Raw genomic sequence first — 112,857 nt, 5'->3', positions numbered from 1 at the left:
CCGGTAGAGGGAGTCGCCCGCTCCGTCGGCGAAGACGAGACGGTGCGGCGCGTCGTAGAAGTGCCGGTCTGCGTCGCAGAAGACCGCGTACCCCTTGTTCACAACGCACTCCCTCGGTCGGTGACGGACACGACGTTGTCACGCCCCCCGAGGGCCCCGACAGTCGCCGCTGTCACGTCTCGGATGTGCAGTACGCACAGGTAACCGCAGCTCCCCGGGGGCCTCCTGAGGACGCATCAACCGGTGGTGTCGGCCTGGGGGCGGCAGGCTCGGTCGGGGGCCTGGTGCGTGCCGGACGTCGGGAGGCCGAGGCTGAGAAGGTCCGCCTGGCTGATCCGCCTGGCCGAGCAGGCGCGGGTCCGGGCGGTGCGGTCGATGGAGGCGGTCTGGGGGACGGGGGACCGCGAGTTCGACCACGGGTACCGCTCGCGACGGAGACCGCGCGGAAACCCGCTTGGCGACCCGCAACGACCGCTGCTACGTTTCCGGAGGCCGTGCGAGAGAACGAGGAGGTGGTACCCGTGAACGCAGCAACGACATGGGTGCTCTCCTCCGGGGTCACGGTCGGGCGGTAGGTCGTCCGGGAGCGCCGTGCAACAGCACTCCCGAAAGGCACGACCATGGCCCTTCGCTTCACTTCCGAGCAGCGTCTCGACGACGGCGTCCTCGAGCGCGAATTCACCCTCGGCGAGATCCCCGGCACCCTGTGGACGCCTGAGTCCGCCACACCGGCCCCCCTGATCCTGATGGCCCACAACAACGGCCTGCCCAAGAGGGAACCCCGGCTGGTGGCCCGGGCACGGCACTACGCGGCGTACGGCTACGGGGTGGCCACCATCGACGCCGCCGGGTGCGGTGACCGACCTCGTTCCGCTGCCGACGAGCAGGCGCGCGCCGACCTCGGCCGCGCGATGCAGGCCGGCGAGCCCGTCGACGAGATCCTCGAGTCCCTGGTGGGCTCGCTGGTCGAGAAGGCGGTCCCGGACTGGCGAACCACCCTCGACGCCCTCCTTGAGCTGCCCGAGATCGGCGGCCCGGTCGGGTACTCGGGGTGGACCGCAGTCGGCATCCGCCTCGCGGCGGTCGAGCCGCGCCTCGCGGCCGCCGGCTTCTTCGCCGGGGGTTACGTGCCCCGAGCCCAGCGCGAAGAGGCCTGTCAGGTCACCCTTCCGCTGCTGCTCCTGCTGCAGTGGGACGACGAGGGGAATCCTCGGCGGCGAGCGCTGGACCTGTTCGCGCCTTCGGCAGCAAGGAGAAGACGCTGCACGCCAATGTGGGCGGGCACGTCGGGACCCCGTGGTTCGAGGTGGAGGACGGGGGGCGGTTTTACGACCGGCACCTGAAGTGAGGCGGCGGGGCCGTCCGGCAGGCAACAAAAGGTGAGCGATGCCGCCGGTCCCGACCTTCCCCGGCGCTCTGCACCGCGGGCCCCTGCCCACTCGGCAGGGGCCCGCGCTGCCCGACGTCACGAACTCCTCGAAAGCCGAGTTTCTGAGTGGACCCCCAGCGGCTGTTCTCCTGGGCCGGTGCCCCGGCGAGCTGGCCCATGCGCACCGACCCCGGCGGGAGCCGGGGCCTGGACGACTACTTCACCCGGGACTTCTCGCACAACATCGGCGCAGAGATCATGGGTCGCAACAAATTCGGGCCCCAGCGCGGGCCCTGGTTCCTCGACGCCGACCTCGTCGACACCCTGCACGTGGCGGTCTCGCCGATGAAGCTCGGGGCCGGACTACGACTCTGGGAGTCATCCGACGAGCTGCTCGACCGGTTCCATCTGGACGTGGTCCCCAGCCCGAGCGGGGTGACACACCACCTGTTCTGGCGAAAGTGACCGGTTCTCAGGGCGGTGCGGCCGGCCTGTGCCGGCTCAGTTCTGCTCCCTGCGGCCGGCCCTCCCGATCGATCTCACGCGTGTCCTTCCGGTGCGGGCCGGGGGCCGATCGCGCGCGAGGGCGACGCCCTGGCCCGTGTCGTCACCAGTGCGACACTGGAGGAGTGACAGAAGCCGGACGACAGGCGGAGCAGCGCTTGGAGCGCGCCATCCTGGAGCTGCTGGAGAGGCGTGGTCCGTCCGCGTCGATCTGCCCCTCCGACGCCGCGCGAGCCGTGTACACGGGGGACGACGACGGCTGGCGCGCGCTCATGGAGCCCGCTCGCCGCGCGGCACGGCGACTGGTCACGTCCGGCGAGGTGGAGATCACCCAGGGCGGTCGCCCCGTCGACCCGGCGGACGCCCGAGGCCCCATCCGTATCCGCCGCGCCGGATGACGTGGGCCCCCGGTAGGACGCCGAGCTCTGGCCCGACCCGGCCACCGCCCTCCACGGGCCACCACCACCGCGACCGCACACGGCGTCCTGGGGGCAATCACGACGAACGGATCGTCGTCGCACGTCCCGGAGCGCGCCCTTTGACCCGCGTCCCGTGAACCGCGTCGCGCAAGGTCCTGTCCCCGTCCCCCGGAGATCCGCGGCCGACCCGGCGCTGCCTGACCCTCCGCTCCCGCCTCACCGTGGGCGTGATCATGCCGTCTTTTCCGCCACCTGATCGGCTCAGCAGGACCTAGAGTGTGCGCGTGACCGAGCAGAATCCCGAACTCATCGCCGGCCGGTACCAACTGGTCGAACGCATCGGCCAAGGCGGCATGGGCCGGGTCTGGCGTGGCCTGGACCAGCAGCTCTTCGGGCGCGAGGTCGCCGTCAAGGAGATCCTCTTCCCGCCGGGCCTGGACGACGGCGACCGAGCCGCGCTGCTCAGGCGGTTCACCAGCGAGGCCCGCGCAGCGGTCACTCTCAGCCATCCCGGCGTCATCACCGTGCATGACGTGGTGGAGCATCACGGCGCCCCCGTCATCGTCATGGAGTTGATCCGGGGGCAGTCCCTGGCCGCCGCCATCAAGGAACGGGGCCGACTCCCCGTACGACGGGTGGCCGAGATCGGCGCCGCCATGCTCGACGCGCTGGCCGAGGCTCACGGAGCGAGGATCGTCCACCGCGACATCAAGCCGGACAACGTCCTGCTGACCAAGGACCGCGTCGTCCTGACCGACTTCGGCATCGCCCACCTCGCGGACGCCACGACCAAGCTGAGTCACAGCGGGACCGTCATCGGCACGCCGCAGTACATGCCGCCGGAGCAGCTGGAGGGCAAGCGCCCGACGCCCGCCAATGACCTGTGGGCGCTCGGCGCCACCCTCTACCACGCCGTCGAGGGGCACCCGCCGTTCGACGCTGACGGGCTCCACGCCCTCGCCGTGGCCGTGTTCACCCGCCCGCACCGGCCACCGGTCCACGCCGGCCCGCTGACCCCCGTGCTCGACGCGCTTCTCACCAAGGACCCGGCGCAGCGCGTGAGCGCCGCGGATGCGGCCGAGATGCTCGCGTCGGTGCTGCGCTCCTCCCCACCCCGGACCGACGCCTCCGTCGTACACGGACCGACGCAGGAAGACGGGCCGACGCACGACCACGACCCCGGACGCGAACCGGCGCCCACTCCGACGCCCGCTCCGCGGGTGCCCACCCCGACGCCCGATCCGCGGGTGCCCGCGCCGGCACCCGATGCGGCGGCGGAGCACGCTTCCGCTCCGACGAGGCCGCAGCAGCCACCGACGCCGTCCCCACCCACCCCCACGGTCCAGGACTCCGGCTCCGCCAGCCCCCCGCACCACCCCGTACCGGACCGGCCGTCCGCGCCGCCCGCCTCCCCGGCCGGCGACACGGTCACGCTCGGTGCGACGGCCACGTCGGAGCACGTCGAGCGGGCGTCCGCCCGGCGACGCCCCGGCCTCACCCGGCGCTCCGCGATCCTGGGCACGGCGCTGGCCGTGCTCACCACCGGCTCCGTCCTGACCTGGACCCTCACCCGTGACGACGACGCACCCCGCGACGGGGCAGCCGGCAGCGGTGCGGGGGCCACGTCCGTCACGGTGGTGATCGGCGTGGACGCACCACTGAGCGGCGGACTGTCCTCGATGGGCGCCGGTGTCAGGAACTCCGCCGACCTGGCGGTCAGGACCGCCAACGAGTCCCGGCACGTCCCCGGCGTCACGTTCGAGATCAAGGCCCTCGACGACGAGGCCGACCCCGCCAAGGGCGCACCCAACGCCGCCCAGTTCGTGGCCGACGACAAGGTGCTGGGGGTCGTCGGCCCTCTCAACTCCGGTGTCGCCCGGACCCTGGTGCCGCCGCTCGCGCGGGCGGGCGTGGTCAACGTGTCACCGGGCAACACCGACCCCGTTCTGACGTTGGGCCCCGACTGGGCCGCGGGCACCAGCTCCCGTCCTCACGCCACCTACTTCCGTACCATCGCCACGGACGTCGCCCAGGGGCCGTTCGCCGCCCGTCACCTGCACGGGGCGAAAATGACCAAGCTCTACGTGATCGACGACGCGAGCCCCCACGGCACCGCTGTCACCGCCGGCCTCACGGCCGAGTTCACCAAGCTCGGAGGGAACGTCGTCGGCACCGAACAGATCGATCCCGCGGAGCGCGCCTTCGCGGGCCTCGCCGTCAGAGTGCGGTCCTCAGGCGCCGACGCCGTCTACTTCGGCGGCTACTACGACGCCGCGGCGCCGCTCTCCCAGCAGCTCAAGCAGGCGGGGGTGAGCGTCCCCCTGATGGGCGGCGACGGCATCTTCGACCAGCAGTACCTCACGGCGAACCCGGAGGCCGAGGGCGATCTCGCGACCAACATCGGCCTGCCCGCGGAGGAGTCGGAGCCAGGGCGGGACTTCCTCGCCCGGTACGAGAAGGCGGGCTACCCGCAGGAGGCCGGCTGGTACGGGCCCTACGCCTACGACGCGACGTGGACCCTCATCGAGGCGGTGAAGGCCGTCGTGACGGCCAACGGCGGCACCCTCCCCGACAACGCCCGGGCGAAGCTGGCGGAGGCCGTCGCCGGGTCGGCCTTCGACGGTGTCACCGGCCGTGTCGCCTTCGACGAGTACGGCGACACGGTCAACCGCCGGCTGACGGTGTACACGGTGAACGCCGGCAGCTGGAAGGTGGTGACGAGCGGCCCCGCCGCCCCCTGACACCCGTCCGAGGGACAGGGCCCGGAGCCGGTCCAGGCAGGGTCGAGGACCGCGACAGGCGTCCCTTCAGACGACGAGCAGGCGGAGGCCGAGATCTGCCGCGTCGAGGTGAGCGAGGTCGCTGTTGCGCTCGGCCCACCGGCCGGAGACGAGGTCGTCGCCGAGGCTGCGTACCGCCCGCTGCTCGGCCTGCGGCCCGACCCGCGTCCACACGGACATCGCACGGCGCACGTGGTCCTCCAGATACGCGCCCGGTCGGCGCCAGTACGCCTCGAACAGGCCGTCGGCGCAGTCCCACGGGATGGGCACCGGCTCGGCGCGTGCGCCGATCACGTCGGCCATCCCGGCAAGCGAGGGAAAGTCCGCGAGGACGCCGGCGAACTCCGGCAGGTAGTCGCGGGTGAGCCAGAACCTGTCCTGCCACCCGGGCTCGTCGGTGTCGAAGGTGAGCACCACCACGCGGCGGGCCACGCGCCGCATCTCTCGCAGCCCCGCCATCGGGTTCCCCCAGTGGTGCACGGTGGAGACGGCCATCGCGACGTCGAAGGAATGGTCCTCGAACGGCAGGCTCTCCGCGACGGCGGCCACGCAACGCGCCGATCCGGCAGGCCGCTGCGCCCGCATGACCGCCGAGGGCTCCACCGCAGTCACGTCGCGGTCGGCAGGTTCGTAGGAGCCGGTGCCCGCCCCGACGTTCAGCACCGTCTGAGCGTCCCCGAGCGCGTCCCAGAGCTGTGCGGCGATCCGTGGCTCGGTGCGGCGAGTTGCGGTGTAGGCGCCGCCGATCGCCTCGTACAGCCGTGCACCGAGCATCTCCAGTTGTTCCTCCGGTGTCACCGTCAGTCCCTTCGCCCGTGCCGCAAGCTCTTTGTCGATGGCCGTGACCATGGCGTCAGCGCGATCGCGACGCTCCAGCAGCAGGCCGCGAAGCCGGCGCAGGTGCGCCACCGCGTCGGTGGACGGGTCGCCGACCAGTTCCGCAACCTCCCGGAGCCCGAAGCCCAACCGCCGGTAGGCCAGTACCTCCCGCAGCCGCTCCACGTCGTCCGCCGAATAGGCCCGGTACCCGGCCGCGGTCCGCGCCGACGGACGCACGAGCCCGATCTCGTCGTAGTGATGCAGCGTGCGGACGCTCACCCCGGCCAGTTCGGCCACGCGTCCCACGGTCCAGTGATCCTCCACGGCACCGACTATGCAGCCTGACGTCACGTGAGGGTCAAGAGCCGCGCTTCCCGGCAGCAGGAGCGGAAGCGGAGACCAAGGCCGCACGTCGCGTCACGGTGACCATCGGCGGTTCAGCGAGTGGTCGAAGGTTCGGGTGCGGGCCGAGCTCCACCGCGCGGTGCTCGATGTGCCCGTCCCACATCGGGACCGGACGGGTCACCCGTCCGGTCCCGATGCGGGACGGGAGAGCGGGGCCGGGGAAGGACTTCCGGTGCGTCCGCGCCCCAAGCACCTGAGGAGTCCGTTCATGGCACGCACGTTCGCCCTGGTCGCCTTGACCACCGGTGTCGCGCTTGCCGTGGCGTCGGCCTCCGCTGCCGCGGGTCCGGAGAACGCGAGGGCGGCGGCCGACAAGGCCCTGACCTATCGGGCCACGGCTCCCTACCTGCAGCACGGCAAAGGCGTGCAGGCCGGGTACAAGCCCGACCGGTACTGCGTCTCCGACTCGGTGGGGAGGACGGGCGCGCTGGGGTGCCCGCACTTCAACCACGCCTACGACAACTCGACCGACCCGGCGAAGCCCGCCGCGCTCTTCTACGAGGACGACGGCACGGGAGGCAGGCGTCTCGTCGGTGTCGAATGGCTGGTCCACGACAGGGACCAGGACCTGACGACGGACGGCGATCGGCCGAGCATGTTCGGGGTGCCGTTCAAGGGCCCCAAGCGCGGCAACTTTCCTGGTCAGCCCGTTCACTACGCCTTGCATCTGTGGTTGTGGAAGAAGAACCCCGGGGGAGAGTTCTCCACCTTCAATCCGGCCGTCACCTGCCTGCCCGGCACCACCCGTCCGCCGGCTGCCTGAACGCGAGGGTCGGACAGCACGTGAGGCGTACGTCTACTGGCTGAAATGTTCCGCGACGGCCAGGAACAGCCATGTGGCGAGCACACCGACAGCTACGATGCCGAGCACCAGCAGGGTCCCGATCAACGCGAATGCCATCGTGATCCGCATGCGTCTCAGTGCCGACTGGTAGTCGGTGTCGTCGTCCCAGCTCTGCTCGTTCATGGTGACCCCCTTGGCGGCAACCGTACTGGCCCCTGTGCTCGGGGCGGACGCCCGGGTCTCTCACCATGCCGCGTTGTACAAGGTGCGCAACACCGTGGAGGGGCGCATCCACACGATCAAGGTCTGGGAGGTGCTGGAGGCAGCCACCTCCCGCGTGGCGCGCGGGCGTCTCCCGCTCAGCGAAGGCCACGCTTCTCGCGTTCGGCTTCGATCAGCTCCTCCATGAGTTCCTCCGGGTCCACCCTGTACTCGGTGTCATCGAGGGCGTCGTAGTCCCGGGTGCTCAGCGGTAGGCCGATCTCGGCGAGCTCGGCGGCCAGTTGGGTGAACGCGATGCGCTCGTCGGGCTCGTCCCGGTAGCTTGCCCGCCCGGCAGCGGCTCCCTCGGTCAGGGTGAGGCCGACCAGGCTCCAGAAGGTGAACTCGGTGTCGAGCTCTGTGAGATGCCAGGGGCGGTCCGCGGGTTCGTCGGGGTGCAGCCAGTAGCCGAGCCACCCCTTTCCGCCCTTCGCCACGAGCTTGACGTACGTGGCCATCTCTGCGGCTGCGGCGTTGACGGCCTGCATCTCCGGGTCCGCGAGCTCCTTCTCGCTCAGATAGCTGGTGTCCAGGAGCGGGTGGACCTCTCCCGCCTCGAAGAAGTCGAGGTCGAGAAGGCGGGTGAAGTCGGTGCGGCCTTCCCACTGCGCCACCAGCAGAACGCGCAGATCGTCCGGTATCGGACGGCCGTCCAGCCGCTCACGGGAGAACTCCGCGAGCTGTTCGTCGTACATGCATGCTCTCCAGAGGCCGAGGCGAGATTCTCACGTCAACGTAACAGCGGTGTCTGACAAAGAGGCTGGGTGGCGACAGCCGACCACGGCATGGGATGCGTCGCCCAGTGCCGCGGCGCTCGGTCATCACGCGGGAGCCTGGCGTCGCGTGCTGCCGCGGGACCGGCCAACCCTGCTCGCCGGGGCCCCCTTCAAGGTCGAGTGGCATCGGATGAGAGGTCGAGAGATCACGAGTTGGGGTCGCGCATCGAAGACGGCCGCATCGTCACGGAGTTCGCCGATCGCGACGAGACACGCAGCAACGCCTGCTGTTGTTGGCTGCACGGAGGTTGTGTCCGGGAGTGCGAGGACGACGAATGACGCGAGGCCGCGACGTCAGCGGCTCGACCAGGGGGAGCACCCCGGAGGCGGACGCAGCCCACGCCGGCATCGTGCACCTTGGTACGCGGCCCCCGCGTGCAGCGTCCTACGGGATGTTCCCCGCGGACGAGTGCGGCTCGGCGAGGAGTTCGAGGAGGCCGGCGATCTCCTGCCCCGCTTCGGCGGGATGCCGGAACGCGGCACCGGGGACCAGGGTGTAGCGGTTGCGCCGTCCGTCGCGGGTCCGCGTGATGTACCCGGCCGCTTCCAGGTCGGCGACGATCGCCTGCACGGTGCGATCGGTCACGCCGCAGGACGCCGCGACGTCCCGCAGACGCACGCCGGGGTCCCGGGAGAGCGCCAGCCTTTCGCGCGCCCGGCGGCGTTGGCCGTGACGTTCCTCATCGGCCGGGGCACCGTCACGGACCTGTGCGGCCCTCCCTCCTGCACGGACCGACCGCTTGTGACGGCGGCCGGGCCGGCGTCGTCCTCGACCTCTCGGAGGTCGCCTTCGGCGACTTCACGGGCGCGTCAGGCAAACCGGGCAGTCGGGCCAGGGGGCCCTTCCCGGCCGGCGCGGAGCGTCAGGTGATCTCTCCCCGGGAGAGCCAGGCCCACTCGGCGGCCCCTGCGGCACAATCACGGGATGATCGGCAGACGACTCACCTATCGCACCGTGGACGGCGTCCGCATACCCGGAACCTGGCGGCACGTCTTCATCCGCAACGGCAGGTACTTCCTCACCGACCTCCGCATCTATGCCGACGGACTCATCGACTGCTGGGGCCTGGTAACCCTCGAGGAGTTCGAGGAGAAGGTCCGGACCGGCTGGGTGGCCACCACCCTCCCGGACGGCGCCCAGGCATCCGCGCACGGTCTGGCGCGCTGGACGTTCAGCGAGCCGCGAAGCCTGCTCACCCCTGAAATGCTGGTCGCCGAAGTCCGCGACACCATCGACCGGCTGAACCAGCGTCCCGACTCGATCGGCCGGTGCCTGGCCGCCGTCGACGCCTTCCTCGCAGATCGGACAGAGGAGAACCGGGCCGCGGCACACGCCGCGTTCCTGGCCGTCCCGGCGTCACGGCGCCGCTACGTGCTGGGCGACATGGACACCAAGGACTGGCCGCTGCGGGTTCTTGTGGCAGGGCCCGGAGGCCGGACCTACCTGCCGAGTGACCCGCCGGTCTCACAGGAGAGCTACGACAGGGCCCTCGCGTACTTCGAGGAGCGCACCCGCTGGAGTACGGAGCGGGGCACGTACGTCCCAGCAGACGGACCGGCGGCCCCGCACGCCCCGGCGGTCCGGCTCAGCCACTCGTTGTCGAACGAGCCGGTGGCCGATCCCGGTCACCTCGGACTGCGCAACGACTACCCCGCCCCCATCACCGTCGGGGAGGTCGTCTACCCCTCCGTCGCCCACGCCTACTGGGCCCTGTCGGTCACTCGGCCGGAGACCCGCAGCGCGATCGCGGCAGCGGACACCGCTGCCGCAGCACACAAGCTCGCGGCTGCGACAGCTCGCCGTGAGAACTGGGAGCACGTCCGCGCCGCCGTCATGACCCGCCTGCTCCGCGCCAAGTACGACCAGCATCCCGAGCTGGCCGAGATCCTGCTGGCGACGGACGACGCCACCGTGGTCTACGACGATGTGGATTCGGCCTTCTGGGGTGACAATGCCGGCCGCGGCCGCAACTGGACCGGCCGACTCCTCGAACTTGTCCGCTCCGAACTGCGCATGAGGCAGAACGGGATCCCGGGGCTGTGACCGGGCCGTGCGCCGGGAAGGGAGCATGGCGATGAGCGTACGGCTGCCGGTCGAACGTGGGCGGTCTGCCCCCGCGCCGGGCATCGGTTGCGGCGGTTGGCTTTCCGCCCCATCAGAACGAGCCGACGCCGGATCCCGAACCATTGGGCGGCAGAAGGGCGCCGTGGGCCGTGAACATCTCCGTGAGGCAGACGTACTGATCGGCGGTCAGCCGGTCGCGCTTCCAGAGCGCCTGTGCGGTCTGGATCGTACGGGCGATCGCGGACCGCAGCCCGCCCGGGCGTCCGGCGCTGGGCTCGTCGCCGCGCGGGGCGAAGGCCTCACGGACAAGTTTGTTCAAGGTGGCCGAATTCAAGAGTTCTTCGTGGCCGCCCATGCCATTACCAACAGCACCGGGCGGACCACGGCCATGGTCACGAGGATCGTCGGCTTTGCCGAGCCGGGATTCACTGGTAGGAGTCCGCGTCGCTTCGAGGGTTTCTGCGGTGACGAGGCCTACGTGCACGTGGCGAGCGGGATCGTTGCCGCAGCGTCGGAGTGACGGTGGTCACGAGGGATCTTGGGGGAGTGCTGCGTAGGCTTGTGGGGTCGTCGCGGTGGGGCAGGAGAGGATGCGAAGCTCCTGGTGAGCACCTGACGATGCGTCAGTAAAGTCAGCAAGTGGTCAGCATGAGTCCTGAAAAGCCTGGGGACAGCTGTCCGGACTTGCGACTCGTTGTAGGGTGTGGAAACAGCCTTTGACCTGCAAAAACGCAGGCAGGGAGCCTATGTCCAGGAGTGCCTCGATGATACGTACAATGTTCAAGTCCAAGATCCACCGTGCCACCGTGACCCAGGCCGATCTGCATTACGTCGGTTCCGTCACCGTCGACGCCGAGCTCATGGAGGCGGCCGATCTGCTGCCCGGGGAGCTCGTGCACATCGTCGACATCGACAACGGTGCCCGGCTCGAGACGTACGTCATCGAGGGCGAGCGGGGCTCCGGGGTGATCGGGATCAATGGGGCCGCCGCGCATCTCGTGCACCCTGGCGACCTGGTGATTCTCATCAGTTACGCCCAGGTCGAGGACGCCGAGGCGCGGGCGCTCGTGCCGCGCGTGGTGCATGTGGACGCGGACAACCGGATCGTCGAGCTCGGGGCCGACGCCTCGGCGCCCGTGCCCGGGAGCGACACCCGGCGCAGCCCGCACGCCGTGGCCGCGCACGCCTGACCGCCCGTACCCACCGCCTGTACCGAGGGAGACGATCCGCATGGCCGCACGGGAGATCCGCGACGACCGGGAGAAGGGGCGCCTGGAGGCGTTCGAGGACGGCCGTTACGTCGGAGGCGTCGTCTACTTCGTCCTGGACGCCGAACCGCACGCCCTCGTGGCCGTGCACACCGTCGTCGAGGAGGGCAACGAGGGCAAGGGCATCGCCGGCTCCCTCGTACGGGAGTTCTACGCCATCGCCGCCCGTGAAGGCGTCCCCGTCGTGCCGCTCTGTCCGTACGCCGCCGCGTGGGCAGAGAAGCACCCGGACGAGGCCCCCGTACCGCCGGAGGACGTCGTGCGCGCGGCCAAGGAGCAGCTCAAGGCCACCCCCGAGCTGTGGTGAACCTCGCCCTCCTGCACACCTCCGAGGCGCACGTCCCCGTCTTCGACGGGCTGCGCGACCGCCATCACCCCGGCCTCGGCCTGCGGCACCTCGTCGCCGAGGAGCTGCTCGTACGGGCCGGGGCCGAGGGGCCGGAGGCCGTGGCCGGCGCTGTTCGTGACGTCCTCGCCGAGGCCGTCGCCGACGGCGCCGACGCCGTGCTCTGCACATGCTCGACCATCGGGGGCGTCGCCGAGCGGAGCGCCGCCGAACTGGGCGTGCCCGTGCTGCGGGTGGACCGGCCGATGGCGGCCGAGGCGGTCCGCGCCGAGAGGATCGTCGTCGTCGCGACCGTGGCATCCACCCTGGTGCCCACGCTCGGCCTGCTCCGTGAGGAGTCGGGGGAACGGTCTGCCCTCGTCACGGCCCTGGTCGTCGACGGCGCCTGGGAGCGGTTCCTCGCGGGTGACCGCGACGGCTATCTAAACGCCGTGGCGGCCGCCGTGGACGGCGTCGACCCGACCGGCGATCCGGTGATCGTCCTCGCCCAGGCCTCCATGGCCGACGCCGCCGAGCGGACCACGACCCCGCTGACCGTCCTCTCCAGCCCGCGCCTCGGTCTCGCCGCCGCGGCCACGGCGGTGCGCCGACACGGATGAATGGCCCCGGCGGGCGCGGGCAGGCGCTCCGGGAGAGCCTGGGGCCGTAACCGCCCCGCCGTCCGAGAGGTCCGACATGACCCAGCCACCCGTCCCGGCGCCGCCCTCGCCGATCCCGCCGCCGGGCCCCGTGCCGTCCCCGCCGGCCCCGGTGCCCGAGCCGCCTCCCGTACCGCCGCCGAACCCGGTCCCGGAGCCCCCGCGCCCCACCCCCGTACCGAGTCCCGAACCCCAGCCGGAACCTGGGCCCGCCGGGCTCTGAACCCTTGTCACGGCCTGTGACCTTCCCCTACCGTGGGCGACTGCTGATGGGTTCAGCCGAGGGGTTCAAGGGGGGGCCATGGCCTTACGCGGTCGACACCGCCGACAGCAGCCGAGCCGGATCAACGCCGCGTCGCTCACCGTCACGGCGAGCGGCGTCGGCATGGCGCTCCCGCTGGTCGGTGCCGGGACGGCCCACGCGGCCTCCCTCGACGTCTGGGAGAAGGTCGCCGCCTGCGAGTCCTCCTCCAACTGGCGCATCAACACCGGCAACGGCTATTTCGGCGGCCTCCAGTTCAGCCAGTCCACCTGGGAGCGGTACGGCGGCACGCACTACGCGCCGCGCGCCGACCTCGCCTCCAAGGACCAGCAGATCGCCATCGCGGAGAAGGTCCTCAAGGGGCAGGGGCCGGAAGCCTGGCCGACCTGCTCCACGCGCGCCGGACTCGGCAAGGAGAAGCCGGGCGTGACGCCCGCCTCCCTCCCCAGGCAGCGGTCCGCGCCCGCGAAGGCCCCGGCAGCCCCCGCGACGCCGACGACCGTGCCGACGGTCCGCGAGATGTACACGGTCACCCCTGGCGACTCGCTCTCCCGCATCGCCCGCGAGGAGCGGGTGAAGGGCGGCTGGCAGCGGCTGTACGAGGCGAACCGCACCGTCGTCGGCGACGACCCCGACCTGATCCACCCGGGCCAGAAGCTGACCCTCCGGATCACCGCGCCCGCCAGGCCCGGACCGGCGGCGAAGCCCCCGGCCGCCAAATCCCCGGCCGCGAAGCCGCCCACCGTGAAGCCTCCGGCCGCCAAACCCCCGGCCGCCAAGCCCCCGGCCACGAAGGCTCCTGCCACCAAGGCGCCCGCCTCCACGACCAAGCCCGTCTCGAAACCGGCCACGAAGCCCGCGTCCAAGCCCGCCACCAAACCCGCGGCCAGGACGAAGCCCGTCAGCAGGCCCGCCGCCGGCGCCGACACCTTCTCGGCGCCCGTCTCCGCCTCCATCGGCACCCGCTACCGCGTCTCCGGTTCGTCCTGGTCGAGCGGCTATCACACTGGCGTCGACTTCCCGGTCCCGACCGGAACCTCGGTCAAGGCCGTGGCCCCCGGCCGGATCGTCTCCGCAGGCTGGGGCGGGGCGTACGGCTACGAGATCGTCATCCGGCACGACGACGGCCGCTACAGCCAGTACGCGCACCTCTCCGCGCTCTCCGTGCGCGAGGGGCAGCGGGTCAACGGCGGGCAGCGCATCGCCCGTTCAGGATCGACCGGCAACAGCTCGGGACCGCATCTCCACTTCGAGGTTCGGACGGGTCCCGGGTACGGCTCCGACATCGATCCCCTCGGCTACCTGCGCGCCCGCGGCGTCTCGATCTGAGGCGCGCCGATCCGCCCCCCGGCGGTCCGCGGCCGTCCGGTCGGAGGAGCCCGGGCGATCTGACACCGACAGGGAGTCGGACGACGTCGTGAGCCGCTCCACGGTGAGCTGGACGATCCCGAGCGCCGCCACGGCGCCGCAGATCAGCGCGGCGACCGTGCCGGCGGCGCCGTAGCGGAAGCTCTCACCGAACAGGGTGAGGCCGACCGTCGCCGCCACCACCGGGTTGACGACCGTGACCGTCGCCAGCGGGGCCGCGAGCCCCGCGCCCCGGTAGGAGGCCTGGGAGAGCAGCAGCCCCGTCACGGCGAGCGCGGAGAGGACCAGCACGCTCGGCCACTGGGCGAACGGCGCGCCCGGCGCCCACTCCACCGCCACCGTCTTGGTGAAGACCGAGGCGATTCCGAACGAGACGCCCGCCGCCGCGGCCAGGACGATGCTGCGCAGCACCGGGCGGCCCAGCAGGTGCGCGGCCGTGAAGAGCACACCCACCACGCCGAAAGTCCCGGCGGCGAGCAGCCATCGCTCCGCGTCCGCCAGGGACTGGGTGTCGGCGCCGCCCGTCAGGCTGAGCAGCCCGGCGAGGCCCACCGTGGCCATGAGCGCACCGCGCCAGGCCGTGCGCCCCGCCCGCCGGCCGACGAAGAGCGCCGCCATGGGCAGCGCGAAGACGATCGTGAGGGCGCCCAGCGGCTGGACCAGACTGAGCGGACCGTAGGCGAGCGCGGCCACGTGCAGCACCGCGCCGAGACCGTTGAGCAGCACGGACCCCCACCAGGCCGGGCTGCGCAGCGGCGCGTACATGAGGCCGGCGGCGGAGGCCGCGACCCGCTCCTGCACGATCGCCGCGGCCGCGTAGGCGACCGCCGAGACCAGTGACAGGAGCACGGACAGCACGAGGGGGCTCATACATACAACGATCTCTCTTCCCGGCGTTCACGTCGTCGTACCTGGGAACGCCTTCGGACGTACTGCCGTCGCAGTACGGGACTGTTACGTACGCCCTGGGATGTACACCCGCGCAGGTCAGGAGGGGTGGAAAGCGACCTTTCCGGTATCCAGGTCGAAGCGGGCGCCCACGATCCGCGCCTTGGTGAACGCCTCATCCCGAGCCAGTCGGCGCCGGATCCGGGCCACATTGGCCCGTACGGTGTTCTCCACCCAGTCGCCCGGCAGCCCCCGCGCCGCCCGGGCCGCGGGGGCGATCTCCTCCACGATCCGGGCGAGGTGTCCCTCGACCGGCTTCCCGGTCCGTACGTACTCCACGGCGGCCGTCGCCGCCCCGCACCGCTCGTGCCCGAGCACCACGACCAGGGGCACGCCCAGTTCCTCGACGCCGAACTGGATCGAGCCGAGCACCGCCTCGTCCAGCGCCTGCCCGGCGGACCGTATCGCCAGCAGATCGCCGAGCCCCTGGTCGAAGACGAGCTCGGGCGGCACACGCGAGTCGACGCAGCCGAGTATCAGCGCGAAGGGATGCTGCGAGACGGCCACGGACGCGCGCCGGGCCGCGTCCTCGTGCGGATGGATCTGCCGCAGGGCGGCGAACCGGGCGTTGCCGGCCCGGAGTTCGGCGAGGGCCCGCTCGGCGGTCGGCGGCCCGTCGGGCGTACCGCCCCGTCCGGCGGGGGCCGCTGCGCGCGCGGACGGCACGCCCGCCGTCAGGGCCGCTGCGGCGCCGAGGGCAAGCACGGTGCGCCGCCCGGGAGTTGAGGCGGTGAAGAAGGCAGGTCGAGTGGTCATGGGCCCGAGCGTTACGGTGATCCGTGGTCACCGGACGCGACTTGGTCCGGTCATGACCCGATGATGACCTTGGATGACCGAGTCATGACCTCGGACGACCCGAACTTTACGTCGCCCTTTCCGGGCACCGATGCCAGGAGGCGGTGGCGGTGGATCTTGTCGCGAGCGGAGCGAGGTGGGGGTACCCCCGGCCGGAGGCTGCGGGATCGTCCGTGGGCGGGTTCTTCGCCCTGCGGACGACCGCGCCGGAGACGGGCGGCGCCCATCTGCCGCTCGCGCGCCTTTACGCGGGGGAGGACGGCCCCCTCTCCGCCCGCGTCGACCGTGTGGGGGCCCGCCTCGGCGCCCCCGAGCGGCGGGTCGCGGCCTCGATCGCCCACCTGGGGCTCGCGGCCCGGCTCTGGTCGACCGCCCTCGGCCCGGCCGCGCTCTTCGGCCGATTCCCGGACCTCGACCCGGCCCAGCTGTCCTGGGACGGCGCCCTGACCTCGCCCGACGACCTGTGGTGGGCGGGCACGGCCACCCGCCCCGCCACCGTGGCCGACCTCCGCGACGCCGTCCAGCTCGCCCACCTCGTCCCCCTGCACGCGGCCTTCCGCCGAGACGGACGGATCTCGCCCCGGCTGCTCTGGGGGAACGCCGGTTCCGCCCTCGCCGGAGCGCTGCGGGAGCTCACCCGCTGGGCCCGAGCCCAGGACCGGCCCGAGGTCGCCGCCCGCGCCGGCGAGCTCGTCTCCGGGCTCCTCGCCCACCCCGACCTGGCCCGGACGGTCCGGGGCCCGGCTCTCCGTCGTACCAGCTGCTGCCTGTACTACCGCTGCCCGAGCGGCGGACTCTGCGGCGACTGTGTGTTCGACCACCCTCCCGCGCGAGGACGGTCCACGGGTTTGGAGACACGGCCCCCCGCTCCGTAAAGTTCATCTTTTGGAACGACTGGAACGACCCGCGATCAAGGAACGGCAGAGGCCATGACGGTGACCGAAGAAACCCAGGGGTACGGGCCGGGTATCGACCCCGATCGCCTGGCCGTCTGCCTGAGCGTGCTCGACGAGCTCGACAAGCTGGACGTCGACCACCCGGACGCGATCGCCGTCCGTCGCGCCACCGCCGGCATCTACCGCACGGTGAAGCAGCGCCGGCGCCAGGAGCGCCGGGCCGCGAAGACCGCGAACGACAAGGCGGTCACCGAAGCCACCGCCACCGGCTCCGCCCAGCGCATCGACGACGAGACCGAAGGCCTCCTGCCCTCGTCCGTCACCGAGGCCGGCCGGATCGCGGGGATACTCCAGCGCCCCCGGTCCTGCTACGTCTGCAAGACCCGGTACGTCGAGGTCGACTACTTCTACCACCAGCTCTGCCAGCCGTGCGCCGCAGAGAACCGGATGCGCCGCGACGCCCGCACCGACCTCACCGGCAAGCGCGCGCTCCTCACCGGAGGCCGGGCCAAGATCGGGATGTACATCGCCCTGCGCCTGCTGCGCGACGGCGCGCACACCACGATCACGACCCGCTTCCCCAAGGACGCCATCCGCCGCTTCAAGGCCATGGAGGACTCGGCGGACTGGATGCACCGGCTGGAGGTCGTCGGCATCGACCTGCGCGACCCCGCGCAGGCCGTCGCCCTGGCCGAGCAGGTCGCCGAGCAGGGTCCGCTGGACATCCTCATCAACAACGCGACGCAGACCGTGCGCCGGCTCCCCTCCGCGTACGCCGCCCTCGTCGAGGGCGAGAGCGTGCCGCTGCCCGCCGGGGAGCTCCCCGCTCACCACGTGATCGGCGCCTTCAACTCCGGCGCGGTGGACGGGCTGACCGCGCTGCCCGTCGGCGTCAGCGGCCTCGACGCGCAGAAGGTCGCCGACCTCGCGCTGGTCGCGGGCAACGCCAGCGTCGAGCGCCACCGCGACGGCAGCGCCATCGACGCCGGCGGGCTCGTCCCGGACGTCGTCGAGAGCAACACCTGGGTGCAGACGATCGACCAGATCTCCCCGGTGGAGCTGCTCGAGACCCAGCTGTGCAACTACACGTCGCCGTTCATCCTGATCAGCGCGCTGCGGCCGGTCATGGCCGACGCGGCCAGGAAGGCGGCCAGCGGGCGGGCCTACATCGTCAACGTCTCCGCGATGGAGGGCGTCTTCGGCCGCGGCTACAAGGGGGCGGGCCACCCGAACACCAACGCCGCGAAGGCCGCGATGAACATGGTGACGCGCACCAGCGCCCAGGAGATGTTCCAGTCCGACGGCATCCTCATGACCTCGGTCGACACCGGCTGGATCACCGACGAGCGTCCCCACTTCGACAAGCTGCGGCTGGCCGAGGAGGGCTTCCACGCCCCGCTCGACCTGGTCGACGGCGCCGCCCGCGTCTACGACCCCGTCGTGCGTGGCGAGGCGGGCGAGGATCTCTACGGCTGCTTCCTCAAGGACTACGCGCCCGGCAACTGGTAGATCACCGCGTCAAACGGCTCGGATCACCGCGCTAAACCGCTCCGATGTCCGAAATTCACTCGATTGCGTCACACTTCTCAGCCCCATGGAGCGTTGGCGCGCTCATTTGGTTAGTCTGATGCCCACGGTCGACCACCAGGGATTCACCAAATCCTCACGGTCGGCCTGGGGACTGGCCTGCCACCAAGGCCGCGGTCCCGCCCTAAAGCCGGCGCCACCGCGACCGAAACGGCCATGTCCTCATAGGTACGCGACACAAGGGAGTGCGCGGTGACACCAGAACTGACGAAGCAGGAACAGCGACCGGCCGAACGACCGGAGCGGCCCCACCGCCCCGGCGAGCTGGGAAGCCTCGATGTGTGGGCGCATGCTGCACCGATCCGGCTGGCGGGCTACGAGGACGACCTCGCGGAGCCCCACATCCTGCCCGGTATCGACTGAGTCGTACCGCTTCACCCGTGCCCCCGGCCGCCCCGCGCCCGGGGGCACGGGGCTGCCCGGCCCCGCCCCGGCGCGCAGGGGCCGTCAGCGTCGGACCGTGGTGCCGAGCCCGACCGGCGGCAGGTACTCCCGCACCAGAGTGCGATGCCACCACGCCCCGGTCTCCCGCAGCTCCCGCCAGGTCGTGAACCGGTAGCGGTAGAGGCGGGCCCGGACGAGGGCGGGCGGCGCGTCGGGGAACGGGTTGTGCCGCAGCAGCCGCAGTGTGTCGCGATCTCCTTCGAGCAGCCGTTCCACGAACGGCCCGAACCAGTCACGGGCGTACGCGGGTGAGAGCGCCGCGAACCACATCAGCCAGTCGAGCCGCAGATGGTACGGAGCGAACTGGCGAGGCACCCTCCGCGGATCCCCTGGCTTGCCCTTGAAGCCGTACTCCTTCCACACCGTGCCCGCGTGCGGCACCCGCTCGTCGGTGCCCTCGACGACGATCTCGTCCCGGATCCGGCCGACCGTGCCGAAGGCGCCGTACGAGTTGACCAGGTGGAACGGGTCGTACGAGCGGTTCATGGCCTGGCGCCGCGAGAGCAGGTTGCGCGCCGGCCGGTAGCTGCGGAGGAGGACGAGGGCGGTCACGGCGACGACCACGACGACGTACCAGAGCGGCGGGTCGGGCTGTGGGTGGTCGCCCACGAGGAGCGAGCCGTCCACGGCGGAGAGCGCGAGGACGATCGTCAGCCAGTTCAGCCAGGCGAAGTTCCCCGAGAGGACCAGCCACAGCTGGGTCGCCACCATCAGACCGGCGGCGACCGTCGCCACCGGCTGCGGAGTGAAGAGCAGCACCGGGACCAGCAGCTGGACGACATGGTTCGCCGCCACCTCCGCCCGGTGCAGCGGGCGGGGCAGACGGTGGAAGAACCAGCTGAGCGGCCCGGGCATCGGCTGGGTCTCGTGGTGGAAGTAGAGGCAGGTCAGGTTCCGCCAGCAGCGGTCACCGCGGATCTTGATGAGACCCGCCCCGAACTCGACGCGGAAGAGCAGCCAGCGCAGCAGCACCAGGACGAGGACGGGTGGCGCGATGTCGTCGTTGCCGAGGAAGACCGCGAGGAAGCCGGCTTCGAGGAGCAGCGATTCCCAGCCGAAGCTGTACCAGGTCTGACCGACGTTGACGATCGAGAGATAAAGGGCCCAGAGCACCGCCCACCAGAGCATCGAGACGGCGAGCGGGACGGCATCACCCGCGCCCGCCACCAGGGCGAGTGCCAGCACGGCGCCGGTCCAGGCGACCGTGGCGAACAGGCGGTCCGAGTAGCGCCAGTGGAAGAGGCTGGGGGTCTGGCGCGGCCCCACCCGGCGCAGATACTCCGGTACGGGGAGCATGCCGCGCTCGCCGATGAGGGCACGGAACTGGAGAGCGGCCGACAGGAAGGCCACGAGGTAGAGGCCCGCGAGCCCCCGCTGGAAGACGATCCGGCTCAGCCAGTAGTCCGGTGCGGTGAACCACTCCATCGCTTCCAGTATCGGCGCTGTCCGGACCGGGCGTCAGCCCTTCTCCTCCTCGTCCAGGCTGCGCACGCCCTCCGCCTGGGACGGCGTCGTGCGGGCGGTGGCGGGGTGGCGGTGGTCCCGCTGGAGGGCGTCCATGTCCTCTTCGAGCCGCTCGCCCTCGGCCTGCGAGGGAGTGCTGTACAGGTCGTACTGGTTCTGGCTCACGGCCGCCTCCAGGGTCGGGACGTCTGCCTATAGAGGGAGCGTAACCCCGGGTGTCACCCCGTGGCCTGTCCCGCGACGACGCCTCGGAGCGTGCGGCCGAGGCGGCGCGCGTAGGCGTGCTGGAGGACGGGGACGAGGCGGCCGCCGAGGCGTGTGTACCAGGCGGCGGGCCGGCTGAAGGCGGTGACCGTGAACCAGACCGTGCCGTCGGGGTGGAGATCGACGACGAAGGACTCCTCGCCGCGCTCGGGGTGCCCGGCTCGGGTGCCGTACGCGAAGCCGATGCGGTCCTTCTCGTACGCCGTCCAGATCACCTCACAGGGTGCGGCGAAGCGGACGGGACCGGCGCCGATCGAGACCTCGACGAACGCGCCGGGTTCGGCGCGCTCCGCCCGGCTGCGGACCCGGGCGCCCGAGGCGCGGTGCATCCGCCAGGTCGTGACGGCGGCCCCGGCGCACTCGAAGGCGTCCCGGCCCCGGCCGACGCGGACCATGTGGTGGAGGTGGTGATACCCGCCGGGCAGTACGTCGCGTGCGGTGGCGCCGACCTCGCGGTAGTTCAGGGGCGCGGCGGCCGGAGTGGCGAGGTCGCGGATCAGACGGGCCATGGGGCGGTCTCCTTCGAAGGGGCGGCCGCCCGCAGGCGGCGCCAGGCGAGCAGCGAACAGAGCGCGAAACCGAGGGCGTTGCCGAGGCCGTGGGTCGCGGCCATCCAGGTCAGGTTCGGGTGGGGCAGCCCGGTGGCCTCGCCGAGCGCCCAGCTGAGGGCGAGCAGCATGGTCGCCACCAGGACGACGGCCGAGACGGCGAGGAGCCCGCGGGTGACTCGGTCGGGGGCGCCGGTCCGCAGATCACGCCAGGTCGGCAGCGCGACGGCCCACATCCCGGCGGTGAGGACGACCGCCCCGGCGAGCTCGGCCCAGTCGTCGACGAAGTAGCCGATCAGGACGAGCAGCGTGCCGAGCGGGACGCTGAGTGCGGCGAAGCGGGTGCCGGGTCCGTCGGACGTACGGCAGACCAGACCGGCCACGAGGGCGGCGGCGAAGCCGGCGAAGTGGAAGTGGGGCACGGTCAGGGCCAGGATGTCGAGGTCGAAGCCGAGCAGCTCGTGTCCGGCGCGCTCGGCGACGAGGGCGAGGCCCGCCACCGACGGGGTCACGAGCGCGGTGAGCACGGCGACCTCCGAGGGGGCGAGCGACCGGAGCCTGCCCCGGGGCCCCTCGGCGGGAGGGGGACGGAGGAGCGCCACGAGCCGGGCCGGGGCGCAGAGCGCGAGCGCGAGCGTGGCCAGCGCGTAGACGGCGGCGAGCGCCGCGGCGGTGGGGGAGCGGGGGAGCCAGAGGGCCACCGCTCCGGGCAGGGCGAGCAGCGGCCAGGTCCGGCGGAGCAGCAGGAGACCGCGCGGCCGCGGGCCGTCGATCAGCGCCAGACCGGCCGGGACGACCACGAACATGCCCAGCATCACGATGAGACCGACCAGCACGGACATGGCATCCACCCCTGGATTGAACGTGTTCAAACTCGCTGGACCAGAGACTAGGTCCTTCCTTGAACGTGTTCAAGTCCCTGTTTTCGGCCGACCCGGGCCGACCTGGGCCGACCTCGGCCGACCGGTCACCATCGGCCGGCCCGACCCGATCGGCCCGGTCCCGCTTGCGGGCGACGCCCCGGTGCGACAGACATGAAGGAATGTCTCCGGGTGGAGAGAGGCGGGAGATCCACGTGCGCTCACCCAGACGCCGGTCACCACGACCCCACGTCACCGCACTGGCCGTCGGCGCGCTGACTGTCGCGCTGGTCCTGGCGGGCTGCTCGGCGAGCGGGGACGCGGGCGAAGGCGGCGCCGCCGCGGACCGGACCGCCGCCGTGTCCCGGGAGGTCGTCCTCCAGCCGGTCGTCGCCCAGGGCCCGGACCCGTTCACGGCGTCCACGGCAAGGGCCGGCGCCCCGTCCCCGGCCACCACGGCCCCGCCCGGCACCCCCACCGCCGGAGCGGTCCGCGAGGTCACGGGATCCACCCCCGGTCTCTACGGCGGCACCCGGCAAACCGCCAGCTGTGACGTCGAGCAGCAGGTCGTCCTCCTCGCGCGCGACCGGGTCAGGACCCGTGCCTTCGCCGAGGCGGCCGGCATCCCCGAGGCCGGGGCCGCCGACTGGCTGCGTGGCCTCACCCCCGTCGTCCTGCGCGCCGACACCCGCGTCACCAACCACGGCTTCCGCGACGGAGCGGCCACCGCGTACCAGTCCGTCCTCCAGGCCGGTACGGCGGTCCTCGTCGACCAGTACGGCGCGCCGCGCGTCCGCTGCGCCTGCGGAAACCCGTTGCGCTCACCGGTCGCCGTCCAGGGTGCCACCCACCGAGGGCAGCCCTGGTCCGGCTACCACCCCGACCGTGTCGTGGTCATCCGGCCGACGACGACCGTCGTCACCAGCCTGGTCATCGTGAACGTCGCCGACAACACCTGGATCGAACGGAAGACGGGTACCGACGGCGAGCGGGACACCCGACCGACCGTGATCCCGCCCTGCGACCCTGCCACGTGCGACCTCACCGGAACGCCGTCCCCCGTGCCGTCCCCCTCGGTACCGGACGGCTCGCCCGAGCCCGACCGCGGCGAGTCCGTGCGCCCCGACGGCTCCACCTCGCCCGACGACGCGTCCCCGCCGCCCCCGACCTGGTCGGAGCCGCCCGTGGAACCGCAGCCGGAGCCGGAGCCCGAGTACGAGCCCGAAGGGCCGTCCTTCGAGGACCTGTTCCCGATGGAGACGGCTCCCCAGCAGCCGGAGACCTTCGAGGGCTGAGGCGTGATCTCCGCCGTGCGCACCGCCGGGCCTGCGCCTAGCGTGGCCACATGAGCGCGGGAAGCGGGGGTGGCGAGGCGGCGGAGCCCTGCCGCTGTACATCGGGCACGGGCGGTGTCAGCTGCTGCTTCCTCCGGGACCACGGCCGGGCGTTCCGCATGGGCAGCTTCGACTGGGACCTGCTCACCGGTCTGATGACCATGGACGACAGCGCCCTGAGGGTCTTCGACATGCGCCCCGAGGAGTACGACGACCACCCCGTCACCCTGGGGCCCCGCGTGATGCCCGACGAACGACGGCAGCTCGACACGCTCGTCAGTCACGCACTGAAGGACGGCAGCGATCACTACGGCGCGTACTTTCGCGTCCGGCTGCGGAGCGGCGCACCCCGCTGGACACACACCGAGGGCCAGGTCCTGCGGGACGAGGCCGGCCGCCCCGTCCGGATCGTCGGCATCGTCCGGGACGCCTCGGAGGAGGTGACCGAGCAGGCCGCCCGGCTCGGCCTGGACGAGGGCCGGAGGGAACGCACCAGCGTGGTGGAGCGCACGACGGCGGCCCTCGCCCACGCCCGGACCGTGCAGGACGTCATCGACCTCCTCAGCGACTCGCACGGCCTGGAGTACTTCGGCGCCACCAGCCTGGTCATGGGGCTCCTGGAGTCCGGCCGGATCCATCTCGTCGCCGAGGGCCCTCAGGGCGCCTTCGTACCCGGCACGCGCTTCACCCGGGTGGACGAGCCGTACCCCATGGGTGAGGTGATCCGGACCCTCAGGCCCCGGTTCATCGAGTCGCCGGAGGACTTCGCAGCGTCGTACCCGATCCTGTGGCCCCACATCAGCGGGCTAGGCATCACCTCGGCGGCCTACCTCCCGCTGATCGCCCAGGCACGGCCGATCGGCGCGCTCGGGCTGCTCTACAGCGACCGGAACGGCTTCAGCGCCGACGAGCGCAATCTGCTGGTCGCGCTCGGCAGCAGCATCGCGCAGAGCCTCGCACGCGCGATGCTCTACGAGCAGGAACACGACCTGGCCGAGGGGCTCCAGCAGGCGATGCTGCCGCGCCGCATCCCCGACGTGCCCGGCTCCCAGATAGCCGTCCGCTACCGCTCCGCCCGCCTCGGCCGGGACATCGGCGGCGACTGGTACGACCTCATCCCGCTGCCCGGCGGCCGGGTCGGCGCCGTCATCGGAGACGTCCAGGGGCACGACACCCATGCCGCGGCCGTGATGGGACAGCTGAGGATCGTGCTGCGCGCCTACGCCGCCGAGGGCCACACGCCCGCGACGGTGATGGCCCGTGCCTCGGTCTTCCTCCATGAGCTGGACACCGACCGCTTCGCCACCTGCACCTATGTGGAGGCGGACCTCACGACCGGTGCCATGCAGGTGGTCCGCGCCGGGCATGTCGACCCGCTGCTCCTGGACACCGACGGAAGCTGTCGCCGGCTGCCCGTGGACGGCGGGCTTCCGCTGGGCCTCTCGGCCGAGTTCGACCGCCTCGACTACCCCTCGACGACGCTGGGGCTGTCCCCGGGGCAGACCCTGCTGCTGTACACCGACGGAATGGTCGAGAGGCCCGGCTCCGATCTCGACGACGGGCTGCAATGGCTGTCCTCGCTGGTGGAGCAGGGGCCGCGCGACCTCCAGCAGCTCGCCGAGCACCTCTGCGAGGTCGTCGACGAGCGGGGCGGCGAGGACGACGTGGCGCTTCTGCTGCTGCGGAGGCAGGGGGCGTACTTCCCGCAGTCCGGCGGCCGGCTCCAGCAGCACGTGGCGCAGAGCGACCCGGAGGCGCTGCGGTCGGCCCGGCACATGATCCGCGCCGCCGTACGGGCCTGGGGAGCGGGCGATCGCTCGGACGAGATCGAGCTGGCCGCCGACGAGCTGATCACCAACGCGCTGATGCACACCGACGGCGGGGCGATCGTGACCCTGCGCATGCTGGCGGGTCCGGAACGGCGGCTCCGGGTGGAGGTGGAGGACCGTTCCAGCGCGCTGCCGCGGCGCCGTGAGGCGGGCGAGGCGGGCGTCTCGGGCCGGGGTCTGATGCTCGTGGACCGGATCTCGGACGTCTGGGGCGTCGAATCGCGTGGCAGCGGCAAGTGCGTCTGGTGCGAATTCATTGTTAACTCTGCGTACACAGATCGTACTTGACCGTAATGGACCGCACGCGATTGACTGCGGTTTCCGCCACCTGGTTTCTCGCCACCCTAGGACATGGGGATCTCTTGAGCAGTGAGCTTCTGGCACCTCTCGATCTGGCTTTCTGGCATCTCGAATCCACCGACCACCCCATGCACCTGGGCGCCCTCGCCCACTTCGGCCCGCTCCCCGGCGACGGCGACCCGTCCGCCGTCCTGGAGCTGCTCGGAAACCGCGCGGCCGCGATCCCGCGCCTGCGGATGAGGGTCCGCGACGTCCTGCTGCCCGTCGGCGGCGCCGCATGGGCCACCGACAAGCAGTTCGACGTACGACGCCACGTGCGGGAGATCGCACTGCCGGGCGCCGACTTCGGCGCCGAGACCGCCCGCCTGGCCGGAGAGCTGATGGAGCGGCCCGTCGAACGCGGGCTGCCGCCCTGGGAGATGTACCTGCTCACCGGCGCGCCCGACGGCTCGTTCGCCGTCCTCGTCAAGCTCCACCACGCCCTCGCCGACGGCATGCGGGCCGTCGCCATCGGCGCCGGGATCTTCGACGAGATCGCCGCCCTCGCCCGCCGTACGGGAAGGAAGGGGGCCGCGCGAGGCGACTCCCCGGACGGGCGGTGGCGGCCGGTCGCCGTACCGCCGCGCTCCTGGCTCCCCGGCCCCGGCCGGATCGTCGGCGCCGCGCGCGAGCGCATCGGCGACCTCGGCCGTGCCGTCGAGGTCGGCGCCTCCGTGGTCGGCGCCTCGGTCGCCCGGGCCGGCCGGCTAGACCCGCCGGGCACGGGCGCACTCGCCGCTGACTCCAGCGGCACCCGCAGGGTCGCCACCGCCGTCCTCGACCTGGAACGCGTCCACCGGATCCGCCGCACCTCGGGCGGCACCGCCAACGACGTCCTGCTCGCCGTGGTCGCCGGAGCGCTGCGCCGCTGGCTCGACGAGCGCGGCGAACCGCTCCCGGGCGCAGACCCGCGCGCCCTTGTCCCCGTCTCCCGCCGGCGGCCCGGCTCTCCGGTGGCCTCCGGCAACAGCTTCTCCGCCTACCTCCTCACCCTGCCGGTCACCGAGCCCGACCCCGCCGCCCGGCTCACCGCCGTACGCCGGGCCATGGACCGCAACAAGGCCGACGGGCCGCTGCGGGGCCCCGGAGCCGTGGCGGTCCTCGTCGACCAACTGCCTCCGCTCGCCCACCGCTTCGGCGCCCCGCTGGCCGGCGGCGCCGCGCGGCTCCTCTTCGACGTCCTGGTCACCAACGTGCCGCTGCCCCGCTCGGCCCTCTCCCTCGGCGGAGCACCGCTGCGCACCCTCTTCCCGATGGCCCCGCTCGCCCGCGGCCAGGCGCTCGCCGTCGCGATGTCCCCGTACGGAGGCCGGGTCCATGTCGGCCTGGTCGCCGACGGCAAGGCCGTTCCCGACCTCGACGCGCTGGCCGCCGCGCTCTCCGACGAACTCGATCTCCTCGAGAAGGCCGACTGAGCGCGCGTCCCGGCGGCGGCTGCGGCAGGGTGGAGCCATGCCCGAACTGCCCGAGGTGGAAGCCCTGCGAGAGTTCCTCGACGAGCATCTGGTGGGCAAGGAGATCGCCCGCGCCCTGCCCGTCGCGATCAGCGTGCTCAAGACGTACGACCCGCCCCTGAGCGCCGTCGAGGGCGCCACCGTCACCGGGATCGCCCGGCACGGCAAGTTCCTCGACATCGCCACCGACGGCGCCGCGGGGCGGCTCCACCTCCTGATCCATCTGGCGCGGGCGGGCTGGCTCCAGTGGAAGGACCCCCTGCCCTCCGGCGCCCCGCGCCCCGGCAAGGGGCCGCTCGCCCTGCGGACCGCGCTCACCGGCGGCGACGGCTTCGACCTCACCGAGGCCGGCACCACCAAACGCCTCGCCGTCCATCTGGTCAGGGACCCCCAGGACGTGCCCGGCGTCGCCCGGCTCGGCCCCGACCCGCTCGCCGAGGAGTTCGACCTCGCCGCCTTCAGCGCCCTGCTCACCGGTGAGCGGCGCCAGCTCAAGGGCGCCCTGCGCGACCAGAGTCTGATCGCCGGGATCGGCAACGCGTACAGCGACGAGATCCTCCACGTGGCGAAGATGTCGCCCTTCAAGCCCACCCAGAACCTGACCGAGGCCGAGACCGCCGTCCTGTACGAGGCGATGCGCACCACCCTGCGCGAAGCCGTCGAGCGCTCCCACGGCGTCGCTGCCGGCAAGCTCAAGGCCGAGAAGAAGAGCGGGCTCCGGGTCCACGGCCGGACCGGCGAGGCCTGCCCGGTCTGTGGCGACACCATCCGCGAGGTCTCGTATCGAGACTCCTCGCTCCAGTACTGCCCCACCTGTCAGACCGGCGGCACACCACTCGCCGACCGCCGGACGTCCAAGTTCCTGAAATAGCGTCCTCCCTTAGACTCCGCCGCATGCTGCGCGTACTGGCCGTCGACGACGAAGAGCCGGCCCTCGGGGAACTGCTCTACCTCCTCCGTGCCGACCCGCGGATCCGCAGCGCCGAAGGTGCCACCGACGCCACCGAGGCACTGCGCAGGATCGGCCGGGCACTGGAGGCCGGGCCCGACGGGGACGAGGCCATCGACGTCGTCTTCCTCGACATCCACATGGCGGGGCTCACCGGCCTCGACCTCGCCCGCCTGCTCGCCGGCTTCGCCCGGCCCCCGCTGATCGTCTTCGTCACGGCGCACGAGGGATTCGCGGTGCAGGCCTTCGACCTCAAGGCGGTGGACTACGTCCTCAAGCCGGTGCGCCGCGAGCGGCTCGCCGAGGCGGTCCGCCGCGTCCGCGAGCTGGTGCACGCCGCCGCGGCCCCCGCCGCGCCCCCCGCTGTCGCGCCCGCCGTCGCGGCGCCCGAGCAGATACCGGTCGAACTCGGCGGGGTCACCCGGTTCGTGGCCGTCGACGACATCGCCTACGTCGAGGCGCAGGGCGACTACGCGCGCCTGCACACCGACGGGGGCAGCCACCTCGTCCGTGTCCCGCTCTCCACCCTGGAGGAGCGGTGGGCCGCCCGCGGCTTCGTCCGGATCCACCGCAGCCACCTCGTCGCCCTCGCCCGCATCGACGAACTCCGGCTCGACGGCGGCGCCACCTCCGTCCGCCTCGGCAGCACCGAGCTCGCCGTGAGCCGCCGCCACGCCCGCCAGCTCCGTGACCTCCTGATGCGCCGCGCGGGCGGCTGACCCGCGCGCCGTGCCGGGAGCCGGGCCTCAGCCTCTACCGTGCGTGAACACCGCTGCGTAGACTCCGTGCACTCCACAGCCCCTGCGAGGTCGACCGATGCCGGAGCGGACACCGACGTCCGAGGAACCACCGCCGCGCCGGCCCCGGCGCGAGACGGTCACGCGCGCCTCCGCGCTCCGTGACAGCGGACTGCCCCGGCAGCGCCTCCCCGGCCACCCGCCCTCCGCCGGCCCCCTGCCGGGGGGAGCCCCACCTCGCTCCGCCCGCTCGGAGATCAGCGAGCAGACCACCCTCGGCCACACCTACGTCCGCTCCCTCATGCGGAGCCAGCTGCGGGCCGCCCTCACCGCGCTCGGGGCGCTGGCCCTCTGCGTCGGACCGCTTCCCCTCCTGCTCGCGCTCCCGGCGCCCGAGGCCTTCGTCTGGATCGCGCTCGGAGTCGGCGTGTACCCCGTCATCTGGGCCGTCGCCCACTGGTACGTCCGCCGAGCGGAACGCAACGAGCGCGACTTCACCGGTCTCGTCGAGGGCCGCTGAGCGCGGGGGCCGGACGTGAACCACACCTACGCGGTGGCCGCCGTCACCGCCGTCGTCCTGGCGACGGTGCTCATCGGCGCCCTCGGCCTGCGGATATCCCGTACGACCTCCGACTTCTACGTCGCCTCCCGCACCGTACGGCCCGGTCTCAACGCCGCCGCCATCAGCGGCGAGTACCTCTCCGCCGCCTCCTTCCTCGGCATCGCGGGCCTCGTCCTCGTCCAGGGCCCGGACATGCTCTGGTACCCCGTCGGCTACACCGCCGGCTATCTGGTCCTGCTCGTGCTCGTCGCCGCCCCGCTGCGCCGCTCGGGGGCGTACACGCTCTCCGACTTCGCCGAGGCCAGGCTCGAGTCCCCGCCCGCCCGCCGGCTCGCCAGCCTCCTCGTCGTCGGCATCGGCTGGCTCTACCTGCTTCCGCAACTCCAGGGCGCGGGCCTCACCCTGGAGATCCTCACCGGGGCGCCCGACTGGGTCGGCGGACTCCTCGTCGCCCTCGTCGTCACCGGCATCGTCGCCGCGGGCGGCATGCGCAGCATCACCTTCGTGCAGGCCTTCCAGTACTGGCTGAAGCTCACCGCCCTGCTCGTGCCCGCTCTCTTCCTGACCGCGGCCTGGTTCGGCGACGACGCGCCCCGTGTCCGCTTCGACGCCCCGGCCGTCTTCCGCGAGCACACCACCGTGAATGTCGCCGACACCGTACGGATCGAGCTCGACGCCCCGCTCACGCTCACGGTCACCGGCCGCGTCGACGACCTCCCGTACGAAGGGCGGGCCGTCACCCTGGACGAGGGAGACCACCGCGTCGAGGGCGGTACCGAACTCGCGTTCCCCCAGGGCGCCCCCGTCCCCACCCGGGCCTCCACCGGAGCCGATCCCCTCGGCTGGTCCCAGCCGCTGGCCGGCGGGCGCGACGGCCACCAGCTCTACGCCACGTACGGGCTGATCCTCGCCACCTTCCTGGGCACCATGGGCCTGCCGCATGTCGCGGTCCGCTTCTACACCAGCCCCCACGGGCGGGCAGCGCGCCGGACCACGCTGGTCGTCCTCGGTCTCATCGGCGCGTTCTATCTGCTGCCACCGGTCTACGGGGCGCTCGGCCGGATCTACGCCCCCGAACTGGCGCTCACCGGAGCCGCCGACGCAGCCGTGCTCGTCCTGCCCGAGCGGATGCTCGGCGGAGTCCTCGGGGACCTGCTCGGCGCGCTGCTCGCCGGCGGGGCGTTCGCCGCCTTCCTCTCCACCGCCTCAGGGCTGACGATGGCGGTCGCCGGGGTCCTCACCCAGGACGTGCTCCCCTCCCGGGGCGTACGGCACTTCCGGCTCGCGACCCTGCTGGCCACCGCCGTACCGCTGACCGCCGGGGTCTTCGCCTCGAAGGTGCCGGTCGCGGACGCCGTCGGCCTCGCGTTCGCGGTCTCCGCCTCCTCCTTCTGTCCGCTGCTCGTCCTCGGCATCTGGTGGCGCCGGCTCACCCCGCCCGGCGCCATGGCCGGGCTGGTGCTCGGCGGCGGCTCCGCGCTCACGGCGGTGATGGCGACCCGGGCCGGTCTGCCGGAGGAGGGCTGGCCGCACACCCTGATGGCCTGGCCGGCGGTCTGGTCGGTTCCGCTGGGCTTCCTCACGATGATCCTGGTGTCGCTCGCCACCGCCCGGCACATCCCGGCCGCCACACCGGCGCTCCTTGCCCGGCTGCACCTGCCGGAGGAGCTGACGGCCCGCCCGGAGCCGGTGCGTCACGGGCCGCGCCCCGAGCCCGGTGCGCGGGGGGCCGGGCGATGAGCGGGATCGCGCTCGCGGCCTCGGCCGCTGTCGGGGCCGTGCTCCTCGCCGTCGGCTTCGTCCTCGGGCGGCTCGCCGCCCGCCGCGGGGACCGGGCGGCCGACCTCGACCTCGGCACCCCCGTCGAGCGGGCCACCTTCCACACCCTGCACACCGCCTCGCTCGCCGCCCCGCCGCTGCGCGCCGGTCTCACCGAGGACACCGCGCGCAAGGCCGCCCGGCACCTTCGCTCGCTGCTCGGGACGGAGGCGCTCTGCCTGACCGACCGGTCCGACGTCCTCGCCTGGGACGGGCCGGGCGAGAGCCACCACCGCGAGCACGTCATGGAGCAGGTGTCCGCGATCCTCGGCTCCGGGCGCAGCCGCTCCGCGCACACCGGCTGCGCCGACGTCGACTGCCCGCTTCGCTGGGCGGTCATCGCTCCGCTCACCGGAGAGGACGGCGTCCTCGGCGCGCTCGTCGCCTACGGTTCGCGGGAGTCGGCCGTGCTCGTACGGGCCGCGACGGAGGTCGCCCGCTGGGTCTCCGTCCAGCTCGAACTGGCCGAGCTCGACCGGTCACGGACCAGGATCGTGGAGGCGGAGATCCGGGCCCTGCGCGCCCAGATCTCGCCGCACTTCATCTTCAACTCCCTGGCAGCGATCGCCTCGTTCGTCCGCACCGACCCCGAACGGGCGCGGGAGCTGCTCCTGGAGTTCGCCGACTTCACCCGGTACTCCTTCCGCAGACACGGGGAGTTCGCCCAGCTCGCCGACGAACTGCGCGCCATCGAGCAGTACTTGGCGCTCGCCGGGGCCCGCTTCGGCGACCGCCTCAAGGTCACCCTGCAGATCGCGCCCGAGGTGCTGCCGGTGGCGCTGCCGTTCCTCTGTCTCCAGCCGCTCGTGGAGAACGCCGTGAAGCACGGCCTGGAAGACAGTGTGAACGCCTGCCGGGTCACGATCGCCGCCCGTGACGCCGGGGCGGAGGCGGTGGTCGTGATCGAGGACGACGGCGTGGGCATGGACCCCGACGTCCTGCGCGCGATCCTGCTGGGGGAGCGGCCCACCGGATCGGGCATCGGCCTGTCCAACGTCGACGAGCGCCTGCGCCAGGTGTACGGGGCGGAGCACGGTCTTGTCATCGAGACGGGAATCGGTGCGGGGATGAAGGTGACGGTACGGATTCCCAAGTACCGCTCAGGGGTGCACCCGACGGCCCCGTAGGGCCTGCCCGTCACTTTCTGCGGCGTTGCCGCACGATCGAGGGGCGGTCTCCGTGAGTCCGCCCCCGCGCGACCGAAGTCCCGGCGCACTCGCCTGGAGCGCTCGTCAGGTGTGGTCGGGAGCGGGACGGCCGGTTGCCGTGCGGTAATGGGCTGCGAGACCGGCGGTGGCCGGGGCGCAGGACCAGGTTCTCGTCGTAGTCCCCGCGGTTCTGGTGGCGGAAGGGCAGGGGATCGGTGTCGGGGAGGTCCTTGAGACGCCGGCGCAGAGCGTCCGCGTGGGCGGTGTAGGCGGCGGCGTCCACGCAGTCTGCTCCGTGAACCAACAGCGGCGGCAGGACGTCGATGCCGGCGTACCAGAGCGTGCCGTGCTGGAGGGGGAAGAGCAGCTCGTCCAGGGAGCCGTTGATCCCGCGTGGCCCCAGGCTGGCCTCGCGGGCACCCGCGCTGACGACGACCATGGCCCGCTTGCCCGCCAGCGCACCCTCGCCGTAGCGCAGTTGGCGGCCCTGTTCGTCGTGGAGGCCGAAGGCGAAGCCGCGGACGAAGACACGGTCGAACCAGCCCTTGAGGATCGCGGGCATCCCGTACCACCACAACGGAAACTGCACGATCAGGGTGTCGGCCCAGGCGAGCTTCTCGTGGTCAGTAGAGATGCAGCGCCAGATGGCCGAGCGGGAGACCCAACTGCCAGGCGGGCATCCACACTTGCGTCGACTCCTCGACGGGGAGGCAGCCGAGCCCCGCCGGTGGCAGCCCGCCCAGGTCGGTCGCCCGTACCGACGTCGCCTCCAGGAGGCGCCAGGTCTCGCGGGCCATGGCGAGGTCCGGGCCGTCCCCGCCGACGCGGGCACGCTCGGCCAGCCGCGCGCGGACCCACTGCGGCCAGGGGTGGTCGTACGCGGTCCTGGACAGCCACTCGTCGAGCCGGCCCGCGGACCGCGCCCCGCCCAGGGCCTCGGCCCCCTCGCAGAGATGGATGGTGAGCGCGAGCGTCTGCAGACCGGCCCGGTACTCCAGGGTGCCGGGCGCGACCAGACAGCCGGCGCGGAGCAGATCGTCGGCTATGAACTCGGCACACAGCCACGCCATCGGGACGGCGAGCCCGCCCCCGCTGGTGCCGTTCGTACTCTCGGGCAGCAACGCTCCCACCTTCTCCCGGACATGTCGGTCGGCGATCCCGAACACGAGCCTCCACCGAGGAAGACGCGTGTGGGTCGCTCTTTACTCAACTCGCCGGTGTGGTTTCGGATACGTTTCTCCGCCGGATCGGTGCCCCTGTGGCACCAGGAGGGCGGGGAGACGCCCGGGGCGCGCGGGGCGGTGGGACGCCCGGTGCCTCAGCCGAGGAGCGCGTACACCGCCGTCGCGTGCGCGGCGATCTCGTCCGTGCCCTCGGCCGTCATCGTGATGTCCGCGAACGCCATCCGGCGGCCCGCCTTGGTGAGCCGGGCCCGTACCAGCACGTCCGCACCGAGCACCGCCCGCTGGAAGCTGATGGACTGCTGCACCGTCGTCATCGGCACGAAGCCGCCGCGGGCCGCGGCGACCGCGATCACCGTCGCCGTGTCGGCGGCGGCCATCAGCGCCTGGCCCGACAGGCCCCCGCCCTCCCGGGCGAGCCGGTCGGACCAGGGGAGGCGGAGCACCGCCTCCTCGGCGTCGACCGAGACCACGGAGAGTCCCAGATCGAGCACCCAGGGGGCGAAGTTGTCGGCGAGGACCTTTTCGGCGGCGGCAAGAGTCAGCGTCGGCGTCACGCCGTCATTGTGCGGCCGCAGTCATCCGGCGGGCAACGGCACGTCGGCGCGGCCGGTAGTCGGGCAGCCGGTGTCCGAGCTGCCGCAGCGCGTAGTGCGAGCGGGACTTGACGGTCCCGGCGGGGATGCCGAGGTCGGCCGCGGCCTCGTTGACGGTCAGGCCCCGGAAGTAGAGGCTGACCAGGACCGCGCGGTGTTCCGGGCTGAGGCCCCGGACGGCCTCGCGTACGTCGAGCGCGGCCACCGCGGACTCGGTGGCGTCGGCCGGGTCGGGCGTGGTGGCGAGCATCCCGTCGCCGATCTCGGCGGGCCTTGCGAGCCGGGAGCGCCGGGCGTCGATGGCGAGGCGCCGGGCCACGGTGAAGAGCCAGGGGCGCATCGACTCGTAGGGGCTGTCGAAGGCCTCCGGGTGGAGCCAGGCCCGTACCAGCGTCTCCTGCACCAGATCCTCCGCGCGCTGCTGGTCCCCGTAGGTGAGCCCGAGCAGAAAGCCGAGGAGGGCCTGGCCGTGGTCACGCTGCAGCTCCGCGAGGGCCCGCTCGTCCGTCGTCGCCTTCCCCGTCGTCACGGTCGCCGTTGTCATGCTCCACACCTCTTCTGCCGGCTCGTCGTCCCGGGGCGTATACGAACGCATGTGGGCGACAAGGGACAGGGAACGGGCAACTGTCTGCGACGAGCGGTCGCACCGAGCGGCGAATGGTGCGGTGAGCGGTCAGGCGGAGCCGCTTGATCCGATTAAGCGTGCTTTGAGTCCGATGCGGCTTTGACTCTTGACTGCGGCAAACATCCCCTGTCAATTCATCAGGAAAGCTGTTTATCCTATGAATCGGGCGGAGTCGGCAGATGACCCAGCGTACGAAACACGGGGCGGCGGCCCTCGCGGTGGTCCTGCTCGCGGCGGCGGCCGGTTGTGCGGGCGGCGCCGACGCCCCGTCCGCGCGGCCCGACCCCGGGATCCCCACCGTCCCCTCCCCGGTCGGCGGCGGCGCCTCCGCGCGGACCGGCTTCACCCTCGTCGCCTCCGGCGACGTCCTGCCCCACGACTCGATCATCCGCAGGGCCGCCGCCGACGCGAAGGGCCGGGGATACGACTTCCGGCCGATGTTCTCCGCCGTCAAGAGCGTCGTCTCGGGTGCCGATCTGGCGATCTGCCACATGGAGACGGTGTACGGACCGGAGGGCGGGCCCTACACCGGCTACCCGGCCTTCACCTCCCCGCCCGAGATCGCCCCCGCCCTCAAGTCGACCGGGTACGACTCCTGCTCCACCGCCTCCAACCACACCCTGGACGACGGCGCCGCCGGGCTCGCCCGCACCCTCGACGCCCTCGACAAGGCGGGCGTTCGGCACGCCGGTTCGGCCCGCACCGCCGAGGAGGCCGCGCGCCCCACGCTGCTCAAGGCGGGCGACGCGACCGTCGCCCAGCTCGCGTACACCTACGACACCAACGGCTATCCCCTGCCGGCAGGGCAGCCGTGGGCGGTCAATCTGATCGACGAGGAGAAGATCGTCGCCGACGCCCGGGCCGCCCGGAAGGCGGGCGCCGACGTCGTCGTGGTCAGCATCCACTGGGGAACGGAGTGGCAGACCGCCCCGGACGAACGCCAGCTCACCCTCGGCCGGTCCCTCACGTCGTCGAAGAGCGCAGGCCGGCCCGACATCGACCTGATCCTCGGCACCCACGCCCATGTCCCGCAGGCGTACGAGAAGGTCAACGGCACCTGGGTCGTCTACGGGATGGGGGACCAGATCGCCGGTGACATGGTCAACCATCAGGGCGCCTTCGACCCCCGCGGCAACCAGGGCACCCTCGCGCGCTTCGCCTTCACCCCTCCCACCGCCACCGGCGCGCGGTGGGAGGTCGCCAGGGCGGAATTCCTCCCGCAGTGGTTCGACACGGGCCGTGGCCGGGTGGTCAACCTCAACGCCGCCATCAAGGAGGGTGAACCCCTCACCGCCGTACGCGACTCCATCCGCGACGTCGTCCTCGGGCGGGGGGCCGCCAAGGACGGCCTGGTGATGGGGGAGTAGGGCCGCCGGCGGACCCGGCCTTCCAGGGCGCGCACCCTCCGTCGGTGTGCGCCCATCGGGTGCTTTCGGGCGGGCCGTCGGTGTGGATGAGGCGCACCGGCGTTCGGCCGTGCGAGCTATTAGTCATGAAAAAGGATGAGAAGACCAGTGGGCGGCGGACGATCCTGCGCATCGCCGCCGCCCTCGGGGCCACAGCCACGGTCGGAGTCCTCTCGGCAGACCGTCTCGCGGCGCCTCCGGGCACCGCGCCGGAGGCGTCCGGACCGGCCGGCCGGCCGGCTTCCGGCGGCGGCCCGGCGGCGGGGCCGCAGCCGGGCGCGCGGCTGAGGCCGTCCTCGTACCGGCTCCAGCCGATGACGGCGTACGCCCCCCCGGCCTACCGCCGGGCCGTACCGCCCGTCCGGCAGCGGCCGTTCCTGCGGATGTCCGGCGTCGGCCGTTCGATGGTGCTCACCTTCGACGACGGCCCCGACCCCCGGTACACCCCGGAGATCCTCGCCACGCTGCGCCGTCACGGCTGCCGGGCGATGTTCTTCGTCTGCGGCGAGATGGCGGTCGAGAACCAGGACCTGGTGCGGGAGATGGCCGCCGACGGGCATGTGGTCGGCAACCACTCCTGGTCCCATCCCCTGATGCCCAAGCTGCGCCCGTCCCGCATCCGGGACGAGCTGGGCTCCACCAGCGACCTGGTCGAGAAGATCCTCGGCTCGGCCCCGCTCTGGTACCGCGCCCCGTTCGGGGCGTGGAACCGGCACTCCTTCGAGATCGGCGCCGAGCTCGGCATGGAGCCGCTCGCCTGGACCGTCGACACCCTCGACTGGAAGGAGCCGGGCGCCGGCAGCATCGTGCGCGCGGTCCTGGACGGGGCGGCGCCCGGCGTCGTCGTCCTCTCGCACGACGCGGGCGGCGACCGCTCCCAGAGCGTGGCCGCGCTCAAGCGGTACCTGCCCGAACTCCTCGACGCCGGCTACAGCATCACCGTCCCCCGGCGCTGAGCCGGTACGGCGAAGGCCCCCGGCGCTCCAGGGCGCCGGGGGCCTTCGTGCGGGCTGCCGACCGTTCAGTTGGAGCCGATCATGCGGGCGTAGACCACCACGTTGCCGTCGTAGCCGTGCGCCCGGGAGTAGCCGCCACCACAGGTGATGACCCGCAGCTCGGGCCCCCCGTTGTCGCCGTAGACCGCGGCCCCGGGGAAGTCGTTCTTGGAGTACACCTCGATGCCGTAGATCTCGAAGACCGCGACCCGGCCGTCGTACCGCTCCACCTCGATGTGCTGGCCCTTCTCCAGCGAGCCGAGGCCGTAGAAGACCGCGGGGCCCGCCTCGTTGTCGACATGGCCGACGACGACCGCCGTGCCGCGCTGCCCGGGCGCGATGCCGTTCTGGTACCAGCCCGCCATGTTGGGGTCCTGCGGGGGCGGTGCCTCGATCCACCCGGCCACGTCCAGGCCCACGTCCATGATCGGGGCGTTGACCGAGATCGAGGCAATCCTGATGCGCGAGGCGGGGGCGTGGGGAAGGGGCTCCAGGCCGGCGGACACGGGGGGCGCGGGCCCGGTCAGACGGGTGTCGAGAGCCGCGGCGGCCGCGGGCTGCGGCGGGCCGAGCTCGACGTCGACTCCATTGCGCATCATCGCCAGACCGGACAGCATGACGAGAGTCAGGACGCCCCACGGCCGGCGCATCCTTCTCGGCTCGAAGACGCTGAAGTCCTTGGGCCGCATGGTTCTCCCTTCGTGGCGTCGTCAGAACGGTAAGGGCGGCGGGCCGGACCGGCGATCAGAGCGGGGCGAACGGGTGGCGCCCGGGCGCCGGACGGGTGCCGCGCGGGTGCCGGGAGGCTGTGAGCGGGGCCCGGGCCCTTCGTACCCGAGGGCAGGCCGGGTGACGGGGACGATGACCCATCCGAGTATTCGTCTGACAATCACCCTGACGGCCTGTGACCTGCGGCTCCGTCAGATTCAGGGTCATTTCCCCGGCGTGTCGCCTCACCGGGGTGGACCAGTGTCGAAATGCGCGGTTCGCCACCACTTGTGAGGGTTCGTCATGGAAGGCGTACTCGTCGAACTTCCCGGAGCACCGCTTTGGGGCGTCTTCCACTGGAGGTTCAACCATGCGTGCTGCACGCACTCTGGCGGTGACCGCCACCGCGTTCGCGGCGGTCGGGCTCGCCGCCCCACTCGCCGCCGCCACCCACGGGCCCGACCACCTGGCCGTCAGCGCTGCCCACCAGGTCGACCGGGGAGGTGACGGCGCCAACAGCGTCACCGTCTCCCCCCAGGCCGTGCACCAGGGCGGCATCCTCACGATCTCCGTCCGGAACTGCCCCGGCGGCCGGGTCACGTCCAACGCCTTCCCGACGGTCACCCTCTCCGGCAACGTCAACGGGGTGTCCACCGCCACCGCCCGTATCCACGACCACGCCACGCCCGGTCAGTACAACCTGGCCGTCCAGTGCGGCGGCCGCACGCTCACCCAGACGTTCCGCGTGCTGGCCGGTCAGGGCGCGCAGGGCGGCCTCGGCGGCTCGCTCGCGCCCAGCTCCACGGAGATGGCCGTCGGCGGTTCGCTCGTCGCCGCGGCAGCGCTCGGCGGTGGTCTCTTCATCGCCCGGCGCCGTATGAGCAGCGGAAAGGCCTGACCGCCGAGCCTCCCGGTCGGCCCTGTAGGCCCGTCGCCCCCGACTCCTGAATCAGGAGCCGGGGGCGACGGGCTTGCGGGGGTTCAAGCGGGTTTGCTGACGGGCTTGCGGGGGTTCAAGCGGGTTTGCTGAGGAGAGGCGGTGAGCGGTGGAGCGGGGGAGGCGGTGTGGCCCAGCCCCCGCCGTCAGTGCCGCCGGCCGCCGCCGTGTGTCGACCGGCGTCGTACGACGAAGACGGTTCCGGTGGCGGCGGCGAGGACCAGGCCCGCACCGGCCGCCAGCATCACCGTGTCGACCTCGTCGACCGAACCGCCGAGACCGCCCTGGACACCCCGCGGGGTGGTGAGGATGGTCGAGCTGGTCGTCGCGGTCGCCGTGGTGCCGCTGATGGTCAGATTGACGGTGTCCGTGATGCCACCGGTGCAGTTGAACGCCACCGTGTAGACGGCACCGCGCCGGGCGTCCGCGTCCACCGTTGCGGTGGCCGAGGATCCGGGGGCGATGGTCACCGTGTCGAAGATGCCCGCCGACGCCATCGCCGTACTGCGGCAGCCGGGCGCGGTGAGCGTCACCCGGCCGCCCGGCGCCACCAGCGAGGGGGTCACGACGAAATCGCCCGGTGCCTTCGCTCCGGCGGCCTGGGGGTTCGGTGCGGGTGCGCCGTCCGCCGCGGAGGCGACGGGAGCGGCCAGGGCGAGGGTGGCCGCCCCCAGCAGGGCTGTGGACACGGCACGTATCGCGCGCATGGGTTCCTCCGGGTCTCCGAGGAGCAGCCGCGGAAGCGGTTTCCGCACAAGGACAGGGCATACACCTCGATACCGGAGACGCTAGGAGTGCATTACCACAGCCGCGATCCCAGACGTGCGAATGGGGGATCGATGTCCCCCGTCCGGCCCCGTGGCGTGTCGCGCCGGCTCTAGCTCGTGAGATGCGGGAACAGGTCGGTGAACGGGGTGGCCGTCGCCGAGATGCCGCGCCCGAAGGGCGCGTCGAAGTCCCAGATCAGGAAGAGCAGGAAGGCGATGAGCGCGCTGAACAGACCCGCGAGCAGCAGTTCCCGGCCGGTGCGCCGGATCTGCAGGGTGAAGATCAGTCCGACCGTCACCAGCGCGCCGATGATCAGGCCGAACCACACCACCCCGGGCATGGTCGCCCCCGCGTTCTGCCCCCGGGCGCCCCGCGCGTCGTCCACCACGGCCACCTGGTCCACGAGCGGCTGGTACGCCTGCCCCTCGTGGTCGTCGGCCGGCCGGTAGTCGCTCACGCTCCGGCGCACCTGCTCCAGGAGCCGGGTGCCCTGCTCGCTGAGCTCGCCGTGCTCGGACATGTGGGTCCACTCCTCGTCGACCACGTACGAGACGTACGCGTCGACGTCGGACCGGATCCGGTCCCGGACGTCGGCCGGGTAGACCTCGACCCGGGCCGAGATCTCGTGCAGCGCCTGGGCCTCCTGGCGCACCGTCTCCTGGGCCGCGCCGCGCGCCTCCCAGACCCCGGCGATGGCGAGGCCGAGCACGATCGCGTAGATCACGCCGATCATCATGGTCATGTACTCCATGACGTCGGGGGTCTCGCTGGGGTCGTCGTCGTCGGGCACCCGGCGGTTGTTGATGACGACGATGGTGAGGACGACCGCACAGGCGGCTGCCATGGCGATGGTCAGGACAAGCCATTCGGACATGGTGTTTCCTTCGGCGGGGCTCAGCGGGAGCGGGGACGCAGGATCGCTGTCGCGAGCACCGCGGGGGCGGTGACCAGCAGCATCAAGGACACGAGTGAGGGCCCGCCCGTGGGTTGGGGCCGCGCGGTTCGGCGGTACTCGGGCAGGGCGACGGGCGCGGCGGCCGGCGGCCGCGGACGCAGCGACGGCGTCGGGGACGGCGGAGGGGGAGCGGGCGCCCTGGTCACCCGTGGCGGTGGCGGGGCCGGTGCCGGGGGTAGCGGTGGCGGCTTACGGGTCGGTGGGGCGGGCCGTGGCGGGGGCGGCGGATCCGCGGGTTCGGGAGGGGGTGGTGGCGCGGGCTTCGGCGGTGTCGGCTCCGGCGTGGGCTCCGGCGTGGGTTCCGGAGTCGGTTCGGGCGTGGGCTCCGGGGTGGGTTCCGGACTCGGCGACGGGGGTGGGCTCGGCGTCGGCGAACAGGTGCCCGGACCGGCGACCGCGACCGAGGTGTTCGAGCCGCCCGGTCCGGTCACGGCGTAGGCGCAGGCATCGGCGGCGGCGGGCGCCGGTATGGCGAGCAGCGACAGCAGCGCGGCGGCCGCCAGTGGCCGCGCGAGGAGAGATCCGTACAGAGGCACGCCGAAGAGCATCATCACAGTCCTGGCGCACCACGCCGGGAATCGCGCCGGATTCCCCGGATGGAGGGGATCTCGGAGCACACCGGTTTGACGATCTCCGAAAGATTTCTTCGGCGCCGTTGAGTACGACGCCGCCGGGCCCCGTATCCAATGCCGGGAAGCGGCCGCAGAGGCTGCGCCGACAAGCAATGAGGCAACGGGAGTTGACATGAAGACCTGGGGGAACGCGGCGCTCGCACTGACGGCGGCGGCGATGCTCGCACTGACGACGGCGTGCGGTCAGGAGAAGGGCGACCAGACACTCGGCGGTCAGCCGGCGGGAGCCGCCAACCCGGCCGGTGCCCCCGCGGACAGCGGCTACAGCTCGGGCGGATACGCCTCCGGGGGCTACGGCGACAGCGGCGGCGGCGAGGCGGAGCCCGCCGGGCAGATGGCGGTGGCGTCCACCAAGCAGCTCGGCAAGGTGGTCACCGACAGCGAGGGCTTCACCCTCTACCGCTTCGACAAGGACTCCTCCTCCCCGCCGAAGGCCACCTGCGAGGGCGACTGCGCCAAGGCGTGGCCCGTGGTCAGTCCGGACGGAGCAAAGGCCCCGGCCGGTGTGGACGCCTCGCTGCTCGGTGAGGTGACCCGCGCCGACGGCAGCAAGCAACTGACGCTCGGCGGCTGGCCGATGTACCGGTACGCCAAGGACACCAAGCCCGGAGACGTCAACGGTCACGGTGTCGGCGGCACCTGGTTCGCCTCCGCCCCCGACGGAAAGAAGGCCTCGGCGGCGGCCGACGGCGGAGCGGCCGAGGAAGGCGCCGAGGAGGAGCCGGTGACGGACGCGGCCGGGCTCTCGGTGCGCAAGGATCCCAAGCTCGGTGACATCGTGGTCGATTCGCGAGGAATGACGGTCTACCGCTTCAAGAAGGATTCCGCCTGGCCCATGAAGACGGCCTGCACCGGCGCCTGCCTGGAGAAGTGGCCGGTTGTCGCCCCCGTGGACAAGAACGACATCGAGGGCATCACGAAGAAGGGCTACGTCACCTTCGACCGGCCCGACGGCATCAAGCAGCAGACCATCGACTGCTGGCCCCTCTACACCTTCGCCGGCGACGAGGCGCCCGGAGACACCAACGGCCAAGGTGTGGGCGGTACCTGGTACGCCGTGTCCCCCGAGGGAAAGCTGGTCGGAGCGCCCAAGTAGGTCCCCCGCGCCGCGCTTCCGGCCTGTCGGCCCGCCGTCACCCCACGGGTGACGGCGGGCCGGCGCACGTCCATATGCACGTGAAAATGCACGAGCTGAAGGCGTGAACTCTCCGTTCCTCTCGCACGTGCCAATGGCGTGTGACGAAGAACGGACCGCGAATTTCCGTTTCCACTCGCTCTCGCGACGGGCGATCAGTAGCCTCGGCTCGAACACCGGCCGCGAACACCTGGCCGTATCAACCGTGGTTGACCTGTTGGAGACATTGATGGAGCGTCCCGCCTGGGCCCCGCCGGGCATCGATATCTCGGTGCCGAGCGTGTCCCGAATGTATGACTTCTATCTGGGCGGCTCGCACAATTTCGAGGTGGACCGCGAAGCGGCCCGCAAGGCCATGGAGTTCATGCCGGGACTCCCCAAGGTGATGCAGGCGAACCGTGCCTTCATGCGCCGCGCCGTGCGGTACGCCGTCGCCGAGGGAGTCACCCAGTTCCTCGACATAGGCTCCGGCATCCCGACGTTCGGCAACGTCCACGAGGTCGCCATGGCCGCGACGCCCGACGCACGCGTCGTGTACGTCGACCACGACCCGGTGGCCGTCGCGCACAGCCGGGCCGTCCTCGCGGGCGAGGACCGCGCCGCCGTCGTCGCGGCCGATCTGCGCAAGCCCCGGGAGATCCTGGACAGCCCCGAGGTGCGCCAACTCCTCGACCTGGAACGGCCCGTGGCGCTGCTGCTGGTGGCCGTCCTGCACTTCCTGGAGGACGAGGACGATCCGCGCGCGGCGGTCGCCGAGCTGCTCGACGCGCTCGCCCCGGGCAGCCTGCTCGTGCTGACCCACGCCTCCTACGAGGGCATCCCGCTGACGCAGGACCAGGCCGAGGGCACCGTCGGGGTGTACCGCCGGATCCGCAACCCCCTCGTCATGCGCTCGCGCGCCGAGATCAGCAGCTTCTTCGACGGCTGCGAGCCGGTCGAGCCGGGCCTGGTGGCCATGCCGGAATGGCGGCCCGAGAGCCCGGTCGAGGAGGAGGATCCCTACGCCTTCTCGGGCTTCGCAGGTGTGGGGCGCAAGGCGTGAAGGTGCCGTCGCAGCCGTCAGGCTCCGGCGCGGAACCGGACAGCCTCGAAGACAGACTCCGGCGGTTCGTCACCATCTGGAGCCGGGCCACCTTCCCTGTCACGGCCACCTCCATGACCCGCGCCGAGTTCGAGCAGCAACTGATGCCGCTCGCCCGCGAGCTGCGTACCGCGCTGCACGACCGGTCCTTCGACACGGCACCGGCGCACCGCGCCGGTGCCGCGCTGGTCGGCATCCACTGCACGGAACCCGACGCGCTCAGCCGCACCCTCGGGGTCATCGACGCATATCTGGTGCTCTACTGCGGCGACGAGGAGCGCACCTCCACGGAGGAGCTGCGGGCCCGCTGTTCACGGCTCCAGCACGCCATGGCGGCCGGCTTCGCGCAGGCCCTGCGCGAGCGGACCCGCGCGGAGCAGGAGGCCATCGCCCGCTCCGCGCTCAGCGCCCGGAACGCCGCCGAGGTCGCCCTGCACGCCACGGAGAGCCGCTTCCGGGCGGTCTTCGACGGAGCGGCGGTCGGGATCGGCATCGCCGACCTCGAAGGGAACGTCCTCGAGGTCAACGAGACCCTCACCCGGATGTTCGGCGGTCTCGACCAGCAGATCCGTGCCCGCAAGGTCAGGGAGTGGGCCCACCCCGAGGACGGCCCGCACGTCTGGAAGCTCTACGACGAGCTGGTGCGCGGCGAGCGCGAGCACTACCGCGTCGAGAAGCCGTACTACCGGGGCGACGGCACCGTCCTGTGGACCAATCTCACGGTCTCGCTGCTGCGCGACGCCGAGGGCTTCCCGCAGTACCAGCTGGCGCTCCTCGAGGACACCACCGAGCGGCGGCTGCTCAACCTGCGCCTGCGGTACGAGGCGACTCACGACGCGCTCACCGGTCTGCCGAACCGGACCCTGTTCTTCGAGCGCCTGGAGAAGGCGCTCACCCCGGCCGACGGCGGCCGCTTCGGCCTCTGCTACCTCGACCTGGACGGCTTCAAGGCCATCAACGACAGCCTCGGCCACTCGACCGGTGACCGGCTGCTCGTCGAGGTCGCCGACCGGCTGCAGAGCTGCGCCACAGCCCCGGGCGAGATGGTGGCCCGGCTCGGCGGCGACGAATTCGTCGCGCTGACCACCGGCCCGAACACCGAGCGGGAGGTCGTCGAGCTGGCGAACCGTATCCTCGCCACGCTCGCCACCCCCGTCCGGATCGACGGCCGTGAGCTGACGGTCCGCGGCAGCGTCGGTGTCGTCGAGGGCCCGGCGGGGGAGCGGACCCCGGCGGAGGTGCTGCGCAGCGCCGACATCACCATGTACCGCGCCAAGTCGGCCGGCGGGAACCGCTTCGAGTTCGCCGACGCCGAGGCCGACGCCCGCGCGATCACCCGCCACGGGCTGACCACCGCGCTTCCGGCGGCCCTGGAGCGCGGCGAGTTCTTCATCGAGTACCAGCCGCTGGTGCACCTCGGCGACGGCAGCGTGCACGGCGCCGAGGCACTCGTACGGTGGTGCCATCCGCAGCACGGCGTCCTGGGGCCCGACCGGTTCATACCGCTCGCCGAGAACACCGGACTGATCGTGCCCCTGGGTCGCTGGGTGCTCCAGGAGGCCGTCCGGCAGGCCCGCTTCTGGCAGGCCCGGCACGCCGACGGCGGCCCGCTGCGCATCAACGTCAACCTCTCGCCGACCCAGCTGCACCACCCGCGCCTGGTCGCCGACACCGTCGACGTCCTGGAGCGGTCGGGGCTCGAGCCGGGTGCGCTGTGCCTGGAGGTCACCGAGTCGGCGCTGATCGGCGCGGACGACGACCTCCTGAAGCCGCTCCGGCAGCTCGCCGAGATGGGCGTGGACATCGCGCTGGACGACTTCGGCACGGGGTACTCGAACCTGGCCAATCTGCGCCGGCTGCCGGTGAGCGTGCTCAAGCTGGACCGTTCCTTCACCCAGGGCATGCAGCAGCATCCGGCGGACCCGGTCGATCTGAAGATCGTGGAGGGGATCGTCTCGCTGGCGCACAGCCTGGAACTGGCGGTGACGGTGGAGGGGGTGGAGACCGGCGCGCAGGCGCAGCAGCTGCGTGAACTGGGCTGCGACACGGCCCAGGGCTGGTACTACGCCCGCCCGGGCGCCCCGGACCGGATCCACTCCTTGCTCCTGGCGGACGCGGTGTGACGACGCCGACGGACCCCTCTGACCCCGGCCCGCGGTGAGGGCAGTCGTTCGGCAGGGCGGCACGCATGTCCACGGCGGTGCGGGACGGCTGCCGGCGGCGCGGACGGTTACCCACGGCGGCGCGGGACGGTTGCCTACGGCGCGCGGACGGTTGCCCACGCCAGCGCGGGACGGTTGCCCACGGTGGCGCGGCAGGGTTGCCCGTGATCCGGGCGTGACGGTCATGCCGAGTGCAGGAGCAGGCGTTGCAGCTCCCTCGCCGCGCGAGGTGGCGCCACGTCGCTGCGGTGGGCCAGGGCGATCGTGCGGCGCAGGCCCGGGCGCGCCAGGGCCGTGACACGGAGGTCGCGGCCCGCGCGCGCCGCGACCATGGCCGGGACCACCGCCACACCTAGACCGGCCCGTACGAACCCCAGCACCGCGTCCATCTCGCCCCCCTCCACCGTGAACGTCGGCTCGAAGCCCTCCGCCCGGCACGCGGCCACCGTCAGCTCCCGCAGGTCGTAGCCGTGCCGGAACATCACCAGCGGCTGGTCGCGCAGATCCGCGATCCGCACCGGCCGGGCCGGCGCGGCCGCCGCCGCGCTCGACACCACCACCAGGTCCTCGCGCAGCAGCTCCACCGTCGTCAGCGCCGGGGACGGCGTCGGCAGCGGCAGCACCACGAGCGCCAGGTCGAGCGCGCCCCGCGCCAGCTCCCGTACGAGATCGTGCGAGCCGCCCTCCTCGATGAGCAGCTGGATCCCCGGGTGCTGGTCGTGGAAGGCGCGCAGCACGTCCGGCAGCAGCCCCGTGCACAGGCTCGGCGTCGCGCCCAGCCGCACCCGCCCCCGCCTGAGCTGCACCAGCTCCTGCACCTCGTGCCGCGCCGTGTCCGTGTCCGCCAGGATCCGGCGCGCCAGAGGCAGCAGCGCCTCGCCCGCGTCGGTCAGCGCGATGTTCCCCCGCGCCCGGCTGAACAGCTCCGCCCCCAGCTCCTTCTCCAGGGCCCGGATCTGCTGCGAGAGCGAGGGCTGGGAGACGTGCACCCGCTCGGCGGCGCGCGTGAAATGCCGGGTCTCGGCCACCGCGACGAAGTACTGAAGCTGCTGGAACTGCATAGGCTGAGCCTATCGAGATGAGCCGGACCATGTCTTGGACCTCTCGGGCCCTTCGGCTCTACCGTCGGTCGCATGGCTCTGGCAACGAAGGCGGCACCCCCGCCGCCCACCCGCCCCCGCGGCTTCTGGTCGTCGACCATCGGCAAGAAGACGGTGATGGCCGTCAGCGGCCTGCTGATGCTCGGCTACCTCGTGGCGCACGTCATGGGCAACCTCAAGGTCTTCTTCGGCCCCGCGGAGTTCAACGAGTACGGCCACTGGCTGCGCACCATGGGCGCCCCCGTCCTGCACTACTCCTGGGCCCTCTGGCTCGTCCGGATCGTGCTGGTCGCCGCCGTCGTCGCCCACGCCGTCTCCGCCTACCAGCTCAGCAGGCGCGACATCAAGGCCCGCCCCACCGGCTACGTCCACCGCCGCAAGGGCTCCTCCTACGCCACCCGCACCATGCGCTGGGGCGGGATCATCGTCGCCCTCTTCATCGTCTGGCACGTCCTCGACCTGACCACCGGGACCGTCCACCCCGGCGGCTTCCAGGAGGGCCGGCCGTACGAGAACGTCGTGGACACCTTCTCCACCTGGTACGGCAACGTCATCTACATCGTCGCCATGCTCGCCGTCGGTCTCCACGTCCGCCACGGCTTCTGGAGCGCCGCCCAGACCCTCGGCGTCGGCAGCGCCCGCCGCGAGCGGCTGCTCAAGGCCCTCGCGAACGGCCTCGCGCTCGTCCTGACCGTGGGCTTCATCTCCGTACCCGTAGCCGTCATGACCGGAGTGGTGAGCTGACATGAGCTTCCTCGACTTTACGACCGGAGAGCCGGTCGTCGACCACAAGGCCCCCGCGGGCCCGATCGCGGAACGCTGGGACACCCGCCGCTTCCAGGCCAAGCTGGTCAACCCCGCCAACCGCCGCAAGCACACCGTCATCGTCGTCGGCACCGGCCTCGCGGGCGGCTCCGCCGGCGCGACGCTCGCCGAACAGGGCTACCACGTCGTCCAGTTCTGCTACCAGGACTCCCCGCGCCGCGCCCACTCCATCGCCGCCCAGGGCGGCATCAACGCCGCCAAGAACTACCGCAACGACGGCGACTCCATCCACCGCCTCTTCTACGACACCGTCAAGGGCGGCGACTTCCGCGCCCGCGAGTCCAACGTCCACCGGCTCGCCCAGATCTCGGTCGAGATCATCGACCAGTGCGTCGCCCAGGGCGTCCCCTTCGCCCGCGAGTACGGCGGACTCCTCGACACCCGCTCCTTCGGCGGCGTCCAGGTCTCCCGCACGTTCTACGCCCGCGGTCAGACGGGCCAGCAGCTGCTCCTCGGCGCGTACCAGGCGCTCTCCCGGCAGATCGCCGCGGGCAACGTCGAGATGCACGCCCGCACCGAGATGCTCGACCTGATCGTGGTCGACGGCCGGGCGCGCGGGATCGTCGCCCGCGACCTGGTCACCGGCGCGATCTCCACCCACTACGCGGACGCGGTGGTCCTCGCCAGCGGCGGCTACGGCAACGTCTTCTACCTGTCGACGAACGCCATGAACTCCAACGCCACCGCGGTCTGGCGGGCCCACCGGCGCGGCGCGTACTTCGCCAACCCCTGCTTCACCCAGATCCACCCCACCTGCATCCCGCGCACCGGCGACCACCAGTCCAAGCTCACCCTGATGAGCGAGTCGCTGCGCAACGACGGCCGCATCTGGGTCCCGAAGGCGAAGGGCGACACCCGCCCCGCCGCCGACATCCCCGAGGACGAGCGCGACTACTACCTGGAGCGCATCTACCCCTCCTTCGGCAACCTCGTCCCGCGCGACATCGCCTCCCGCGCCGCGAAGAACGTCTGCGACGAGGGCCGCGGTGTCGGCCCCGGAGGCCAGGGGGTGTACCTCGACTTCGCCGACGCCATCCGGCGGATGGGCCGCAAGGCGGTCGAGGAGAAGTACGGCAACCTCTTCGACATGTACGAGCGGATCACGGCGGAGAACCCGTACGAGGTCCCGATGCGGATCTACCCGGCCGTGCACTACACGATGGGCGGACTCTGGGTCGACTACGACCTCCAGACCACCGTCCCGGGCCTGTTCGCCATCGGCGAGGCCAACTTCTCCGACCACGGTGCCAACCGGCTCGGCGCGTCCGCGCTGATGCAGGGCCTCGCCGACGGCTACTTCGTCCTGCCCTCCACCATCAACGACTACCTCGCCCGCCACCCGCACGCGCAGCCGGTCACCGACGAGCACCCGGCCGTACGCGAGGCGCTCGCCGAGACCGAGGACCGGCTGAACCTGCTGCTCGCCGTGGACGGCGACCGGACACCGGACTCCTTCCACCGTGAACTCGGCGAACTGATGTGGGAGTTCTGCGGCATGGCCCGCACCGACGAGGGCCTGCGCAAGGCGCTCGACCGCGTTCCGCAGATCCGTGACGAGTTCTGGCGCCGGATCAAGGTCCCGGGCACCGGCGAGGAGTTCAACCAGTCGCTGGAGAAGGCCAACCGGATCGTCGACTATCTGGAGCTCGCCGAGCTGATGTGCCTCGACGCGCTGAACCGCGCCGAGTCCTGCGGCGGCCACTTCCGCGAGGAGTCCCAGACGCCGGACGGCGAGGCCGCTCGCCGCGACGAGGAGTTCTCGTACGCGGCGGCCTGGGAGTTCGGCGGAACCGGCGAAGCCCCCGTCCTGCACAAGGAAGACCTCGTCTTCGAGTACGTCCACCCCACCCAGCGGAGCTACGCATGAAGCTCACCCTGCGCGTCTGGCGCCAGAAGAACGCCGACGCCCCCGGCGCCATGTCCACCTACGACGTGGACGGAATCTCCTCCGACATGTCGTTCCTGGAGATGCTCGACACGCTCAACGAGGAGCTCATCCTGCGCGGTGAGGACCCCGTCGCGTTCGACCACGACTGCCGCGAGGGCATCTGCGGCGCGTGCAGCCTGGTCATCAACGGCGACGCCCACGGTCCCGAGCGCACCACCACCTGCCAGCTCCACATGCGGTCCTTCCGCGACGGCGACACCATCGACATCGAGCCCTGGCGGGCCTCCGCCTTCCCCGTCGTCAAGGACCTGGTCGTCGACCGCTCCGCCTTCGACCGCATCATCCAGGCCGGCGGCTACATCAGCGCCCCCACGGGCTCGGCCCCCGAGGCCCACGCGACGCCGGTGCCGAAGGCCGACGCCGACTTCGCGTTCGAGCACGCCGAGTGCATCGGCTGCGGCGCGTGCGTGGCAGCCTGCCCGAACGGCTCGGCGATGCTCTTCACCTCGGCGAAGGTCAACCACCTGAACGTCCTGCCCCAGGGCGCACCGGAGCGCGAGACCCGCGTCCTGGACATGGTGGGCCAGATGGACGCCGAAGGCTTCGGCGGCTGCACCCTCACCGGGGAGTGCGCGACGGCCTGCCCGAAGGGGATCCCGCTGCCGTCGATCGCGGCCATGAACAAGGAGTGGCTGCGCGCGACACGCAAGTCCGGCCGCCGGTAGGTACGTTCAGCGCTCCGCCCGCCACGCGACGGGCGCCGGCTCAGCCGCCGACCGCGCGCAAGGTGCCCGGCCGGCGGCCGACGAGCCGGTCCAGGGCGGCGGAGGACGCCTCGTCGGCGGGCAGCCGTACCACCAGCTGCTGACCGTCGGTCTCCAGATCGAGCACCTCGTACGCGAGACGCAGCTCGCCGGCCTCGGGGTGCACCAGCCGCTCGACCCCCGAGCGCTCCGGCAGGAGGCCGGCGTCGGCCACCCGGTCCGAGAACGCCGCACCGGCGGTGACCGTCAGCTCCCTGGCCAGCTCGGCCATCGCGGGATCGGAGCCGGTGACACCCAAGTACAGTCCCGCCACCTGCTGGTCGGCGACCCGGTCCCAGTCCGGGTAGACCTCACGGGCCCGCGGATCGGTGAGAACGAAGCGCGGCATGCTCGGCGGATCGCCGTCGAGCAGGCCCACCGGTCCCGCGAGCCGCGCGAAGCCGTCGCTGTACGCGACGATCTCACCCAGCATGTTCGACACCGAGGCCGGCGTCTCGCCGAGCCGGTCGACCAGCGCGCGCACCGTGGACCGCACCTCGCGGGCCGGTACCGGAGCCGCCGAGCACAGGTGCTGGTGGTGCTCGATCTTCTGCAGCCGCCGCAGATGGATCCGGGCGTCGAGCGGCAGTCGCAGGGCGTCGCTCAGCGCGCCGAGGACCTGGGCCGACGGGTTGCGGTCCCGGCCCTGCTCGAGGCGGGCGAGGTACTCGACGCTGATCCCGGCGAGCATCGCCAGCTCCGTCCGTCGCAGCCCCGGGGTCCGGCGGCGTGTCCCGGCCGGCAGCCCGGCCTGGGCCGGGGACAGGGCCTCGCGTCGGGCGCGCAGGAACGCCCCCAGTTCGTTGTCGCTCACTCCACGATCGTACGAGCACGGGGCGCCGCGAGGGTGGCCCTGTCACTACCAGGCTCCGCCACTACCCGTCTCGGCGCGGCCTTCCTCGTGGGACGGCGAGGCCCCAGCGTGGAGCCATGACCACTGAACAGCAGACCAGCTCGACCGCACTTCCGCTGACCGCCGGCCGCTGGGCCTTCGACCCGCTGCACTCCGCCGTCGGCTTCACCATCCGTCACCTCGGCATCTCCAAGGTGCGCGGCCGCTTCAACGACCTGGACGCGGAGCTCGTCGTCGGCGAGAGCCTGGCGGACTCCTCGATCACCGCGACCGTCGCGCTCGCCTCCATCGACACCGGCAACGCGGACCGAGACGCGCATGTGCGGGCCGCCGACCTGCTCGACGTGGAGAAGCGCCCCACGATGACCTTCCGCTCCACCCGGATCGGCGGCGCGGGGGAGGAGTGGACCCTGGAGGGGGACCTCACCATCGGGGACGTGACCCGCCCGATCACCTTCGACGTCGAGTTCGGCGGCGTCGTCGACGTACCGGTGGACGGCAGCCGGCACGCGGGCTTCGACGCCACCGGCGAGTTCCGCCGCAGCGACTTCGGCCTCGACTTCGCGCCCGGATTTCTCGGCGACGTGATCAAGGTCAGCCTGGAGGTCCAGTTCGTCGAGCCCGCGTAGCCGGTGCCGGAGGGAACCGGACGGGCCTCAGCCGTCGAGCCGGGCCGCGAGATAGGGCGCGGTCCGGCTCTCCGGCGCTGCGGCCACCGCGCGCGGTGGCCCCTCGGCGACGATCCGGCCCCCCTCCTCACCTCCGCCGGGGCCGAGGTCCACGACCCAGTCCGCGGTGGCGACCACGTCCATGTCGTGCTCGACGACGACCACCGAATGCCCTGCGTCGACCAGGCCGTGGAGCTGGCGCATCAGCACCTCCACGTCGGCCGGGTGGAGCCCTGTCGTCGGCTCGTCCAGGACGTAGAGGGTGTGCCCGCGGCGCAGCCGCTGGAGCTCGGCGGCGAGCTTGATGCGCTGGGCCTCGCCACCGGAGAGCTCGGTCGCCGGCTGGCCGAGCCGCAGATAGCCGAGGCCGACGTCCAGCAGCGTGCGCAGGCTGCGCGCGGCGGCCGGGGTGCCGGCGAAGAAGTCCGACGCCGACTCGACCGTCAGATCCAGGACCTCCGCGATGGTGAGCCCGCGCAGCCGCACCTCCAGCGTCTCCGGGTTGTAGCGGGCGCCCCGGCAGTCGGGGCAGGGGGCGTACGTGCTCGGCAGGAACAGCAGCTCGACCGAGACGAAGCCCTCGCCCTGGCACGTCTCGCACCGCCCGCCGGGCACGTTGAACGAGAACCGACCCGCCTTGTACCCGCGCGCCCGGGCCTCCTCGGTGGCTGTGAACAGCTTCCGCACCACGTCGAAGAGACCCGTGTACGTGGCGAGGTTGGAGCGCGGTGTCCGGCCGATCGGCTTCTGATCCACCGTCACCAGCCTTTCCACACCCTCCAGTTCCTCGCCTAGCATGCCGACCAGGGTCGACTTGCCCGACCCGGAGACCCCGGTCACCGCCGTGAGGACACCGGTCGGGAAAGCCGCCTCGACGGCCTTGAGGTTGTGCCGGGTGACCGGGCCGGTGCGCAGCCAGCCGGTGGGCCTGCGCACCGTACGCTCGGGAGCGGGCGCACGGTCGAAGAGGAAGCGGCGGGTCGCCGACTCCTCCACGTCCGCCAGTCCGTGCGGCGGACCGCTGTGCAGGACGCGGCCGCCGTGCACTCCTGCCCGCGGGCCGACGTCCACGATCCAGTCGGCGTGGCGGATCACATCGAGATGGTGCTCGACCACGAACACCGTGTTGCCGGCCGCCTTGAGGCGGTCCAGGACGACCAGGAGCGCCTCGGTGTCGGCCGGGTGCAGACCCGCGGACGGCTCGTCGAGGACGTACACGACTCCGAAGAGACCCGAGCGCAGCTGGGTGGCCAGCCGCAGCCGTTGGAGCTCGCCGTTGGAGAGCGACGGGGTGGTGCGGTCCAGACTGAGATAGCCGAGGCCCAGCTCGGTCACGGTGCCGATCCGCGCGACGAGGTCCTCGGTCAGGACCCGCGCCGTCTCCGAGCCGTCGTGGTCGCCCAGCAGCCCCGCCAGCACCGTCAGCGGCAGCGCGGCCAGTTCGGCGATCGTCCGGCCCGCGAACGTCACCGCGAGCGCCTCCGGACGCAGCCGGCCGCCCGCGCACACCGGGCACGGCGCGCTGGTCAGGAAGCGCTCGGCCTTCGCCCGCAGCGTGGCGCTCTTCGAGTCGGAGAAGGTGTGCATCACATAGCGCCGCGCGCTCATGTACGTGCCCTGGTAGGGGCGTTGGATGCGCCCCGCCTCCCGTACCGGATGGACCGTGACGACCGGCTGCTCCTCCGTGAAGAGGATCCACTCCCGGTCCTTCGCGTCGAGCTCCCGCCAGGGACGGTCGACGTCGTGGCCGAGCGTGTCCAGCACGTCGCGGAGGTTCTTGCCCTGCCACGCACCGGGCCAGGCGGCGATCGCCCCGTCCCGGATCGACAACTCCGGGTCCGGTACCAGCAGTTCTTCGCTGGTCTCGTGGACCAGGCCAAGGCCGTGGCACTCGGGGCAGGCGCCGGCGGCGGTGTTGGGTGAGAACGCGTCGGAGTCGAGCCGCGGTGCCCCCGCCGGATACGTACCGGCGCGGGAGAAGAGCATGCGCAGCGAGTTGGACAGGGTGGTGACCGTGCCGACCGACGAGCGCGCGTTCGGCGAGGAGCGGCGCTGTTCGAGGGAGACCGCCGGAGGGAGCCCGGTGATCTCGCCTACCTTCGGTGCCCCCACCTGGTGGATCAGCCGCCGGGCGTACGGCGCGACCGACTCGAAGTAGCGGCGCTGGGCCTCCGCGTAGATCGTCCCGAACGCGAGCGAGGACTTGCCGGAGCCGGACACCCCGGTGAAGACGGCGATCGCGTCGCGCGGGACGTCCACGTCGACGCCGGCAAGGTTGTGCTCGCGGGCGCCGCGGACGCGGACGTACGGGTCGTGGCCGTCGAGGGGAGTGTCGGGCATTCCGTAATTCTAGGTGTTTGCGCTGGTCAGACCCGCCACGCGAGCCAGTCGGCGGTACGAGTCGAGCAGCGCCGCACGGTCGTACGTACTGGTCGTCACCAGCACCTCCTGCGCCCCGCTCTCCTTCACCACGCGCTCCAGCGCGTCGCCGACCTGCTCCTCCGTGCCGCACACATGCCCGGTCAGGCCCGACTCGAAGAAGCCGCGCTGCTTGTCGGTCATGGAGAGCCGCCGGACGGCCTCGACGGGCATGAGGGGCGGGAAGACGCCCTGGGTGCGGGAGTGCGCGAGCGACCACGCCTCCGGGATCAGCAGGTTCCGTGCCTCCTCCTCGGTCGCGGCCACGGCGACCGTACCCGCGATCACGACGTACGGCTCCTCGGCCCACGCGGACGGCCGGAAAGCGGACCGGTAGGTGTCGACGGCGCCCAGCATCCGCTCCCTGCCCCGCAGATCGCCGATGACCAGCGGCAGTCCGGCCTCGGCGGCGATCGACGCGCCTTCGCCGGTCGCGAGGACGTACGGCGGGACCCGCAGGCCCTCGGCCGGGCGGGCGTGCACCTGGGGATGGGCGGTCTGGGTGCCCGTGAACCAGCCGAGCAGCTCCGCCAGCTGTTCGCCGAACCGGTCGGCGTCCTCCTTGTCCCGGCCGAGCGCGCGCCGGATCCCGTCGGTGAAGCCGACGGATCGGCCGAGGCCCATGTCGATCCGGCCGGGGAACAGCGACTCCAGGACGCCGAACTGTTCGGCGACGACCATCGGCTGGTGGTTGGGGAGCATCACCCCGCCGGTGCCGACCCGGATGGTCGAGGTGGCGGCGGCCACGGCGGCCGCGAGGACGGTCGGCGCGGAGCCGGCCACACCGGGCACGCTGTGGTGCTCCGAAACCCAGAACCGGTGGTACCCGAGCGCCTCCACCTCCCGCGCAAGCTCCACACTCGCCCGCAGGGCGACGGCCCCGTCCTCGCCCTCCCGCGTCCGGGAACGGTCGAGGAGGGAGAATCGGATGCCGCCGAGAGAAGAGGTCACGCTCCGTTCAACGCGCGGCGGCGCGAAGGATTCCCGGAGGGCCGACGCCTCCCCGGGCCGCGTGCCCGGGCCGGGTCTCGCGTGCCCGCGTCCCTCGGCGGTCCGCGTGCCCAGGCCCGGCCCCGGTCTCGCGTGCCCGCGTCCCTCGGCGGTCCGCGTGCCCAGGCCCGGCCCCGGTCTCGCGTGCCCGCGTCCCCCGGCGGTCCGCGTGCCCAGGCCCGGCCCCGGTCTCGCGTGCCCGCGTCCCCCGGCGGTCCGCGTGCCCAGGCCCCGGCGGGCCGCGTGTTCGCGCTCACGCCCGGGCTGCCTACGCTGTCCGTGTGACGCGTACCAGCAGCCCCCTCGCCGTGTTCGATCTTGACAACACCCTCGCCGGCACCGCGCACCGGCAGCGGTTCCTGGAGCGCCGGCCGCGCGACTGGGCGGCGTTCTTCGCCGCGGCGCCGCAGGACCCGCCGCTCGCACAGGGCGTCGCCCTGTGCCTGGAGGCCGCCGAGGAGTGCGAGATCGTCTACCTGACCGGGCGTCCCGAGCGCTGTCGCCGGGACACCGTCGCCTGGCTGGCCGTGCAGGGACTGCCGGAGGGTGCCCTGCACATGCGGCGCGACCGGGACTTCCGCCCCGCCCGTCACACCAAGCTGGAGATCCTGCGCCGGCTCGGCCGGGACCGTGAGATCCGGATGCTCGTCGACGACGACGAGCTGGTCTGCGACGCGGCCGAGGCAGCCGGCTTCACCGTCGTACGGGCCCGCTGGGCGGCCGCCTCGGAGGCGCTGAAGGACGCCCAGGAGAAGGAGGGCCGTACCTGACCGCGGAGCTCGTCGGGCGCCCCGGCCCTCAGGCGCCCGTTCCGCGCAGGAGCCGTCCCTCGGGTGCCGCCGCCGCAGATCCCCGTGAGGCCTCTCAGGCCCCGCCCTCCTCCAGTCGGAAGCCGACCTTGAGACCGACCTGGTAGTGCCCGATCTCCCCGTCGACGATGTGGCCGCGGACCTGCGTCACCTCGAACCAGTCCAGGCCCCGGAGGTTCTGTCCGGCACGCTGGATGCCGTTGCGGATGGCCTGGTCGACACCCTCCGGGGAGGTGCCGACGATCTCGGTGACGCGATACGTGTGGTTCGACATGGGGGCCGAACTCCTCTCGGTGGGGGTCACTCCACGGTGCCCCACCACGCCCCGGTCCGCGACACGTCGGGCTCCGGGTGGTCCGGCGCGCCGTCCGTGAGGGCGAGGCGGGAGACGATCCGGTAGCGGTCGCCCCGGTACAGCGAGCGGACGTACTCCACCGGGCGCCCGCCCGTGTCCGAGGTGATCCGGTCGAAGAGCAGGGCGGGGGAGAGGACGGGGACGTCGAGCAGCACGGCCTCCTCCTCGCTCAGGACCGTCGGCTCGATCGACTGCACCGCCCGCGCCGTCCGGATGCCGCACTTCTCGCGCAGATGCGCGTAGAAGCCGCGCTCCATGTCGGCCGGGGTCAGGCCGGGGACCAGCTCGGCCGGGATGTGCAGATGCTCCAGGGCGATCGGCGCTCCGTCGACCCGCCGCAGCCGGGCCACGTAGAGCAGCTCCGCCGCGGGGGAGATCGTCAGCTTCCGGCCGATGCGCGCGCCCGCCCGTACGGTACGGAACTCGAGCACCGTGCTCGTCCAGCTCCCCCGGCTCGGGGGCGCCCCCGCCGCGTGGTCCTCGGCCACCAGTTCCTGGGTGATCTTGACCGGGGCCACGAACATGCCGCGTCCGTGCTCCCTCACCAGCGCTCCCGTGGCCACCAGCTCGTCGACGGCCGCCCGCAGGGTGGGGCGCGAGACGCCGAGGGTGGCGCACAGGGTGCGTTCGGAGGGGATGGCGTCGCCCGGGCGACGTCCGTCGATCACGGCCAGCAGATGCTCCCGTACCCGCTCCCGCTTGAGTTCCATCGCGTGCCCTCCCCGCCGTGGCTCCGGCGGTCAGTATGCATCGCCCTCCGTCGAGGAGGTCACGACGCCGTCGCGGGTGAAGTCGAGCCGGGAGACGATCCGGTAGCGGTCGCCCCGGTAGACCGAGTGGACGTACTCGACGGGCCGGGCCGAGGTGTCGAGGGTGAGGCGCTCGATCAGCAGGGCGGGGGAGAGGACGGGGACGTCGAGCAGCCGCGCCTCCGCCTCGCTGACGACCGTCGGCTCGATGGACTGCGTCGCCTCCCGGACATGGATGCGATGGTGCTCGCGCAGATGGTCGTAGAGGTCGCCTGCCTCCAGCTCCTCGGCGGTGAGCGCGGAGGGCACCAGGTCCGCCGGGATGTGGAGGTGCTCGATGGCCATGGGGGAGCCGTCGACCAGGCGGAGCCGCGCGATGTAGAGCAGCTCGGCGGCGGGGGAGACCCGGAGCTTGCGTCCGATCCGAGCCCCCGCCCGCGTCCGGGCGGACTCCAGCACCGTGCTCGACCAGCTGCCCGCGGCCCGGGGAACGCTGAACGCCGTGTCGTCCGGGGCGAGTTGCTGGGTGATCTTGGCGGGGGCGACGAACATGCCGCGCCCGTGTTCCCGTACGAGCGCTCCCGTCGCGACGAGCTCGTCGACCGCGGCGCGCAGGGTGGGGCGCGAGACGCCGAGGGCGGCGCACAACGTGCGTTCGGAGGGGATCGGGTCACCCGGGCCGCCCGCCTCGATCAGGCCCAGCAGATGCTCCCGTACCCGCTCCCGCTTCAGCACCCCGCCCGAGGGGCTGTCCTTCATGCGCTCTCCCTGACTCCTGACTGGTCAACTGGTAAGGCCCATCCTAACCATGGTTCCTGAGGGGGGCAGGTCGGTGAACAACGCATATTTTTCAAGGGGTTGACGCCCACATTGGTCCATGCCACCTTCTGGTCACGTAGCTGACCACTTGACCAATTGGTCAATTCTTCCTTCTCCGAGGTGCCCGTGAAGACCAGATCTCTCGCAGCGCCCGTCGCCCTCGCGGCGACCCTCGCGCTCTGTGTCACCGCCTGCGGTTCCACGGACGACCCGAAGGCCGGCGGACCCGGCAAGGTCACCGTGTGGATCATGAAGGACAGCGTCACCGACGACTTCCTCACCCGCTTCCGTACCGACTTCGAGGCGACGCACCAGGGCACCACCCTCGACATCCAGATCCAGGAGTGGGACGGCATCGGCGAGAAGGTCACCGCGGCCCTGGCCAGCAAGGACGCCCCGGACGTCATCGAGGTCGGCAACACCCAGGTCGCGCAGTACGCGGCGAGCGGCGGCGTCCGCGACCTCAGCGACAAGGTCGACGAGCTGAACGGCGCCGACTGGCTGCCCGGGCTCGCCGAGCCCGGAAGGATCGACGGCAAGCAGTACGGCATCCCCTGGTACGCCGCCAGCCGTGTGGTCATCTACCACAAGGACCTCTTCGCGCAGGCCGGCATCACCGCCCCGCCCAAGACCCGCGACGAGTGGCTCGCGGTCACCGCCAAGCTCAACAAGGGCTCGACACAGGGCATCTACCTCCCCGGCCAGAACTGGTACGCCCTCGCCGGCTTCATCTGGGAGGACGGCGGCGACCTCGCCGTACGTGACGGCAAGGAGTGGAAGGGCGCGCTCGACACCCCGGAGGCGCTCGCCGGCATGGACTTCTACCGGCAGCTCCAGGCCCTCGGCAAGGGGCCCAAGGACTCCGACGAGGCCAAGCCCCCGCAGGCCGACGCCTTTGCCAAGGGCGACATCGCCCAGATCATCGCCGTACCGGGCGGCGCGAAGATCGTCGAGGAGGCCAACCCCGCGCTCAAGGGAAAGCTGGGCTTCTTCCCGATCCCCGGCAAGTCGGCCGACAAGCCCGGCGCCGTCTTCACCGGCGGCTCCGACCTCATCGTCCCCGAAGCGTCCGCCCACCCGGAGGCCGCGTACGAGGTCGTCAAGGCGCTGGCGGGCGAGAAGTGGCAGACGGAGATGGCCAGGACGATGAGTTACGTCCCCAACCGGACTCCGCTCGCCCGGGTCATCCAGGACGACCCAGGCACCGCCGCCATGGCGGCCGGGGCCGCGCAGGGCCGTGCGACGCCCAACTCCCCCCAGTGGGCGGCCGTCGAGGCGACCAACCCGATCAAGCAGTACCTGACCGCCGTGCTCACCGGCACCGACCCGGCGAAGGCCGCCAAGGACGCGTCGGAGAGCATCACCAAGACCCTCGGCTCGTGAGCGGGCGGCGCCGGGCCGCCCTCTGGCCCTACCTCCTCGTCGCGCCGACGGTCCTCGGCGGCGCCCTGCTCCTCGGCTACCCCCTCGTCCGCAACCTGCTGATCTCCCTCCAGCACTACGGGATGGGCGAACTGATCCGGGGCGACGCCGCGTTCGTCGGCCTGCGCAACTACCGGACCGTCCTGGCCGACCCCGAGTTCTGGGAGGTCGTCCGCCGCACGTTCTGGTGGACTCTGATCAACGTCGTCCTGATCATGGTGATCGGCACCCTGGTCGCGCTGATGATGCGACGGCTGAGCCGGCGGATGCGGATCCTGGTGACGAGCGGGCTCGTCCTGGCCTGGGCCAGCCCGGTCATCGCCACCACCACCGTCTTCCAGTGGCTCTTCGCCTCCCGCCTCGGCGTCGTCAACTGGGTGCTCGTACGGCTCGGGTTCAGCTCCTACGAGGGGTACTCCTGGCTCGCCGACGGCCCGGCCGCCTTCACCGTCCTCGTCCTGCTCGTCGTCTGGCAGTCGGTCCCGTTCGCCGCCATCACCCTGCACGCGGCCCTGATGACCGTTCCCGAGGAGCTGTACGAGTCGGCCAGGCTGGACGGCGCCGGGTCCTGGCGGATCTTCCACGCGATCACCCTGCCGCTGCTCCGGCCGATCTTCGGCCTGGTCCTCTGCCTCGAAGTGATCTGGGTCTTCCGCTGCTTCGCCCAGATCTGCGCCGTCACCCGGGGCGGCCCGGGCGACGCGACCACCACGCTGCCCGTCTACGCCTACCGGGTGGCCCAGTCCCTGCACCGCTACGACCTCGGCTCGGCAGTGTCGACCCTGACCGTGCTCCTCCTGGTCGCCGCGCTGATCGCCTACTTCCGTCAGTTGCTCCGGCAGGAGGCCGACCGGTGACACCCCGCGCCCTGCGCCGCGTTCCGCTGAACACGGCAGCGTCGATCGTCTTCGTCCTCGCCGTCTTCCCCGTGTACTGGATGGTCCTGACCGCCTTCAAGCCCACCCCCGACATCCAGGCCGAGACCCCCGTCCTCCTCCCCACCTCCCTCACGCTCGAACACTTCGCGCACGCCGTGGAGGCCGACGGTTTCTGGCTCTTCTGGCGCAACAGCCTGCTCGTCACCGCCGGCTGTGTCCTGCTCGCGCTCGTCGTGGCGCTCGGCGCCGCGTTCGCCGTCGCACGGATGCGCTGGCGCGGCCGCCGGGGCTTCATCCTGATGGTCTTCATCGCCCAGGTGGCGCCCTGGGAAGCCCTGTTGATCCCCATGTACGTCATCGCCCGGGACGCCGACCTGCTCGACCGGCTGGCGACCCTGACCCTGATCTACTTCATGATCACCCTGCCCTTCACCATCGTGACCCTGCGCTCCTTCCTCGCCGCCGTACCCGCCGAGCTCGAAGAGGCCGCCCAGGTCGACGGCTGCACCCGCGCCGAAGCGTTCCGCAGGGTGACCCTGCCGCTGCTCGCGCCCGGCCTTCTCGCCACCTCGCTCTTCGGATTCATCACCGCCTGGAACGAGTTCGCCTTCGCCAACATGCTGATCATCAAGAACCAGGACGACCGGACCCTGCCCGTCTGGCTCTCCTCCTTCTCCAATGTCTTCGGCACCGACTGGGGCGCCACCATGGCCGCCTCCACCCTTTTCGCCCTGCCCGTCCTCGTCCTTTTCCTGGTCCTGCAGGGCCGGGTCGCCGCCGGGATGACCGGCGGAGCCGTGAAGGGATAACGAGCACGCCATGCGCCTGCCACCACTCGTCCCCCAGCCCACCCAGCTCCACCCGCTGCCCGGCAGATTCACCTTCGACGACACCACCGCGCTCAAGATCGCCCCCGGCGCCGAAGGGGCCGCCCGGCTGCTGCGCACCCTGCTCGGGCCGGCCACCGGTCTGCCCCTCCCCGAGCGGTCCGACGGCACGGTCGTCCTCGCTCTCGACCCCGCCCTCACCGGCCTGGGCGACGAGGGGTACGGCCTGACCATCGGCGCCGAGGGCGTGCTGATGCGCGCCGCCCGCCCCCAAGGGCTCCTCGCCGGTATCCAGACGCTCCGTCAACTCCTGCCCGTACAGGCCCTTCACGACATGCCCGAGCCGGGCGTCACCTGGTCCGTCCCCTGTGCGCAGATCACCGACACGCCCCGGTTCCCCTGGCGCGGAGCCATGCTCGACGTCGCCCGCCACTTCCGGCCCGTCTCCTTCCTCCACCGGTACGTCGACCTCCTCGCCCTCCACAAACTCAACGTCCTCCACCTCCACCTCACCGACGACCAGGGCTGGCGCATGCCCGTCCCGGCCCACCCCCGGCTCACCGAGATCGGCGGCCATCCGCACGGCGGCGCCTACACCCGCGGCGAACTCACCGCCCTGATACGGCACGCCGCCGAGCGCGGCGTCACCGTCGTCCCGGAGATCGAGATGCCCGGCCATGTCCGGGCCGCGCTCGCCGCCTACCCCGCGCTCGGCAACCGGCCGGACCGCACCCTCGACGTCTGGGACCGCTGGGGCGTGTGCGACACCGTCCTCGGCGTCCACGACGAGGTTCTGGACTTCTGCCGCGACGTCCTCGACGAGGTGATGGACGTCTTCCCCTCGCAGTACGTCCATGTCGGCGGAGAGGAGTGCCCGACCACCGAATGGCACGCCTCGCCGGCCGCGCGCCGGCGCGCGGCGGAGGAGGGACTCGACGGGCCCGAAGCCCTGCACGGCTGGTTCATGGAGCGGATCGGCGGCCATCTCCTCGCCGCCGGCCGCCGGCCGCTCGGCTGGACCGAGACCGGCGCCGACCTCCCCCCGTACTTCACCGTCATGCCCTGGCTCGACACCGCCCACGGTCGCACCGCCGCCCGCCGAGGCCACCGCGTCGTCATGGCGCCGCACCGCACCACCTACCTCGACTATCCGCAGTCGGCACGCTCCGACGAGCCGCCGGGTCAGCCCGGCGCCGTCGTCGACCTGCGCGCCGTCCACGGCACCGACCCGGCGCCCGCCGACTGGAGCGCCACGGAGACGGCCCAGGTGCTCGGCGCACAGGCCCAGTTGTGGACCGAGTACGTGCCCACCGCCGCGCACGCCGAGTACCTGACCTTCCCCCGGCTCTGCGCCCTCGCGGAGGTCGCCTGGACCGGGCGCGGCGACTGGAACGGCTTCCTGGCGCGGCTGCGCCACCACAGGACCCGGCTCGACGCCCTCGGGGTGCCGCGCCGCCTTCCCCCACCCCCGTCACCACCTCAGGAGAGGAAACCCGATGAGTGAACCGAAGAGCACCAGGACCCTGCGGATGCGCGCCGCGCTCGCCGTCGCCGCCGTGACCGGCCTCGGCGCCACCGCCCTGACCGCCCTTCCGGCGGCCGCTGCGGGCGAGGCCGTCACCGTCCAGTACCGGCAGAGCGCCACCGGGAGCGACCAGGCCGAGCCCTGGTTCAAGGTGGTCAACTCCGGTTCGGCGAACGTCCCGTTGAGCCAGGTGAAGCTGCGGTACTACTTCAAGGCCGACGCGGGAGCCTCGTACACCTACGCCTGCTCCTGGGCGGTCAAGGGCTGCGCGAACCTCACCGGCACCTTCGGCACCCTCGCCAACCCCACGGCCACCGCCGACCGTTATCTGGAGGTCGGCTTCACGGCCGGCGCCGGAACCCTCGCCCCCGGCGCCGACACCGGTGACATGCAACTGCGCTTCCACCGCTCCAACTGGCAGCCGCTGAACCAGAACGACGACTACTCCTTCGGCCCGTCCCAGACCACGTACGCGAACTGGAGCAAGGTCACGGCCACCGTCGGCGGCGTCGTGGTCTGGGGCACGGCACCCGCGGGCAACGAGCCCACCCCGACCCCGACGGATCCGACCACCCCGCCGCCCACCGGCGGCGCCACCCTCTTCGACGACTTCGACTACACCGGCCACACCGATCCCGCGATCTCCACCCACGGCTGGAGCGTGCGGTCCAACTCCGGCGGACCGGGCGTCCCCGGCGCCACCTGGGCGGCCGAGAACGTGACGTTCGCCAAGGAAGGCACGAACTCGGTCATGAACCTGCGGACCTCGACCGCCGGCACCGCCGAGTCGACCAGGCAGACCGAGATCCTGACCCGGTCGACGAAGTTCAAGAACGGTACGTACGCCGCGCGGGTCCGCTTCTCCGACGCGCCGGTCTCCGGGCCGGACGGCGACCGCCTCGTCCAGACCTTCTTCACCATCAACGACCTCAAGGCGCCGATGGCGGACGACTACGCCGAGTACGACTTCGAGTACCTGCCCAACGGCGGCTGGGGCGAGCCCGCCAACATCCTCTACACCACCTCGTGGGAGACCTACCGGCCCGACCCCTGGGAGGCGGTCAACCAGCACTCCGAGGTCCGCGCGAGTTACGCCGGCTGGCACGACCTCGTCCTGACCATCGACGACAACACCATCGTGTACTACGTCGACGGGCAGGAGTTCGGCCGCCACGACGCCCGCTATCTGCCCGAGCGCCCCATGTCCATCAACTTCAACCAGTGGCTCATCGACCTCCAGGGCCAGACGTCGACCACGCCGCGCTCCTACGACCAGAAGGTCGACTACGTCCTGCATGTGAAGGACCAGGTCCTGACCCCGGCGCAGGTGGCCGCCAAGGTGGCCGCCTACCGCACGGCGGGCACGGCCTTCGAGGACTCGGTGCCGGCCGTCTAGGGCGTACCGGCTGGTCGTACCCGCGGTAACGGGCAGGTGTGCCCCGCACACCTGCCCGGAACCGGATCGACCGGGGCTTGACCACTTGGTTGGTCCAGACCAGAATCCAGGCCACGCACCCGCACGAACTCGCTGTTCGGTCCCCCCACGACGGGTCAGCTCCCCATGCCGCACTCCATTCATGGAACGCAGAAGGTGACCTACGTGAAGAACCGCCACCTGGCCTGTCCCCTGGCAGCCGCGACCGCCCTCGCCCTGGCGGGCTGCGGGCTCCTCCCCGGCGACGAGGTCGGGACCCGAACGGTGAACGTCTGGCTGATGCGCGACAGTGCCAGCGAGGACTTCCTCCAGCGCTTCGAAGCCTCGTACGAGGCGGAACACGAAGGCGTGGAGCTGGAATTCACCATCCAGGAATGGACGGGCATTGGCAAGAAGGTCACCGAGGCGATCCGCGGCGAGGGCGGACCCGACGTCATCGAGGTGGGCAACACCCAGGTCGCCCAGTACGCCGACACCGACAAGCTCTACGACCTGACGCTGGAGTCCGTGCGCGACCTCGGCAGCGAGGACTGGCTGCCCGGCCTCGCCGAGCCCGGACGCATCGGCGGATCCCAGTACGGCATTCCGTGGTACGCCGCCAACCGTGTCGTGATCTACCACAAGGACCTCTTCGCGCAGGCCGGCCTCACCAAGCCGCCCACCACCCGGGCCCAGTGGCTCGACGACACCGAGAAGCTCAACCGCAACGGCTCCCAGGGCATCTACCTCGCGGGACAGGACTGGTACACGCTCGCCGGATTCATCTGGGACGAGGGCGGCGAACTCGCCGAGGACAAGGGCGGCGACTGGACCGGCGCCCTGGACAGCCCCGCCGCGCTCCGCGGCATGGACTTCTACAAGGAGCTCCAGTCCCTCGGCTCCGGTCCCAAGGACGCTGACGAGCAGACCCCGCCCCAGGCCGAGGTCTTCGCCCAGGGTGATGTCGCCCAGATCATCGCCACCCCCAGCGTCGTCGCCGCCATCACCAAGGCCAACCCCGGACTCGAGGACAAGCTCGGCTTCTTCCCGATACCGGGCAAGAAGGCCGGGCAGCCCTGCGCCGTCTTCACCGGAGGCTCCGACCTGATCGTCCCGGAGAACGCGCCCGAGCGGAACGCGGCGATCGAGGTCGTCAAGGCCCTGGCCGGCGAGAAGTGGCAGACGGAACTGGCCCGGGCCATGAACAACGTGCCCAACAAGACCTCCCTCGCGTCCGTCGTCGAGGGCCAGGAGGCCACCGCCGTCATGGCCGTCGCGGCCGCCCGCGGCCGGGCCACACCGAACTCCCCGCAGTGGGCCGACGTCGAGGCGGCCAACCCCATCAAGCCCTACATGACGGCCGTCCTCCAGGGCGAGAACCCGAAGAAGGCCGCCCGGTCCGCCTCGGAGAAGATCACCCAGACCCTCGGCGAGTAGACCGGGCGGGACACCGAAGAACCAGGCCACGCGGGGTCCGCCGACCAGCATTCAGCACCTACACACCCGCGATCCGCCGCACGGTCATGTCGAATCCAATCGGCCACGGAAGAAGTAAGGAGCCGGACCACCGCTCTCCCGGTCCGGCCCTCACCGTCCCCTTCCGCACGCCGGAGGAGCCCGACATGCCCGCACCGTCACCCGCAGCCACTGTCGCACCCGCTGTCCCCGTCCCCGCCGGTGTCACCCTCACGCCCGCCCCGCTCCACGGGGTCCCCGCGCAGCCGCAGCCCGTGGCCGCCGACCGCGCCACCGAGGAGCAGCCGCGCTACATCGTCTGCCTCGCCCGCGACCAGGACGACGTCCGCGCCGCCCAGCGTCTGCGCCACCAGGTCTTCGCCGGCGAGATGGGCGCCCACCTCGACGGTCCGGAGCCGGGCCTCGACATCGACGCATTCGACGCCTACTGCGACCACCTGCTCGTACGTGAGGAGGCCACCGGCGACGTGGTCGGCACGTACCGCGTGCTGCCGCCCGACCGCGCCCGGATCGCCGGGCGTCTGTACTCCGAGAGCGAGTTCGACCTCGGCCGCCTCGGCCCCATCCGCGACGACCTCGTCGAGGTCGGCCGCTCCTGCGTCCACCCCGCCCACCGCAACGGCGCCGTCATCGCCCTCATCTGGGCCGGACTCGCCCGCTACATGACCCGGACCGGCCACAACTGGCTCGCCGGGTGCTGCTCGATACCGCTGGCCGACGGAGGCACGCTCGCCGCCGCCACCTGGGACACCGTCAAGACCAAGCACCTCGCCCCCGAGGAGTACTGGGTCACCCCGCACAAGCTCTGGACCCCCGACGGCGTCACCCGCCCCGAGGGCCGCGTCGAGCTCCCGCCGCTCCTCCGCGGCTATCTCCGCCTCGGTGCCTGGGTCTGCGGGGCGCCCGCGCACGACGTGGACTTCGGCGTCGCCGACCTCTACGTCCTGCTGTCCCTGCGCAACACCAACCCCCGCTACCTCCGCCACTTCCTCTCCCTCGCCCCGGCGCAGTGACCACCGCCGGCCCCGTCTCGCCCTGGCTGCCGACGGCGCCGTGCGCGCCCGCGGACTGCGCCCGGCACACCTCCCCTGCCGTCGGGCCCGTCCTGGCCGCGGTCCGCCTGACCATGGGCATCGCCGCCGTCCTCGCCGGGGTGCTGCTCGCACCCCTGGCGGCGCCGCTGCCCGCCGCCGGCCGGCGGGCGCTCGTCCGCCGGTGGTGCCGACTGGTGATCCTGGCCTTCGGCGTCCGCATGAAGGTCACCGGCGGCCCCGTCCCGGCGGACGGGCCGCTGCTGGTCGTCGCCAACCACATCTCGTGGCTCGACATCCCGCTCGTCGCCACCGTCCTGCCCGGACGCATGGTCGCCAAGCGGGAGGTCCGGTCCTGGCCGGTGCTCGGCCCGCTCGCGGCGCGGGGCGGCACCCTCTTCATCGACCGTGACCGGCTGAGGGCCCTGCCCGAGACCGTACGCACCATGGCGGGGGCGATGGCGGACGGCGGCCGGGTGGTCGTCTTCCCCGAGGGGTCGACCTGGTGCGGCCGGGGCGGCGGCGCCTTCCGGCCCGCCGCCTTCCAGGCCGCCCTCGACGCCTCGGTGCCGGTCCAGCCGGTACGGCTGGAGTACCGGCCCGTCGGCCCCGCCGCCTTCGTGGGAGATGATTCGCTGGCCGCCTCACTGTGGCGGATCGCGACGGCCCGCGGGCTCACCGCCGAGATTCGGATACTGGATCCGATATCCAGCATCCAGTATCCGAACCGTCGCGCGTTCGCCCGAGCGGCTCAGAGAGCCGTCGCCAGCGACAGCGCGAACCGCCCCTCCTTGTCCGTCCACCAGCGGGTCATCTCCAGCCCGGCCTCGGCGAGCTCCGCACGCACGCCCGCCTGACGGAACTTCGCCGACACCTCCGTCCGAATCTCCTCGCCCGCCTCGAACGGCACGACCAGATCCAGTTCCGGGATCTTCACCGTGAGCGCGTGACGCGCCCGCAGCCGCATCTCGATCCACTCCCGGTCCCGGTCCCAGAGCGCCACATGGTCGAAGTCGTCCGGCCGCACGTCCGCGTCCAGCTCACGGGCGATCACGGCCAGCACGTTCTTGTTGAACTCCGCCGTCACCCCCGCCGCGTCGTCGTACGCGGCGACCAGCGTCGCCTCGTCCTTCACCAGGTCCGTACCGAGCAGCAGCGCGTCGCCCGGCGCCAGCATCGCCCGTACCGAGCGCAGGAACACCGTGCGCTCGGCGGGCAGCAGATTGCCGATCGTGCCCCCGAGGAACGCCACCAGGCGCGGCCCCGGAGTCCCCGGCAGGGCGAGCCCCCGCGTGAAATCGGCGACCAGGGCGTGGATGTGGAGTCCCGGGCGCTCCGCGATCAGAGCGTCGGCCGCCCCCTTCAGCGCCGACTCGCTCACGTCCACCGGCACATAGCTGTCCAGCTCAGGCAGCAGCGCGTCGATCAGGAAGCGGGTCTTCTCCGAAGAGCCCGAGCCCAGCTCGACCAGAGTCCGGGCCCCCGTCACCGCCGCGATCTCATGGGCCCGGTCGCTCAGGATCTCCCGCTCGGCACGGGTCGGGTAGTACTCGGGGAGCCGGGTGATCTCCTCGAACAGTTCACTGCCGCGCGCGTCGTAGAACCACTTCGGCGGCAGCTCCTTCGGCATGCGGGTCAGACCGTGGAGCACATCGGCGCGCAGATCGGCCTCCGTGGCGTCCTCGGGAAGGGTGCGGGTCAGCTGGAACGGGCTCACGAGGACGGCTCCTTGAGCGAGGTGAGGGTGACGTCGGTACGGGTGGCGGTCAGTAGCGTGCGGTCCGGCACCTCGTGCCAGCGCGGATCGTCGTCGTACGGTTCGGAGGCCACGACCACGCGGTCGGGACGCCGGAGGTACCACAGGGAGTTCCCCCATCTCGTCGAGGTGATCTCCGTACCGTCGGTGAGCAACAGGTTGAGCCGGGACCCCGGGGCGGCCTCGGCGACCTCACGTACGGTGTCGGCGAGCGCCTGCCCCGGCGCGTCACCGGCCCGCAACCGGTGCAGCACCACGGCCCACACCAGCGCCGAGTCCGTACGGGCCTCCAGGGCGAGCAGCTCCGCGGCCGGCAGCGAGGCGGCAAGGCCGGTCAGCGAGCCCGGCCAGCCCTCGACCGCCCCGTTGTGGCTGAAGAGCCACGGCCCGGCGGCGAACGGAGCCGCCGCGGCCTCCCCGTCCGCGCCCGGCCGGGTGGCGCCCCGGACCGCCGCGAGCAGCGCGCCCGTGCGCACCACCCGCCCGAGATCGGCCAGCGTGAGATCTCCCCAGACCGGCGCGGCGCGGCGGTAGCGGGCCGGCACCGGGTCACCGTCGGCGTACCAGCCGACACCGAAGCCGTCCGCGTTCACCAGGCCGCTGCTCTGCATCCGCGGCTGCCACGCCTGGCGCTCCAGTGAGAACGGCGGCCGCAGCAGCAGCTCACCGAACGTCAGCGGATCGCCGACGAAAGCGAGATGGCGGCACATCAGGAGAGCTCCGCATCCCGTGCGGTCCGGAAACCGGAGAAGATCTGGCGGCGCACCGGCAGGTCCCAGTTGCGGAACGTGCCCCGGCAGGCCACCGTGTCCACCGCGAACGACCCACCGCGCAGCACCTTGTGCGCGGGACCGAAGAACACCTCCGAGTACTCCTTGTACGGGAAGGCCGTGAACCCCGGATACGGCAGGAAGTCGCTCGACGTCCACTCCCACACGTCCCCGATCAACTGCCGTACTCCGAGCGGTGAGGCGCCCTCGGGGTAGCTGCCGGCCGGGGCGGGCCGCAGGTGCCGCTGCCCGAGATTGGCGTGGCCGGGCTCGGGGTCGGCGTCGCCCCAGGGGTACCGGCGCGAGCGCCCCGTCGTCGGGTCGTGCCGGGCCGCCTTCTCCCACTCGGCCTCCGTGGGCAGCCGGCGGCCGGCCCAGCGGGCGTAGGCGTCCGCCTCGTACCAGCTGACGTGCACCACCGGCTCGTCCTCGGGCACCGGCTCCGTCACGCCGAACCGGCGGCGCAGCCACTGCCCGCCGTCACGCCGCCAGAACAGCGGCGCCCCGATGTCGTGCCTGCGGATCTGCTCCCAGCCCTCGGCCTGCCACCAGCGCTCGTCCGTGTAGCCGCCGTCCGCCACGAACGCCATGTAGGCGCCGTTGGTGACCGGCACGGTGTCGATGAAGAACGCCGGGACGACCCGGGTGTGCGCCGGACGCTCGTTGTCCAGCGCCCAGGCCTCGTCCGAGGTGCCCATCGTGAACGAGCCTCCCGGAACCAGGACTTCGGCCGGAAGGGGGCCGATGTCCGTGACGGGCGGCGGGGGAGCGGTGAGCGCCTGCGGCCCCCTCCTCAGCTGATGGGTGATCAGCATCGTCTCGTCGTGCTGCTGTTCGTGCTGGGCGATCATCCCGAAGGCGAACCCCGCCTCCACCAGCGGCCGGCCCTCCAGCGGGGTGCTCCCCAGGATGTCCAGGACCCGGCCCCGTACGTCCGAGGCGTACGCCCGGGCCTCGGCGGGTGCGAGCAGCGGAAGAGTGGGGCGGGAGGCGCGGGGGTGCTCGAAGGCGTCGTAGACCGAGTCGATCTCCGGGCGCAGCGCGTCCCGCCCGGCGACCGTCCGCCACAGCCACTGCTCCTCCTGGTTGCCGATATGGGCCAGGTCCCACACCAGCGGAGACATCAACGGGGAGTGCTGCGCGGTGAGTTCGTCGTCCTCGACGCACGAGGTGAGCAGCGCGGTGCGGGCCCGCGCGGTGGTGAGCGCCTCCAGCGCCCGCCGCCGCAGAGCCGTCGGGTCGTCGGTCACGGTCATCACGCCACCTCCAGGTGCTCGTCGGCGGGACAGCTGCCGGTCCGTACATGGCGCTCGTGGAAGTCGGCCACCGCCTGCTGGACGGCCTCGCTCGCCCCGATCCGGGGCAGCGCCTCCAGGGCGGCGGCGAACGCGACCAGCGCGGCGGCGTGCAGCTCGGGATCGGTGAGCCCGTCCCGCGCCGCCGCCAGCCAGAGCGGATTGCGCGGCGCGGCGAGCGGACCCGCGCGCTCCGCCAGCGGCTTGACGGCCCGGTACACCGTCTCGGCCGCCTCCGGATCCTCGAAGAGCGCCGTGGTCACGGCGACCGGCACGACCCAGCCGTCCGGCCCGGGCTGGGCGTCGATCATCCGCAGCTCCAGATGCCCGCGGGGCCGCACCGGCGGGAAGAGGGTGGTCAGGTGATAGCGCAGATCGTCCTCGTCGGCCGGTCGCGGACGCCCGGTGCGCAGCCACTCCCGGAACGTCAGCCCCTCCGGCACGTCCCAGGGAGTCTCCTCCCCGCGCACGCACATCACCGGGGTGTCCAGCACATGCGCGGCCCAGGCGGCACGCGGCTCGCCGTCCGGGGGCGGGGCGAGCGCCCGCGCCGGATCGAGATCCGTCCACAGGGCCTGCCGGGTCGAGCGCCAGCCGGTCCGACGCCCGCCGTGGACGGGCGAGTTGGCGAACGCGGCCACCAGCACCGCGCCCAGCAGATGCGCCAGCTGCCAGCGGCGGTGGTAGCCGAGCGGACCAGGCTCCTCGTGGCCGGCGTCCAGACAGACCTGCACCGACGCCGAGTCCCGCATCATGGCCCGGCCCGCGGGGCCCGCACGGTCGAGAGCCGTCTCCATCGCGTCGTAGCGGGGCTCGCGCAGAATCCGCTCGCGCGGCGCGTTCCAGGGATCGACCCCGTACCCGTTGAGGGAGAGCCCGAGGGGGGAGAGCGCGTCGCGCACCGCGCGAAGATCGGCCGAGAGAGTGTCGACACAGCTCATGAGGGACCCGGCGGGCGGCGAGCTGAGCTCCAGCTGTCCACCGGGTTCGAGGGTGATGGCCGAGGCCAGGGGCAGGGACCGTACGGTGTCGACGGCCAGGGCCAGTCGCTCGGGCGGGACGGGAAGCCGCGGGTCACGCAGCTCGTGGACGAGCCATTCCACTTCCACCCCGACCGTGCGGGGCGGACCCGTCTTGAAGCAGATACATCGCAGCAGGTCTTCGGCCTCGTCCACGCTGAGGCCCTGACCGCTGTGCGGTATGCCGCTCGACGACATGTCGTTTCCTCCTGTTCCGTGAGGCGCTGATTCCACCTAAAGCCACCACTGACGGGCGTGCAAGAGCGCCTCACCGGCCCCACGGTGAATATCCCGTTGCTCACGGTCAACGGAATCGATCATGCTTGCGTTCATGAGCGCACGACTGCGGGGGATCGCGAAGCAGACCGAGGAGATCGTCGAGGCGGGCCGGTACCGGGCCTCCGGCGGCCGGGCGGTCTCCATCGAGGAGGCGCTGCGCGCCGCGCTCGCCGGCACGAGGCTGTACGGCCCCGAGGCCGTTCCGGTCACCCCCGACACCGACCGCACCACATCCGTCGAGGTCACCGACGAGAGCAGCCTCGTCGCCGCGCAGCGCCTGACCAGGGCGGATCCGGCCACCCCGGTGGCCGTCCTGAACTTCGCCTCGGCCCGTAACCCCGGTGGGGGATATCTGAACGGCGCCCAGGCCCAGGAAGAGGCCCTCTGCCGGGCCTCCGCCCTCTACACGACGCTCCTGCGCGCCCCCGAGTACTACACCCACCACCGGGCCGAGCGGGACGCCTTCTACACGGACCGCGTGATCCACTCGCCCGGCGTCCCCGTCTTCCGCGACGACCGCGGCGGACTGATGGACGAGCCCTTCACGGTCGGCTTCCTCACCTCGCCCGCCCCCAACGCGGGCGTGATCCGCCGGCAGACGCCCGAGCTCGCCGACCGCGTCCCGGCCGCCCTCGCCGCCCGCGCCGAGCGGGTCCTGGAGACGGCCGTGGCGGGCGGCTACCGGCGGCTCGTCCTCGGCGCCTGGGGCTGCGGCGTCTTCCAGAACGACCCGGCCGAGGTCGCGGGCGCGTTCCGGGCACTGATCATGGACGGCGGCCGGTTCGCCGCCCACTTCGACGAGATCGTCTTCGCGATTCTCGACCGTACGGCGGGCCGGACGACGCTCGGCGCGTTCCAGCGGGTCATCGCGGGCGACTGACGGCTACGGCTACGGCTACGACCACCCGTAACGCTCGATCAGGCGCTCCACCACCCGGTCGAAGCGCGGCCGGTCCAGCGCGCACGCCTCACGCCGCATCCCCGCCTCGTGGACCCGCAGGACCCGGTCCAGATCCACCCAGGACTCACGCCGCGCGCTGTCCCAGTCACCCACCCCGATCGCCACCCTCCCCCAGCCTCCGGCCGGGGGGACCCCCATCTCGCTCCACTCGCGATCGTCGTCATGCCGCTTGCTCGACAACTGCACGGCGAGCAGCGTTCCCGCCGCCTCCCGGGCCACGACCAGGACCGGCCGGTCCTTGCCCCGCCCGTCGTTCTCCTCGAAGGGCACCCAGGTCCAGACGATCTCCCCGGGATCCGGGGCACCGTCACGGTCCGGGGCGTAGGACGTGCGGACAGGGCCGATCGCGTGAGGGTCGGCCTCGGTCGTGGAGTACTGGAAGGTCGTCACGGGGACCACCGTAGGGCCCGGCGGGGGCGCACCGTCCCTGACATGCGCCGTCCGTACCCCCGTGCGAGGCTGAAAACGGCCCCAGCGTCCGCATTTCCGGTACAGGAGGCACGATCGTGGGCAAGAAACAGACCCGGGTGAACCGCGGTGCCCGTACGGGCGGCCACGAGCACAGGACCGAGGCGACGAAGGAACAGACACCGGCCGTACGGGAGACCCCGCGGCCGATCATCGAGCAGGTCTCCCACAAGAAGGAACGGAAGTTCGGCCACAACTGATCTTCCACGGACCCGCGTTGCGCGGGCCGGCCTTCCGCCGACCGGCCTCGTGGTGATCGGCTCGGTGCCCAGCTGCCGTCCCCGCCCGAGCTCCGCCGACGACACGACGAGGGCCCGACGCCGGTACGGCGCCGGGCCCGTCCCGTCCCCCTCCCGAACGGCTACTCCCGGTCGTCGCCGACCTCGATCGCCTCCGTCCGGGGAGCGGGCGGCGTCGAGCCGTTCACCGAGGGCACCGCCGCCTGCGCGCCCGGGTTCATCGTCGAGAGCAGCTGACGGGCGAGCCCCAGGCCCGTCCCGCCCATGGTCAGCGCCTTGGCGAACACGTCCGCCATGCCGTCCGCACCGTTCAGCAGGACCATCTGGTCCACATTGCCGAAGGCCGACGCGCCGGCCTCGACGATCTCCGGCCACTTCTCGGCCAGCTGCTGCGCGACCACGGCCTCCTGGTTCTCGGCCAGGGCCGCCGCCCGGGCCTTGATCGACTCGGCCTCCGCGAGACCCTTGGCGCGCGTCGCCTCCGCCACGGCCAGACCCTTCGCGTGCTGGGCCGCCGCCTCCGCCTCACCGGTGAGCCGCGTCGCGGTGGCCTTGGCCGCACTCGCCAGCTCGGTCTCCTTGGCCTCCGCCTGCGCCGCCGAGATCCGGGCGTCGCGCTCGGCCTCGGCCAGCGTCCGGGTCTCGTACGCCATCGCGTCCGCGGGCTTGCGGACCTCCGCCTGGAGCTGCTGCTCCTTGCGGTGCCCCTCCAGCTCGGCGACGCGGGTCTCCTGGACGACGACCTCCTGGCGCGCCGCCGCTTCCGCGAGCGGACCGGCCTGCCGCGCCTTCGCGGAGGCCTGATCCCGCTCGGCCTGATAGCCCGCCTGCAGGATCTCGCTGTCCCGGGTGGCCTCCGACATCCGGGCCGCGGCCTGCTGCTCGGCCTCGGTGGCGCGCCGGTTGGCCTCCGCCTGCGCGATCCGGGCGTCGCGCTGTACGGCCGCGGCGTGCGGCGCGGCCAGGTTCTTGATGTACCCGGTGGGGTCCTCGATCTCGTGGATCTGCAGCGAGTCCACGATCAGACCGAGCTTCTCCATCTCCGTGCCACAGGCCGAACGGGCCTGCCCGGTCAGCTTCTCCCGGTCACGGATCATGTCCTCGACCGTCAACCCGCCGACGATGGCGCGGAGATGACCGGCGAAGACGATGTGCACCCGCTCCGACATCAGCTTCTGCTGGTCGAGGAAACGGCGGGCGGCGTTGGCGATCGACACGAAGTCGTCACCCACCTTGAAGATCACCACACCGCGGACCTTGAGCGGAATGCCCTGGTGGGTGACGCACTCCACCTGCAACTGGGTCTCGTTGAGATCGAGCGACAGCTTCCGTACGGCCTGGACGCCCGGCAGCACGAGCGTGCCGCGTCCGGTGACGATCCGGAAGCCCATGCCCTCGCCGAGCCCCTCCATCTTGTGGTTGGAGCCGGAGATGATCAGCGCCTCGTTGGGTTCCGCGACGCGCCACATGAGTTTGAACAGTGCGATGAGGACGAGGACGGCGACGACAGCGCCGCCCGCCAGGATGCCGATTCCCATGGGCAGCTCCCCCTTCACCGGAGCCGTGCGGATCCGGTGAAGGAAGTGTGCGCCGCGCCGGACGGGCGCTCAATGGATCGGTCAACCGTCGTACGCGGCTGTGACATAGACGGTGCGTGGAGGGAGATGTTCCACGACCATCACGACCGTACCGAGACTGATCCGTTCCTTGGCGTCGGCCGCGTACGCGAGGAAGTGCTCGGCTCCGCCCCGGATCCGGACGATCACCTCGCCGACGAGTCCCGGCCCGACGGTGCCGGTGACCCGGCCGAGCATGCCCACCATCGAGACGTCGTCCATGACCACACGGTACGTCAGATCCACCCCTTCAGGGCGGTCATGAACCCGTCGAAGTCGTCGCGGTGGACGGTGTGTCCCGCGCCGGGGACGGTACGGAGTTCGAAGCCGCGCTCCGCGAGCATCCGGGCGTCGTCGGCGGTCACCAGCATGCTTGGATCGGCGAGGGTGACCAGCGACGGGACGACCGGTTTCGCGGGCCACAAGTCCCGGCCCGCGAGTGCCACGAGGCTGTGGGCCGTGCGCTCGTCCCAGAGCCCGACCGTGTCGATCTCGATGTCCAGATCCTCCTCCGCCCAGCGGGGGTTGAAGACCCGGATGTGCTCGCGGGTGAGCCGCTTGGCCTGGAGGAACAGCTCCGCGCGGGTCCTCGCGTCCCCGGCCGGCAGGTGCCAGGCCGGGTCGACGTAGACCGCGCGCAGGGGGGCCAGCCGCTCCACGGCGGCTGCCAGGGTCAGCGCGCCGAGCGAGTGCCCGATCGCCAACTCGGCACCCGCGGGCAGGGTTTCGACGAGATCGTCGGCGTAGTCCTCCGGCGTGTACGCCTCGGGCCCGGCGGCCCGGCCGCTGGCGCCGTGGCCGCGCAGATCCACCGCGACCACCCGGTAGCCCTGCTCGGCCAGGGCCGGTCCGACCCGCCGCCAGGTGCGGTGGTCGGACATGATGCCGTGGATCAGCAGGGCGACCCGGTCGCCGGATCCCCAGGTGGTGGTGTGCAGGTGCACGTCGTTGCCTCTCGGTCAGCGCACGGTACGGATCGGGCGCACGGCGAGTGCCCCGAGGACCGACAGTACGGCGGCGACCACGAAAAGGGCCGTGTATCCGCCACTGAGCGAGACGATGAGCGAGGCGACGAACGGGGCGACGATCTGCGGCCCGGCGTTCGCCACGTTGAGCACGCCCATGTCGCGGGCCGCGTCCTCCGCCTTCGGCAGCACCATGGTGACCAGGGCCGTGTCCACGGCCATGTAGCAGCCGAAACCGAGGCCGTTGACGACGGAGAAGACGAGCATCGCGGTCCAGCTCGTCGAGACGGCCGGGATGACGAGCGCGACGGCGGCCAACGCGGCGGAGGCGCCGACGAACAGCTTGCGACGGTCGTAGCGGTCGGAGAGCCAGCCGCCCAGAACGGTGGAGACCACCATGGCGACGGAGTTGACCGGCATGAGGATCGCCACCGCCTCCTCGGGGGAGAGTCCGCCCGGCAGATCGGTGTGGTCCTTGAGGATGTACAGCTGGAAGCCGGCGACGGCGAAGTAGCCGAGGACGAGCAGCGCGCGGCCGATGAACGCCCAGCGGAAGTCGTGGTCCCTCAGCGCGCTGCCGAAGGCGGCGATCTGCTGCTTCACGGGCAGGGGCGCCTTGGCGGGCATCCGCCGCTCGGGGGCGCAGGTGGTGAACAGTACGGCGGTGGCGGCCACGATCACGCCGAAGACCAGGTAGCCGGTGCGGTAGTTCTCCGAGAACGCGGCACCGATCAGCGCGCCGACGGTGGAGCCGATCGGCAGGCCGAGTCCGACTGCGGCCGAGGCCTTGCCGCGTGAGGCGAGCGGTACCCGGTCGGGCACGACGGAGGTGATCGCGGCCTGGTAGATGTTCATGACGGCCTGGCCCAGACACCAGGCGATCATCACCAGCAGGATCGTGTGCACGCTGCCGAGCAGGAACATCACCGGGATGGCGAGGAGTCCGCCCCCGAGGATCCACGGGTTACGGCGGCCCGAGCGGTCCGACAGCGCGCCGGCGACCGGGTTGAAGACCGTCGCGAAAATCGCGGAGACCCCGGAGACCAGCCCGAAGTTGGCGACCTTGTTCGCGGGGTCGATGTCCTCGATCTGGAGCGCGAGGAGCAGGCCGGGGACGCCGATGTACAGCGCGTACATCGCCGTGTTCCCGGCGAGGAGGAGGGACAGCAGACCGCGGGTGGGGCGGGGTTCCGAGGCGGAGCCGGTGGCGCGGGGGCTGGTGGCGGTGCCGGTGGCGGTGTCGGTGCGGGGTCCGAGTCCGGCTTCGGATCCCGTCTCCGGTCCGGTTTCGGGTCCCGCTTCGGGTCCGGTGCCGGGGGAGGAAAGGGCCACGGTGCCCTCCTGGTGAAGATCGCCCGGTGCGGGGGCGAGGAGCGGATGTGCGGGAGGTGACACGTGTCAGTGACACGCGTCAGCATTGTGTAGCACCCGAATCCGGCCATCCGCCAGACCCTGGTCCGGATTGGTCTGGAAAGATGCCGGAGCGATGAGCCAGTCACCCGAAAAGTCCGCCGACCGTCCCGTCCCGACGAGCGCCGATGTGGCGCGGCTCGCGGGAGTGTCCAGAGCGACCGTCTCGTACGTGCTGAACAACACCGCGGCCGTGCGGATCAGCGAGCCCACCCGGCAGCGGGTGCGGGAGGCGGCCGAGGAGCTGGGCTACGTCCCGCACGCGGCGGCGCGCAGCCTGCGCGCCGGTCACAGCCGGATGGTGCTGCTGCCCACCGCGCACGTGCCGATCGGCCCTCTGTACAGCCGGTTCTTCAACGAGCTGCAGTGGGCCCTGCGGCGGCTCGACTACACCGTCGTGCAGTACGGCAGCCTCGGCCTGGAGGGGGACGAGGCCGCGCGCGCCTGGGCGGAGCTCCGCCCGGTCGCGGTGGTCTCGCTCGGCGAGGTCCAGCTCTCCCCGCACGGCGTCGAGATCCTCAAACGGTCCGGGGCGAAGGCCGTCATCACCGTCGGCCCGCACCGCGTCGAGGGCGCGCACGCCCTCGTCATGGACCAGGGGCGGGTGGGCCGTGTCGCCGCCGAGCATCTCCTGGAGCGGGGCCGGCGCCGGATCGGTGTGGTGGTTCCGGAGGAGCCGGGCCTCGAGATGTTCTCCGGGCCGCGGCTCGAAGGCGTCCGGCAGGCGGTGACGGGTACGGACGCCGTCGTCGTACCCCTGCCGCTCCGGTACGAGGAGGAGGCGGCGAACGAGCTCGCGGGACGCTGGCGTGAACTCGGCCTCGACGCGGTGTTCGCGTACAACGACGAGTACGCGATGCTGCTGATGCGCGCCCTGCAGGACGCGGGGATCGCCGTGCCGGACGACACGGCGATCGTGGGCTCGGACGACCTGCTGCTCGGGCGCCTGCTGCGGCCGCGGCTGACGACGGTGCAGATCGACATGGTGATCGGCCGCCACCTCGCCGAACTCGTCGACAGCGCGGTCCGCGACCCGGAGAGCGCGCCCCTGGCCCAGGAGCTGATGGCCTCGCGGGTCGTCCCCCGCGACTCCAGCTGAGGGCGGGGCCCGATCCGGCCGGGCGGCGGTCGTGAGGGGGCGTGCGCCGGGCGCCCGGCCGCGAAGCGGCTTAGCGTCGAAGCATGAGCACAGTTCCGCGGCGTTTCGAGATCCTGCTCGTCGCCGAGCACGTGGAGGATCGAGGCGGCGCCTCCGTGGAGGACAGCGCGGTCCGGACCGCGGTCGTGGAGGCGACGGGCCGCACGGGCTCCTCGGGCTACCCGCGCTACGAGGGCCACGGCATCGCCGCCGACATCGACCCGGAGACCCGCACGGTCGAGGCACTGCTCGTCGACGGCCGGGAGCTCGACTACGGCCTGACGGCGCTGGTCAGGAACCCGGCAGGCTCCTGACCGGGAGCCACCGTCGCATCGGTTCATCCACCACGTACGCACCGTCGGGCACCGTTGACAGAAGCGGCCGCCGGGCGGAGACTCGGCGCGCACGTCAACGAAGGAAAATTCACCAGGCGAACGCACGGCCGACCGCAGGCGCACGGACGACGCGCACGCAGCCGGCCGCCCCAGGGTCCGTGGGAGAGAACCGATGAGCATCCGCGACGTCTACATCGTCGACGCCGTCCGCACCCCGATCGGCAAGTTCGGGGGCGCGCTCTCCTCCGTACGCCCCGACGACCTCGCCGCCCATGTCGTCGCGTCGCTCGTGAACCGCACCCCCGACCTCGACCCGGCCAGGATCGACGACGTCTACTTCGGCGACGCCAACGGCGCGGGCGAGGACAACCGCGACGTGGCCCGCATGGCCGTCCTGCTCGCCGGGCTCCCCACCTCCGTGCCGGGCGTCACCGTGAACCGTCTCTGCGGCTCGGGCCTGGAGGCGGTGATCCAGGCCGCGCGCGCCATCGCGGTGGGGGACGCCTCCGTGGCCGTCGCGGGGGGCGTCGAGTCCATGTCCCGCGCGCCCTGGGTCCTGCAGAAGCCCGAACGCGCCTTCCCGGCCGGCCACCAGCAGCTCCACTCCACGACGCTGGGCTGGCGCATGACCAACCCGAGGATGCCCGCCGAGTGGACCGTGGGCCTCGGCGAGGGCGCGGAGCTGATCGCCGACAAGCACGCCCTCACCCGCGAGCAGCAGGACGCCTTCGCTCTGGCCAGCCACCAGAAGGCGGCGGAGGCGTGGGCGAAGGGGCTGTACGACGGCGAGGTGGTGCCCTACGAGGGAGTGGACCTCGTCCGGGACGAGTGCATCCGCGACACCACGTCCCTCGAGGCGCTCGCCAAGCTGAAGCCCTCGTTCCGTCGCGAGGGCGGAACCGTGACGGCGGGCAACGCCTCGCCGCTCAACGACGGTGCCGCCGCGCTGCTCCTGGTCGACGAGGAGGGCCTGCGGGAGACCGGCCGCGAGCCGCTCGCCCGGATCCGCGCCTCCGCCGTCACCGGCATCGAGCCGCAGCTCTTCGGGCTCGGCCCGGTGGAGGCGGTCCGGCGCGCGCTCGGGAAGGCGGACCGTTCCTTCGCCGACCTGACGACGTTCGAGCTCAACGAGGCGTTCGCCGCCCAGTCGCTCGGCTGCCTCGCCGAGTGGCCCGAACTCGATCCCGCCGTCGTCAACCCGCGCGGCGGCGCCATCGCCATCGGGCACCCGCTCGGCGCCTCCGGCGCGCGGCTCGCGGGCGCGGTGGCCCACCAGCTCGCGGCGGCCGGCTCGGGTACGGGACTCGCGGCCCTGTGCATCGGCGTCGGCCAGGGCCTCGCGCTGGTTCTGGAGCGCTGATCCCCGCACGCGTGTCGGTAGTGGAGCGCTGATCACCGAACGCCGGCCGGTCCGGTCCTGGAGCGCTGATCCGGGGTATGCGGACTCGGCCGGGGGCGCCACGACGCACGCGGGGGCGGTACGGGACATCCCGTACCGCCCCCGCGACGCGTGGTTACTGCTGCTGTTGCTGCGCGTCCTCGATGGACTTGCGCACCTGGTCCATGTCCAGCTTGCGCGCCTGACCGATCACGTCCTCGAGGGCCGCCTCCGGCAGGGCCCCAGGCTGAGCGAACACGGCCACGTTGTCGCGGACGATCATCAGCGTCGGGATCGAGCGGATCTCGAACGCGGCCGCCAGCTCCTGCTGCGCCTCGGTGTCCACCTTGGCGAAGACCAGGTCCTCGTGGCGCTCGGAGGCCGCCTCGAAGACCGGCGCGAACTGCCGGCACGGACCACACCAGGAAGCCCAGAAGTCGATCAGAACGAATTCGTTGTCGCTCACGATCTGGTCGAAGTTTTCCTTGGTGAGCTCAACAGTGCTCATGTTTTCTACCTCTCCGGGTCTCCTGGTGGGTGTCCTCACGGTCCCCTGGGGACTCGCCCCGCACAACGGCGTATCGAGTCGCGCTATTCCACGCTGTTCCGAGGGTGCACGGCCGTCGTTCCGGGCGTGCACGGCCGCGCCTTCCCCTGTGGCCACGGGGCACACCTGCCAGCAGACTGGGGCCCATGACACATGAGGTGGAGCAGGAGTACGACGTGGTGGTCCTGGGTGCGGGACCGGTGGGCGAGAACGTGGTGGACCGGGCCAGGGCCGCCGGTCTGAGCGTGGCCGTGGTGGAGAGCGAACTGGTCGGCGGCGAGTGCTCGTACTGGGCCTGCATGCCGAGCAAGGCCCTGCTGCGCCCGGCCATCGCCCGCTCGGACGCCCGCAAGGTCCCGGGGCTGCGGCAGCTGGTGCAGGGGCCGCTCGACGCGGCGGCGGTCCTCGCCCATCGTGACTACTACGTCTCCGACTGGAAGGACGACGGCGCCGTCGGCTGGCTCGACTCCACCGGCGCCCGCCTCTACCGGGGGCACGGCCGCCTCGCCGGCCCCCGGAAGGTCGTCGTGGAAGGCCCCGAGGGCGATCGTCATCTCCTCTCGGCCCGGCACGCCGTCGCCGTGTGCACCGGCAGCCGCGCGGCACTGCCCGACCTGCCCGGTCTGACCGGGGCCCGGCCCTGGACCAGCCGCGAGGCGACCAGCTCGCACGAGGTTCCCGGACACCTGATCGTGGTCGGCGGGGGAGTGGTCGCCGCGGAGATGGCGACCGCCTGGCAGGCGCTCGGCTCGCGCGTGACTGTCCTGGTCCGGGGCAAGGGGCTGCTGCCGCGCATGGAGTCCTTCGTCGGTGAGCACATCGCCGACGCGCTCACCGAGGGCGGCGCCGACGTCCGTACCGGCGTCTCCGTCGCCGCGGTGGTACGCGACGGAAGCACCGGACCGGTCACCGTCGTCCTGGAGGGCGGCGACCGGATCGAGGGCGACGAGGTCCTGTTCGCCACGGGCCGGCACCCCCGCACCGATGACATCGGCCTGGAGACCGTCGGCCTGGAGCCCGGCTCCTGGCTCTCGGTGGACGACAGCCTCCGGGTCACGGGCAGCGACTGGCTGTACGCCGTCGGGGACGTCAACCGCCGGGCGCTGATGACCCATCAGGGCAAGTACCAGGCGCGGATCGCCGGCGCGGCCATCGCCGCACGGGCCGCCGACGGCTCCGCCGTGAAGACCGATGCCTGGGGCGCGCACGCGGCCACCGCCGACCACGCGGCCGTTCCCCAGGTCGTCTTCACCGATCCCGAGGCCGCGGCGGTCGGACTCTCCCTGGCCGAGGCCGAGAGCGCGGGGCACCGGGTCCGCGCCGTCGACCTCGACCTCACCTCGGTGGCGGGCGCCGGGCTGTACGCCGACGGCTACCGCGGCCACGCCCGGATGGTCGTCGACCTGGACCGCGAGATCGTCCTCGGCGTCACCTTCGTCGGGCCGGGCATCGGGGAACTGCTCCACTCGGCCACCGTCGCCGTCGCGGGCGAGGTGCCCATCGACCGCCTCTGGCACGCCGTTCCGGCGTATCCGACGCTGAGCGAGGCCTGGTTGCGGCTCCTCGAGGCCTACCGGGACGGTGCGGCGACGACATGAGCCCCGGCGCCCCCGACCTCACCAACGACTACGACGGTCGCTGCGCGGTCTGCGGGGCCGTCGTGCCGGCCGGGGCGGGGGTGCTGCGGCACGGCCACGGCCCCAAGGACGGCTGGGAGGTCTTCCACCCGGGGCATGTGCCCGAGGACGCGCCGCCGGCCCGGCAGGACCTGCCGGGCTGGCACCGCCGCCGTCTCATGGCGGTGGACATCGTGACCACGGGGTACCGGGCGGCGGTGGATCGGATCCTCGCCGCGTCGGTGCGGACCAGCGACGGCGCGAACGGAGATTGGATCGTGGATCCTGGATCCAATCTCCGGAATCCCGACCGCACGACGGGGATCGGCGCCGCCGCCGATCGGGCCCGCGCCGGCGGCATCCCCGCTCCCCGCGCCCTCGACGAACTCGCGACCGTCCTCACCGATCACCTGACGTCGAACGAGGTCCTGGTCGTCTGGTTCGCCCCGCACGTCCTGACGACGCTCCACGCCGAACTCCGGCGCCACGACCTGGCCCCCCTCACCGCCCGGCTCCCGCACGGCGTGGCCCCCGTCTGCGACCCCCTCGTCCTGGACCGCCACGCCGACCGCTACCGCCCCGGCAGCCGCTCCCTGCGCGCCGTCACCACGTGGTACGGCGTCCCGCACGCCCACCCCGGAGACCCGGCCTCCGACGCCGAGGCGGCGCTCGCCGTCGCCCAGGTGATCGCGGACTCCTATCCCGCCGTGGCCAAGCTGTCCCGCCCGGCTCTCCACACCGAGCAGATCCGCTGGTACGCCGACCAGATGCGCCGCCACCCCGAAGCCCTGGAGTGGCCGTTCGCCGCCGCCGAGCCCCTGCCGTGGGCAGACCCGCCGGCCGCCGCCGAGTAGCGTCCGCTCAGCTCCGCGGGACCAGCCGCGCGGCCGCCGCCCGCGCCGCGTCGATCGCCGGGCGCGGGTCGGGGCCGTACTCCTGGCCGAGCACCATGCGCGTGCTCAGCCCGTCGAGGAGCGCGAGGAGTTCGGAGGCGCGCTCGGTCACCTCGGCCGCGTCCATCGGTACGAATCGGGACTGCGCCACGCCCTTGGCGAGCAGGGCCTCCAGGTCCTCCTGCCAGCCCCGGTCCAGCTCCTGCTGCGCCTCACGCAGCGTGTCGTTCCCCTGGGTGCGCGCCCAGAGCTCGATCCAGAGCATCCACCGCGGATCGCGCGGACCCTGCGGCAGATAGAGCCGCAGGAAGAGGTCGAGCTTGCGCTCCGCCGTCAGCCGCCGGCCGAGCAGCGCGAGGCGTTCCTCGGTGAGGGCCGCCTCGCTCCAGCGCAGCGCGGCGAGCAGCAGCAGGTCCTTGCTGCCGAAGTAGTACAGGATGTGGCCGCCGCTCGTGCCGAGCCGCTCGGCCAGGGCCGACATGGTGAGCGCCGCGAGGCCGTTCTCGGCGATGGCCGCCATGGCCTCCTCGAGCATCCGCTCCTGGGCGATGTGCCCGTCGCGTCGTCGTGCTGCCCCTGCCACCCGTGCCGCCTCCATCCCCGTGACCCGCCAGGTCACGACTTTAACCGTAGGTCCCGGAGCCCTTGACGCGGCCGTCACCTCTCCCACATCTTGAATGCTGTTCTAAATTCTAGAACACCATTCAAAGTCTGGGAGTGGGCATGCTGCACCAGGAGAGAACGGCGGACGTCGGCCGCGACGAGGTCTTCCAGGTCGAGGGCCACGGCATCGACCCCATTCCGGACGCGGAGCGCCATGGCGGAGCCAAGGACCTGTTCTGGCTCTGGTTCGGCTCCAACCTCACCTTCACCTACGTGATCAACGGCGCCCTCGCCGTCGCGTTCGGCCTCTCCTTCTGGCAGGCCACCGCCGTCGTCGTGATCGGCGGCCTCTCCTTCTTCGCCATCAGCGCGGCCGGACTCAGCGGCGTCCGCACCGGCACCGCCACCCTCGTGATCTCCCGTGCGGCCTTCGGTGTGCGCGGCAACTGGCCCGCCGGACTCCTCAACTGGGTCGTCAGCATCGGCTACACCATCGTCAACACGGTCGTCGGCACCCTCGCCCTCGAAGCCCTCTTCGCCGACCTCGGCTGGGGCCTCGGCGGCCACCCCGCCCGCGCGATCGCCCTGCTCGTGACCCTCACGATGACCTTCGCCGTCGCCCTGTGGGGCCACGCCACCGTCCAGTTCGCCGAACGCTGGATGGCCTACGCCCTCGCGCTCGGGTTCGCCGCCCTGCTCGTCTTCGTCCTGCCCGGCGCCGACACCGCCGCCCCTGCCCAGGGCCCCGGCGCCGCCGGCTGGAGCCTCGCCTTCGTCGTCATGCTCGCGGGCCCCTTCTCGTACGTCCCGATGCCCGCCGACTACACCCGCTACCTGCCGCGCACCACCTCGCTCAAGGCCCTCACCTGGAGCGGCGGGCTCGGCGGTTTCGTCTCCTCCGTGGCCCTCGGGGTCGCCGGAGTGGCCGCCGCGACCCAGGCCGACATGACCGACGCGGTCGCCGGAGCAGAGGGGCTGCTCCCGGGCTGGTTCCAGCCGCTCTTCCTCGCCCTGATCCTCGGCGGCTCGGTCACCAACTCGATCATCACGCTCTACTCCTCCAGCCTGAACCTCCAGGTCCTCGGCATCCCCTGGAGCCGCTCGCGCGCCATCGTGATCAGCGCCGCCGTCACCGCCCTCGGCTCCCTCGGCGCCCTCTTCCTCACCGACTTCACCACCTCCCTGCTCGCCTTCCTCTCCCTCCTGATCATCGTCTTCGCCCCCTGGGGCGGGGTCTTCCTCGCCGACATGGTCCTGCGCCGCTGTACGTACGACTCCGACGCCCTGCACGCCGGCGAGCGCGGTGGCTACTGGTACCGCTCCGGATGGAACCCCGCCGGCATGACCGCCCTGCTCGCCGGAATGGTCTTCGCCGCCCTCACCTGCGACTCCGAACTCTGGACCGGCCCCCTCGTCGCCCCGCTCGGCGGCGCCGACCTCACCCTCCTCGGCGCCCTCGTCTCCGCGCTCGTGTACGTCCCCCTCGCGCGCCGCACCGCCACCCCCGTACAGCAGTAACGCCCTTGTCAGAAACTGGAGTCCGACCCGCATGAACAGCGCAACCCCCGCCGACCTCGTCCTCACCGGGGCCCGCATCCACACCGTCGACCCCCTTCTGTCCGAGGCCGAGGCCCTCGCCGTACGCGACGGACGCATCGTCTGGCTCGGCGCGGACGCCGACGCCGCGCGCTGGACCGGGCCCGGCACCACGGTCCTCGACGCGGGCGGCCGGCTGGTCCTGCCCGGCTTCATCGACGCCCACAACCACGTACGCCTCGGCTCCGACGATGCCTGCGTCCAACTCGCCGGAGCCCGTTCCCTCGACGCGATCCACGAGCGCATCACCACCTGGCGGGCGGCCCACCCCGAGGCCGCCTGGATCGAGGCCGAGGCCTTCGACTACTCGGCGATACCCGGCGGACGCATGCCCGCCGCCGCCGACCTCGACCCCGTCACCGGCGACACCCCCGCCCTCGTACTCAGCTACGACGTGCACACCGCCTGGCTCAACACCGCCGCCCTGCGCGCGCTCGACGTCACCCGCGACCGCACCGACCTGCCGTTCGGCACCGCCGTCACCGACCCCGAGACGGGCGAACCGACCGGTTTCGTCAAGGACTTCGCGGTCAAGGGCCTCTCCCGTGCAGGCCACCGCGCACTGCGGGAGCTCGGCGTCCCGTGGGCGTCGCCGGACCGCCAGTACGGCCGGCTCGCCAAAAGCCTCGACGACGCCGTCGCGTACGGCATCACCACCGTCGTCGAACCGCAGAACTCCCTCGACGACCTCGCCCTCTTCGAGCGCGCCCGCGCCGAGGGCCGGCTCCGCTCCCGGATCGTCGCCGCGCTCTTCCACCCGCGCGGCACGACCGACGCAGACCTGGACGAATTCGCCGCCGCCGCCCGGAAGTTCGCCGACGACCGGCTGCGCGTCGGACCGCTCAAGCTCTACATCGACGATGTGGTCGAACCCCGCACGGCCGCGCTCCTGGAGCCGTACGCAGGGTGCGGCCACCACCGCGGCGACACCTTCTACCCGCCGGAGGAGTTCGCCGACCTGCTCACCGGCCTCGACGCGCGCGGCTTCCAGTGCTTCGTGCACGCCACCGGCGACCGCGGCATCCGCACGGTCCTCGACGCCGTCGCGCGTGCCCGTGGCGCCAACGGAGCGCGCGACGCCCGCCACCAGATCGTGCACGTCGAGTGCCTCGACCCAGACGACACCCCGCGCTTCGCCGAACTCGGCGTCGTCGCCTGCATGCAGCCCCGCCATGCCGCCCCCGACATCGCGGGCCCAGGCCAGGACTGGGCCGAGAACATCGGCCCCGACCGCTGGCACAAGGCCTGGCCGCTGCGCAGCCTGCACGCCGCCGGCGCCGTCCTCGCCCTCTCCAGCGACTGGAACGTGGCCGAGATGGACCCCATGGTCGGCATCTACACCGCCGTCACCCGCCGCCCGCTGCGCGGCGGGGGAGAGCCCTGGACGCCGGAGGAGACGATCGATGTGGCGACCGCCGTCGAGGGCTACACCATGGGGTCCGCGTACGCCAACTTCCTTGAGGAGGAGCGGGGTTCGCTGACCGTGGGCAAGCTCGCCGACTTCGTCGTCCTCTCCCGCGACATCCTGCGCGTCGACCCCGAGGAGATCCCGGGGACGGTGGCCGAGACGGTCGTGGTGGGCGGAGAGGTCGTCCACACGCGTACGGACGGCTGAGGCCGGGCGCCGGCGGCCCTCGGGAGCGAGGACCGCCGGCACCAGGGCGGCAGGTCAGAGCCGCACCAGGGTCGTCGGTCAGAGCCGGTCGAGGATCTTCCTCAGCTCGGCGATCTCGGCGGACTGGGTCCGTACGACGTCGTCGGCGAGCTTCTTCGCCGTGGCGTCGCGACCGTCCTTCTGCTCGGTCTTCGCCATCTCGACCGCGCCCTCGTGATGGGCGATCATCAGCTCGGCGAACTTCCGGTCGAAGGCCCTGCCCCGGAGGGACTCCAGATCCTTCATGTCCCGCTCGGACATCATCCCGGCCATGGCGTGGCCGCCGCCGTGCCCGCCGCCGTGACCGCTCCGACCCGCCGACTCGGGCTTGCCCCAGGCCTTGAGCCAGGACCTCATCTTCTGGATCTCCGGGTCCTGGGCCTTCTCGACGTCGGCGACGATCTTCTTGACGCCGGTGTCCTCGGCCCTGCCGTCGGCGAGCTTCGCCATCTCCAGGGCCTGCTGGTGGTGCGGGATCATCGCCTGGGCGAACGCCACGTCCGCGTCGTTGAACGCGCCGGCCGCGGGGGAGTCGGAGACCGAGGGCCGGGAGCCAGGCTTCGTCCCGCTCGCCGCGTCGCCCGCGGAGTCGATGGCGGAGCCGCAGGCGGAGAGCAGCAGGCTCGCGACGGCGGCGGCGCCGGTCAACGCGATCTTGCGGGCGGTGGGGTCGGTGAAGGCACGCATGTCTGTCACACCTCGTGTGCTGTGTACTGCGGGAATGGTCGATGGACGCGTGTGCGGGCAGCGCGAGGCGCGCCCGCGGGGGCGTTTCGGCCTAGATCCGCAGGATCGACAGCTGAGCGAGGTCGGGAGGTATGGGCGGCGGGGCGTTCGGGGCGACGGCCCGGAGGAGCCGGCCGAGAAGCCGGACCAGCCGGTCGGGACGGCGCCCGAGGGCGCCGAGGACGAGCCGGGCGAGGGCCCAGACGCCGAGGACGGCCACGCAGAGCGTGGTCATGTCCATCGTCATACCGGAGTCGTGCGACGGGGCGGCGGGAGTCTCGGTCCCTGTGCGGTGCACGGGAGCGGGGGCATGGGACATGCCGTCGGTCCCGGTGGGTGCGGAGGCATGGGACATGCCGCCCGTGCCCGTGTCCGAGGCGCTCTCCGGGTGGCCGACCGCGTGCATCACGAAGACGCCGAGGGCGAGCACCACGACGAGCAGCAGGTGCGCGACGGCGCCCCCCGCTCGCATGAAGCTCTGTCCCACTCGTCCCGTACGCACGGCTGAACCTCCCGCGACGACCCTACCGAAGGGGCGCGCGGGACCGGCTCAAGGGTCTACTCCGGCAGGTCGCCGCTCATGGCGGCGGCGAGCCGGAGATGCGGGGCGGCCTCGGCGGGGCGGCCCTGCCGCTCCAGGGTGCGGCCGAGCATGAGCCGGGCGTACTGCTCCACCGGGTCCTGGTCGAGGATGGCGCGGAGCTCGGTCTCCGCGCGGGAGAGCTGGGCGGAGTGGTAGTAGGCGCGGGCCAGCAGCAGCCGCTGCGCGGTCTGCTCGGGGTGCTCGGCGACCAGGCCGCGCAGGATGCGCGCCGCCGACTGGTACTCCTTGGCCTCGAAGAAGAACTGGGCGCGGTCCCAGCGCTCGCCGGCCGTGCCGAACTCGTAGTACGTGTCGTTCACTCGCGCTCCCTCGTGAGGTGCCTACCCTGCCACCCGGTGGGGTGGCACTGGTGTCGTCAACACGCCGATATGATTGAACATTCCACTACTATTTCCGCGTGGAGACACGCCCACCTCGTCCCCGGACAGGAATAGGTTGAGTGTCATGAGCAATCTTGATCGTCAGGCCACCCTCAGCGTCTGCGGTGGCCGCGGCTTCGTCGTCGCCGAACCGGTCCGAGAACTCCTCAGCCCCCGTCACGTCCGGCTCGGCGAGTCGACCGAGGTGCGCCGTCTGCTCCCCAACCTCGGCCGTCGCATGGTGGGGGCGTGGGCCTTCGTCGACCACTACGGCCCCGACGACATCGCCGACGAGCCCGGTATGCAGGTCCCGCCGCACCCGCACATGGGGCTCCAGACGGTGAGCTGGCTCCACGAGGGCGAGGTCCTGCACCGCGACAGCACGGGCAGCCTGGAGACGATCCGCCCCCGCGAACTGGGGCTGATGACCTCGGGCCGGGCGATCTCCCACTCCGAGGAGAGCCCCAGGTCCCATGCGCGCTTCCTCCACGGCGCCCAGCTCTGGGTGGCGCTCCCGGACGCTCACCGCAACGTCGAACCGCACTTCCAGCACCACGCGAACCTACCGGAGGTCACGGCCCCCGGCCTCACGGCCACGGTGATCCTCGGCGAACTCGACGGCGCCACCTCACCCGGCACCACCTACAGCCCCCTGATCGGCGCGGACCTCGCCCTGACGGCGGGCACGGAGACGAGCCTCCCGCTGGAGCCGGACTTCGAGTACGCGGTCCTGGCGATGTCGGGCGAGGCCCACGTCGACGGCGTCCCGGTCCTCCCGGGCTCGATGCTCTACCTCGGCTGCGGCCGTACGGAACTCCCCCTGCGCGCAACCTCGGACGCGGGCCTGATGCTCCTGGGCGGCGAGCCGTTCGAGGAGGAGATCGTCATGTTCTGGAACTGGATCGGCCGGAGCAACGAGGAGATCGCTCAGGCCCGACAGGACTGGATGGAGGGCACCCGCTTCGGCGAGGTGAAGGGCTACGACGGCGCTCCGCTTCCCGCCCCGGAACTGCCCGCGACCCCGCTGAAGCCGCGGGGGAGGGTGCGCTGATCAGGGGTTTGGCCACACCGGCGAAGGCCGGGCCGGCTGCGTCCCGACTCCGCTGCCGGTCTGCCGGGTGCCCGGGCTGGGCAACGGGATCGTGCTGAGCTGCTCGTGCAGCCCGGGGCGGTGCCGATGGCGGGGCTGCCGAATCTGCGGCTGCCCCGGGTGACCCGCCGAGCCGCCGGTGGTCGGCTGAGAGCCGGGCGGGACCGGCCGCGGCCATTGCGGCAGCGGAGCCCCGAACGCAGCAGGTTCCGGACCACACGTCGCGGTCCGGGCCCCTGTCCCGTGCGGTGCCGCCCCCTGCAGCGGCGGTGCGTCAGCTCTGGGCGGTGTCGTCGGCCGCCTGCCCGGCGCCCCCGGCTGCTGCTGCCTTCTCACGCATCTTGCGCACCAGCTCCGCCTTCTGGTCGGCTGCGTTCCGGCGGTCGAGGTTGCGGTGCGGACCGTTGTTCTGCCGTTCAGCGCGGGACAGCTTCTTGCGCTGGCCGCCGCCCTGGCCCACGGGGTTGTTGATGTTCTTGCTGTCGGTCACGGGTTCTCCCGGTGGTGATGTGAAGTGATCTACGGATTCGTCGGTGAGGGGCGGGCGGCGACGTCGATGGACGTCAGCGGTGGCCCATCACGCTCTCCCTCGCACATCGGCCTCTGGAAGAACATGACAAAGACGTTACCCGGTTCCGTCGGCCCCGCACACCACCTCCGCCGACCGCAGGGCGGACAGGAAAACCTGGCGAAGCCCAGGCCAAGCGTGCCGTATGGTGGAGGCACCGACGCGGGGTGGAGCAGCTCGGTAGCTCGCTGGGCTCATAACCCAGAGGTCGCAGGTTCAAATCCTGTCCCCGCTACTGCTCGGAAGGGCCCGGATCCTCAACAGGATCCGGGCCCTTCTTGCTTCACGCCCAGGACGCGGTTCGGCGTAGAGCCGAGGCGGTCGGCGTCTCAGCTCCCGCTGATCGCGTCGCTCGCGGGAACGGGGCCGGCGCGGGCGATGAGGAGGGCTACGTCGTCGTGGTCACCTTCCTCACGCAAGGTGCGCAGAAGCAGGTCGCAGGTGGCGTCGAGCGATCGGTGGGGGTCGTCGAGGACGGCGAGGAGAGCGTTCAGGCGTACGTCGATCGCCTGGTCGCGGGTTTCTACGAGGCCGTCGGTGTACAGGACGAGCTGATCGCCCGGCCCGAAGCCGATGGCCGTGGTGTCGAAGGGAATGCCACAGCCGCCCAGAGGTGCGCCCGTGGGCAGGTCGAGCAGCTCGCGGGTGCCGTCCGGGTGGAGTAGCGCGGGCGGCAGATGCCCTGCCAGGGAAATCCGGCATCGCGCGGCGCCGGGGTCGTAGACGGCGTAGACGCAGGTCGCGATGGTGCCGAGACCGTCCGTGATGTGATCGAGGTGGTGCAGGACCTGGTCGGGAGGGAGATCGAGGTCGGCCAGAGTCCTGGTGGCGGTGCGCAGCTGTCCCATGGCCGCCGCGGCTGTGACGCCGCTTCCCATCACGTCGCCGACGACGAGGGCGGTCTTGTCGCCGCTCAGGGGGATGACATCGAACCAGTCGCCTCCGATCTCGATCGTGGCCTGTGCGGGGCGGTAGCGGAAGGCGATGTCGAGACCTGGTCGCTGGGGAGGGGGGTGGGGCAGCAGGCTGCGCTGGAGGGTGAGGGCGGTGCGGCGTTGTTCTTCCACGGCGCGGTGCCGGTCGGTCACGTCGACGCTGGAGGTCGCCACGCCCAGCACTTTCCCGTTGGGGGCTTCGAGCCGGTAGAACGAGATCGACCAGGCGTGGTCATGGTCCGGATCGGCCGCGGTGCGGCCGACGGTGTACTGGTCCAGGATCGGCTTCCCGGTGGCCAGGACCTCCCGCATGGCTCCCGCGAACGACTTGTCGAGCAACGGCACCACCTCGTGGACGTGGCGGCCGACATGCTCGGCGGCCGGCACGCCGTTCATGCGTTCCTCCGCGGGGTTCACGGAGATGTAGCGGAGGTCGGTGCCCAGCATCGCAAGACCGATCGGCGACTGGGACACCAGCTGGGCGGACAGGGCCAGATTCCGTTCCACCCGCCGCAGCGTCGCCAGGTCCGTGGCCAGCCCCAGAGCCCAGTAGTCGCGTTGGTCGTCCTGCAGCCGCATGCTGCGGAACTCCACCAGTCGCGGGCTGCCGTCCTTGTGCCGGACGGGAAAGACCCCTGCCCAGCTCTCACCGTCCTGCATGACCTGGTCGAACAGCGCCAGCACCGCGTTGCGGTGCTCCTTGTCGATCAGCAGCTGAGCCGCGGACTGTCCCAGGGCCTCCTCGGCGCTGTAGCCGAAAAGGATCTTCGCCTGCGGACTCCAGAGATCGATCCTGCCCTTGGCATCGAGGAGGACAGCGGCCACATTCAGCACGTCCAGCAAGCCGCCCGGCGTGGACGGCACCACATCCGACGCTCCAGGATCGCTCTGAGAGGGTTCGGTGGCTCCCATTCTCAGGCCCCTTTCGGCCGCCGATCAGAGTGCTGTCCGCCGTATCGGACGATGGCCGGTGCCGTGTCTGCCATCCCATCGTCCACCTCCTCCGCCCGTGCGTGCACTCCAAGCCGCGAGGGTGGCACCCCGACCGGGCTCCGGCCTGCCGATTCGCCGCTGTGGAGGCGTACCGCAGGCGCGGCTAGGGTGAGGTGAGGAGCGGCGATGCGTGGACACCGTCCCGAGCCGCACGAAGGAGCACAGGAACTTCTGGTCGCCCTCGGGCAGCTCGTCGACCAGGCCCTGGAACGGATCAAGTACCAGCGGGCCAGGGCCGAGCTTGCCGTGGCTCTGCAGCGCCATATGCTTCCGCCCGCGCTGCCGGAGCTGCCCGGGCTGCATCTGGCCGCCAGGTACTCGCCGTCGCGGGACGGTCTGGACGTCGGCGGCGACTGGTACGACGCATTCGTCATGCACGACGGTTCACTGGGGCTCACGGTCGGTGACGTCCAGGGGCATGACGTCGAGGCGATCGCCTTCATGGGGCAGGTGCGGACGAGTCTGCGCGCCCTCGCCCAGTCGACGATCGACACCCGAGAAGTGCTGGGCCGCGCCAACGATCTGCTGATCGCCATGGGGGGCGGCCTCTTCGCAACGTGCTGTTTCCTGCGCTTCGACCCGGTCACCCGCGATCTGACGGTCTCCAGGGCCGGCCATGTACCGATGGTCTGGGCCACGGCCGGAGGCCGTAACGGCACAGCGCTCGACCGCGGCGGGCCTCCGCTCGGCATCGTCGCGGGTGAGCGGTACCCGGTCACCCATCGGCGGCTGACGGAACCGGGGATGCTCGTGCTGCTCACCGACGGGGTGGTGGAGGGCCCGCACTACCCGATGGAGGCCGGTCTCGCCGAGGTGGCCAAGCTGGTCCGCGCGGGGTTCGACGCCGACCCCGACATCCTGGCCTCCGCCATCGTCAAAGTGGCCGATCTGACGGGAGACCGCGACGATGCCGCAGTCCTCGTCGTCCGCTACGACGGGCCATCGGGGCCCATCTGACCGACGGGCGTCCCGGGTGCCGGGGGAGGCGTAGCCGGGGTCGCAGGCGGCGGGATCGCGGCGCAGACTGCTGTCGTGCGCAGCGCGGAGATGAGGAGCTACGGGTTCGCTGTGCTGCGTACCCTTGCCGTCGCCGCCGTGTACTACGGGGCCGCGCAGATCGGACTCCGGCAGCAGGTGGCGTTGGTGCGTGACCAGGTCACCCCTCTGTGGCCGCCGTCGGGTGTCGCGCCGGCGGCGCTGCTCATGCTGGGGCTGCGCGTCTGGCCGGGATCGCGCTGGGCGCGTTCCTGGTCAACGTCTTCCTCGGGCCGTCGTTGCTCCCCGTGCTGGCCATCACCGCGGGCAACACGCTGGCACCGGTCTGCGCCTGCCTGATGCTGCGCAGAGCCGGGTTCAGAACCGAACTCGACCGCCTGCGGGACGTCCTGTCCCTGGTCTTCCTCGGTGCCCTCGCCGGGATGTCGATCAGTTCGACCATCGGCAGCGGCGCCCTGGTCCTCTCCGGAGCGCTGGATCAGCGCGACTTCTGGCCGACGTGGTCGGTGTGATGGACCGGCGACGCGATGGGAATCCTCGTCGTCACACCCTTCCTGTTCGTGTTGCGCAAGGCCCGGTGGCCGTCGCGGGCGGGGCCCGGCCGATGGTTCGAGGCGGTGGCGCTCGCACTCGGCACGGTGCTCGTCACGCTCCTGGCGACGCGCACACCCCATTCGAGCCTGCTCTTCCTCGTCTCGCCGTTCCTGGTCTGGGCGGCCTTCCGATTTCGTCTGGCCGGTGCGGCGCCGTGCGCGCTCGCGGTGTCGACGCTCGCGGTCCTGGCCGCCGCCGGCGACAGAGGCCCGTTCGCAGGCGAGGACGTGTTCCGCGACATGGTCACCCTCCAGGCCTTCAACGGCACGACGGCGCTGACGGCACTGCTCCTCGCGGCTGTCATCACCGAGCGCGACAACACCCATGAGGAGATCGAACGCGTCTGCGCGCGGCTCGAGAAGATGGTGGCCGAGATGGAGCCGCGGCCCGACTACCCACCGGAGAATCCACCGCCATGACACCCGGTCCCCGGCTGCCGTGTGCCGGACGGCCCCCTACCCTGTGCCGGCCGGCCCCTTGACCTCGGTGGCACCGGCCACTACTTTGCGTGAGAAGCCGACCCACGACCAGCGAATGGAGGCGACCGGCAGATGTACACCCTCTCTGACCTCGGTCGCCTCGCCCGCCGTACGGTCTGGGTTCCGGGCCGGATTGCGCACGGCTGCTAGCACGCCGTTTCTGATGTGCCCCCCCGGTGGGCACTTTTCGGGTCTCCCTCACCACTTCCCGGCACGTCGCCGTTACGTGCCGCCTTGCGCCCCCTCTCTCCTGTGGCGCCTCGGAACACAGAAAGCTGCCTGACATTGGCGAACATCGAAGCGACCGATCGCGCATCGGCGCGGATCACGGTCAACGGGAAAGACGCACCGATCTCCCCGGCCGCACCCCACACCACGACGCTGGACTTTCTGCGCGAGCGTGGCCTCACCGGTACGAAAGAGGGCTGTGCCGAGGGCGAGTGCGGCGCCTGTTCGGTCCTCGTGGCCCGGCCCGGTGTGGACAAGCCCACCGACTGGGTGGCGGTCAACGCGTGCCTGGTCCCGGCCGCGGCACTCGACGGTCAGGAGGTCATCACCTCCGAAGGACTCGCCACGGCGGGCGAACCCGGCACGCCGCCCACCCTGCACCCGGTGCAGGAGGAGATGGCGGTCCGCGGCGGCTCCCAATGCGGTTACTGCACACCGGGGTTCATCTGCAGCATGGCCGCCGAGTACTACCGGTCCGACCGCTGCGCGCACGCCGACCCGGCCGACAGCACCGACCGCGAACACGGTCCGAACGGGTTCGATCTGCACGCGCTGAGCGGCAACCTGTGCCGCTGCACCGGTTACCGCCCGATCCGCGATGCCGCCTTCGCCGTCGGCACGCCCACCGAGGACGACCCGCTGGCGCGGCGTCGCGAGCAGTCCCCGCCCGCGGCGGTCGCCACCACGTACACCCAGGGCGACAGCGTGTTCCTGCGGAAGAGCACCCTGGCCGAAACGCTGCGGGTGCTGCGCGAGCGGCCCGACGCGGTGGTGGTCGCCGGCTCCACCGACTGGGGTGTGGAGGTGAACATCCGTTCCCGCCGGGCCGATTGCGTGGTGGCCGTCGACCGGCTGCCCGAACTGCGGGCGCTGCGCGTCGCATCCGACCACATCGAGATCGGTGCGGCGCTGACGCTCACCGAGATCGAACGCCGCCTGGACGGCGACGTTCCGCTGCTCGCGGAGCTGTTCCCGCAGTTCGCGTCCCGTCTCATCCGCAACGGCGCGACCCTCGGTGGCAACCTGGGCACCGGCTCGCCCATCGGTGACAGCCCGCCGGTGCTCCTCGCCCTCGAAGCCTCGGTGGTACTCGCCGACGCCGACGGTGAGCGCGAGGTCCCGCTGGCGGAGTACTTCACCGGATACCGGCAGAGCGTGCGCCGGCCCGGTGAGTTGATCCGTGCGGTGAGGATCCCGCTGCCGCTCTCACCGGTCGCGGCCTTCCACAAGATCGCCAAGCGGCGCTTCGACGACATCTCCAGCGTGGCGGTCGCCTTCGCGCTCCACGTCGAGGACGGGATCGTCCGCAAGGCGCGGATCGGCCTGGGCGGCGTCGCCGCCACCCCGATCCGCGCGCTCGCCACCGAGGCCGCCCTCGAGGGCAGGCCGTGGGAGGCGGAGACCGTCGAGGCCGCGGCCCGCGTGCTGCGCGGCGAGGGGACGCCGATGGACGATCACCGGGCCAGCTCCCTCTACCGCTCCGCGATGCTCGGCCAGAGCCTTCTCAAGCTGCACGCACAGACCACCGAGGCGGTGTCGTCATGAGTCATCTCTCCCAGCGCCCCGAGAAGCCCGTCGTCGGCGTCTCCATGCCGCACGAGAGCGCTTTCCAGCACGTCACCGGCACCGCTCTGTACACCGACGACCTGGTCGCCCGCACCAAGGACGTGCTGCACGCCCATCCGGTCCAGGTCATGAAGGCCCACGGCAGGATCACGGCGCTGCGCACCGAGCCCGCGCTCGCCGTGCCCGGGGTGGTCCGCGTGCTGACCGGTGCCGACGTGCCCGGTGTCAACGACGCCGGGATGAAGCACGACGAGCCGCTCTTCCCCGACGAGGTCATGTTCCACGGCCACGCCGTCGCCTGGGTGCTGGGCGAGACCCTGGAGGCGGCCCGGCTCGGTGCGGCGGCCGTCGAGGTGGAACTCGACGAGCTGCCTTCCGTGGTGACCCTGGAGGACGCGATCGCGGCCGACAGCTTCCACGGTGCCCGGCCCGTGATGGTGACCGGTGACGTCGACGCCGGGTTCGCCGACTCGGCGCACGTGTTCACCGGCGAGTTCCGCTTCTCCGACCAGGAACACTTCTACCTCGAGACGCACGCGGCGCTGGCCCATGTCGACGAGGCCGAGCAGGTGTTCGTCCAGAGCAGCACCCAGCATCCGTCCGAGACGCAGGAGATCGTCGCGCACGTGCTCGGGCTGCACAGTCACGAGGTGACCGTGCAGTGTCTGCGGATGGGCGGCGGCTTCGGCGGCAAGGAGATGCAGCCGCACGGCTTCGCGGCCGTCGCCGCCCTCGGCGCCAAGCTGACCGGCCGGCCCGTCCGGCTGCGGCTCAACCGCACGCAGGACCTGACCATGTCCGGCAAGCGGCACGGATTCCACGCCACGTGGAAGATCGGCTTCGACGCCGACGGCCGCATCCGGGCCCTGGACGCCACCCTGACCGCCGACGGCGGCTGGAGCCTTGACCTGTCCGAGCCGGTGGTCGCCCGCGCGCTGTGCCACATCGACAACACGTACTGGATTCCCCACGCCCGCATCGCCGGTCGCATCGCCAGGACCAACAAGGTGTCCAACACGGCCTTCCGTGGCTTCGGCGGGCCGCAGGGCATGCTGGTGATCGAGGACATCATGGGCCGGTGTGCGCCCTTGCTCGGCCTGGATCCGACAGAGCTGCGGGAACGCAACTTCTACCAGCAGGGCCAGTCCACGCCGTACGGACAGCCGGTCTCCCAGCCGGAACGGATCTCCGCCGTCTGGGAACAGGTCAAGGAGAACGGCGGCATCGACGAACGCAGGCGCGAGATCGCCGCGTTCAACGCCGCCCACCCGCATACCAAGCGCGGGCTCGCGATCACCGGGATCAAGTTCGGCATCTCGTTCAACCTCACCGCCTTCAACCAGGGCGGCGCGCTGGTGCTGATCTACAAGGACGGCTCGGTCCTGATCAACCACGGCGGCACCGAGATGGGTCAGGGCCTCCACACCAAGATGCTCCAGGTGGCCGCGACCACGCTGGGCATCCCGCTGCACAAGGTGCGGCTGGCCCCGACACGTACCGACAAGGTGCCCAACACCTCCGCCACCGCTGCCAGTGCGGGGGCGGACCTCAACGGCGCGGCCGTGAAGAACGCCTGCGAGCAGCTGCGTGAACGGCTGCTTCAGGTCGCCGCCACGCAGCTGGCTTCGAGCGCCTCGGACGTGCGCATCGTCGAGGGCGTCGCGCGCACGCTGGGCAGCGACAAGGAGCTGGCCTGGGACGATCTGGTGCGCACCGCGTACTTCCAGCGGGTGCAGCTGTCGGCGGCAGGCTTCTACCGGACCGAGGGGCTGCACTGGGACGCCAAGACGTTCCGGGGCTCGCCGTTCAAGTACTTCTCCTACGGCGCCGCCGCGGCCGAGGTGGAGGTGGACGGCTTCACCGGCGCGTACCGCATCCGGCGGGTGGACATCGTGCACGATGTCGGCGACAGCCTGTCCCCGATGATCGACATCGGTCAGGTCGAGGGCGGGTTCGTGCAGGGCGCGGGCTGGCTGACGCTCGAGGACCTGCGCTGGGACGCCACCGACGGGCCCCACCGCGGCCGGCTGCTGACCCAGGCCGCCAGCACGTACAAGCTGCCGAGCTTCTCGGAGATGCCCGAGGAGTTCAACGTCACGCTGCTGCGGAACGCCACCGAAGAGGGCGCGGTGTACGGGTCCAAGGCGGTGGGGGAGCCTCCGCTGATGCTGGCCTTCTCGGTGCGAGAGGCGCTGCGCCAGGCCGCCGCCGCGTTCGGGCCGAGCGGGGTCGGCGTCGAGCTGGCATCGCCCGCGACGCCGGAGGCGGTCTACTGGGCGATCCAGTCGGCACGTCAGGGCGAGGCCGCCCGGATCGGCCACGACGGCACCGGAGTTGCCACTGTCCCGCACGTCGACGGCGCGGTCCGGGCCGGCGCGGAAGCGTTGAGCGGTGCCTGACATGACGTGGTTCGCCGCGGTCGCGCGGCTGCGGGCACGCAGGGAGGCCGGCGTGCTCGTGACCGTCGCGACCGTGCGGGGCCACGCCCCCCGCGACGCCGGTGCGAAACTCGTCGTGGGGCAGACCGAGACGTGGGGGTCGATCGGTGGCGGCAATGTCGAGGCCGTGGCGATCGACCGGGCCCGGGAGATGATCGTCGCGAGCAAGCCGGAGCCCGAGCTGATCGATTTCGCGCTGAACGACAAGGTGACCAACCAGCACGGCGTGCAGTGCTGCGGCGGCACGGTCTCCGTACTGCTCGAACCGCTGCCGGTCGTACGGGCGGTGGCGATCTTCGGCTTCGGGCACGTCGGGATGGAGCTGGCGCGCATCCTGGCACGTCAGGACCTCGACCTCCATCTGGTCGACAGCCGCGCGGACATCCTCACCAAGGAGCGGCTCGACGTACTGGCGGACGCGGTGGCACAGGTGCATGTGCACCACACGCCGCTCCTGCCCGAGGAGGTCCTGGAGGAGCTGCCGCACGGCACCCACATCCTGGTCATGACCCATGACCACGCCGAGGACGCCGCCCTGTGCGACGCCGCGCTGCGCTCACCCCATCTCGGCTCCATCGGACTGATCGGGTCGGCGGCCAAATGGGCGCGGTTCCGCCGACGCCTCTCCATCGAGGGCGGTCACGCCGAGACCACCATCGATCGGATCAAGACGCCGATCGGGCTGGCCGACATCACCGGCAAGGAGCCCGCGACCATCGCCGTGAGCGTCGCCGCCGATCTGCTGCGCATGTTCGAGACCGAGGGGCTCTGACGCTTCCACCGGACGGACCGGGGCCCCACGCCGCGTGGGGCCCCGGTCCGTACCGTCACTTCACCGAACCCGCCATCACCCCCTGCACGAAGTGACGCTGGAAGGCGAAGAAGACGACCACCGGCACGATCAGGGAGAGGAACGCACCGGGCGCCAGGACGTCGATGTTGCTGCCGAACTGCCGTACCTGGGACTGGAGTTCCACGGTCAGCGGCTGCGAGGAGCTGTCGGCGAAGAGCAGCGCCACCAGCATGTCGTTCCACACCCACAGGAACTGGAAGATCGCCAGGCTGGCGATCGCCGGGCGGCCCACCGGCAGCACCAGCTGCGTCAGGATCCGCCACTCGCCGCCGCCGTCCATCCGCGCGGCCTCCAGCATCTCGCGCGGGATGTCGGCGAAGTAGTTGCGCAGCAGGAACACGGCGAACGGCAGCCCGTAGGCGACGTGGAAGAGCACGACGCCAGGGATCGTGCCGAACAGCCCCAGCTGTCCGAACAGCTTCGCCACCGGCAGCAGACCCACCTGCACCGGTACCACAAGGAGCGCCACCACGCCCAGGAAGATCCAGTCCCGGCCGGGGAACTCCAGCCACGCGAAGGCGTATCCGGCGAGGGCCGCCACGACGACGACCAGGACGGTCGTCGGCACCGAGATCAGCACCGTGTTCCAGAAGGCGCGTGTGATGCCCGCGTTGCCCAGCAGCGCCGTGTAGTTCTCCAGAGACAGCTGCCCGGGGCCGGTCAGCGCCGTCCACCAGCCGCTCGACGCGTTGTCGCTCGCCGAGCGCAGTGAGGACAGCAGCAGTCCGGCGACCGGGGTCACCCAGATCAGGCCGACCACGGTCAGGAACGCCTGGACCAGACCGTTGCCCAGCCAGCGGCGCAGCCGGCCGCCCGGCTTCGTCGCGGTCGCACTCATCGCTGACTCCTACGGAAGCGGCGGACGTTGAAGACCATCGCGGGGATCACCAGCAGCAGGAGCAGCACACCGAGCGCGCTGCCGAGCCCCTGGTCGTTGCCTCCGCCGAAGGACACCAGCCACATCTGGGTGGCCAGCACGGTGGCGTCCTCCTGCACCGGCCCCGGCGCGATGATGTAGATGAGGTCGAAGACCTTCATCACGTTGATCACCAGCGTCACGAAGACGACGGTCAGCACGGGGGCGAGGAGCGGCACGGTGATCCGGCGGAACACCTGCCACTCGTTGGCCCCGTCCATCCGTGCCGCCTCCAGCGTGTCGCGAGGCAGGGAGGACAGTCCCGCGCCGATGAGCACCATCGCGAAGCCGGTCCAGATCCACAGGTACGCACCGATGATCGCTGGTGTGACCAGGGCGGGGCCGAGCCAGGAGACGCCCTCGTACGGCGGCGCGAAGTTCTCCGCCGGCAGCCGGACCGTGTACGCGCCGGCCCCGAGACCGGTGAAGCGGAACGACCCGTCGGCCGCGGTGACCGTGGTCGCGACGGCCCGCCCGTCGCGGACCGCCTCGACCGTCATGCCCGGCAGCCCCCGCTCCGCGGGGTCGATCGCGCCGGGCCGGCCCCCGCCGCCGGGTGTGAAGTCCAGGTACACGGCGCCGGCCACGTCCCCCGCGCCGGCCTTGCCGACGGCCGCCTGCTCGGCGTCGGCGGGCAGCTCCTTGGGCGGCACGCCGACGAGGCCGAGGGCGACGCTCTGCCCCGGGGAGAGGGCGTCGGCCGTCCCGTACGAGCCGTCGGGCGCCTTCTCCAGCCCTTGACCTTCGCGGGCTCGGGCCGCCGGGTACGACGAGGAACCCTGGAACGCGTCGTGCACGCCGACCACCGCGGCGTTCAGCACCCCCTTGTCGGGGTCCTCCTCGTACGCGAGGCGGAAGATGATGCCCGCCGCCAGGAAGGAGACCGCCATCGGCATGAACAGCAGCAGCTTGAACGCGGTGGCCCAGCGGACCTTCTCCACCAGGACCGCCAGGATCAGCCCAAGACCCGTCAGCAGCGTCGGCGCGACGACCACCCAGACGGCGCTGTTGCGGATCGCGGTCAGGGTGGCCGGGTCGCTGAACATCTCCGTGTAGTTGTCGCCGCCGACGAACCGGGTGCCGGACGCGTCGAAGAAGCTGCGACCCACGGAGAACAGCACCGGATACACGACCAGCGCGCCGAGCAGGAGCAGCGCGGGCAGCACGAACGCCACGGCGACGATCCGCCGTCGGCGCCTGGCCCGGTCCCGCGGGTTCCCGGACCGCGAGCCGCCTTTCGTGGAGGCCAGCGGGGGCGGTGGAGCGGTGACTGTGGTCATGACGGCCGCCTCAGCCCTTGTACGCCTTGGCCGCCGCGCCCTCCAGCGCCGCGGCCGTGGCGGCCGGGTTCGACGGGTCGCGCAGGAAGTCCTGGAGGATCTTCCACTCGCCCACGCCCTTGGTGCCGCCGAACGCGGCAGGCGCCTGGTCCGACATGTCGAAGCGCACCGAATCCCCGGCGTCTATCAGCGACTTGGCGGTCTCGCGCAGAGTGTCGTCGCCGTACGCCGCGAGGTCGAGCTTCTTGTTCGGCGACAGGAAGCCGCCCGCCTCGGCCCACACGGCCGCCGCCTCCGGCGTCGCGAGGTACTCCAGGAACGCCATGGCGGCCTTCTGGTTCTTGCCGTCCTTCAGGACCACGGCCGCGTCACCGCCGCTGACCACAGGCGCCTTGCCGCCCTCGACCGCCGGGAAGGGGAAGAACGTGGCGTCCTCGCCGATCTTCCTGCCGAACTGGTCCTTGGCGACGCCGGCGACGAAGTCCCCCTCGTACACCATCGCCGCCTCGGGCTCCGGCCCGAAGACCTTCTCGACCGAGCCGGGGAAGTCGGTGCCGAGCGCGCCCTTCTGGCCGCCCGCCACCAGCTTCTTGTCCGAGAAGAGGGTGCCGAGGGTGGTCAGCGCCTTGACCACGGTCGGGTCGGTCCACGCGATCTCGTGCTTGGCGAGCTGGTCGTACTTCTCGGGGCCGGCCTGGGAGAGATAGATGTTCTCGAACCAGTCGGTCAGCGTCCAGCCGTCCTCACCGGCGACCGCGAATGCCGGCAGGCCCGAGTCGGAGACCGTCTGCCCGCTCCTGAGCATCTCCTCGTACGTCTTCGGCGGCTTCACGCCCGCCTGGTCGAGGGCCTCCGGGCTGTACCAGACGGTCGACTTGTGGGCGGCCTTGAAGTACAGGCCGTAGAGGGCGCCGTCGACGGAGCCGTAGTTCTTCCACACCGGCGCGTAGTTGGTGTCGACGGCCTTCGCCGCGGTCTCCGACAGCGGCTTGAGCCACTTCTGCCGGGCGAACTGCTGGAGCACGCCGACCTGCGGGACCATGACCACGTCGGGGGCGTTCCCGCCCTCGATCTTGCTGCCGACGACGGTGGAGACGTTGTCGCCGGTGGACACGAACCGGGTCTTGGCGCCGGTCTTCTCGGTGAAGGCGTCCAGCACCTTCTGGAAGTTCTTCTGCTCGGCGCCCGACCAGACCCCGGCCACATCGAGGGTCTGGCCGGACAGCTCCTTGCCGCCGCCACCGGCGCTCACCGGTCCGCCGCCGCACGCGGTGGCGGCGAGCGCCAGGGTCAGCGCGGAGCAGCAGGCCGTCGTCATCCGTCGCAGGGTCATCGCAGTTCCTCCAGAGTCGTGTCGTCACTGATCCACCAGGCGGCGGTGGACCCGGGCAGTACGGCGGTCGGGCACGGTCCGCTGGACAGCAGCGGGGCGCCGGAGACCGGTGCGGGCACCGGAGCGGTGCCGAAGTTGACGGCGCAGACGAGTCCGTCGCCGCGCCGGAAGGCCAGCACGCCGGGCGGCGCCTCCAGCCAGCGCAAGGTGCCCTCGCCCAGCTGCGGCAGTCCGTGCCGCAGCTGGAGACCCTCGCGGTACAGGTGCCAGACCGAGCGGGTGTCGGCGAGCGCCCGGTCGGTGGCGTGCTCGGCGAACCATCCGGGCTGCGGCAGCCACGGCTTGGCGCTCTCCGCCCCGGTGCTGAAGCCGAACGGGGAGGCGTGTCCGGACCAGGGCAGCGGCACGCGGCAGCCGTCGCGGATCCGGGCCCGGCTGCCGGTGCGCCGGAATATCGGGTCGGTGAGCACCTCGTCCGGGAGGTCCACGACCTCCGGCAGGCCCAGCTCCTCGCCCTGGTAGATGTACGCGGCGCCGGGCAGGGCCAGCATCAGCAGGGCGGCGGCGCGCGCCCGGGCGGCCCCGAGTCCGCTGCCCTCGGTGCCGGACTCGCCGTAACGGGTCACCGTGCGCACCTGGTCGTGGTTGTTGAGCACCCAGGTGACGGTGGAGCCGGTGCCCGCGATGTCGCGCATCGCCTCGTCGATCACCTTGCGGAAGGAGTCGGCGTCCCAGGGCGCGCCGAGCAGGTCGAAGAAGAACGCCTGGTGCAGCTCGTCGGGCCGGACGTACAGGGCGTGTTCGCGGGCGGTCGGTACGGACACCTCGCCGACCAGCAGCCGCTCCTGCCCGTCGAGGGCCGTGTACTCCTCGCACACCGACCGCCAGTGACGCCACACGTCGTGCACCTCGGGCTGGTTCCAGGCGAGCGGGTTGACCGAGTCACGGGTACGGGCGTCGGCCTCCGGGTCGGGGGAGTCCGGCAGGTCGGGGTGCTTGAACAGGCCCGCCGCCACGTCGATGCGGAAGCCGTCGACGCCCCGGTCCAGCCAGAAGCGCAGGACGTGGTCGAAATGGGCGCCGACCTCGGGGTTGCGCCAGTTCAGGTCCGGCTGCTCGGGCGTGAACATGTGCAGGTACCACTGGCCGGGCGTGCCGTCCGGCTCGGTGACCCGGCTCCAGGCCGGTCCGCCGAACATGGCGTGCCAGTTGTTGGGCGGGGCGTCGCCGTCCGGACCGCGCCCCTCGGCGAAGTGGAAGCGGGCCCGGGCCTCACTGCCGGGCCCGGCCGCGAGGGCCTCGCGGAACCAGGCGTGCTCGCTGGAGCAGTGGTTGGGGACGATGTCCAGCAGCACCTTGACGCCCAGCCGATGTGCGTCCGCGACCATCAGGCCGAATTCGGCGAGGTCGCCGAAGACGGGGTCCACGTCGCAGTAGTCGGCGACGTCGTAGCCGTGGTCGTGCTGCGGCGACGGGTAGAAGGGGCTGAGCCAGATCCCGTCGACCCCGAGCTTCTTCAGGTACGGCAATCCGGCCCGGACACCGGCGAGGTCGCCGATCCCGTCGCCGGTGCTGTCCAGAAAACTGCGGACGTACACCTGGTAGATCACCGCGTCGCGCCACCAGTGACGGCGGCCTGGGGCTGTGAGCATCACCCGTTGACCTGTATTTCTGCGTGAAGGGGTGCACGCCACCCAGAGCGGGTAGCGGTTATGCATGCATGTTAAGTAGGTATGACGAGAGGGTGTCAACGAAGCTGCCAAGGATCGAAGTCAGTTGGGGTGAAATGCCCTGGTTTGCGCCCACGGTCAAGGCATGCCGGTCCGCATGCTGATACCTAACGGGTAAGTAGGGGGCGCAGAAGTGAAGGCGAGAGAGCGCCGAAGAGGGACAGCCCCGGGTGACGAGTCAGCGGCGACGGGCTATGGCCGCCAGCTCGTCCGCGAGCCGGCGCACCGCGGCCTCGGGCGTCTGGTGCTGCGTCATCGCGTCGTGCGCCACCGCCTGCACCGCGAGGCTCACCTGCTCGTAGTGCGGGCTCTTGGGACGCGGCGCGGCCGCGAGCACGCTCGCCCGCAGCGTGGGCAGATAGGGGAAGCGCGCCACCAGCGCCGGATCCTCGTACAGCGCGCTCCGCACGGGCGGCAGGGCCCCCTCGGTCAGGACACGGCGCTGCACCGGTTCGCTCGTGAGGTACGCGATCAGATCGCGCGCCGACTCGGGATGCCGGGCCCGGCTGCTGACGGCCAGATTGGAGCCGCCCAGCACGCTCGCGCCAGGCCCCGCCGGGCCCGGCAGCGGCACGGCGCCGAACTTCCCCGCGACCCTCGACTGCGCGCCGGAGGCGCCGGCGTACGCGTAGGGCCAGTTCCGCAGGAAGAGCAGCCGGCCGTCCTGGAAGGCCTGCCGGGACTCCTCCTCCTTGTACGTCAGGGCTTCCCGAGGTATCCAGCCGTCCCGTACACCCCGGGCGAGGAACCCCAGCCCGGAGCGGGCGGCCGCCGAGTCGACCGTGACCCGCTCGCCCTCGTCACCGAGGATGGTCCCGCCCGCCGAGTACACCGCCTCGGCGGCGTTGACCGTCAGCCCCTCGTACGGCAGGAACTGACCCGCGTAACCGCCCAGGCCGTACTTCGGGGCGACGGTGCGGGCCTGCCGCTCCAGCTCCGCCCAGGTCCGTGGCGGGCGCTGCCCCTCACGGTCGAGCACGTCCTTGCGGTAGAAGAGCATCCCGGCGTTGGTCACGTACGGGACGGCGTACAGCCGTCCGTCGTACGTCGCGGTGTCCACCACCGGAGGCAGGAAGCTCTCCAAGGGGAACCGCCCGCGCTCCAGGGGAGCGATCCAGCCGGCCGCGGCGAACTCCGACGTCCACGCGACATCGATGTTGAGCAGATCGAACCTGCCCCCGCCCGACTTCAGATCCGTGATCATCTGGGCCCGGGTCTCGTCGGCCGAATCCGGCAGCTCGACCACGGTGACGCGCTCGGCCGGGTGCGCGCGGTTCCAGCCCTCCAGGACACGTGCGAGATAGCCGGTGAGATCACCGGCGGTCGCCAGCGTCATCGGGCCGCGGCCACCCGCCCGCTCCGCTCCGCCCGAGGGGGCTCCGGAGGCCATGTAGCCCGTCAGGACCACCGCGAGAGCCAGGAGACCCCTACCCGCGGCCCGCATCCACCGCATAGGTTCCTCCCAGGGCGCCGCGCCGTACACCTTCGTCCAGCAACAGGGCATGTATACCCGTTAGGCATGGGCGATACTAGAGCCCTCACCACACCGGGAGCACGCCAAGGGAGGACAGTACGGGTGCGCCATCCCCTCCTCGCGCTCCTGGCCAGGGGCCCCGCCCACGGCTACGAGCTGAAGCAGGACCTTGAGCAACTGCTGGGCGCCGCGTACCCTCCCACCAACGTCGGGCAGATCTATGTCACGCTCGGCCGCCTCGAGAAGTCCGGGCTGATCGAGGGCGAGGAGATCGCCCAGGAGAGCCGCCCCAACAAGAAGATCTACCGCCTCACCGAAGCCGGGCAGGAAGCACTGCGCGCCTGGTTTGACGAGACGGCGGACGAGCCGCGGGTACGGGACGAGTTCTTCATGAAGCTCGCCCTCGCCCCGCGCACGGGCCTCGCCGACCAGATCGCCCTCATCAACAAGCAGCGACGCGAATACCTCACCACCATGCGCAACCTGTCCAAGCTGGCCGCCGCCGAAGACCGGGACAACCGCATAGCCCACCTGCTGATCGAAGGCGCCATGCTGCACCTCCAGGCCGACCTCGACTGGCTGGAGCGCTGCCAGGAGGAGCTGGAGGAGCTGCGATGACCGACTCCGCCGTACCCGTGCCGCTGCTGCGCGCCGACGGCCTCGTCAAGACCCACCACGGCGAGGGCGCTCCCGCCCACGCGGTGCGCGGCGTCGACCTGACCGTGCGGCGCGGGGAGTTCGTCGCGGTCACCGGGCCCTCCGGTGCGGGCAAGTCCACCCTGCTGCACCTGCTCGGCGGCCTCCACCGTCCGGACAGCGGCTCGCTCCTGCTGGACGGCGAGAGCACCGACGGCTGGACCGAGGCCCGCTGGGCGGTGGAACGGCGCCGCCGCATCGGCATCGTCTTCCAGTTCTTCAACCTCGTCTCCAACCTCAGCGTCGCCGACAACGTCGAACTGCCCGCGCTGCTGGCCGGAACCTCCGCCAAGCGGGCCCGCGCCGAACGCGAGAGGCTCCTCGCCGAGCTCGGCCTCGACAGCAAGGCCCGCAGCATGCCCGGCGAGCTGTCCGGCGGCGAACAGCAGCGCGTGGCCCTCGCCCGTGCGCTGGTCAACCAGCCACGGCTGCTCCTCGCCGACGAACCCGCCGGAAGCCTCGACAGCAAGGGCACCCGCGAAGTGATGCGGCAGCTCGCCCGCTTCCACCAGCAAGGCCAGACCATCGTGCTCGTCACCCACGACGCCCGGCTCGCCAGCGCCGCGGACCGGGTGATCAGCTTCTTCGACGGGCGAATAGCCGACGACGCCGATCTGAGTGGCACCCCGCCGCGCGGCAACGGCCTCGCCGGCGTACTCGAACTGAAGGACTGACCCGTGCGGGCCATGCTGCGCTGGGCGCACGCCGATCTGCGCACCCACCGGGGCGAGGCGCTGTTCATGGTCGCCGCGACCGCCGGAATCGTCGCCTCGCTGCTCCTGGCCACGGCGCTCTTCGGCTACGCCACCAACCCCTGGCAGCGGGTCTTCACCCAGTCGCGCGGCGCCCATGTGTGGATCCACACCGGCCCCACCGCCGACACCGGCGCCCTCGCGGCCCTCGACGGGGTGGAGCGGATATCCGGCCCCTACCGCACCGCGGGCGACACCGTCGCCTCGCGCGGCACACGCGCCCGCATCGAACTGCGCGCCGCAGCCGTCGAACCCCCGGCCACCGGCCGCCCCCTGCTGACGTCGGGCCGCTGGCTCGACGGCACCGTCCCGGACGGTGTCGTCCTGGAATCCAGCCTCGCCCGTGCGCTGTGGGCCGTACCGGGCGACCGGCTGACCCTGCCGACCGGCCGGACCCTGACCGTCCTCGGCGTCGCCGACAGCGCCGAGCCCCGCTACAGCCCCGGTGAACGGCCCGGCACCGTCTGGGCCCTGCCGCGCACGGTGCCCGCCGAACGCGAGGGCGGCCAGGTCGTCGGACTGCGCCTGGCGGACCCGGACGACACCGACTACGTCGTCCAGCGCGCCGTCACCGTGCTCGGCGCCGGTGCCGTCACCGACGTCGGCACCTGGCAGCAGGGCCGCTCCGAGGCCCAGGGCGACACCCGGCTGCTCGGCCAGGTCCTCGGCCTGTTCGGTCTCGGAGCGCTGATCGCCGCGGCCCTCGCGGTGTTCGGCGCCATCAGCACCCGGGTCCGTGGCCACCTTCGGGACATCTCCGTCCTCAAGGCCATCGGGTTCACCCCTGGCCAGGTCGTGCGTGTCTTCCTCGTCCAGCACCTGGCCTTCGCCGTGCTGGGAGCGACCCTCGCCACGGCGGCGGTGCAGGCGCTCGGCACCCACCTGCCCGGCCGGCTCGGCGATGCCGTCGGCGTCTGGCAAGGGCTCCAGGGGCACACGGCGGCGCTGCTCGCGGTGCCCGTCGCGGCGGTGCTGTTCATCGGCGTGGCGACCTGCCTCGCCGCTTGGCGGGCCGGGCGAGTGGAGCCCGTACCCGTCGTCCCCGCCGCCGCCGCGCCGGGCAGAGGACTGTCCCGCGCCGCCCGGGGTGCGCTCGCACTGCGCACACCGGCGACCCTGGTTCTCGGCTGGCACCGGGCCTTCGGCAGAGGACGGCGCGCCCCGTCCACCATCGTCCGCCTCGCCCTGCCGCTGCTGCTGATCACCGTGGCGCTGAGCGCCTGGACCACCGTCGAACGGTTCGACAGCCGGCCCGAGCGGCTCGGCCACGCCGCCGCGCTCACCGCCCGCCCCGACGCGACGCTCGGCGACCGCGAGGCCGCCGCGCTGCTGGCGGCCAACGACGGCATCGACGCGGCCCACCCGGGGCTCGAAGTCGCCGCCCTGGTTCCCGGCCAGACCGGCACCATCGCGCTGCGTGGTCTCGGCACCCGCGTCGATCCCTACCCGTACACGGTCGCCGAGGGCCGGCCCATCGACGGACCGGACGAGGCCGTCGCCGGCCAGGGCCTCCTCGACCTGCTGGACGTACGCGTTGGAGACTGGGTGCGAGTCACCGTCGGTGGCCACCCGCAGGTGCTGCACCTCGTCGGCCGCAGCATCGAGCCGGAGAACGGCGGCCGGGTCATCTCCACCTCGCTCGACACGCTGCGCGAGAACGACCCGTCCCTGAGCCCCACCCTCTACCAGCTCCGTCTGGAACCCGGCGCCGACCCGCGTGCCGTCCGCGCCGAACTGGCCGACGCGTCCGGTGGGCATCTCGACGTCCACGGGGTCACCTCCCCCGCCGACCGGTTCTCCGCTCTGCGCGGGGTCGTCGTCGGCCTGATCTCCGTCCTCGCCCTGATCGGCCTGACCGAACTGTCCACGGCGATCGGCGGCAGCATCCGCGACGGCGAACGCGACCTGCTGGCCCTGAAGGCCATCGGCCTCTCCCCACGCCAGATCACCGCCGTCACGGTGACGGCCATCGGTTGCACCGCGCTCGTCGCCGCCCTCGCAGCGACGGCCCTCGGCGTCCCCCTGGCCCACTGGCTGATCGACCACGAGGCCCACACCATCGGCATCGGCTCCGGCGTGGCCGAGGCCCCGCCCGCCGGTCACCTCGTGGCCATGAGCGCTGCCTCCGTCCTCGGCGCGATCGCCCTGACAGCCCTCCCCGCGGCCCGCGCGGCCCGCCGCCGCCTCGCGGACACCCTCAGCGCTGTCGCCTGACGTCCCCCACCGCGCGGGGCGGCGGGCCCCGGCGGTGGGGGAGGCGTCCGGCCTCCGGTGGTGGCTTCGGCCGAGACGGCCCAGGCTGGGAGGTGCGTCCGGGCGGCCAGGCCGCCCGGTGCCCGTAGGTCCGCCCGCACCCGGCGAGGAGGCCCATGCCGACCGCGCAGAGCACGCCCACCGCGACGGCAGGCGCAGCCGACGGTGGAGAAAGACGTTTACCGCGGCGACGGCGGGCGAGGCGACATGTCGAGACATGGGCAACGAGGGCGAGGTTCCCCGGGGAGGGGACATCTCGACGTCGTACGAGCCCCGACCGAACGGGCAGCAGCCCCTCGACGCCGGCCACGCGCCGACGTGCCACCGAGGGGCCGCGCCACCGCTCAGCTCGAGGAAAGGCAGATTGACCGATGACCGAGAGCCGACCCGCCACCACGACCGATTCCGGCGCCCCGGTCGAGAGTGACGAACACTCGCTCACCGTGGGCCCGGGCGGTCCGATCCTGCTGCAGGACGCCTATCTGATCGAGCAGATGGCACAGTTCAACCGGGAACGGATCCCGGAGCGCCAGCCCCACGCCAAGGGCAGCGGCGCGTTCGGCCACTTCGAGGTCACCCACGACATCAGCCGCTACACCAAGGCGGCCTTGTTCCAGCCGGGCACGCGCACCGAGCTCGTGGTCCGCTTCTCGACCGTCGCCGGTGAGCGCGGCAGCCCGGACACCTGGCGCGACCCGCGCGGCTTCGCGGTGAAGTTCTACACCAGCGAAGGCAACTACGACATGGTCGGCAACAACACGCCGGTGTTCTTCGTCAAGGACCCGATGAAGTTCCAGCACTTCATCCGCTCCCAGAAGCGGCGCGCGGACAACAACCTGCGCGACCACGACATGCAGTGGGACTTCTGGACCCTCTCCCCGGAGTCCGCCCACCAGGTCACCTGGCTCATGGGGGACCGGGGCATCCCGCGTACCTGGCGGCACATGAACGGATACACGTCCCACACGTACATGTGGATCAACGCGTCCGGCGAGCGGTTCTGGGTGAAGTACCACTTCAAGACCGACCAGGGCATCGAGTTCTTCACCCAGGACGAGGCCGACCAGATGGCGGCCGTCGACACCGACTACCACACGCGGGACCTCTTCGAGCACATCCGGGACGGGGAGTTCCCCTCCTGGACGCTGTACGTCCAGGTCATGCCGTACGAGGAGGCCGCGGGGTACCGGTTCAACCCGTTCGATCTGACCAAGGTGTGGCCGCACGGCGACTATCCCCTCATCCCGGTCGGGCGCATGACGCTCGACCGCAACCCGACCGACAACCACGCGGAGATCGAGCAGGCGGCCTTCCAGCCCAACAACCTGGTCCCCGGCATCGGGCCGAGCCCCGACCGGATGCTGCTGGCCAGGCTGTTCTCCTACGCGGACGCCCACCGCCACCGCATCGGCGCCAACTACCAGCAGCTGCCCGTGAACGCGCCGGTCGTCGACGTCCACACGTACTCGAAGGACGGGGCGATGGCCTACCGCAGGACGACCGATCCGGTCTACGCGCCGAACTCCAAGGGCGGCCCCGCCGCAGACACCGAGCGGTTCGGGTCCCCGCCCAGCTGGACGGCGGACGGTGAGATCACCCGGGCGGCGTACGTCTCCCATCCGGAGGACGACGACTGGGGACAGCCCGGCACGCTCGTGCGCGAGGTCATGGACGACGCGGCTCGCGACCGTCTGGTGGACAACGTGGTCGGCCATCTCCTCAACGGCGTCTCCGAGCCGGTCCTGGAGCGGGCCTTCGCGTACTGGACGAACATCGACGAGAAGATCGGCGAGCGCATCGCCCAAGGTGTACGCGACAAGGCCGACGAGAAGGACCCCAAGGCGGCCGAACAGAGCAACCCCGCACGGAGCGACATGCAGCGGAAGGCGTGAACCGAAGACAGCCGGCCGGGCGCGGTTCCGATCACCAGGAGTGCTGCCGTGGGACGCGTAGAGACTTCGCCGGACTCCGGCGGCCTCGGCCGGAACCGCGAGACGGCGACGCTGGTGCTCCTGTCGTTCGCCATGCTGATCGTCTCGCTCGACCAGTACATCGTGGTCGTGGCCCTTCCCGACATCGCGGGGGACCTCGGCTACTCCGCGCAGACGCTGCAGTCGGTCATCAGCGCCTACGCGGTGGCCTCGGCCGGCTTCCTCCTGTTCGGCGGACGGGCCGCGGACCTGCTCGGGCGACGCCGTGTCCTGGTCACCGGGCTGGCGCTCTACGCCGGGGCGGCGTTCGCGGGAGGGCTCGCGACCGGCCCCGAAGTGCTTCTGGCCGCCCGGGCGTTCCAGGGGCTCGGCGGAGCGCTGGTCTTCCCCACCACCCTGGCGCTCATCAACACCACCTTCGACGAAGGCCGTCCGCGCAACCGCGCCCTGGGGATCTGGGGCGGGGCGGGCGCGGCAGGTCTCGTCATCGGTGTGCTGCTCGGCGGTCTCCTGACGCAGCTCTTCGGCTGGGAGGCGGTCTTCTTCGTCAACGTCGCCCTGGCCGGCCCCGCGCTGCTGCTCGCCTTCGTCGTGATCCCCCGGGACGGTGAACGGGAGAAGGGCCGCACGTTCGACCTGCCGGGTGCGCTCAGCATCTCCCTCGGCGTCACCCTCGTCGTGTTCGCTCTCGTGCAGGGCCCGGGATCGGGCTGGCTCTCGCCGGTCATCCTGGTGAGCGCGACGGTGGGCGTCCTGCTGATCGGAGCCTTCACCGTCGTCGAGCGGCGGAGCCCCGACCCGCTGATGCCGCCCCGGCTGTTCTCCAACCCCAACCTGATCACCGGCGTTGTCATCGCCTTCATGTTCATGGCGACCTTCGGATCCGTGCTCTACTTCCTGTCCCTCTACTTCCAGGAGATCCTGGGCTACGACGCGTTGCGGACCGGCGTCGGCTTCCTCCTCCCGACGGCGGTGGTGGTGGCCGGCTCGACCGTCGCGGGCCGGCTCGTGACGCGGTTCGGACTCCGGCGGACCCTGTGCGCCGCCCTCGCCGTCGGTGCGCTCGGTGCGGTCGCGCTCGGCCTCGCGATCGCGCCGGACGGCACGTACGCGGAACTCGTCCCTGGTCTCGTGGCGCTCGGCGTCGGCGACGGGGTGGTCTTCACCACCATGTTCATCGCCGCCGCCACCGGCGTCCCCGACCGGCAGCAGGGCATCGCCTCCGGCATCGCCTCCACCGGCTCGGGCGTGGGCGCGGCCGTCGGCCTCGCCGTCCTCGTCCTGGTGTCGACCGCCGGCCTCGACGGCCTCTCCGGCGAAGAACTCCGCACCGCGACCGCCGACGGGATCCGCACCACGCTCTTCGTGGCCGCGGGCGGCATCGCGCTGACGTTCCTCTTCGCCGTGAGCCGGTGCCCGGCACCGCCCGAACCGGTACCCGCCCCCGTGCCGTA

General features: G+C 71.9%; 104 protein-coding genes, 1 tRNA gene and 3 pseudogenes (2 of these 108 only partly in view). 61 read left to right on the top strand and 47 right to left on the bottom strand.

Annotation, left to right across the window (positions count from 1 at the left end):
- Positions 1 to 102, bottom strand: the start of a protein-coding gene (gene lanKC / locus ACFY8U_RS02620; RefSeq protein ID WP_389564639.1) for a class III lanthionine synthetase LanKC. 2,706 nt of this gene lie to the left of the window's left edge; 102 of the gene's 2,808 nt are visible here — the first part of the coding sequence; its start codon is at positions 100 to 102; its stop codon lies off the left edge, out of view.
- Positions 103 to 620: 518 nt separating this feature from the next.
- Here lanKC and ACFY8U_RS02615 point away from each other — a divergent pair.
- From ACFY8U_RS02615 to ACFY8U_RS02600, 4 genes and pseudogenes are all read left to right on the top strand, one after another.
- Positions 621 to 1,348: pseudogene (locus ACFY8U_RS02615) on the top strand (alpha/beta hydrolase).
- A 147-nt stretch (positions 1,349 to 1,495) separates the two neighbouring features.
- Positions 1,496 to 1,834: pseudogene (locus tag ACFY8U_RS02610) on the top strand (deaminase); the annotation flags it as partial.
- 164 nt (positions 1,835 to 1,998) lie between these two features.
- Positions 1,999 to 2,271, top strand: coding sequence for a DUF3253 domain-containing protein (locus ACFY8U_RS02605; protein WP_389564636.1), 273 nt, complete (start codon positions 1,999 to 2,001; stop codon positions 2,269 to 2,271).
- A gap of 305 nt (positions 2,272 to 2,576) precedes the next feature.
- On the top strand, positions 2,577 to 5,033 hold the full coding sequence (locus tag ACFY8U_RS02600) for a bifunctional serine/threonine-protein kinase/ABC transporter substrate-binding protein (protein ID WP_389564633.1): 2,457 nt from the start codon (positions 2,577 to 2,579) through the stop codon (positions 5,031 to 5,033).
- Positions 5,034 to 5,099: 66 nt separating this feature from the next.
- Here ACFY8U_RS02600 and ACFY8U_RS02595 read toward each other — a convergent pair whose 3' ends face one another.
- Positions 5,100 to 6,197, bottom strand: coding sequence for a MerR family transcriptional regulator (locus ACFY8U_RS02595; RefSeq protein ID WP_389566115.1), 1,098 nt, complete (start codon positions 6,195 to 6,197; stop codon positions 5,100 to 5,102).
- A 307-nt stretch (positions 6,198 to 6,504) separates the two neighbouring features.
- Here ACFY8U_RS02595 and ACFY8U_RS02590 point away from each other — a divergent pair, with 307 nt between their 5' ends.
- Positions 6,505 to 7,059 (top strand): hypothetical protein, encoded by a 555-nt coding sequence (locus tag ACFY8U_RS02590; RefSeq protein ID WP_389564630.1) that lies wholly within the window; start codon positions 6,505 to 6,507, stop codon positions 7,057 to 7,059.
- Between the two features lie 33 nt (positions 7,060 to 7,092).
- On the opposite strand, the gene ACFY8U_RS02585 is transcribed toward ACFY8U_RS02590, so the two are convergent.
- The 3 genes from ACFY8U_RS02585 to ACFY8U_RS02575 form a co-directional block, all read right to left on the bottom strand.
- Positions 7,093 to 7,263, bottom strand: a complete 171-nt coding sequence (locus tag ACFY8U_RS02585; RefSeq protein ID WP_389564627.1) for a hypothetical protein — start codon at positions 7,261 to 7,263, stop codon at positions 7,093 to 7,095.
- Between the two features lie 176 nt (positions 7,264 to 7,439).
- On the bottom strand, positions 7,440 to 8,036 hold the full coding sequence (locus tag ACFY8U_RS02580; protein ID WP_389564625.1) for a hypothetical protein: 597 nt from the start codon (positions 8,034 to 8,036) through the stop codon (positions 7,440 to 7,442).
- Positions 8,037 to 8,502: 466 nt separating this feature from the next.
- Complete coding sequence (locus tag ACFY8U_RS02575) at positions 8,503 to 8,760, bottom strand: helix-turn-helix transcriptional regulator (protein WP_389566113.1); 258 nt, start codon at positions 8,758 to 8,760, stop codon at positions 8,503 to 8,505.
- A 282-nt stretch (positions 8,761 to 9,042) separates the two neighbouring features.
- Here ACFY8U_RS02575 and ACFY8U_RS02570 point away from each other — a divergent pair, with 282 nt between their 5' ends.
- Complete coding sequence (locus tag ACFY8U_RS02570; protein WP_389564622.1) at positions 9,043 to 10,161, top strand: NADAR family protein; 1,119 nt, start codon at positions 9,043 to 9,045, stop codon at positions 10,159 to 10,161.
- A gap of 112 nt (positions 10,162 to 10,273) precedes the next feature.
- Here the strand turns inward: ACFY8U_RS02570 and ACFY8U_RS02565 are convergent, their stop codons facing one another.
- Positions 10,274 to 10,501, bottom strand: a complete 228-nt coding sequence (locus tag ACFY8U_RS02565) for a hypothetical protein (RefSeq protein ID WP_389564619.1) — start codon at positions 10,499 to 10,501, stop codon at positions 10,274 to 10,276.
- A gap of 445 nt (positions 10,502 to 10,946) precedes the next feature.
- On the opposite strand from ACFY8U_RS02565, the gene panD reads away from it, so the two are divergent.
- The 4 genes from panD to ACFY8U_RS02545 all read left to right on the top strand — a co-directional run bounded on the left by panD (position 10,947) and on the right by ACFY8U_RS02545 (position 14,025).
- A complete protein-coding gene (gene panD, locus ACFY8U_RS02560) occupies positions 10,947 to 11,372 on the top strand; it encodes an aspartate 1-decarboxylase (protein WP_389564616.1) in 426 nt (141 codons plus the stop codon).
- Between the two features lie 40 nt (positions 11,373 to 11,412).
- A complete protein-coding gene (locus ACFY8U_RS02555; RefSeq protein WP_389564613.1) occupies positions 11,413 to 11,757 on the top strand; it encodes a GNAT family N-acetyltransferase in 345 nt (114 codons plus the stop codon).
- Positions 11,754 to 12,395, top strand: coding sequence for an aspartate/glutamate racemase family protein (locus tag ACFY8U_RS02550; RefSeq protein ID WP_389566110.1), 642 nt, complete (start codon positions 11,754 to 11,756; stop codon positions 12,393 to 12,395). Before ACFY8U_RS02555 ends, ACFY8U_RS02550 begins: the two co-directional genes overlap by 4 nt.
- 340 nt (positions 12,396 to 12,735) lie before the next feature.
- Entirely contained in the window at positions 12,736 to 14,025 is a 1,290-nt protein-coding gene (locus ACFY8U_RS02545) for a transglycosylase family protein (RefSeq protein ID WP_389564611.1), read from the top strand.
- Here the strand turns inward: ACFY8U_RS02545 and ACFY8U_RS02540 are convergent.
- Positions 13,906 to 14,934: a DMT family transporter gene (locus tag ACFY8U_RS02540; RefSeq protein WP_361595759.1), complete on the bottom strand. Its 1,029-nt coding sequence runs from the start codon at positions 14,932 to 14,934 to the stop codon at positions 13,906 to 13,908. The genes ACFY8U_RS02545 and ACFY8U_RS02540 overlap by 120 nt on opposite strands.
- A gap of 117 nt (positions 14,935 to 15,051) precedes the next feature.
- Positions 15,052 to 15,768, bottom strand: a complete 717-nt coding sequence (locus tag ACFY8U_RS02535) for a carbonic anhydrase (protein ID WP_389564608.1) — start codon at positions 15,766 to 15,768, stop codon at positions 15,052 to 15,054.
- A gap of 149 nt (positions 15,769 to 15,917) precedes the next feature.
- Between ACFY8U_RS02535 and ACFY8U_RS02530 the strand changes: the two genes are divergently transcribed.
- The 3 genes from ACFY8U_RS02530 to ACFY8U_RS02520 all read left to right on the top strand — a co-directional run bounded on the left by ACFY8U_RS02530 (position 15,918) and on the right by ACFY8U_RS02520 (position 18,653).
- Positions 15,918 to 16,682 (top strand): (2Fe-2S)-binding protein, encoded by a 765-nt coding sequence (locus tag ACFY8U_RS02530; protein WP_389564605.1) that lies wholly within the window; start codon positions 15,918 to 15,920, stop codon positions 16,680 to 16,682.
- A 54-nt stretch (positions 16,683 to 16,736) separates the two neighbouring features.
- On the top strand, positions 16,737 to 18,212 hold the full coding sequence (locus ACFY8U_RS02525) for an SDR family NAD(P)-dependent oxidoreductase (protein ID WP_389564602.1): 1,476 nt from the start codon (positions 16,737 to 16,739) through the stop codon (positions 18,210 to 18,212).
- A 270-nt stretch (positions 18,213 to 18,482) separates the two neighbouring features.
- The gene (locus ACFY8U_RS02520; protein WP_361431199.1) at positions 18,483 to 18,653 is read left to right on the top strand and encodes a hypothetical protein; all 171 of its coding nucleotides are present in this window, start codon (positions 18,483 to 18,485) and stop codon (positions 18,651 to 18,653) included.
- Between the two features lie 84 nt (positions 18,654 to 18,737).
- Here the strand turns inward: ACFY8U_RS02520 and ACFY8U_RS02515 are convergent, their stop codons facing one another.
- Genes ACFY8U_RS02515 through ACFY8U_RS02500 form a run of 4 tightly spaced genes read right to left on the bottom strand, consistent with a single transcriptional unit; the run spans position 18,738 to position 21,852 of the window.
- Entirely contained in the window at positions 18,738 to 20,159 is a 1,422-nt protein-coding gene (locus tag ACFY8U_RS02515) for a lipase maturation factor family protein (RefSeq protein WP_389564599.1), read from the bottom strand.
- A 33-nt stretch (positions 20,160 to 20,192) separates the two neighbouring features.
- Positions 20,193 to 20,363 (bottom strand): hypothetical protein, encoded by a 171-nt coding sequence (locus ACFY8U_RS02510; protein WP_361431204.1) that lies wholly within the window; start codon positions 20,361 to 20,363, stop codon positions 20,193 to 20,195.
- Between the two features lie 53 nt (positions 20,364 to 20,416).
- Complete coding sequence (locus ACFY8U_RS02505; RefSeq protein WP_361431207.1) at positions 20,417 to 20,971, bottom strand: DUF1990 domain-containing protein; 555 nt, start codon at positions 20,969 to 20,971, stop codon at positions 20,417 to 20,419.
- Entirely contained in the window at positions 20,959 to 21,852 is an 894-nt protein-coding gene (locus ACFY8U_RS02500; protein ID WP_389566108.1) for a YndJ family protein, read from the bottom strand. Before ACFY8U_RS02500 ends, ACFY8U_RS02505 begins: the two co-directional genes overlap by 13 nt.
- Before the next feature lie 233 nt (positions 21,853 to 22,085).
- Here ACFY8U_RS02500 and ACFY8U_RS02495 point away from each other — a divergent pair, with 233 nt between their 5' ends.
- The 8 genes from ACFY8U_RS02495 to ACFY8U_RS02460 all read left to right on the top strand — a co-directional run bounded on the left by ACFY8U_RS02495 (position 22,086) and on the right by ACFY8U_RS02460 (position 32,019).
- Positions 22,086 to 23,165, top strand: a complete 1,080-nt coding sequence (locus tag ACFY8U_RS02495; protein ID WP_389564596.1) for a DUF6777 domain-containing protein — start codon at positions 22,086 to 22,088, stop codon at positions 23,163 to 23,165.
- A gap of 50 nt (positions 23,166 to 23,215) precedes the next feature.
- Positions 23,216 to 25,321 carry a SpoIIE family protein phosphatase gene (locus ACFY8U_RS02490; RefSeq protein WP_389564593.1) on the top strand — a complete coding sequence of 702 codons (2,106 nt, stop codon included), beginning with the start codon at positions 23,216 to 23,218 and terminating at the stop codon, positions 25,319 to 25,321.
- Between the two features lie 74 nt (positions 25,322 to 25,395).
- Positions 25,396 to 26,787 carry a wax ester/triacylglycerol synthase family O-acyltransferase gene (locus ACFY8U_RS02485; protein WP_389564590.1) on the top strand — a complete coding sequence of 464 codons (1,392 nt, stop codon included), beginning with the start codon at positions 25,396 to 25,398 and terminating at the stop codon, positions 26,785 to 26,787.
- Positions 26,788 to 26,824: 37 nt separating this feature from the next.
- Positions 26,825 to 27,697 (top strand): DNA-formamidopyrimidine glycosylase family protein, encoded by an 873-nt coding sequence (locus tag ACFY8U_RS02480; RefSeq protein WP_361431214.1) that lies wholly within the window; start codon positions 26,825 to 26,827, stop codon positions 27,695 to 27,697.
- Between the two features lie 23 nt (positions 27,698 to 27,720).
- A complete protein-coding gene (locus ACFY8U_RS02475) occupies positions 27,721 to 28,494 on the top strand; it encodes a LytR/AlgR family response regulator transcription factor (RefSeq protein ID WP_389564587.1) in 774 nt (257 codons plus the stop codon).
- 97 nt (positions 28,495 to 28,591) lie between these two features.
- Positions 28,592 to 29,032: a hypothetical protein gene (locus ACFY8U_RS02470; RefSeq protein WP_389564585.1), complete on the top strand. Its 441-nt coding sequence runs from the start codon at positions 28,592 to 28,594 to the stop codon at positions 29,030 to 29,032.
- A 15-nt stretch (positions 29,033 to 29,047) separates the two neighbouring features.
- Positions 29,048 to 30,814 carry a cation acetate symporter gene (locus tag ACFY8U_RS02465; RefSeq protein ID WP_389564581.1) on the top strand — a complete coding sequence of 589 codons (1,767 nt, stop codon included), beginning with the start codon at positions 29,048 to 29,050 and terminating at the stop codon, positions 30,812 to 30,814.
- Complete coding sequence (locus ACFY8U_RS02460; RefSeq protein WP_389564578.1) at positions 30,811 to 32,019, top strand: sensor histidine kinase; 1,209 nt, start codon at positions 30,811 to 30,813, stop codon at positions 32,017 to 32,019. Before ACFY8U_RS02465 ends, ACFY8U_RS02460 begins: the two co-directional genes overlap by 4 nt.
- 10 nt (positions 32,020 to 32,029) lie before the next feature.
- On the opposite strand, the gene ACFY8U_RS02455 is transcribed toward ACFY8U_RS02460, so the two are convergent.
- The 4 genes from ACFY8U_RS02455 to ACFY8U_RS02440 form a co-directional block, all read right to left on the bottom strand.
- Positions 32,030 to 32,629: an NAD(P)H-dependent oxidoreductase gene (locus ACFY8U_RS02455; RefSeq protein WP_389564575.1), complete on the bottom strand. Its 600-nt coding sequence runs from the start codon at positions 32,627 to 32,629 to the stop codon at positions 32,030 to 32,032.
- A gap of 34 nt (positions 32,630 to 32,663) precedes the next feature.
- Positions 32,664 to 33,161: a hypothetical protein gene (locus tag ACFY8U_RS02450; RefSeq protein ID WP_389564572.1), complete on the bottom strand. Its 498-nt coding sequence runs from the start codon at positions 33,159 to 33,161 to the stop codon at positions 32,664 to 32,666.
- A gap of 197 nt (positions 33,162 to 33,358) precedes the next feature.
- On the bottom strand, positions 33,359 to 33,778 hold the full coding sequence (locus ACFY8U_RS02445) for a PaaI family thioesterase (protein WP_389564570.1): 420 nt from the start codon (positions 33,776 to 33,778) through the stop codon (positions 33,359 to 33,361).
- Between the two features lie 4 nt (positions 33,779 to 33,782).
- Positions 33,783 to 34,346 (bottom strand): sigma-70 family RNA polymerase sigma factor, encoded by a 564-nt coding sequence (locus ACFY8U_RS02440; RefSeq protein ID WP_389566106.1) that lies wholly within the window; start codon positions 34,344 to 34,346, stop codon positions 33,783 to 33,785.
- A 275-nt stretch (positions 34,347 to 34,621) separates the two neighbouring features.
- On the opposite strand from ACFY8U_RS02440, the gene ACFY8U_RS02435 reads away from it, so the two are divergent.
- Together ACFY8U_RS02435 and ACFY8U_RS02430 are read left to right on the top strand one after the other, a co-directional pair.
- Positions 34,622 to 35,809 carry a CapA family protein gene (locus ACFY8U_RS02435; RefSeq protein ID WP_389564568.1) on the top strand — a complete coding sequence of 396 codons (1,188 nt, stop codon included), beginning with the start codon at positions 34,622 to 34,624 and terminating at the stop codon, positions 35,807 to 35,809.
- Positions 35,810 to 35,934: 125 nt separating this feature from the next.
- Positions 35,935 to 36,804 (top strand): polysaccharide deacetylase family protein, encoded by an 870-nt coding sequence (locus ACFY8U_RS02430; protein ID WP_389564566.1) that lies wholly within the window; start codon positions 35,935 to 35,937, stop codon positions 36,802 to 36,804.
- Positions 36,805 to 36,869: 65 nt separating this feature from the next.
- Here ACFY8U_RS02430 and ACFY8U_RS02425 read toward each other — a convergent pair whose 3' ends face one another.
- Positions 36,870 to 37,532: a class F sortase gene (locus ACFY8U_RS02425; protein WP_389564563.1), complete on the bottom strand. Its 663-nt coding sequence runs from the start codon at positions 37,530 to 37,532 to the stop codon at positions 36,870 to 36,872.
- Between the two features lie 389 nt (positions 37,533 to 37,921).
- Here ACFY8U_RS02425 and ACFY8U_RS02420 point away from each other — a divergent pair, with 389 nt between their 5' ends.
- Positions 37,922 to 38,449: a hypothetical protein gene (locus tag ACFY8U_RS02420; RefSeq protein WP_361755778.1), complete on the top strand. Its 528-nt coding sequence runs from the start codon at positions 37,922 to 37,924 to the stop codon at positions 38,447 to 38,449.
- Between the two features lie 185 nt (positions 38,450 to 38,634).
- Here ACFY8U_RS02420 and ACFY8U_RS02415 read toward each other — a convergent pair whose 3' ends face one another.
- The gene (locus ACFY8U_RS02415; protein WP_361643805.1) at positions 38,635 to 39,195 is read right to left on the bottom strand and encodes a hypothetical protein; all 561 of its coding nucleotides are present in this window, start codon (positions 39,193 to 39,195) and stop codon (positions 38,635 to 38,637) included.
- A gap of 170 nt (positions 39,196 to 39,365) precedes the next feature.
- A complete protein-coding gene (locus ACFY8U_RS02410; RefSeq protein WP_361431244.1) occupies positions 39,366 to 40,130 on the bottom strand; it encodes a DUF4239 domain-containing protein in 765 nt (254 codons plus the stop codon).
- 825 nt (positions 40,131 to 40,955) lie between these two features.
- On the opposite strand from ACFY8U_RS02410, the gene ACFY8U_RS02405 reads away from it, so the two are divergent.
- The 3 genes from ACFY8U_RS02405 (at position 40,956) to ACFY8U_RS02395 (ending at position 45,182) form a co-directional block, all read left to right on the top strand.
- Complete coding sequence (locus ACFY8U_RS02405) at positions 40,956 to 41,939, top strand: SCO0930 family lipoprotein (RefSeq protein WP_389564559.1); 984 nt, start codon at positions 40,956 to 40,958, stop codon at positions 41,937 to 41,939.
- A 268-nt stretch (positions 41,940 to 42,207) separates the two neighbouring features.
- On the top strand, positions 42,208 to 43,020 hold the full coding sequence (locus ACFY8U_RS02400; protein WP_389564556.1) for an SAM-dependent methyltransferase: 813 nt from the start codon (positions 42,208 to 42,210) through the stop codon (positions 43,018 to 43,020).
- A complete protein-coding gene (locus ACFY8U_RS02395) occupies positions 43,017 to 45,182 on the top strand; it encodes a putative bifunctional diguanylate cyclase/phosphodiesterase (RefSeq protein WP_389564553.1) in 2,166 nt (721 codons plus the stop codon). The genes ACFY8U_RS02400 and ACFY8U_RS02395 overlap by 4 nt, the downstream gene beginning before the upstream one ends.
- 221 nt (positions 45,183 to 45,403) lie before the next feature.
- Here ACFY8U_RS02395 and ACFY8U_RS02390 read toward each other — a convergent pair whose 3' ends face one another.
- Entirely contained in the window at positions 45,404 to 46,282 is an 879-nt protein-coding gene (locus ACFY8U_RS02390; protein WP_361666453.1) for a LysR substrate-binding domain-containing protein, read from the bottom strand.
- 72 nt (positions 46,283 to 46,354) lie between these two features.
- On the opposite strand from ACFY8U_RS02390, the gene ACFY8U_RS02385 reads away from it, so the two are divergent.
- Genes ACFY8U_RS02385 through ACFY8U_RS02375 form a run of 3 tightly spaced genes read left to right on the top strand, consistent with a single transcriptional unit; the run spans position 46,355 to position 49,759 of the window.
- Positions 46,355 to 47,065 (top strand): succinate dehydrogenase, encoded by a 711-nt coding sequence (locus ACFY8U_RS02385; protein ID WP_389564550.1) that lies wholly within the window; start codon positions 46,355 to 46,357, stop codon positions 47,063 to 47,065.
- A 1-nt stretch (position 47,066) separates the two neighbouring features.
- Entirely contained in the window at positions 47,067 to 49,013 is a 1,947-nt protein-coding gene (locus tag ACFY8U_RS02380) for a fumarate reductase/succinate dehydrogenase flavoprotein subunit (RefSeq protein ID WP_389564548.1), read from the top strand.
- Positions 49,010 to 49,759, top strand: coding sequence for a succinate dehydrogenase/fumarate reductase iron-sulfur subunit (locus tag ACFY8U_RS02375; RefSeq protein WP_361595893.1), 750 nt, complete (start codon positions 49,010 to 49,012; stop codon positions 49,757 to 49,759). The genes ACFY8U_RS02380 and ACFY8U_RS02375 overlap by 4 nt, the downstream gene beginning before the upstream one ends.
- A 40-nt stretch (positions 49,760 to 49,799) precedes the next feature.
- On the opposite strand, the gene ACFY8U_RS02370 is transcribed toward ACFY8U_RS02375, so the two are convergent.
- Positions 49,800 to 50,651: a helix-turn-helix domain-containing protein gene (locus tag ACFY8U_RS02370; protein WP_389564546.1), complete on the bottom strand. Its 852-nt coding sequence runs from the start codon at positions 50,649 to 50,651 to the stop codon at positions 49,800 to 49,802.
- A gap of 116 nt (positions 50,652 to 50,767) precedes the next feature.
- Between ACFY8U_RS02370 and ACFY8U_RS02365 the strand changes: the two genes are divergently transcribed.
- The gene (locus tag ACFY8U_RS02365) at positions 50,768 to 51,319 is read left to right on the top strand and encodes a YceI family protein (RefSeq protein ID WP_389564543.1); all 552 of its coding nucleotides are present in this window, start codon (positions 50,768 to 50,770) and stop codon (positions 51,317 to 51,319) included.
- A 27-nt stretch (positions 51,320 to 51,346) separates the two neighbouring features.
- Here the strand turns inward: ACFY8U_RS02365 and ACFY8U_RS02360 are convergent, their stop codons facing one another.
- The gene (locus ACFY8U_RS02360; protein WP_389564540.1) at positions 51,347 to 53,698 is read right to left on the bottom strand and encodes an ATP-binding cassette domain-containing protein; all 2,352 of its coding nucleotides are present in this window, start codon (positions 53,696 to 53,698) and stop codon (positions 51,347 to 51,349) included.
- Positions 53,699 to 53,707: 9 nt separating this feature from the next.
- Positions 53,708 to 54,727 carry an LLM class flavin-dependent oxidoreductase gene (locus tag ACFY8U_RS02355; RefSeq protein ID WP_389564538.1) on the bottom strand — a complete coding sequence of 340 codons (1,020 nt, stop codon included), beginning with the start codon at positions 54,725 to 54,727 and terminating at the stop codon, positions 53,708 to 53,710.
- A 320-nt stretch (positions 54,728 to 55,047) separates the two neighbouring features.
- On the opposite strand from ACFY8U_RS02355, the gene ACFY8U_RS02350 reads away from it, so the two are divergent.
- Positions 55,048 to 55,536, top strand: coding sequence for a hypothetical protein (locus ACFY8U_RS02350; protein ID WP_389564535.1), 489 nt, complete (start codon positions 55,048 to 55,050; stop codon positions 55,534 to 55,536).
- 94 nt (positions 55,537 to 55,630) lie between these two features.
- Here the strand turns inward: ACFY8U_RS02350 and ACFY8U_RS02345 are convergent, their stop codons facing one another.
- Genes ACFY8U_RS02345 through ACFY8U_RS02335 form a run of 3 tightly spaced genes read right to left on the bottom strand, consistent with a single transcriptional unit; the run spans position 55,631 to position 57,438 of the window.
- A complete protein-coding gene (locus tag ACFY8U_RS02345) occupies positions 55,631 to 55,849 on the bottom strand; it encodes a dodecin (RefSeq protein WP_361431275.1) in 219 nt (72 codons plus the stop codon).
- Positions 55,850 to 55,875: 26 nt separating this feature from the next.
- Entirely contained in the window at positions 55,876 to 56,640 is a 765-nt protein-coding gene (locus tag ACFY8U_RS02340) for a GntR family transcriptional regulator (protein ID WP_389564533.1), read from the bottom strand.
- Positions 56,641 to 56,670: 30 nt separating this feature from the next.
- The gene (locus tag ACFY8U_RS02335; protein ID WP_389564531.1) at positions 56,671 to 57,438 is read right to left on the bottom strand and encodes a GntR family transcriptional regulator; all 768 of its coding nucleotides are present in this window, start codon (positions 57,436 to 57,438) and stop codon (positions 56,671 to 56,673) included.
- A gap of 186 nt (positions 57,439 to 57,624) precedes the next feature.
- On the opposite strand from ACFY8U_RS02335, the gene ACFY8U_RS02330 reads away from it, so the two are divergent.
- From ACFY8U_RS02330 to ACFY8U_RS02295, 8 genes are all read left to right on the top strand, one after another.
- Entirely contained in the window at positions 57,625 to 58,881 is a 1,257-nt protein-coding gene (locus ACFY8U_RS02330; protein ID WP_389564528.1) for an extracellular solute-binding protein, read from the top strand.
- A complete protein-coding gene (locus ACFY8U_RS02325) occupies positions 58,878 to 59,777 on the top strand; it encodes a carbohydrate ABC transporter permease (protein WP_389564525.1) in 900 nt (299 codons plus the stop codon). Before ACFY8U_RS02330 ends, ACFY8U_RS02325 begins: the two co-directional genes overlap by 4 nt.
- Complete coding sequence (locus tag ACFY8U_RS02320; RefSeq protein WP_389564523.1) at positions 59,774 to 60,607, top strand: carbohydrate ABC transporter permease; 834 nt, start codon at positions 59,774 to 59,776, stop codon at positions 60,605 to 60,607. The genes ACFY8U_RS02325 and ACFY8U_RS02320 overlap by 4 nt, the downstream gene beginning before the upstream one ends.
- Before the next feature lie 10 nt (positions 60,608 to 60,617).
- Positions 60,618 to 62,129, top strand: coding sequence for a beta-N-acetylhexosaminidase (locus ACFY8U_RS02315; protein ID WP_389564521.1), 1,512 nt, complete (start codon positions 60,618 to 60,620; stop codon positions 62,127 to 62,129).
- Positions 62,122 to 63,546 (top strand): cellulose binding domain-containing protein, encoded by a 1,425-nt coding sequence (locus ACFY8U_RS02310; protein ID WP_389564518.1) that lies wholly within the window; start codon positions 62,122 to 62,124, stop codon positions 63,544 to 63,546. The genes ACFY8U_RS02315 and ACFY8U_RS02310 overlap by 8 nt, the downstream gene beginning before the upstream one ends.
- Positions 63,547 to 63,750: 204 nt before the next feature.
- The gene (locus tag ACFY8U_RS02305) at positions 63,751 to 65,001 is read left to right on the top strand and encodes an extracellular solute-binding protein (RefSeq protein ID WP_361755841.1); all 1,251 of its coding nucleotides are present in this window, start codon (positions 63,751 to 63,753) and stop codon (positions 64,999 to 65,001) included.
- Positions 65,002 to 65,186: 185 nt separating this feature from the next.
- Positions 65,187 to 66,053 carry a GNAT family N-acyltransferase gene (locus ACFY8U_RS02300; protein ID WP_389564516.1) on the top strand — a complete coding sequence of 289 codons (867 nt, stop codon included), beginning with the start codon at positions 65,187 to 65,189 and terminating at the stop codon, positions 66,051 to 66,053.
- Positions 66,050 to 66,928: a lysophospholipid acyltransferase family protein gene (locus tag ACFY8U_RS02295; protein WP_389564513.1), complete on the top strand. Its 879-nt coding sequence runs from the start codon at positions 66,050 to 66,052 to the stop codon at positions 66,926 to 66,928. The genes ACFY8U_RS02300 and ACFY8U_RS02295 overlap by 4 nt, the downstream gene beginning before the upstream one ends.
- On the opposite strand, the gene egtD is transcribed toward ACFY8U_RS02295, so the two are convergent.
- From egtD to egtA, 4 genes are read right to left on the bottom strand one after another with little or no spacing between them, the layout of a single operon-like run.
- Entirely contained in the window at positions 66,823 to 67,788 is a 966-nt protein-coding gene (egtD, locus tag ACFY8U_RS02290; protein WP_389564510.1) for an L-histidine N(alpha)-methyltransferase, read from the bottom strand. The two genes, ACFY8U_RS02295 and egtD, sit on opposite strands and share 106 nt — an antisense overlap.
- Positions 67,785 to 68,537, bottom strand: a complete 753-nt coding sequence (gene egtC / locus ACFY8U_RS02285; RefSeq protein WP_389564508.1) for an ergothioneine biosynthesis protein EgtC — start codon at positions 68,535 to 68,537, stop codon at positions 67,785 to 67,787. The genes egtD and egtC overlap by 4 nt, the downstream gene beginning before the upstream one ends.
- A complete protein-coding gene (egtB, locus tag ACFY8U_RS02280) occupies positions 68,537 to 69,853 on the bottom strand; it encodes an ergothioneine biosynthesis protein EgtB (RefSeq protein WP_389564505.1) in 1,317 nt (438 codons plus the stop codon). The genes egtC and egtB overlap by 1 nt, the downstream gene beginning before the upstream one ends.
- On the bottom strand, positions 69,853 to 71,109 hold the full coding sequence (gene egtA / locus ACFY8U_RS02275; protein ID WP_389564503.1) for an ergothioneine biosynthesis glutamate--cysteine ligase EgtA: 1,257 nt from the start codon (positions 71,107 to 71,109) through the stop codon (positions 69,853 to 69,855). The genes egtB and egtA overlap by 1 nt, the downstream gene beginning before the upstream one ends.
- A 133-nt stretch (positions 71,110 to 71,242) precedes the next feature.
- Between egtA and ACFY8U_RS02270 the strand changes: the two genes are divergently transcribed.
- Entirely contained in the window at positions 71,243 to 72,070 is an 828-nt protein-coding gene (locus ACFY8U_RS02270; RefSeq protein WP_389564501.1) for a TIGR02452 family protein, read from the top strand.
- 15 nt (positions 72,071 to 72,085) lie between these two features.
- On the opposite strand, the gene ACFY8U_RS02265 is transcribed toward ACFY8U_RS02270, so the two are convergent.
- Entirely contained in the window at positions 72,086 to 72,541 is a 456-nt protein-coding gene (locus ACFY8U_RS02265) for a type II toxin-antitoxin system PemK/MazF family toxin (RefSeq protein WP_389564499.1), read from the bottom strand.
- 116 nt (positions 72,542 to 72,657) lie between these two features.
- Between ACFY8U_RS02265 and ACFY8U_RS02260 the strand changes: the two genes are divergently transcribed.
- Complete coding sequence (locus tag ACFY8U_RS02260; RefSeq protein WP_361431316.1) at positions 72,658 to 72,819, top strand: hypothetical protein; 162 nt, start codon at positions 72,658 to 72,660, stop codon at positions 72,817 to 72,819.
- 161 nt (positions 72,820 to 72,980) lie between these two features.
- Here ACFY8U_RS02260 and ACFY8U_RS02255 read toward each other — a convergent pair whose 3' ends face one another.
- The 4 genes from ACFY8U_RS02255 to ACFY8U_RS02240 form a co-directional block, all read right to left on the bottom strand.
- The gene (locus ACFY8U_RS02255; RefSeq protein WP_389564496.1) at positions 72,981 to 74,396 is read right to left on the bottom strand and encodes a flotillin family protein; all 1,416 of its coding nucleotides are present in this window, start codon (positions 74,394 to 74,396) and stop codon (positions 72,981 to 72,983) included.
- Between the two features lie 81 nt (positions 74,397 to 74,477).
- On the bottom strand, positions 74,478 to 74,696 hold the full coding sequence (locus ACFY8U_RS02250) for a hypothetical protein (protein WP_361755871.1): 219 nt from the start codon (positions 74,694 to 74,696) through the stop codon (positions 74,478 to 74,480).
- A 14-nt stretch (positions 74,697 to 74,710) separates the two neighbouring features.
- Positions 74,711 to 75,418, bottom strand: coding sequence for an alpha/beta fold hydrolase (locus ACFY8U_RS02245; protein ID WP_389564493.1), 708 nt, complete (start codon positions 75,416 to 75,418; stop codon positions 74,711 to 74,713).
- Between the two features lie 15 nt (positions 75,419 to 75,433).
- The gene (locus ACFY8U_RS02240) at positions 75,434 to 76,771 is read right to left on the bottom strand and encodes an MFS transporter (RefSeq protein WP_389564490.1); all 1,338 of its coding nucleotides are present in this window, start codon (positions 76,769 to 76,771) and stop codon (positions 75,434 to 75,436) included.
- Positions 76,772 to 76,925: 154 nt separating this feature from the next.
- Here ACFY8U_RS02240 and ACFY8U_RS02235 point away from each other — a divergent pair, with 154 nt between their 5' ends.
- From ACFY8U_RS02235 to ACFY8U_RS02225, 3 genes are all read left to right on the top strand, one after another.
- Entirely contained in the window at positions 76,926 to 77,948 is a 1,023-nt protein-coding gene (locus ACFY8U_RS02235; RefSeq protein WP_361595970.1) for a LacI family DNA-binding transcriptional regulator, read from the top strand.
- A gap of 83 nt (positions 77,949 to 78,031) precedes the next feature.
- Positions 78,032 to 78,301 (top strand): hypothetical protein, encoded by a 270-nt coding sequence (locus ACFY8U_RS02230; protein WP_361755883.1) that lies wholly within the window; start codon positions 78,032 to 78,034, stop codon positions 78,299 to 78,301.
- Between the two features lie 193 nt (positions 78,302 to 78,494).
- Entirely contained in the window at positions 78,495 to 79,682 is a 1,188-nt protein-coding gene (locus tag ACFY8U_RS02225; RefSeq protein ID WP_389564485.1) for a thiolase family protein, read from the top strand.
- Between the two features lie 154 nt (positions 79,683 to 79,836).
- On the opposite strand, the gene trxA is transcribed toward ACFY8U_RS02225, so the two are convergent.
- A complete protein-coding gene (gene trxA / locus ACFY8U_RS02220; protein ID WP_361643764.1) occupies positions 79,837 to 80,208 on the bottom strand; it encodes a thioredoxin in 372 nt (123 codons plus the stop codon).
- Between the two features lie 185 nt (positions 80,209 to 80,393).
- On the opposite strand from trxA, the gene ACFY8U_RS02215 reads away from it, so the two are divergent.
- Together ACFY8U_RS02215 and ACFY8U_RS02210 are read left to right on the top strand one after the other, a co-directional pair.
- Entirely contained in the window at positions 80,394 to 81,845 is a 1,452-nt protein-coding gene (locus tag ACFY8U_RS02215; protein WP_389564482.1) for a dihydrolipoyl dehydrogenase family protein, read from the top strand.
- Complete coding sequence (locus tag ACFY8U_RS02210) at positions 81,842 to 82,717, top strand: 3'-5' exonuclease (protein ID WP_389564479.1); 876 nt, start codon at positions 81,842 to 81,844, stop codon at positions 82,715 to 82,717. Before ACFY8U_RS02215 ends, ACFY8U_RS02210 begins: the two co-directional genes overlap by 4 nt.
- 7 nt (positions 82,718 to 82,724) lie before the next feature.
- Here the strand turns inward: ACFY8U_RS02210 and ACFY8U_RS02205 are convergent, their stop codons facing one another.
- Positions 82,725 to 83,339, bottom strand: a complete 615-nt coding sequence (locus tag ACFY8U_RS02205) for a TetR/AcrR family transcriptional regulator (protein WP_389566102.1) — start codon at positions 83,337 to 83,339, stop codon at positions 82,725 to 82,727.
- A gap of 140 nt (positions 83,340 to 83,479) precedes the next feature.
- Between ACFY8U_RS02205 and ACFY8U_RS02200 the strand changes: the two genes are divergently transcribed.
- Both ACFY8U_RS02200 and ACFY8U_RS02195 read left to right on the top strand, forming a co-directional pair.
- A complete protein-coding gene (locus ACFY8U_RS02200; RefSeq protein ID WP_389564477.1) occupies positions 83,480 to 84,877 on the top strand; it encodes a purine-cytosine permease family protein in 1,398 nt (465 codons plus the stop codon).
- Between the two features lie 31 nt (positions 84,878 to 84,908).
- The gene (locus ACFY8U_RS02195; RefSeq protein ID WP_389564474.1) at positions 84,909 to 86,570 is read left to right on the top strand and encodes an amidohydrolase; all 1,662 of its coding nucleotides are present in this window, start codon (positions 84,909 to 84,911) and stop codon (positions 86,568 to 86,570) included.
- 78 nt (positions 86,571 to 86,648) lie between these two features.
- On the opposite strand, the gene ACFY8U_RS02190 is transcribed toward ACFY8U_RS02195, so the two are convergent.
- The 3 genes from ACFY8U_RS02190 to ACFY8U_RS02180 form a co-directional block, all read right to left on the bottom strand.
- A complete protein-coding gene (locus tag ACFY8U_RS02190; protein WP_389564471.1) occupies positions 86,649 to 87,296 on the bottom strand; it encodes a DUF305 domain-containing protein in 648 nt (215 codons plus the stop codon).
- 91 nt (positions 87,297 to 87,387) lie between these two features.
- Positions 87,388 to 87,837: a DUF6153 family protein gene (locus ACFY8U_RS02185; protein WP_389564468.1), complete on the bottom strand. Its 450-nt coding sequence runs from the start codon at positions 87,835 to 87,837 to the stop codon at positions 87,388 to 87,390.
- Positions 87,838 to 87,893: 56 nt separating this feature from the next.
- Complete coding sequence (locus ACFY8U_RS02180; protein ID WP_389564466.1) at positions 87,894 to 88,238, bottom strand: tetratricopeptide repeat protein; 345 nt, start codon at positions 88,236 to 88,238, stop codon at positions 87,894 to 87,896.
- A 145-nt stretch (positions 88,239 to 88,383) separates the two neighbouring features.
- Here ACFY8U_RS02180 and ACFY8U_RS02175 point away from each other — a divergent pair, with 145 nt between their 5' ends.
- Positions 88,384 to 89,349 (top strand): pirin family protein, encoded by a 966-nt coding sequence (locus ACFY8U_RS02175; protein ID WP_389564464.1) that lies wholly within the window; start codon positions 88,384 to 88,386, stop codon positions 89,347 to 89,349.
- Positions 89,350 to 89,662: 313 nt separating this feature from the next.
- Here the strand turns inward: ACFY8U_RS02175 and ACFY8U_RS02170 are convergent, their stop codons facing one another.
- Positions 89,663 to 89,878, bottom strand: coding sequence for a DUF6243 family protein (locus ACFY8U_RS02170; protein ID WP_389564461.1), 216 nt, complete (start codon positions 89,876 to 89,878; stop codon positions 89,663 to 89,665).
- Between the two features lie 239 nt (positions 89,879 to 90,117).
- Here ACFY8U_RS02170 and ACFY8U_RS02165 point away from each other — a divergent pair.
- Positions 90,118 to 90,191: transfer RNA gene (locus ACFY8U_RS02165), tRNA-Met, on the top strand.
- A gap of 94 nt (positions 90,192 to 90,285) precedes the next feature.
- Here the strand turns inward: ACFY8U_RS02165 and ACFY8U_RS02160 are convergent.
- Positions 90,286 to 91,803, bottom strand: coding sequence for a SpoIIE family protein phosphatase (locus ACFY8U_RS02160; protein WP_389564459.1), 1,518 nt, complete (start codon positions 91,801 to 91,803; stop codon positions 90,286 to 90,288).
- 207 nt (positions 91,804 to 92,010) lie between these two features.
- Here ACFY8U_RS02160 and ACFY8U_RS02155 point away from each other — a divergent pair, with 207 nt between their 5' ends.
- The 5 genes and pseudogenes from ACFY8U_RS02155 to xdhC all read left to right on the top strand — a co-directional run bounded on the left by ACFY8U_RS02155 (position 92,011) and on the right by xdhC (position 98,957).
- On the top strand, positions 92,011 to 92,841 hold the full coding sequence (locus ACFY8U_RS02155; protein WP_389564456.1) for a PP2C family protein-serine/threonine phosphatase: 831 nt from the start codon (positions 92,011 to 92,013) through the stop codon (positions 92,839 to 92,841).
- A 90-nt stretch (positions 92,842 to 92,931) separates the two neighbouring features.
- Positions 92,932 to 93,893 (top strand): annotated as a pseudogene (locus ACFY8U_RS02150) (MASE1 domain-containing protein).
- A 345-nt stretch (positions 93,894 to 94,238) separates the two neighbouring features.
- Complete coding sequence (locus ACFY8U_RS02145; protein ID WP_389564454.1) at positions 94,239 to 95,726, top strand: xanthine dehydrogenase small subunit; 1,488 nt, start codon at positions 94,239 to 94,241, stop codon at positions 95,724 to 95,726.
- The gene (xdhB, locus tag ACFY8U_RS02140; protein ID WP_389564452.1) at positions 95,723 to 98,146 is read left to right on the top strand and encodes a xanthine dehydrogenase molybdopterin binding subunit; all 2,424 of its coding nucleotides are present in this window, start codon (positions 95,723 to 95,725) and stop codon (positions 98,144 to 98,146) included. Before ACFY8U_RS02145 ends, xdhB begins: the two co-directional genes overlap by 4 nt.
- A gap of 1 nt (position 98,147) precedes the next feature.
- Complete coding sequence (gene xdhC, locus ACFY8U_RS02135) at positions 98,148 to 98,957, top strand: xanthine dehydrogenase accessory protein XdhC (protein ID WP_389564449.1); 810 nt, start codon at positions 98,148 to 98,150, stop codon at positions 98,955 to 98,957.
- Between the two features lie 55 nt (positions 98,958 to 99,012).
- Here xdhC and ACFY8U_RS02130 read toward each other — a convergent pair whose 3' ends face one another.
- The 5 genes from ACFY8U_RS02130 to ACFY8U_RS02110 all read right to left on the bottom strand — a co-directional run bounded on the left by ACFY8U_RS02130 (position 99,013) and on the right by ACFY8U_RS02110 (position 105,750).
- Positions 99,013 to 99,876: a carbohydrate ABC transporter permease gene (locus tag ACFY8U_RS02130; protein WP_389564446.1), complete on the bottom strand. Its 864-nt coding sequence runs from the start codon at positions 99,874 to 99,876 to the stop codon at positions 99,013 to 99,015.
- Complete coding sequence (locus ACFY8U_RS02125) at positions 99,873 to 101,234, bottom strand: ABC transporter permease subunit (protein ID WP_389564443.1); 1,362 nt, start codon at positions 101,232 to 101,234, stop codon at positions 99,873 to 99,875. The genes ACFY8U_RS02130 and ACFY8U_RS02125 overlap by 4 nt, the downstream gene beginning before the upstream one ends.
- A 10-nt stretch (positions 101,235 to 101,244) precedes the next feature.
- A complete protein-coding gene (locus ACFY8U_RS02120; protein WP_389564440.1) occupies positions 101,245 to 102,567 on the bottom strand; it encodes an ABC transporter substrate-binding protein in 1,323 nt (440 codons plus the stop codon).
- Entirely contained in the window at positions 102,564 to 104,219 is a 1,656-nt protein-coding gene (locus tag ACFY8U_RS02115; protein WP_361755945.1) for a glycoside hydrolase family 13 protein, read from the bottom strand. Before ACFY8U_RS02115 ends, ACFY8U_RS02120 begins: the two co-directional genes overlap by 4 nt.
- 256 nt (positions 104,220 to 104,475) lie before the next feature.
- Positions 104,476 to 105,750 carry an ABC transporter substrate-binding protein gene (locus ACFY8U_RS02110; RefSeq protein WP_389564438.1) on the bottom strand — a complete coding sequence of 425 codons (1,275 nt, stop codon included), beginning with the start codon at positions 105,748 to 105,750 and terminating at the stop codon, positions 104,476 to 104,478.
- Positions 105,751 to 105,873: 123 nt separating this feature from the next.
- Here ACFY8U_RS02110 and ACFY8U_RS02105 point away from each other — a divergent pair, with 123 nt between their 5' ends.
- The 5 genes from ACFY8U_RS02105 to ACFY8U_RS02085 all read left to right on the top strand — a co-directional run.
- Positions 105,874 to 106,389, top strand: coding sequence for a PadR family transcriptional regulator (locus tag ACFY8U_RS02105; protein WP_361596036.1), 516 nt, complete (start codon positions 105,874 to 105,876; stop codon positions 106,387 to 106,389).
- Positions 106,386 to 107,141 (top strand): ABC transporter ATP-binding protein, encoded by a 756-nt coding sequence (locus tag ACFY8U_RS02100; RefSeq protein WP_361755951.1) that lies wholly within the window; start codon positions 106,386 to 106,388, stop codon positions 107,139 to 107,141. Before ACFY8U_RS02105 ends, ACFY8U_RS02100 begins: the two co-directional genes overlap by 4 nt.
- 3 nt (positions 107,142 to 107,144) lie before the next feature.
- Positions 107,145 to 109,433, top strand: coding sequence for an FtsX-like permease family protein (locus ACFY8U_RS02095; protein ID WP_389564435.1), 2,289 nt, complete (start codon positions 107,145 to 107,147; stop codon positions 109,431 to 109,433).
- Positions 109,434 to 109,843: 410 nt separating this feature from the next.
- On the top strand, positions 109,844 to 111,364 hold the full coding sequence (locus tag ACFY8U_RS02090) for a catalase (RefSeq protein ID WP_389564430.1): 1,521 nt from the start codon (positions 109,844 to 109,846) through the stop codon (positions 111,362 to 111,364).
- 48 nt (positions 111,365 to 111,412) lie between these two features.
- A protein-coding gene (locus ACFY8U_RS02085; RefSeq protein ID WP_389564427.1) for an MFS transporter crosses the window boundary here: on the top strand, positions 111,413 to 112,857 show its 5' portion. It continues 19 nt past the right edge of the window; only the first 1,445 of its 1,464 coding nucleotides appear in the window; it begins with the start codon at positions 111,413 to 111,415; its stop codon lies beyond the right edge, outside the window.

This window comes from Streptomyces sp. NPDC012508, from assembly GCF_042902595.1.
Taxonomy (GTDB): domain Bacteria; phylum Actinomycetota; class Actinomycetes; order Streptomycetales; family Streptomycetaceae; genus Streptomyces.
Note: the sequence above shows the minus strand (reverse complement) of the source record. Positions and strands in the feature narration are given on the sequence as shown.

Bases quoted from the DNA above. Each gene is read 5' to 3' on its own strand.
- ACFY8U_RS02590 (WP_389564630.1), top strand. From the start codon at position 6,505: ATGGCACGCACGTTCGCCCTGGTCGCCTTGACCACCGGTGTCGCGCTT.
- ACFY8U_RS02585 (WP_389564627.1), bottom strand. From the start codon at position 7,263: ATGAACGAGCAGAGCTGGGACGACGACACCGACTACCAGTCGGCACTG.
- ACFY8U_RS02580 (WP_389564625.1), bottom strand. From the start codon at position 8,036: ATGTACGACGAACAGCTCGCGGAGTTCTCCCGTGAGCGGCTGGACGGC.
- ACFY8U_RS02570 (WP_389564622.1), top strand. From the start codon at position 9,043: ATGATCGGCAGACGACTCACCTATCGCACCGTGGACGGCGTCCGCATA.
- panD (WP_389564616.1), top strand. From the start codon at position 10,947: ATGATACGTACAATGTTCAAGTCCAAGATCCACCGTGCCACCGTGACC.
- ACFY8U_RS02555 (WP_389564613.1), top strand. From the start codon at position 11,413: ATGGCCGCACGGGAGATCCGCGACGACCGGGAGAAGGGGCGCCTGGAG.
- ACFY8U_RS02545 (WP_389564611.1), top strand. From the start codon at position 12,736: ATGGCCTTACGCGGTCGACACCGCCGACAGCAGCCGAGCCGGATCAAC.
- ACFY8U_RS02540 (WP_361595759.1), bottom strand. From the start codon at position 14,934: ATGAGCCCCCTCGTGCTGTCCGTGCTCCTGTCACTGGTCTCGGCGGTC.
- ACFY8U_RS02535 (WP_389564608.1), bottom strand. From the start codon at position 15,768: ATGACCACTCGACCTGCCTTCTTCACCGCCTCAACTCCCGGGCGGCGC.
- ACFY8U_RS02525 (WP_389564602.1), top strand. From the start codon at position 16,737: ATGACGGTGACCGAAGAAACCCAGGGGTACGGGCCGGGTATCGACCCC.
- ACFY8U_RS02515 (WP_389564599.1), bottom strand. From the start codon at position 20,159: ATGGAGTGGTTCACCGCACCGGACTACTGGCTGAGCCGGATCGTCTTC.
- ACFY8U_RS02505 (WP_361431207.1), bottom strand. From the start codon at position 20,971: ATGGCCCGTCTGATCCGCGACCTCGCCACTCCGGCCGCCGCGCCCCTG.
- ACFY8U_RS02500 (WP_389566108.1), bottom strand. From the start codon at position 21,852: ATGTCCGTGCTGGTCGGTCTCATCGTGATGCTGGGCATGTTCGTGGTC.
- ACFY8U_RS02490 (WP_389564593.1), top strand. From the start codon at position 23,216: ATGAGCGCGGGAAGCGGGGGTGGCGAGGCGGCGGAGCCCTGCCGCTGT.
- ACFY8U_RS02480 (WP_361431214.1), top strand. From the start codon at position 26,825: ATGCCCGAACTGCCCGAGGTGGAAGCCCTGCGAGAGTTCCTCGACGAG.
- ACFY8U_RS02475 (WP_389564587.1), top strand. From the start codon at position 27,721: ATGCTGCGCGTACTGGCCGTCGACGACGAAGAGCCGGCCCTCGGGGAA.
- ACFY8U_RS02470 (WP_389564585.1), top strand. From the start codon at position 28,592: ATGCCGGAGCGGACACCGACGTCCGAGGAACCACCGCCGCGCCGGCCC.
- ACFY8U_RS02460 (WP_389564578.1), top strand. From the start codon at position 30,811: ATGAGCGGGATCGCGCTCGCGGCCTCGGCCGCTGTCGGGGCCGTGCTC.
- ACFY8U_RS02435 (WP_389564568.1), top strand. From the start codon at position 34,622: ATGACCCAGCGTACGAAACACGGGGCGGCGGCCCTCGCGGTGGTCCTG.
- ACFY8U_RS02430 (WP_389564566.1), top strand. From the start codon at position 35,935: ATGAAAAAGGATGAGAAGACCAGTGGGCGGCGGACGATCCTGCGCATC.
- ACFY8U_RS02425 (WP_389564563.1), bottom strand. From the start codon at position 37,532: ATGCGGCCCAAGGACTTCAGCGTCTTCGAGCCGAGAAGGATGCGCCGG.
- ACFY8U_RS02420 (WP_361755778.1), top strand. From the start codon at position 37,922: ATGCGTGCTGCACGCACTCTGGCGGTGACCGCCACCGCGTTCGCGGCG.
- ACFY8U_RS02415 (WP_361643805.1), bottom strand. From the start codon at position 39,195: ATGCGCGCGATACGTGCCGTGTCCACAGCCCTGCTGGGGGCGGCCACC.
- ACFY8U_RS02410 (WP_361431244.1), bottom strand. From the start codon at position 40,130: ATGTCCGAATGGCTTGTCCTGACCATCGCCATGGCAGCCGCCTGTGCG.
- ACFY8U_RS02405 (WP_389564559.1), top strand. From the start codon at position 40,956: ATGAAGACCTGGGGGAACGCGGCGCTCGCACTGACGGCGGCGGCGATG.
- ACFY8U_RS02400 (WP_389564556.1), top strand. From the start codon at position 42,208: ATGGAGCGTCCCGCCTGGGCCCCGCCGGGCATCGATATCTCGGTGCCG.
- ACFY8U_RS02390 (WP_361666453.1), bottom strand. From the start codon at position 46,282: ATGCAGTTCCAGCAGCTTCAGTACTTCGTCGCGGTGGCCGAGACCCGG.
- ACFY8U_RS02385 (WP_389564550.1), top strand. From the start codon at position 46,355: ATGGCTCTGGCAACGAAGGCGGCACCCCCGCCGCCCACCCGCCCCCGC.
- ACFY8U_RS02380 (WP_389564548.1), top strand. From the start codon at position 47,067: ATGAGCTTCCTCGACTTTACGACCGGAGAGCCGGTCGTCGACCACAAG.
- ACFY8U_RS02375 (WP_361595893.1), top strand. From the start codon at position 49,010: ATGAAGCTCACCCTGCGCGTCTGGCGCCAGAAGAACGCCGACGCCCCC.
- ACFY8U_RS02365 (WP_389564543.1), top strand. From the start codon at position 50,768: ATGACCACTGAACAGCAGACCAGCTCGACCGCACTTCCGCTGACCGCC.
- ACFY8U_RS02360 (WP_389564540.1), bottom strand. From the start codon at position 53,698: ATGCCCGACACTCCCCTCGACGGCCACGACCCGTACGTCCGCGTCCGC.
- ACFY8U_RS02345 (WP_361431275.1), bottom strand. From the start codon at position 55,849: ATGTCGAACCACACGTATCGCGTCACCGAGATCGTCGGCACCTCCCCG.
- ACFY8U_RS02340 (WP_389564533.1), bottom strand. From the start codon at position 56,640: ATGGAACTCAAGCGGGAGCGGGTACGGGAGCATCTGCTGGCCGTGATC.
- ACFY8U_RS02335 (WP_389564531.1), bottom strand. From the start codon at position 57,438: ATGAAGGACAGCCCCTCGGGCGGGGTGCTGAAGCGGGAGCGGGTACGG.
- ACFY8U_RS02315 (WP_389564521.1), top strand. From the start codon at position 60,618: ATGCGCCTGCCACCACTCGTCCCCCAGCCCACCCAGCTCCACCCGCTG.
- ACFY8U_RS02310 (WP_389564518.1), top strand. From the start codon at position 62,122: ATGAGTGAACCGAAGAGCACCAGGACCCTGCGGATGCGCGCCGCGCTC.
- ACFY8U_RS02300 (WP_389564516.1), top strand. From the start codon at position 65,187: ATGCCCGCACCGTCACCCGCAGCCACTGTCGCACCCGCTGTCCCCGTC.
- egtC (WP_389564508.1), bottom strand. From the start codon at position 68,537: ATGTGCCGCCATCTCGCTTTCGTCGGCGATCCGCTGACGTTCGGTGAG.
- egtB (WP_389564505.1), bottom strand. From the start codon at position 69,853: ATGACCGTGACCGACGACCCGACGGCTCTGCGGCGGCGGGCGCTGGAG.
- egtA (WP_389564503.1), bottom strand. From the start codon at position 71,109: ATGTCGTCGAGCGGCATACCGCACAGCGGTCAGGGCCTCAGCGTGGAC.
- ACFY8U_RS02270 (WP_389564501.1), top strand. From the start codon at position 71,243: ATGAGCGCACGACTGCGGGGGATCGCGAAGCAGACCGAGGAGATCGTC.
- ACFY8U_RS02255 (WP_389564496.1), bottom strand. From the start codon at position 74,396: ATGGGAATCGGCATCCTGGCGGGCGGCGCTGTCGTCGCCGTCCTCGTC.
- ACFY8U_RS02250 (WP_361755871.1), bottom strand. From the start codon at position 74,696: ATGGACGACGTCTCGATGGTGGGCATGCTCGGCCGGGTCACCGGCACC.
- ACFY8U_RS02235 (WP_361595970.1), top strand. From the start codon at position 76,926: ATGAGCCAGTCACCCGAAAAGTCCGCCGACCGTCCCGTCCCGACGAGC.
- ACFY8U_RS02230 (WP_361755883.1), top strand. From the start codon at position 78,032: ATGAGCACAGTTCCGCGGCGTTTCGAGATCCTGCTCGTCGCCGAGCAC.
- ACFY8U_RS02225 (WP_389564485.1), top strand. From the start codon at position 78,495: ATGAGCATCCGCGACGTCTACATCGTCGACGCCGTCCGCACCCCGATC.
- trxA (WP_361643764.1), bottom strand. From the start codon at position 80,208: ATGAGCACTGTTGAGCTCACCAAGGAAAACTTCGACCAGATCGTGAGC.
- ACFY8U_RS02215 (WP_389564482.1), top strand. From the start codon at position 80,394: ATGACACATGAGGTGGAGCAGGAGTACGACGTGGTGGTCCTGGGTGCG.
- ACFY8U_RS02210 (WP_389564479.1), top strand. From the start codon at position 81,842: ATGAGCCCCGGCGCCCCCGACCTCACCAACGACTACGACGGTCGCTGC.
- ACFY8U_RS02200 (WP_389564477.1), top strand. From the start codon at position 83,480: ATGCTGCACCAGGAGAGAACGGCGGACGTCGGCCGCGACGAGGTCTTC.
- ACFY8U_RS02195 (WP_389564474.1), top strand. From the start codon at position 84,909: ATGAACAGCGCAACCCCCGCCGACCTCGTCCTCACCGGGGCCCGCATC.
- ACFY8U_RS02190 (WP_389564471.1), bottom strand. From the start codon at position 87,296: ATGCGTGCCTTCACCGACCCCACCGCCCGCAAGATCGCGTTGACCGGC.
- ACFY8U_RS02175 (WP_389564464.1), top strand. From the start codon at position 88,384: ATGAGCAATCTTGATCGTCAGGCCACCCTCAGCGTCTGCGGTGGCCGC.
- ACFY8U_RS02160 (WP_389564459.1), bottom strand. From the start codon at position 91,803: ATGGGAGCCACCGAACCCTCTCAGAGCGATCCTGGAGCGTCGGATGTG.
- ACFY8U_RS02155 (WP_389564456.1), top strand. From the start codon at position 92,011: ATGCGTGGACACCGTCCCGAGCCGCACGAAGGAGCACAGGAACTTCTG.
- xdhB (WP_389564452.1), top strand. From the start codon at position 95,723: ATGAGTCATCTCTCCCAGCGCCCCGAGAAGCCCGTCGTCGGCGTCTCC.
- xdhC (WP_389564449.1), top strand. From the start codon at position 98,148: ATGACGTGGTTCGCCGCGGTCGCGCGGCTGCGGGCACGCAGGGAGGCC.
- ACFY8U_RS02130 (WP_389564446.1), bottom strand. From the start codon at position 99,876: ATGAGTGCGACCGCGACGAAGCCGGGCGGCCGGCTGCGCCGCTGGCTG.
- ACFY8U_RS02125 (WP_389564443.1), bottom strand. From the start codon at position 101,234: ATGACCACAGTCACCGCTCCACCGCCCCCGCTGGCCTCCACGAAAGGC.
- ACFY8U_RS02120 (WP_389564440.1), bottom strand. From the start codon at position 102,567: ATGACCCTGCGACGGATGACGACGGCCTGCTGCTCCGCGCTGACCCTG.
- ACFY8U_RS02115 (WP_361755945.1), bottom strand. From the start codon at position 104,219: ATGCTCACAGCCCCAGGCCGCCGTCACTGGTGGCGCGACGCGGTGATC.
- ACFY8U_RS02110 (WP_389564438.1), bottom strand. From the start codon at position 105,750: ATGCGGTGGATGCGGGCCGCGGGTAGGGGTCTCCTGGCTCTCGCGGTG.
- ACFY8U_RS02100 (WP_361755951.1), top strand. From the start codon at position 106,386: ATGACCGACTCCGCCGTACCCGTGCCGCTGCTGCGCGCCGACGGCCTC.
- ACFY8U_RS02090 (WP_389564430.1), top strand. From the start codon at position 109,844: ATGACCGAGAGCCGACCCGCCACCACGACCGATTCCGGCGCCCCGGTC.